The following is an 86,411-nucleotide window of genomic DNA, read 5'->3' on the forward strand; positions in this document are numbered from 1 at the left end:
GCACTCGCCGACCGCGCCGAAGCGCTGCACGCCGACCACGGCATCGGGTATCTGTCAGCGCCCGTGCTGGGCCGGCCCCCGGTGGCGGCGGCCGGGCAGCTGAACGTCCTGACCGCGGGCGACCCGGCCCTGCTGGAGCGCGTCACCCCCCTGTTGGCCGCCATCGGGCAGCACTCCTGGAACTTCGGCGCCCGTCCCAGGCAGGCGAACGTCGCCAAGATCGCCGTCAACTTCCTGGTGGCCTGCGCGATCGAGTCCATGGCGGAGGCGTGCACCCTGGCCGAGGCCAACGGAGTGCCCGCCACCGATCTGGTGGACATGCTCACCCACACGGTCTTTCCCGGCCCCGTCTACAGCGGCTACGGGCCGATGGTGGCCGAGCGGCGATACGAGCCGGCCGGCTTCCGCCTCCCGCTCGGCCTGAAGGACGTCGACCTCGCGCTCACCACCGGCGCCGAGGGCAACGCCCCGCTGCCGTTCGGCAGCGTCCTTCGGGACGCCTTCCTCGACGCCCTGGCGCACGGGGACCACGACAAGGACTGGGCCGCCATCACGGACGTCTCCCGCCGCCGGGCGGGCCTGCCCGTGTGATGGGGTGCCGGAACACAGGGCCGGGGCGGCTACGAGAGCGGGGGCCGTCCCGGCCCGAGGGCGCGGGACCATCCGCGCAACCGATGCGCGCGGCCGGGCGCTCTTCTCGTACGGGCTCCTCTCCCCGACAATGACCCTCAACTGTCTGGCTTTGGGGGGAACTTGTGTCGGACCGTGGTTCCACTCCTGTTCCGCCCTCCATGCGCGGAGTCGCGCGGGAATTCGAACTCGGCTCGCGCCAGGGCCTGGTATGGACCGAGCCCAAGCGCTTTCCGTGGACCGTGGTACTGCTGCCGGCGCTGATCGGGCTGCCGATGTTCTCGCTGGGGATTTCGACCGCGGTGGAGAACCAGCGGAGCCACGGCACCTGGTACTACGCGCTGCCGCTGCTCGTCCTGGGGGCCGCCATAGTCGCCGCGGCCGGGTACTTCCTCTTCCTGGCGCTCACGAGACGGCGGACGCAGGTCTGGGTGGGCCACTACCAGCACGGCATCGTCCGGGAGGTCGCCGGGCACGTGCCGGAGGCATACTCGTGGGACGAGATCGACGGCATCCGGCGGCGCAGCACCCAAGTGACGAACGGCATCGTCAGCGCCACCACGCACGAACTCTGGGTGTCTCCCCGTGAGGGCGCCGAGATCACGGTGACCGACGAGTACGAGGGGGCCGCCCGGTTCACCGACGAACTGGACAAGGCATTCACGCGCGCACGCCTGCCGCAGGACAGCGACCGGCTGAAGGCGGGCGAACGGGTCGACTTCTTCGGGGTCCACCTCGATCCCGCCGGTGTCGGGCACCTCGGCGACCGGCTCGGCTGGCACGAGGTCGGCCGGGTCACGGTGAAACACGGCTGGCTGGAGATCCACCGGCACGATGGCGGAAAGCCGTGGATGAGGCTCCCCGTGGAGGCGGTCCAGAATCTGTCAGTCTTCCTGGCCCTCGTCGCAAGGATGCGCCGGCAGGCGGCCGGGGACCGGCCGCGATCGGACGATCCGGCCTGATCCGGCGAAGGCGGTTTGACCTGGCTGCTCGACCGCGTGTTCAGGACGTCCGAGAAGGCAGCCGCGGAACTGAGGAAGCCGCACGGAAAAGGGCCGTCTGTCGCGCGGCGTTCGAAGAAGTCAGACGATCTCATCGCGTCCGTCTGCGGTTTCGGCACGACGGACACGCTGGTGCGGGCGTTCCGCCGCCGCCTGAAAACGACGCCGACGGAGTACCGGCGGCGGTTCCGGGTGCCTCCGGCACCCTGACACCGTTGCCGGGGCCGAGGGCTGTTCCGCAGCCCCGGCCCCGGTCCTGGCCCCGTCCCGGCCCGTCCGGCGAATGATGGGAGCCAGGCGGCGGGCGCGGTGAGCGGTTCAGGAGACGAGCACCTGCTGGCTCTGCCGTGAGCCGCGCAGGACCCGGAACATCATGCGCGGGCTCATCAGGGCCTGCGGCGGCTCGACGAGGCCCGCCACCCTCATGAACGTGCCGGTGACCTCGCCGTCGTGGACGGCCGCCGCCTGGAGGCGGGCCATGTAGGCGCCGCCCATGCGGACCTTGGCCGTGCGGCGGCCCTCCACCTCCGGGAAGCCGAGGTCCCCGCCGGCCGAGAAGTCCCACGGCACGTCGATGACCTTGGCGATGTCGCGCTGGAACCCGGCCGGGTCCGGCACCGGGCCACGGGCCAGGTGGGTGCGGAGCACCAGGGCCTCCAGGGCGGACACCGTCATGCCCTGGCCGTAGACCGGGTTGAAGCTGCACGCCGCGTCGCCCACCACCAGGAACCGGCCGGGGAACCGGTCCAGTTGCTCGTAGCGGCGTCGCACGCTCGCCGGGTAACGGAAGACGTCGCCGTCCCCGACCGGTTCGGCGTCCCGCAGGGCGTCGTGGATGTCGCTCACCGGCAGGGTCCTGGTCCAGGCGAGGAACCCTTCGAGGTCGGCGGGCGCGCTGTCGCCGAGCACTCCGGTGAGGGACACCACGACCAGGCCGTCCTCGATGCGGGAGAGGAACGCCCCGCGGGGATGGCTCGGCGAGGACACCGGGTTGATGGAGAGGTCGCCGCGCAGCACCGACGGGTCGCGCAGCCGGAACCGGCGGGTGGTGTAGCTGAGGTCGATCTTGATGCGCTCTTCCTCGGGGCGCGCGTAGCCCAGCTGCTCCAGCCACAGCGGGGTGCGCGAGGCGCGGCCGGTGGCGTCGACGACGAGGTCGGCCTCCAGGACGCGCTCCGGCGCGTCGGACCGGCGGCTCTGCACCCTGACTCCCGTCACCGTGGTGCGGGCGTCGTCGGTGACGAGGCCGACGATGTCGTGCAGGTCCCGGAAGGTGACGTTCTCGATGGCGGCCACCCGTGCCCGTACCCGGCTCTCCAGCAGGGGCCGGGTGGCCGACACGCACACCAGGCCGGTGGTGGACGGTCGCAGGCGGCGGCCGTTGAAGTACCAGCGCAGCTCGCCGAGGTCGCCGGTGGGGATGCCGGCGGCGACGGCCTCCTCGGTGAACCCGGGGAACAGTTCGTCGAGGATCTGCTGCCCCCTGGCGAGGAGGCCGTGGACATGCCTGCCCTGGGGCACGCCCCGACGGGCTTCGGCACTGGGGGACATGTCGTCGCGTTCCACGATGACGACATCGCGATATGTGTCGGCGAGCACCCGTGCGGCCAGCAGGCCGGCCATGCTGCCGCCGAGTACCACCACGCGGTCGCCGGTCGGGACGGCCATCGCGGTCACCTCCTTCGATTCGTTGTCGGGGCCGGCTCAGGCGGCGTGGCGCGGGCTGTTCTGGTACGCGGCCAGCAGCCACCGCCCGTCGCGCTTGACCACGACCCAGGAGGCGTGGACCGCGCGCTCGGGGCTGGGCTCGGTCTCGCCGGGGGCGAGGATGCCGCCGCGGGTGATGAGGATGCCGGACTCGGCGTCGGCGAACCGGATGTCGACCGGGGTGCCGGTGACCCGGGTGCCCTTGAAGGGGCCCGCGAAGGCGTTCGTCATGAAGGTGCGGATGGCGTCCCGGCCCTGCTGGAAGTGACCGGGAAGGATCATGGTGCCGTCGGGGGTGAAGACGTCGGCGAACGCGTCGGCGTCGTGCGCGGCCCAGGCGGCGACGATGCGCTGGGGCAGGGCGGCGACGGCCGCCTTGTCCTCGGCGGGGATCTCGACGGCGGCGGGGGCGGTGGCGGTGGTCTGTGCGGTCATGGCGGTCTGCTCCTGGTTCCGGGGCGAGTCATGGTGTGGGTCGAGGTGTGCGTGCGGGCCTGTGCTCAGGTGTGGGCTGAGGCGTGTAGCAACGCGCGTGTTCAGGCGTGGGTCGATGTTTGTGGCGATGTTTGCATCGCCGTTTGTATCGCTGTTTGTGGCGATGTTTGCGAGGTTGTTTGCGCGGGGGTTTGTGTCGGAGTTTGCAGAGAGGTTGACATCCAGGCCCACTCAAGTGTTTGTGGACAGGTTTGTCGGCGTGTTCACAGCACTGTTTGTGGTGGGACCGGCCCAGCCGTTCCGCCGAGCCGCATGTGACGGAATGTCAGATGTACAGCGTGTTGGGCTCCTGGCCGCACAGAACGCGGCCGTACAGCTCGGCGTTGGTGTTCGGGTTCATCAGGGCGTGCAGGTTGACCGCCTGGATGTCGCGGACGACGCGCTGGATGGGAACGTCCTGGTAGATCGAGGAACCGCCGCTCGCGGAGGCCAGCAGGTCCACGGCTTCCTTGGCGAGCCTGCACACCGCGCCCATGTCGGCGCGGGCGCGGGCGCGCTCCTCCAGGGTCCACTGCTCCCCCGACTCCCCCTTGCCGTCGACGAGGGAGGTCAGCCGGTGCGCGTGGAACTCCGCCTGGTCGACCTTGAGGGTGGCCTCGGCGACCTGGAGGTGGGTCAGCGGGGCCTCCGCCTGCTGGGCGTAGGAGGTGTAGGTGATCGTGCGTCCCGGCAGGCGCTCGAAGAACACGTCCTTGGCGGCCCGGGCGAGGCCGAGCGCGGTGCCGACGGACGAGGCGGAGGCGACGGGCAGCAGCGGGGTGCGGTAGATCGGCGTGGCCGCGTTGAGCTCGGAGGCGTACTGCCCCTGGAGGATCGCGCCGAGCGGCAGCACCCGCTCCTGCGGCACGAAAAGGTCCTGGGCGACCGTGCTGATGCTGCCCGTGCCGCGCAGGCCCGAGGTGTCCCAGTCGTCGACCAGGTGCAGGTCACCGATGGGGACGAGGGCCATGACCGGCTGCGGGGGCCCGTCCGGGGCCTGGAGCACGGCGATGATCTCCTGCCAGTGGCTGTGCCGGGCGCCGCTGACGAAGCCCCACTTTCCGTTGACCGTGATGCCGCCGGGAGCCGGCACGGCCAGGGCCGAGGGACTGAGGGTGCCGCAGATGCGGACGTCGGGGGTGGCGAACACCTCGTCCTGAACGCTGTCGGGGAACAGGCAGGTCATCCAGGTGGGAATCCAGTACACGGCGGTGGTCCAGGCCGCGGCGCCGTCGGCACGGCCCAGCTCGGCCGCGACGTCGACGAGCGTACGGGTGTCGGCCTCGTAGCCGCCGTAGCGCTTGGGGACCCGCAGCTTGAAGAGGCCCGCGTCGGCCAGTGCCTCGATGGTCTCGTCCTGGAGTCGCCGGTCCTTCTCCGCCTGCGCGGCGTTCTTCTTCAGAAGCGGTGCCAACTCTGCTGCGCGCTCGACGAGTTGGGCGCGAGTGGGAATGTCGGCGGTGAGCATCGGTGTCCTCCTGGACGTCACGAGGGAGAGCGGGCCGTGCCAGTGCCTCGACCGGCGGGGGTCGCCCGACGGGGGGCAGACGACGCCGGGAGAGGCACTGGAGAGACCGTCACACCCGCGCGCGGGCGGCGGCACCTTTTGGATTGCGATGTTGGCGACCGCCCGCCCAGGTCCGCACGACCGCCGAAACGGGTCCGCACGACCGCCGAAACGAGCGCCCGTCGGCCGCCGGCCGGTCTACCGGCCGGCGGCAGGTGTGGCACACCAGGACGCGCGAGGTGTGGCACACGAGGAGAAGACCCGCCCGCCCGCCGACTGCCACGATGGCTTCCCGACAGGCCCGCGTCAGTGCCCTGCACCCGTCCCACGAACCGGATTCGCGACGGACCCCGACCGGTATCCCACCGGACTCCCAACGGACCCCCGGTGGACTCCCACCGGACTCCCAGCGGGTCCCAGTGGACTCCAGCGGACAGGACTCCGGGACCGGCGCGGGCCGGGGACATTCGAGAACTCCCGGCAGAAGACGGGCAGGACAGGAAGAGGGGCACATGACCGACCAGCACCGCTCCGCCGCCGACGGGGAGACGCGGGCACCGGGCAGCCGGCCGCTCACCGGTGAGGAGTACGTCGAGAGCCTCCGCGACGACCGGCAGGTCTTCCTGTACGGCGAGCGGGTCAAGGACGTCACCGCGCACCCCGCCTTCCACAACCCGGTGCGGATGACCGCGCGGCTCTACGACGCGCTGCACGACCCGGCCACCCGGGACGTGCTCACCACCCGGACCGACACCGGCAGCGGCGGCTTCACGCACCGCTTCTTCACCACCCCCCGCAGCGCCGATGACCTGGTCGCCGACCAGCGGGCCATCGCCGCGTGGTCGCGCATGAGCTACGGCTGGATGGGGCGCAGCCCCGACTACAAGGCGGCGTTCCTCGGCACGCTCGGCGCCAACGCGGACTTCTACGCGCCGTTCGAGGAGAACGCGCGTCGCTGGTACCGCGAGTCGCAGGAGAAGGTCCTCTACTGGAACCACGCGATCGTGCACCCGCCGGTGGACCGCAGCCTGCCGCCGGAGGAGGTGGCGGACGTCTTCGTCCACGTGGAGAAGGAGACCGACGCCGGGCTGGTGGTGAGCGGTGCGAAGGTGGTGGCGACCGGCTCCGCGCTGACCCATCACAACTTCATCGCGCACTACGGACTGCCGGTCAGGAAGAAGGAGTTCGCGCTGGTGGCGACGGTGCCGACCGGCGCCCCCGGGGTGAAGCTGATCTGCCGCCCCTCGTACACCGCCACCTCGGCGGTCATGGGCAGCCCGTTCGACTATCCGCTGTCCTCGCGCCTGGACGAGAACGACACGATCCTCGTCATGGACAAGGTCCTCATTCCGTGGGAGGACGTCTTCGTCTACGGGGACCTGGCCAAGATCCAGATGTTCTCCTCGCACTCCGGCTTCATGGAGCGGTTCACCTTCCACGGCTGCACCCGGCTCGCCGTGAAGCTGGAGTTCATCGCCGGGGCCCTGGCCAAGGCGCTGGAGATCACCGGCACACAGGACTTCCGCGGGGTGCAGACCCGGCTGGGCGAGGTGCTCGCCTGGCGGAACCTCTTCTGGGGACTCTCGGACGCGGCGGCCCGCAACCCCGTCGAGTGGCGGGACGGGGCCGTGCTGCCCAACCCCCAGTACGGCATGGCGTACCGCTGGTTCATGCAGATCGGCTATCCGCGGGTCAAGGAGATCATCCAGCAGGACGTGGCGAGCGGGCTGATCTATCTCAACTCCAGCGCCGACGACTTCAAGAACCCGGAGATCCGGCCCTACCTCGACAAGTACGTCCGCGGTTCGAACGGCGTCGGCTCCGTCGAGCGGGTCAAGGTGCTCAAGCTGCTGTGGGACGCGGTCGGCAGCGAGTTCGGCGGCCGGCACGAGCTGTACGAGCGCAACTACGCCGGCAACCACGAGAACACCCGCGCGGAGCTGCTGTTCGCGCAGACCGCGAGCGGCCAGATGGACGACTACAAGGCGCTGGTCGACCAGTGCCTGTCGGAGTACGACCTCGACGGCTGGACGGTGCCCGACCTGTCGTCGTTCGACGACTTGCGCGAGGCCCGCAGGAACCTGCTCGGCGACTGACCGCCGCCGTCCCCGAGCACGGAGACGGCCGCGGGACCCCGACGGGTTCCGCGGCCGTCGCGCCAGGCCGGCAGGGGCCGCGGACAGCGGGCCCGAGGGCTCACCCGTCGGCCAGCAGGTCGGCCAGGTAGGGGGCGATCACCCGGCGCACGATCTTGCAGTCGAGCAGCAGGGTGCCGGAGCAGCCCCGCTCCCGCCAGGCGGTGACGGCGTCCAGATCGGCGGCCCGGCGGACGGTGACCGCCTCGGCGCCCAGGGCGCGGGCGAGCCCGGCGAAGTCGGTGTCGGGAAAGGTCATGGTGGAGCCGTCCGCCCCGCGCGGCACGTACATGTGCTCCTCGAAGCCGTACGAGCCGTCGTCGTAGACCACCGCCAGGCAGGGGCGGCCCGTGCGCACCAGGGTGTCGAGTTCGGGCAGGCCCATGAGCGCGCCGCCGTCGCCCAGCGCCGCGACGGTGACCCGGTCGGGCCGGCCGATCGCGGCCCCGACGGCGCCGGAGAGCCCCAGCCCGATGCTCTGGAACGCGGCGCCGGTGAACACCATGGCGGCCGGATCGGGCACGGACCAGTACATGGCGGGCCAGCCGATGAAGTGGCCGCCGTCGAGGACCAGGGTGCGTTCCCCGGGCAGCAGGGCGGCGAGGGCGCGGGTGAGGGTGCGCGGGTCGATACGGTCCGCCGTCCCGGCGTCCTCGTACGGAACGTCGTGCCAGCGGGCCGACGCGAGGGCGCGGGTGCGTCCGGTGCGCCAGCCGGCGCCGGAACCGGCACGCGCGACGGGGCCTTCGAGGCGGTCGATCGCGTCGAGGAGCCGGACGGCGATGGCGGCGGCGTCGCCCCGTACCGTCAGATCCACCCGGGGCGGCGCCGGTTCGTCGGAGAGGTCGACGCGGACGACGGTGGCCGCCGGGTCGAGCAGACGGCCGCCGTGCAGGGTGAAGGTGTCCAGGCGGGCGCCGAAGGCCAGCACCACGTCGGCCCGTCCGATCAGTTCGGCCGGGCCCGGGGCGGAGAATCCACCGCAGATGCCCAGCGACCAGGGGCTGTCGTCGAAGAGGCCGTGGGCCATGACGGTCGTGGCGTACAGGGCGCCGATCCGGTCCCCGAGATCCCTCAGCACCTTGCCCGCGCCGCCGCGCCAGGCGCCGGCGCCCGCCAGCAGCAGCGGCCGCCGGGCCCCGGCGAGCAGGGCCGCGAGCCGCCCGGTCTCCCGGTCCGACGGGGTCGGCGAAGTCGGTGAAGTCAGCGAAGTCGGCGAAGTCGGCGGGGCGGTGTCGGGGGACGGTGATGGCGAGGGAGCGGTGGAGGGCGACTGCGGGGGCGAGAGCGAGCGGTTCGCGGTGATGTGGTGCGGGTCGGTCGGGCGCGGGTCGATGGAGTGTGCGTCGGCCTGAGACGCTTCGGCGTGAGGCGCGTCGGCCTGAGACGCTTCGGCGTGAGGCGCGTCGGTGCGATGTGCGTCGGTGCGATGTGCGTTGATGTGAGGTTCGTCGGCGTGAGGCGCGTCGGTGTGAAGCGCGTCGGTGTGAGGTGCCCCGTCGCCGGTCTCCGCGCCGAGGAGATCGTTCGGCAGGAGAACGACGACGGGGCACTGCCGGACCCGCGCGGCGGACAGTGCCGCGCGGGTGTGCGCCACCGCCGTACCGGGCTCGGTGAGCCGTACGACGGGGACGCCGAGGGAAGTGATCAGGGCGGTCTGGTCGATGTCGTGCGGACGCGGTCCGGCGAGCGGCGCGTCCCCGCTGAGCACCAGCACGGCGCTGCGGTTCTTGGCGGCCTCGGCCAGGGCGGTGGCGGTGTTGGCGATGCCCGGTCCGTGTGTGGTGGTGCATACGGCGACCTCGCCCGTGGCCCGGAAGTAGGCGTCGGCCATGCCCATCGCGCCCCCCTCGTGGCGGGCCGCGGTGTAGTGGACGCCGGACGCGGTCAGGGCGGCGGTGGCGAGGACGTTGCCCCCGCCGACGAGCCCGAAGGCGTGGCGTACGCCGTCGGCGGCGAGGGCGGCGGCCACTGCGGCCACAAGCGTGCTCATCAGGACTCCCGGGTCGTGTCTTCGGGCCGGCGTCGTCCGGCCGGAGGCCGGACCGTACGGCGTCCGGCGCGTACCGGACGGGGCTGGACGGAACGGGGCAGGGCCGGCCGGGACGGATCGCGACGGTACGAATCGCGAGGGGACAGGGCCGGCCGGGACGGATCGCGAGGGGACGGGCCGGGACGGGACGGGGGTCAGGCGAGTTCGAAGATGACCTCTCCGACCGTCATCTCGATCCGGTTGGTGCGGATCAGCCTCCAGCCGCCCTCCTCGAAGACCGACTCCCAGTCCTCGATGGTCGGCAGGAAGGTGCCCATCAGATCGTGTCCGAGCTCGAAACCGAGGGTGAAGACGGGCAGTTCGGTGTCCGGGATGGCGGTGCGCGTGGCGTCGCCGATCAGCAGGCGTCTGGCCGCGGGGAAGACCTCCCGGAGTCGCCGCAGGGTGGCCACGCACTGCTCGCGGGGCCAGAAGTCGTGGCCCATCATGAAGCAGGTGACCAGCTCGACCTCCGCGAACCCGGCGTGCGGCTCCAGGCCGAGGACGTCGCCGCGGACGAACTCGGTGCGGTCCGCGAGCCCGGCCTCGGCGGCCTCCTTGCGGGCCACGTCGAGGGAGGGGGCCGCGATGTCGACCCCGATGCCGGTGGCGCCGGGGAAGCGCCGCAGCACGTCCATGAGGCGGCCGCCGCTGCCGCAGCCGAGGTCGGCGACGCGGGTGAAGCCGAAGTCGAGGTTCTCGACGGCGTTCCAGAACGTCGGGGCGTAGGTGACCTCGTCGATCTCCCGGCAGGCGAAGGCGATGGCCGCCGGGTCGCGGCGGTAGTAGTCGTCGTGGCGGTTCTCGTTGCGCAGCACGCGGGGGATCTGCTGGAACAGTTCGGCGCTGCCCCGGCCCAGCCAGTGGAAGAACGACTTGTTGCGGTACATCACGTCGAAGCGGGGCAGGGGGGTGATGTGCGTGCTCTCGCGCCGGACCAGCCCGACGGAGGCCATGGCCCGGAACAGGCCGGTCGTCGCCAGCACGTCGAGGTCGTTGCGCTCGGCGAAGTCCGCGGTGTCGAGCGCGCGCTCGCGGTACAGCTCGTCGAGGGCGCCGATCTCCCATGCCGCCGCGATGGCGAACGCCGCGACGGCGGAGTTGTAGATGGTGGCAACGCTGCGTGCGTTGCTCTGCGCGATGTCAACGGTCACTGCTCAGCACCTCATCCCGGTGAGCCTTCGACGAGGGCCTCCCCCGCCGCCACCCCGCCAGGGCACTGGGGGGCGATTCGCGTTTCATGGTCCGAGCGGGCGCGGAGAGAGGTCATCTCCGCGGTTGCTCAGCTGTCCGGGCCGGTCGCGTCGGCCCGTCGTCCCGGCGGGTCGCTCCGGCCCGGGGCCTGCGGAGAAGCGTCGCTACGGGGGTGTCCGCGCCGGGGCGCCCGGACGCGGGCGGCGACGACGCGGTCGTGCTGCGCGGGGGTCAGGTCGCGGCGCAGCGCCCCGCAGAGGCGTACGAGGGCGTCGACCGCGGCGGTGGCCGCCGGGTCGCCGTCGTCGTAGGGGCAGAGGATCCAGGTCCGGCCGCTGAAGGGGCCGGCCCCGGCCGTCGCGGGCGCCGGGCGGGGGTCGGGCGGGGTGCCCGGTACGTAGCCGAGGAGGTCGCAGCCCCGCAGCCGGGCCTCCGCGACGATGCTCTCCTTGGCGTCGGTCGCGGCGATGTCGGTGTAGGCGTGGCCGAGGCCCCGGGCCTGTGCCTCGTAGAGCACGTCCACGACGGCGGCGGGCGGGGTGGCGACCACGACGAGGTCGTCCGCCGGGCGGCCCGGCAGCCAGAGAGTGCCGGCGCCGAGTTCCTGGGCGCGGACGACGGCTCGCGGGTCCTGGTCGAGGAGGTGCACCTCGACCCCGGCCGCGCGCAGCGCGCGTGCCACGGCGAGGCCGCGGGCGCCGCAGCCGATCACTGTCGCGGTGCGCAGGCGCGGGCGCGGGGGCGAGGCGGTGGGGGTCATGGTGGCCTCCTGGTGGGCTTCGGGGGCGGAGGAGGATTCGGTGGCCGGGGCGGGGGCGAGGGCGGTACGGGGCGACGGGGCCTGGTCCCGGAGCTGGTCCCGGGCTCGGGCGCGGGCGCATCTCAGTGGTGGTGGGCGAACTGGCCGGGCCTGCGGCCCTCGCCCGCGGGGCCGCGGTAGGCCTGGGCGATGCCGAGCCAGTGGTCGGCGTCGGCGCCGGTCGCGGTGAGCGCGAGGTCGTCACGGTGGCGCCGGCGGGTGACCAGGAGGCAGAAGTCGTGGGCGGGCCCGGTGATCCGCTGGGCGGCGTCCTCGGGGCCGAAGGCCCAGATCTCCCCGGAGGGCGCGGTGAGTTCGAAGCGGAAGGGCTCGGCCGGCGGGGTGAGGCCGCGGGAGAGGTAGCCGAAGTCGCGGGTGAGGACCGCGAACCCGACGAGGTGCCGCAGCCGGTCGGTCGGCTCGCGCCGTGCGCCGAGCGCGTCGGCGATGTCCTGGCCGTGGCCGAAGAGCTCCATGATGCCCGCGGAGGCCAGCACGGCCGGCGGCAGCGGGTTGACCAGCCACGGGACGACCTCGTTCGCGGGGACGGAGGCGAGGGCCTCGACGGACTTGCCGCCCAGGGCGCGGAAGCGGGCCAGCAGCGCGGCGGGCGGGAAGGCGTTGAACTGCTCCAGGGCGGCGTTGACCGCCCCGTTGAAGTCGTGGGCGGCGCCCGCCGCGATGGCCTTGAAGGCCGCCGGGTCGGACGCGGCGGTGCCCGCGAGATGGAAGATGAACGTCAGGTGGGCGATCTGGTCGGCGACGCTCCAGCCGGGGGCCGGGGTCGGGGCGGCCCAGCCGGCCTCGTCGAGGTCCTGGACGAGGCGCGCGGTCTCCTCGATGTCGGTGGCGAGGTCCTTGAGCACGGCGTCGAACGCCTGGACGAGGTCGCTGCCGGGGGTCTGGGCGACGGTGGTGGCGGTCATGGTCAGCTCCTGGTGGTCGGGCCCTGGAGGGCGGGGACTGCGAGGCGGGTTCCGAGGTGGCGGGCGGCGCGCAGCGCGGCCCATGAGGTGAGTGCGACGAGGTGGCGGTCGGAGGGGAACACGGTCCGGAAGGCCCGGACGTCGTCGTCCGTGACGCGGTACGGCGCGAGCGCGATGAGCAGGGCGAGGGCGGCCGGCGGGCGTTGTCCGGGCGGGAGCGGGGCGAGTGCCTCGGTGAGCCAGGCGCGGCCCGGACCGGGCGCGGCGCCGTCGTGCCGTTCGACGTGCCGGTCCACGGTGTGCCGGACCGGTTCCGCCAGCCAGGGGCCGACGGCCGCGTCGAGCGCGGCGAGCGAGCGGGACAGCGCTCCGGCGATGCCGGGGCGCTCCGCCGCCCAGGCGAGGTCCGGCGGCAGCGTGGCCGGGGGCAGCAGGTCGAGGGAGGCGGCGGGCCGCAGCCCGGCGCGGGCCGCCGGGCGCATGGCGCGGGCGACCATGCGCAGCAGGGGGTCGCGGGCGGGCCCGGGGGCCCGTTCCGGCAGCGGTGAGGCGGGCAGGAACAGCCCGACCATGCGGTTGAGGTAGTGGAAAGCGGTGGCGACGGCGGCGAGTTCGGGGACGTCGCGGTCCGCCACCCGGCCGGGGTCGCCGGCGAACCAGGCGAGGACGGCGGCGCGGTCGCCTTCGGGGACGGCGGGCAGGGTGTCGAGTTTGGCCTGGTGGATCTCGACGCAGTAGGGGCAGGCGTTGGCCCGTGACACGGCGGTGGCGACGGTCTCCTTGAGGGCCCGGTCGACATGGCCCGGGGCCAGGAGAGTTTCGCGGAGCAGCAGCCAGCTCGCGGCGAGGGCCGCGGGCTCGGGCGAGTGCAGCACCAGGGGCGGTGCGAGGAGGCCGAAGTCGCGCTCGGCCTCGTGGTAGACGCGTGCGACGGGTCCACGGGCGGCGGCCGGGGTGACGGGGGTGATGTGGCGGATGTCGCCCAGCGACTGGCGCAGGGCCGCTCTGATCAGGGTGCGCATGGAGGTCACCTCCTCGGGGTGGCGGGCCGGTCGGGCCGCTCGCGGACTTCTGGTTTCGTGAAGCAACTCACTGGGCGAACAGCTGGTTCCATGAAGCGACTCGCCCGGCGAGAGGCCGGCCGTGCGAAGTGGTGTGAAGCAACCCACGGGGCGTCGGCGCCGGCGGGCGTCAGGTCCTTCCCGCGTGCCCGGCGTCGTGGTTCAGGCACCGGTCAGGGCCGGGACCAGGGGCAGGACCTTGCGGCGGCCGCTGCGGGAGCCGTCGGGCGCGGGCGCCCCGTAGGTGACGGCCACTCCCCTGCGCTGGGCGGCTTGGACGATGCCGGGGACGGCGCGTTCCGCGAGGGCGGCGATGGTCATGGCCGGGTTCACGGTGAGCGCGCCGGGGACCGCGGAGCCGTCGGTGACGAAGATGCCCGGGTGGTCGCGCAGTTCGTTGCGGTCGTCGAGGGCCGAGGTGCGCGGGTCGTCGCCCATCCGGCAGGACGCCAGCGGGTGCACGGTGTACGCGCCGACCAGGTCGTTGGTCCAGGGCATCACCTTGGCGAGCCCGTCCTTCTCCATGATCTCCTTGACCTCGGCGTCGGACTGGGCCCATCCGTGCAGGGTGTTCTTCGTGGGCACGTACCTGAGGCTGCCGCGGCCCAGCATCTGCTGGGAGATGCGGTGCGCGTTGCCGGTGGCCGGCGGCGGGCCGAAGACGCCCTCGTTGTCGTCCTCCGTCATGGAGAAGATGGTCAGCCAGGACTTCCAGCGCTTGAGGATCTCCTTCTTCTCCGTCCCGAACCAGGTGGGTCCGTGGGCGTCGGGCGCCTGGGCGAGGATCGTGCCCAGGCCGGGCGGGAAGTAGAGCTGTTCCAGCGAGTAGCGGGAGTACTCGGGCAGGGAGCCGTCCAGCCGGTCCCAGCTGGCGACGGTGGGGCCCTTGCCGATCTGGTTGGCCGCGTAGGCCAGGCCGTCGCCCCGGCTCAGTCCGAGGATCTCGGCGACCTTGTCCTCGTTGAGGATGGCCGTGTTGAGGCGTTCCCCGTTGCCGGAGAAGTAGCGGCCGACCGCGTGCGGCATGGCGCCGAGGTGGGCCGCGCTGCGCTGCAGGATCACCGGGGTGGCGCCGGCTCCGGCGGCCATGACCACGATCTCGGCCTCGATGACGCCGCCCCCGGACTGGAGGCGGTAGTCCTCGTCGTCGACGATGTTGTAGTGCACCCGGTAGGCGCCGTCCGAGGTGCGCGAGAGGTACTGCACCTCGTGCAGGGGGCGGATCTCGGCGCCGTGGGCGACGGCCGCCGGAAGGTAGTTGGCGGTCAGGGACTGCTTGGCCTCGAAGCGGCAGCCGGCCATCATCCAGTTGCAGTTGGTGCACCGCGAGTTGTCGATGGCGACGGCGAGCGGGTTGGCGGTGCGGCCGGCGTGATCGCAGGCCGCGGCCCACAGGCCGCCGGCGTAGCTGACGTCGCTCCACTGCTGCTTGGTGACCGAGAGGGACTCCTCGATGCGGTCGTACCAGGGTTCGAGGGTGTCCCGGCTGACCGCCTCGGGCCACATCCGGCGGCCGATGCTGCCGTGCCGGTCGAAGACGAACCGGGGGGCCCTGGGCATCGCGGCGAAGTAGACGACGCTGCCGCCGCCGACGCAGTTGCCGCCCAGCACGCTCATCCCGTCCCCGACGACGAAGTCGAAGGCCCTGGTGTAGGAGGAGCCGAGTTTGTAGTCATGCTCGAAGTCCTGGCTCTTCAGCCACGGTCCGCGTTCCAGGACGGTGACCCGGGCGCCCCCGGCGGCCAGGTGGTAGGCGGCGATCGCGCCGCCGAACCCACTGCCGATGACCAGGACGTCGGTGCGCTCGACGGCGCTCGCGCTGCTCATGCCGGGCTCCCTGATGGCGTGGTGGCGGGGTGGAGGCGGGCGAGGGGGCGGCCGTAGCCGAAGGAACGGAAGCGCCACAGGCCGTCGGCGTCGGGCTGGGTGATGCCCATCGCGGCGAGTCCCGGGTGTCCGTCCCGCAGCGCTTCGGCGGTGTGCAGATGGGCGGCCGAGTCGAAGGCCATGTTGCAGAAGAGGGACAGCAGCACCCAGAAGTCCTTCTCCGGGTGGCCGGGCCGGGTCAGCCGCTGGACGAGCGCGGTACGGTCCGCGAACTCCAGGGCCACGAAGGGCGGAACGCCGGCGTCCAGGTCGATGCCCTGTTCCATGGCGTAGACCTGGGCGTGGTCGTTGACCAGCCGGGCGAGCTCGTCGAGGCCCTCGGAGATTCCGGTGGCGTCCCAGCGCAGCAGCTCAAGCGCGCCCGCCGCGACGGCTCCCCCGCCCTCGGCCGCGCCGGCGACGGCCCGGTCCCCGGGCCAGCGCTTCTCGCCGGGGACGATGGTGTCCGCGTACGCCTCCAGCGTCTGCGTCTCCGCGTCGTCCGCCCGCTCCTCGCGACCGGCCGCCCGGTCCTCGCGAGCCGCGCGGACGTCCGTCCGGGACTCCGGTCCGGCGTTCTCCGGTGCGCCGTTCCGCGGTTTCCGCCGTGCGTCGTTCCGCGGTTCCTCTCGTACGTCGATGTCCGGCAACTCGGCCTCCGTGAGTGAGGTTCGTGGGGTGCCGATCGGCACGTAAGAAAGCTAGGACTGTTGAGTCTTTTCAAGCAACTAAGCAGGTGAGTTCAGCGAACGCGCCGAGTCCTTTCAAGCAACTAACCAGAGTCGAGACATCGCGCGCGCAGAGTTTCAAGAAGAAACAGAGCGGCCGGTACGCTTCCGTTGAACGTGTAGAGAGAACGCCCGGTCAGACGTTCCGACGCGGAATTCGGAACACCTGGACAAGCCGCCTTGAACACACGGGGGAGAACGTTGGAGAACACCGACAGAACCCTTCAACTGCCCGCCCATTTCACTGACAGGGTCAGGGTCGACAGCCTTCTTCCGGCGGATTCGCCACGTCTCAACGGTCTGGACGACGACCATGTGCAGCGGCTCTGCGAGATATACGAGACGCTGCCCCCGATTCTCGTCCACCGCTCCACCCGGCGCGTGATCGACGGAATGCACAGGATCGCCGCGGCGGAACGACTCGGGCGGGACACGGTCGAGGTCCACTATTTCGACGGCGCCGAGGCGGAACTGTTCCTCAGGGCGGTCGCCGCCAATGTGGCGCACGGTCTGCCGCTGTCGGGGACCGAGCGGAAGGCGGCGGCGGTCCGCATTCTCGCCTCACACCCGAAGCTCTCGGACCGGGCCATCTCCTCGTGTGTCGGCCTGGACGCCAAGACCGTGGCCGCGGTGCGTCGTTCAACCGGGGATTCTCCGCGCGTGAACGTGCGCGTGGGCAGCGACGGCAAGGCCCACCCGCTGGACCGCACCGCCGAGCGCCTGCACGCCGCAGAACTCATCGCCAACAGCCCCGACCTGCCGTTACGGGCCATCGTCGCGCGCACCGGGTTATCGCTGGGCACGGCCCACGACGTACGCCAGCGGCTGCTGCGCGGCGAGACGCCGGTGCCGGCGGGCCGCCGCGCCGCCGACCGGCCGGCCGGGTCCCGGGGCATGGCGCCGGCGGCCGCGCACCCCGCCCCCGGGCCGCCGCCCGCCGCCCCGCCCCGCGACGGGCCGGGCCCCGCGCGCCGGCCGGAGGTCCCGGTGCAGCCGGTCCGCACCCGGGCCTCGTTCGAAACACTGCGCAAACTCGCCAGCGATCCCTCGCTCCGGCATTCCGAGAACGGCCGCGCCTTCGTCCGCTGGATCCACACGCATTTCGTGACGGACGACGCCTGGCGAAGCGTGGCGGCAGCCGTACCGTCCCACAGCACGGACACGGTGGCGGAACTCGCTCTGCAATGTTCCGACACCTGGAAAAGGTTCGCCGAGGATTTGTCCCGACGACGGTTCAGCGATCGGTCGGCCCCATCGAGACCGAACGCGACTTCGGAATCTCGACATTGACAAACCATCCATCAACCAGGAGACAACGGTGACCACCACGTCTATCGAGCGGGCCGTACGCCGGGTGATCGACGACATGCACGTCAACCTGAGTCAGGAAATCACCATCGACGACATGGCCCGTACCGCCATGTTCAGCAAGTTCCATTTCACCCGGATCTTCCGCGACGTCACCGGGACGTCGCCGGGACGCTTCCTCTCCGCGCTGCGCCTCCAGGAGGCGAAACGCCTTCTCATGGAGACCGAGTTCAGCGTCGCCGACATCAGCAGCCAGGTCGGATACAGCAGCGTCGGCACCTTCAGCTCCCGCTTCAAGTCCTGCGTGGGGGTGTCCCCCAGCATGTTCCGGGAACTGGGCGGCTTCGCCTCCGAGCTGGAGGCCCTGGACCTCGCCTCCTCCGTCGGCACCATCCTGCGGGGACGGGTGCACCTGCCGCAGGACCGCAGCCCGGGCTACTGCTTCGTGGGGCTCTTCCCCAAACCCGTCCCGCAGGGAAGGCCCGCCCGCTGCCTGGTCCTGGACGGACCCGGCGTCTTCGAGGTGCGGGACGTCCCCGAAGGCACCTGGCATGTCCTGGTCCACTCCGTGCCGTACGGGGCCGAGGACTCCCCCTCCGGGACGGCCGACGCCGAGGCCGTGTCGGTCGGCCACTACGGACCGGTCACCGCGGACGCCGAGACGCTCCTGCTGCCGGCGGACATCACCCTGCGCCCGCTCGACGCGCTGGACCCGCCGGTCCTCATGGCGCTGCTGAACATGCGCACCGCCGCGATGGAGGCGATCGCCAGCTAACCGCCACCGCGGCGACCGCCCCGCGCCAGCCGCACGGGGCCGCGTCAGGACCGCACGACCCGGACACGGCGGAAGGGGGCCGGAACGGTGTCCGACCCCCTCGCGACCCCGGCGCGACGCCGCCTACCGGGCCCGGGCGACCGTCATCGGCAGGCCGCCGCCCAGGCGCAGGGACATCATGGGCTCGGCGACGGCCGCGTGCCCGGCCACGGCCCGCAGGTCCAGGTCACGGGTGATCAGCGCCGTCACGAACACCGCCTCCATCATGCCGAGGTTGCTGCCGACGCAGAAGCGCGGGCCGGCCCCGAACGGGATGTACGCGTAACGCGGTCTGCGGGCGACCCGCTGCACGTCGAAGCGGTCGGGGTCGAACCGTTCCGGCTCCTCCCACAGCCGGGGATGGCGGTGCAGGGTGTACGGGCAGACGAGGACGTCGGCGCCGGCGGGCACCCGGTGTCCCCCGACCTCGTCGTCGGCCTGGGCGATCCGCGGCAGGATCCACACCGGCGGATACAGCCGCATCGCCTCCTGCACGACCTGCGTGGTGTACGTGAGACGGTGCAGGTCGTCCATGCCGGGCAGCCGGTCCCCCAGGACCCGGCGGGCTTCCTCCCGCACCCGGTCGCGTACGCCGGGGTGGCGTTCCAGCAGGTGCAGGGTCCAGCCGAGGGTGCTCGCGGTCGTCTCGTGGCCGGCCAGGAGCAGGGTGATCAGCTCCTCCTTCAGCCGCTTGCGGCCCGCTCGCGGGTCCTTCGCGCGGGACGCCGCCACGATCATCCGGGACAGGGCGTCGTCGCCCTCCCCGGCCGTGCGCATCCGTTCCGCGCGCCGTGCGACCAGGTGCTCGACGACGCGGCCGAGTTCCGCCTCGGCCCCGCGGAAGCGGCGCCGCCTCGCCAGCGGGACCCAGTCCGGGACCAGGTCCTGCGTGACCATCTCGAACATGGCCTGGTCCTGAACGGCCTCGAAGGCGTGGGCGATCGAGTCGTGGGCGGAGAGATCGGAGTCGAGCAGGGTGCGGCCCAGGACGCCCAGCGTGAGGCCGGTGACCTCGTGCAGGACGTCCACGGCGGGGCCGCCCTCGGCCGCCGCGAGCCCGGCCACCAGTCCGGCCGCCTCCTCGGCGACGATGTCCGCCTGCTCCGCGATGCGGCCCGGCTTGAACGCGGGCTGGACCGTTCTGCGCTGGGCGCGCCAGATGTCGCCCTCGCTGGTGAGCAGCCCGTCCCCCAGGATGCGCCGGGCCTGCACGAGGCCGATGCCCTTGTGGTAGTTGTCGCTGTTGTCCGCCAGGACGTGCTTGGCGTGGTCGGGGTGGTTGAAGATGAACATCTTCTTGGGGCCCATGGAGACCCGTACGACGTCGTCGAGTTCGGCGGCGTCGCGCATCATCCCCAGCCGGTCCACCGCCAGCTTGCGCAGCAGCCCGGGCAGGGCCCACAACGGCGGCGACGCCGCCCTGATCGTCATGCGACGGCCTCCAGACGCCGGTCGAGCCGCCCGAGGCGGCCGTGGTGGAACAGCAGGGCGCCCGGATCCGGGCTCTCGTCCCAGGACAGGACCCTGCCGACGTGAATGGTGTGGTCGCCGCCGTCGTAGGTGCGCCACGGACGGCACTCGAAGTGCGCCGCGGCGCCGGCGAGGACCGGGGCGCCGGCCGTGGGCCCCGGGAACCAGTCGACGGCGTCGAACTGGCCGGCGCCCAGCGGCCGGGAACGGTCGGCGAAGTGCCGGGCCACGTGCTCCTGGTCCGCGCCCAGCACCGAGACGGTGAAGGCGGGGGCCGCGGCGAGGCTGTCGTGCATGCGCGCCTCCTTGGCGACGCAGACCAGGACGAGCGGCGGGTCGAGGGAGACGGAGGTGAAGGAGTTTGCCGTCATCCCCCGTGGGACGGCGCCGCCCACGGTCACCACCGTCACGCCCGTGGCGAAGGAGCCGAAGGCCCGGCGCAGCCGCCGCGTCCCCCCGCCCGTGCCCGCCCGGGCCTGGTGCGCGCCCGGCGCCGGGGCCGGTTCCCCGGGCGCGTCCGGCGCGGTCATGCCGGCCGCCCGGTCAGCTGCCGGCCGTTCGCCGCGTACGGCTCCAGGGCGCGGGCCAGGGCCTCGGGGATGAGCGAGGGCACCGTGGCGGTGTTCGGCCCCCGCATGCAGGCGATGCGCTGGCGTCCCCGGGCCACCAGGGTCTCCCCGCCGTCCCCGGCCACCTTGACGTAGTCGAAGGTGAACTCCAGCTGGGTCTGGCCGAGTTCGGACAGCCGCATCCGGATGGAGAGCTCGTCGAAGGCGGTGATCTCGGCGAAGAACTCGCAGTCGACCTTCAGGGTGAACAGCTTCAGGTCGTCCTGGATGTCCGCGAGGACCTCGGGAGCCTTCCGCTTGAGGAACAGTTCCCGGCAACGCCCCTGCCAGCGCAGGTAGTTGACGTAGTACACGTTGCCGACGAGGTTGGTGTCCTCGAACCCCACGGTGTGCTGGTACTCGAAGTAGTCTTCCGACATGGTCTAGGACCGCCCTTCGTCGTGCGTCTCGGGAAGCGTCAGGAAGGCGAAGACGGCCGGTTCCAGGGCGTTGCGCAGCGCGGTGACGAAGGTCGCGATCCGCAGGCCGCCGGCGGCGAGCACCACCCAGGCGTCCTTGCGGCCGGGCTCGACCGTCAGCCGGGCGCCGGAGAGGATGCCCGCCTTCCTGAGGCATTCGGCGGCGCTCCACACCCGGGTGGCCGCGGTGTCCGGGGCCTCGCCGGTCTGCCGGGCGACCAGTGCGGCCGCGGCGGCGTGCTCGCCCAGCAGGGCGTCCCACTCCTCGGCGGTGCGCATGCAGACCGCCTCGATGTCGCAGGCGACCGCGGTGTCCGCGACGGCGGCCAGGGTCACCCCGAGGCCGTGCGAGGCCGACAGGCGCCGCCCGGAGTCCAGCTCCGGCCGCCCGTCGGGGCGGTGGCGCACGGTCACGGGCGCCCCGGCGGCCTGGGCGGCCGCGATCCGGGTGTGGGCGCGGCGTTCCCCGACCGATCCGGCGGGCTGCCCGCCGTGCGGGTGCACGGCGACGGCCACCCGCGCCCCGGTGACCTCCTCCAGGGCGCGCTCCAGGTACGGGCCCAGCAGCGGGGCCACCCAGGGGCCCGCCCCGTCGGTCTTGCGCACGGCGTGCAGGGTGAGCCCGTCCCAGCGTTCCACCGGTGTGCCGTCGGCGTCGCGGACCACGATGTCGTAGACGTAGACGTCGCCGTCCCGGGAGCGTTCGACGGCGCTGTAGCGCAGCGCCCCGGGCAGGTCGCCGCGGGCGGCGAGCGGCTGGATGCGCTCCACCCCGGACGGCAGCAGCGTGGCGTCGGGAACGCACACCTGGTTGCCGTGCATGAGGGCGTCGCGCATGCCCGGGTCGGCCAGCAGCAGGGTGCCGGGGAGGAACCCCGCGAACCAGTCGCCGGGCCCGGTCCGGACGGCCACGTCGGCGTCCACGTGCCGGGCGGCGGCCCGGTGGAAGCGGCGCAGGCGCTGGAAGCGGGCGCCCTGGAACAGCACGCCGCCGTACAGGTCCGTCGCCGGGTCCAGGGCGACGGGCGGCACGTCGGCCTCGACCTGGTGCGGCGCCCCGTCGGCGACCGGGGCGTCCGGGGTGTCCGGGAAGACCAGCCGCGCCCGGAAGTGCTCGGCGGCGAATCCGGTGTCCTCGACGTGGACGGCGACGGCTGCCGTGCCGGGCGCGGTGACGGTCGCGGCGATCCGGATGCGGGTGCTGCCGTCCGGGGGGACGACGACGGGCCGCAGGAACGCGGCGTCCTCGATGACCGGTGTGGTGTCCGTGCCCAGCAGCGCGGACGCGACCTGGGTCATCGCCTCCATGCCGAGGACGGCCGGCATGAGGAGGTTGCCGTCGAGGAGGTGGTCGGCGAGGTACGGGTCCGTGCCGGCGTTGAGTTCGACCTCCGTGACGAGTTCGACGCCGTGGTAGCGGACCAGCGGGTTGCCGATGAAGCGCAGCAGCGGCAGGGCGGGCAGGTCGCGCCGCACGGTGCCGATGCCCTCGGTGCGGCCGCTGATGACGGTGGTGACGGGCGCGTCCGGGTCGGAGACCAGGCGCAGCAGGATCTCCACGCCCTGGTCCGGCGAGACGGGGACGATGCCCTCGCGGGTCAGGGTCTCGACGACCGAGAGCCGCTCGCCCATGCCGACGCCGGACCACACGGACCACTCCATGCAGCGCACCCGGATGTGCGGGTGGGTCCGGGCGACGTCCTCGGCGAGGTCCGCGAGCCATTCGTTGGCGGTGGCGTAGTGGGCCTCGCCGCGCAGCCCGGCGCGGCCGATGATGCTGCCGAAGGCGACCAGCAGCTTGAGCCGGCCGGGGTCGAGGGCGTCGAGCACGTTGCGCAGCCCGTCGACCTTGGGGGCGAAGGTGTCGCGGAACGCGTCGGCGTCGAGCGCGGTCAGCGCGGCGGGCACGTTGCGGCCCGCGCCGTGCATCAGGGCGGTGATGGGTCCGAGGGCGCCGGTGAGTTCCGCGACGGCGCGTTCGACCTGGCCGGCGTCGGTGACGTCGGCCCGCGCGTAGTGGACGGTGACGCCGCTGTCGGCCATCCGTTCGAGGTTGTCGGCGAGTTCCCGGTCGGCGGCGGGGTCGGAGCGGCCCAGCACGGCCAGCCCGGCCCCGCTGTCCAGGGCGACGGCCAGGGCGCATTCGGCCGAGATGCCCTTGCCGCCGCCGGTCACCAGCAGGACGTCCGAGGCGTCCAGCGGGCGGTCGGTGCGCCGGGGTGCGACGGGCAGGGCGCGCAGGGTGGGCACCCGGCGCGTGCCCTGCCCGTCGTAGTGCGCCTCGGTGAACCGGGTGGTGGCCCTGACCTCGGCCACGACGCGTTCGACGAGCTCGGGCCCGGGCGGGGTGTGGACGACGGTGGTGCGCAGATGGGGGGCTTCCAGGTGGAGGGTCTTGGCGAGCCCGGCGGCGCCCCGCCCGTGCTGGACGAGGACGAACCTGCGGTCGCGGTCGCCGGCGACGGCCGCCTTGGCCGCGCTGAGCGCGGTGTCGACGTCCGCCCGGGTGCAGGCGTCCGGCAGGCACACCAGTACCCCGGAGCCGGTCCCCGCCGCTTCGAGGGCCCGGCGCAGCGGCTCGGCGTGGGCGGTGTCGCCGGGGGCGTACAGCTCCCAGGCGCCGGCCGGGCCGTCCGCGCCGCCGGTGTCCCGGGGCGGGGCGGCCTCGTCGAGGTCCACGGCGAACGGGCGGGCCCAGGGGGCGGCGCCGGTGACCAGGTCGGCCGGCGCGCCGGTGTCCCCGGATCCGGTCAACGCGTCGAGGGTCTCGGCGAGTTGACCGACCGTGGCGGTGGCGAAGTTGGTGGGGATGCGGGAGGCGGCGATGCCGAGGCCGGTGGCCGCCTGGTTGACGATCTGGCCGACGGTGATGGAGCTCATGTGGAGGTCGTCGAGGAGATGGGTGCTGTCGTCGACGAGGTCGGCGGGCAGTTCGGCGCGCTCGGCCACGAGGGCGCGCAGCACGTCGAGGGCGCCGGCCCCCTCGGTGACGGGGGGCGCCGCGGTGATGGTGGCGAGGCCGCCCGTGCCGTTCACGGCGGCGGTCGCGGACCCTGTGGCGGATCCGGCGGCGGCCGAAGCGGCGGCGCCGGGGGCCGGGCGCGTGGCGGGCCCGCCCGTGGTCCCGGGCGCGTCCGACGGCCGGGCGGCCGGAAGGGTGATCTCCGGCGCCTGCTCGCACGGGCTGGTGAGGAAGGAGAACTCCTCGCCGACCTTCAGCGGCCGGATCAGCCGCTCGTGGAAGAGGCGTTCATGCGCGACCGGCGCGTTCAGCACGAACGCGGCGGCGACGACCCGCAGCAGCCCGCGCAGCGACTCGTCGTCGGTGTCCAGGGCGACGGCGGGGACGCCGGTGGCGGCGGTGGCCAGTGAGGTGAGGACCCGGCCCGGCCCGACCTCGACGAACAGGTCGACGTCCGCGGCCGCGGCCCGGACGGCCTGGGTGAACAGCACGGGGTCGGTGATCTGGCGGCGCAGCAGGGCCTTGGGGTCGGTGGCGCCGTCGAGTTCCGTCCCGGTGACGGTGGAGACGACCCGGCCGCGCGGCGGCACGAGGGGCGCGTCGGCCAGCCACGCGCCGAAGGACTCGGCGGCGGGGGCGACCAGCGGGGAGTGGAAGGCGTGGGAGACCGCGAGCCGGGTGAAGCCGATGCCCGCCGCGTCGGCGCGGCGGCCGGTCTCCTCGATGTCGGCCACCGGGCCGGCGACGACGGTCCGCTCCGGCCCGTTGTGGCCGGCGACGACGACGGCCAGGCCGTCGACCAGTTCGGCGGCGCGGGCGGCGGTCGCGGTCAGCGACGCCATGGTGCCCGAGGCGCTGTGCTCGGCCATCGCGGCCCCCCGTACCCGGGCGGCCTCCAGCAGGGTGCGCTCGTCGAACGATCCGGCCCAGTGCAGGGCGGAGAGTTCGCCGAGGCTGTGTCCCAGGGCGACGGTGGCCTCGATGCCGAGCAGGTCCAGGGCGCGCAGCCCCGCCGTGGAGCCGGTGACGATGCGCGGCTGGGCGATGTCGGTGGCGACCATGTCGCCGTCGGCGGGCAGTGCCGCCGCGGTGTGGACCTCGGCCACCTCCGGGAAGCGGCGGGCCAGCGCGCCGCCGCCGGTGGTGCGTCCGGAGCCCTGGCCGGGGAAGAGGAACCCGATCCGGCCGCGGGTCGTGGCGTGCCCGAGGAAGGCGCGGCCGTCGGCGGGGAGGCGGGTGGTGGCGCCGTTCTCCAGTTCCCCGGCCAGTCGGCGCAGTTGCCGTTCGGCGTCCTCGGGCGAGGTGACGACGGCCGCCGCGCGGTGGGCGGCGCCGCGCAGCTCGCCGCGCAGGGTGGCGGCGAGGTCCGCGAGCTGGGCGTAGGAGACCCGGCCGGCGAACTCGGCGACCTCCAGCAGCCGGGCCCGCAGGTCCGGTGCGGTGGGCGCGTCGAACAGCAGGAGTTCGCTGTCCTGGAGCGAGTGGGCGAGGTTGGCCAGGCGGCGGTTGGGGGCGGTGCGCCGCCGGGCGGCGGGTTCGTCGAGGACGACATGGGTGTTGATGCCGCCGAAGCCCATGGCGGTGACGCCAGCCCGGCGGGGGGCGTCGGGCCAGGTCTCGGCCTTGCGCAGGACGCGCAGGTTCGCGTCGTCCGCGGTGAGCAGTTCGTGCGGGTCCACGCAGCCGATGGCCGGCGGCAGGGTGCGGGTGTCGACGGCCATGGCCGCCTTGATGAGCCCGGCGACCCCGGCGGCGGCCTTGGTGTGGCCGATCATGCCCTTGATGGAGCTGATGGCCGCAAGGCCTCCGGAACCGGCGGCGGCCCGCTCCTGCGTCAGGGCGCCGAGTTCGGTGGCGTCGCCGACGGCGGTGCCGGTGCCGTGGCCCTCGAACAGCGGGACGGTGTCGATGCCGAACCCGGCGCGTTCGTAGGCGCGGCGCAGGGCGAGCCGGTATCCGCCGATCTCGGGCCGGGTGATGCCGCCCTGGCCGTCGGAGGAGATGCCCCAGCCGGCGATCGTCGCGTAGACGCGGTGGTTGCCGGCGAGCGCGTCCTCCTCCCGCATGAGCACGACCATGCCGCAGCCCTCGCCGGGCCAGAAGCCGTTGGAGCCCCGGTCGTACAGGCGCATCTCCTTGCGTGCGAGGGCGCCCGTCTTCGCGAAGCCGATGATCTCGAACGGGTCGATGGACAGGTCGACCCCGCCCGCGACGGCCACGTCCAGATCGCCGCCGAGCAGCGAGGTCGCGGCGGTGGTGACGGACAGCAGCGAGGAGGAGCACGCCCCGTCGACGGTGTAGCCGCCGCCGTTCAGGTCGAAGTGGTTGCAGATCCGGCCGGCGATGGTGTTGGACAGGCCGCCGGCGAGGGAGTCCTCGTCGATGTCGGGGAAGGGGCTTTTGTACGCGGTCTCGACGTCGGCCAGGAAGTCCGCGACACGGCCCTCGTCCCAGTCCTGTCCCCGGAGCGCGGCGGCCATCACCCGCCGCACGTAGGGCCAGCGCAGCCGCATGACGTTGGCGCGGGCGAACTCCCCGGTGAGGGTGTTGCCGACGACGACCCCGGTGCGTTCCCGGGGCAGTCCCTCGCCGACCGGGAATCCGGCGTCGGCGAGGGCCCGGGCGGCGGTGTCCAGGGCGAGCCAGTGGGTGAGGTCGGTGGAGCGGTAGGTGCTGCCGGCGATCCGGTGGCCGACCCGGTCGAACTCGTACCCCTCCAGCACGGCCGCGGTGCGGGCGTAGAAGCGGTCGGGGGCGGCCGGGTCGGCGTCCCAGTAGTCGTCCAGGCGCATGCGGGCGTCGGGCAGCCGGCGGAAGGCGCGCCGTCCGGCCACCGCGTTGTCCCAGAGTTCGGCGGGGCTGGTGGCGTCGGGGTATCGGCAGGCCATGCCGACGATGGCGATTCTGTTCATGCGGTGACCACGACCTTTTCCCGGTCGACGGGGTCGGCGGCGGCCGGGCCCTGGGCCGGGGCGACGCTGACGGATGCCTTCGCGGCGGCGGTGCGCTTGGCGTTGAAGTGGACCGCCCAGTGGTAGCCGCCGCGGATGAGGCAGACGATCGCGGTGGCGAAGAAGATGCCGTACGCGATGTGGACGGCGGTGAGGACCCCGTAGGCCGCGGCGACGCCGCCGCCGAAGGCGACCTGGGCGACGGGCTTGGACGGCGAGGTGCCGGGGTCGGTGACCATGTAGTTCGTGAAGAGCACGAACGCCACACCGGTCATCATGCCGAGCGCCGCGGGGATGGAGGTGTCGAAGAGGATGCCGCGGACGACGGCCTGGAGCGCGTAGCCGATCACCCATGCGCCGATCAGCCACATGCGGTTGGTGAGCTTGGCGTTGAGCATGGTGCCGAGGGTCAGGATGATCGCCGGGACGAGCCAGTCGATCGGGCCGTCGACGTACTCCGTGAAGTGGTACGGCGGCGCGATGCTCGCCCACGGGAAGAGGACGAGGATGACGGCGATGCCGAAGTTGGACGGGTTCATGTAGTGGCGCATCCGGCCGCGGACCGGGGCGCGCAGCACCCACTTGGCGCCGACGGCGACGATGACGCCGAACACCATGACCCACACCTTGTCGTTGACGTAGGTCAGCATGTTCACCGCGAGGGCGGTGATGTGCGCGGGGAAGAGGAACTCGATCAGGCCGCGCCTGCCGTTGCCGCGGAAGCGGGCGGTGCGCCCCTCGAAGTGGGCGCTGATCGCTTCGAGGGAGATCTCCAGCGTGTAGGCGGTGATCAGGGCGATGAAGGGCCACAGCCAGGGCTGTTCGAAGCCCAGCACGGTGTAGCCGAAGACGTTGAGCACCGAGATCGAGATGGCGAACCGGCGCAGCGCGGTCACGACCTTCGGGTCGTGGCGGGGCGGGGTGGCGCCGCCGGCGGGGGCGGCGCCGGCCGGTGCGGGGGCGGCCTGTGCGGCCTGCGGTACGGACACGGTCACTTCTCCTTGGCCTCGGTACCGAGCTGGAGGCGGTGCCAGCCGGTGCTCAGTCGCAGTTCCTGTTCGTGTACGGCTCCGGAGCGGTCGCGCCAGCTGAGTGCGGTCTTCACCGGGCCGGCGACGTCGCCCAGTCCGATGTGCACGTCGAAGCTGCGCTTCCCGGAGTGCCCGCCGCCGCCGTCGACGCGGCCGACGCGCTTGCTGCCGTCCGGCAGGGTGACGGTGACCTGGGCGTCGACGACGGGGGAGCCCGAGGGGCGGGTGAGCTTGAGCCCGAGGAAGTGACCGGGGTTCTCGGCCACGTTGCGGTAGAAGACGGGCTCGCCCCACTGGCGGGCCACGGCCATGTCGAGCCGCCCGTCGCCGTCGGCGTCACCGGTGGCGATGCCGCGCGTCGGGATGGGAACGGCCATGCCGAGCTCCCCGGCGATGTTCACATAGCCGCCGTCCCGGCCCTTGGCGAAGAAGCGCAGGGTCTGGTCGCCGGCCAGGTCGTCGCCCTCGCGGACGTGCGGCCAGGCGCCGGGGTGCCTTACGAGCTGGTCGTTGGCGGTGGCCAGCTCCTGGAGCTGGGGCCAGCGGTTGGTCTTGCCCTTGACGAAGCCGGTGGCCTGGGCGATCTGGAGTTCGCCGCTGTTGTCGAAGTCGCCGGTCTTGGCGTCCCAGCCCCACCCGGACCAGGCGAGGCCGAGGTCGGCGGACTTGTCGTGGAAGGGCGCCTCGCCGTCCTCGAACGCCTCCCGCACGCCCTTCTTGTCACCGGCGGTGTCGAAGAAGGCGAAGTTGCTCTCCTGGATGCCGAACGACGTGGTGATGTTGCTGACGAACATGTCGTACAGGCCGTCGTTGTCCAGGTCGCCGAAGTCGATGCCCATGCCCTTGAAGGAACTGCGGCCCAGCTCCTTGGACTTGGGAACCAGCGGGCTGTGCACGGCCTTGACCTCGGTGAACTGGATCTTCCCGGGGCGGGAGGTGTTGTGCAGCAGCCCGGAGGTGCCGAAGTCATGGGCCAGGAACAGCTCGGGCAGGTGGTCGCCGTCGAGGTCGGTGGCGGCGGCGCCGAGGGTCCAGCCGCCGCGCACGCCGCCGGGCAGGGTGTCGTCGCCCGTCATCACGTAGCCGTTCTCGGTCCAGCGGAAGAAGTGGCCGCCGCCGCCGTTCTTGGCGTGGGACAGGGACTCGTTCATGGTGACGCCGCCGTCCTTGTCCGGGTCGAGGACGGGGCTGTCGGGGAAGTAGTTGCCGATGAAGATGTCGTCGTGGCCGTCGCCGTCGAAGTCCGCGACGGTCGCGGCGTTGGAGTTCCACAGCGGCCCGTCGTACTCGGCCCCGCCCTTGTTGGGCACCAGCTCGGTGGGGGTGAACGAGGCGGCGGACAGCGTGCGCGCGCCGCCGGCCTCGCCCGTGGTCCGGTCGGCGGCCTCGCCGGTGGTCCCGTTCGCGAGGAAGAGCACCGGGGTGCGGCCCCAGTAGTAGACGAGCAGATCCGTCGCGCCGTCCTCGTTGAAGTCCCCGGGGACGCAGCCCATCGGGGCCATGGTGGTGCTCTTGGGCAGCGGCGCCGGGTCGAGCACGAACGGCTCGTAGCGGCCGGGACGGGTCGGGGCTGGGGTCACATAGACCTGGTCGATCCGGGGGTCGGTGACGCACAGGTCGTCGGCGAGGCCGTCGCCGTCGATGTCGTTCATGGCGATGCCCGAGCCGACGGACGAGATCCATGCCTCGATGTGCTTGTACGCCTTGTTGACCTTACGGACGGTCTGCACCGGATATCCGGGCGGCGCGGCGATGGACATCGGCTCGAAAGCAAAACCGGATGCCACCTCCCGCTTTTCCTCGGCGGAGACGGACGGCAGACGGACTCCAGCGAACACGCCCACCATGAGAGCAAAGGCGACAATTCCTGGGACGTTTCGGCGTACCCAATTATTTCTTTCCTTCACTGGCCGGAACCTTTCGTGGTGAGCGCGTGGTCGGTTGTCTCAGAATCTTTTCTCCGCGGCTTTTCCGCTGCGGTCGTCGCGTTTTTCCTCCGCTGCTCCGCCACCGCGGTCGCGATGTCCTGCCGCCAGGACTCGAAGGCGGGGATCCCGCCCCGGTCCACCGGGTCACGGGGCATCAGATCGGTGCAGACCCGGGCGGCGCGCTGCGGGGTCGTGCCGCACAGGACGTCGGTGGCGAGGTGGGTGTGGGCGATGGTGGTCCCGGCCTTCTCGCGCGCCTCGGCGGCGAACGCCGCGCCCTGGCCGAGGGCGAGCCGGTGCTCTCCGGCGCGCAGCGCGAGGTGCTCCAGCTCCCCCCGGTCCGCTCCCCCGGCGTACGTGGCGGCGAGCCCGACGCCGCCGTACAGGTCGGCGTGCCGGTGGGCCGGGTAGGCGGCGACGAGGTCGGCGGCCCGGTCGGGATCGGTGCCGGCGACGAACCACAGCGCCCGCCCGATGCCCTGGTCGATGGCGCGCGGCGTGTACGAGGCGGGGCCGTTCGCCCAGCTGAAGGGGTGGTGGCGGGCGGGGTCGTGGACGTACCGGCCGGTGTGGAAGTACGCCTGGTGGAAGCCGTACCCGTCGAGGACGAGCCAGCGCAGCAGCGGATCGGTGCGGGTCACGTCCGGCCACAGGAACTTCGGGAGGCGGGCCATCGCCCAGCCGATCCCGACGTAGACCATGTAGACGTGGTCGGCGCCCTCGCCGGCCAGCAGCCCCGCCAGCCGGCCCCCGCGGCCCGGCAGCGCGTCCAGGACGACCGCGCCCATGCCGGCGCCCTCGTAGGCGAACCCGCGGAAGGCGCGGGGGACGCCGGCGAGCCACTCCTCGGCCTCCTCGACCGACCGCGCCTCGACGGCGTACCCGTATCCCTGGAGGAAGGTCCGGCCGATTGTCTCCAGCAGTTCCTGGGCCTCCGGATTCTTCCGGTGGAACCCACGCACTTCCATACTGGTCGCGGAAATATTGGGCGTGAGCACCCGGCGCCGCAGTGCTCGAAATGTTCTGGACAATTCAGCCAACCGCCCCTCTTATGGATCTCCCTCATTTCTCAGGAGTTGCTTTTGAATGTAGCGAAGTCGCCCCGAGACGCGTCTACTTCAGATGTGCTCAAACAGCATCGACGACTACTCAAAGAGCGTCCGCGAAGACCCGCTCGCGCATATTCCTTCGCCATGTCTCATAAGCTGGGCCGTTCCCGGTCGTCGTACCGCCGGGGGCGCAGTCGTCGGCGAGCCGGGCGACGGATTCCACGTCGAGCCCCGTGAAGGCGTGCGCCGCCTGCCGGGTGTGCTCGGGCACGAACCCGGCGCGGTGACGGCCCTTGGCGGCGAAGGCGGAGCCCTGGGCCAGGTGTGCCGCGTGTTCGGCGCTGTCCTCGCGCAGGGCGGTGAGGGACGCGGGGTCGGAGCCGCCGGCGAAGGTGGCGGCGAGCCCGACACCGCTCCACAGGTCGGCCCGCCGGGCCTCCGCGAACCGGCCCACCGCGGCGGCGACACGGTCGGTGCGGCCGCCGTGGATGAACCACAGCGCGCGCCCGACGCCCTGGTCGACGGCGCGCGGGAAGTAGCCGGCGTCGCCCTCGAACGCGTACGGTTCGGGGACCCGCTGTTCACCCACCCAGCGCGAGGTGTGGAAGTAGGCGAGGTCGAAGCCGTAGCCGTCGACCGCCAGCCAGCTCATGGCGGGGTACAGATCGGGGTCGGTCAGCGCGGGCAGCGTCTTCTTCCAGAGCGGCCTGGGCAGGCGGGCCATGGCGAAGCCGACGCCGATGTAGTTGAGGAAGATGTGCGGCCTGCCGCCGCCCTCCAGCAGCGCCCTGGTACGGCCCCCGCCGCGCGGGCCCATCGCGTCCCGGACGGCGGATGCCATGGTCGCGCCCTCGTACGCGAAGCCCCGGAGGTCCTGATCGACCATGGACAGCCGGCGCTCGGTCTCCGCGAGGTCGCGGTCCGCGATGCCCCACTCGAAACCGCACACCACCGCCTGCGGCACAGCCTCCAGCCGCCGGGCGCCGTCCGTGGGCTCGATCTCGAACCCCCTTGCGGCGAAGCCCACTTCCTCCAGGGACGGGGCCAGGATCAGTCTGCGCAACGCTCCCCACGCGGATGCCATCGACGCCTCCAGCTACGGGCCGCCCCCCATGGGCGGCGGGGCCTCATCGTGAGATGGGAGGGAGACGGGGGGCATCTTCAGGTGTGCCGAGGGGCCCGCCCGGCACGGGTTCAGCACATGCGCGGAACGGGCGGGGAACGCGTACCCGCGGAGCGGCGAGGGCTCGCGTACGCGTGGAACGGGAGCGGGTTCGCGTACGCGTGGAACGGGGCGGGTTCGCGTACGCGTGGGGCAAGGCGGGTCGGGGCCGGGGGCCGGGGCCGGGCGGCCGACGAGGCAACGGGGCGAGCAGCGGCCGGGGCCCTCTCAGCGCAGGCGGCGTACGTCGACCTCCGTGTCGCCGACGACGCGCCCGCACCCGGTGCAGCGCATCTCGGCCCGCACCGTGCCGTCGCAGCCGATGTGGTCGGCGCGCCGGGGCGGCCCCATCTCGTGCGGCAGATTGCGGTCGCCCCACTGCATGAGCGCGATGACGGAGCAGGTCAGATCGCGGCCGGTGGGCGTGAGGACGTACTCGTGCCGGACCGGCTTGTCCTGGTAGGGGACCCGCTCCATCAGGCCGAGGTCGACGAGCTTGGCCAGTCGGCTGGTGAGGACGTTGCGCGCGATGTCGAGGCTCTCCAGGAAGCCGTCGAACCGCTTGATGCCGAGGAGCGCCGACCGGACGATGAGAAGGGTCCAGCGCTCACCGACCACTTCGAGCGTCCGGGCGAGGGAGCAGTCCTGCCCCTCGTAGGTGTGTCTCAGCATGGGCCCACGATAACCGCGTGCGGGTTGCATGACAGGACCAAGCCGTTCGTGGCGTCGCCGAAGCTGCGACTTCGTGAAGTCGGCGTCCCAGCACGGCCGTTGACGGATCTCCCGCCGCCCCCACGAACCGGCCTCCGCGCCGCTCCGGCCGCCCCCGCGAACCCCGCACGGAAGGAGTAGTGGACGCGGTCGGCGCTTTTCTAGCGTCGGGCACTCCCCCTCAAGGAGGCTTCTATGGACCACAATGGTATGCCGGGCATGTCAGGCATGCCCGGCATGAGTACCGCGGTGACCTCGGTGGACACGGCGGGCGCCGTGATCTTCGTCCTCTGGGCGGCGGCGATGTGGGCGGCCGTCGGCGTTCTCGCCTACGCCAACCGCGGACCGGTGCGCCCGTGGGCGTACCGGCTGTCCGTCGCCCTGGTCGGGCTGGGCGTCATCGGTCAGCTGGGCCATTTCCAGGAGCACGTGGCCCAGGCCGGCTACTGGATCGCCCATCCGAACTCCCCGGCCTGGATGACGCCCTGGGGCGACAGCCTGGCCCGGGGCATGGGCCGGATCGACATGACGAAGCCGTCGCTGGGCATGGAGATCCTGCACCTCGTCGGCAACTTCATGTTCCTCGCCGGACTGGTCGGCATCATGCAGATCACCCACCGCGCGACCGGGCAGCTCAAGTCCCGCAAGTGGGCCAGGATGGGCGTGTGGATGCAGGGCATCCACGGCATCGAGCACATCGTCCTGACCGTGTCGGTCGCACTCGGCGCGAGCCGCGCCATCGGCCTGTCCACCTGGTTCGGGCTTCTCGAACCCGGCGCGGGCCTGGTGACGTACCGCGTCTGGTGGCACTTCGTGGCGAACGCCGTCGGCACCACCATCATGGCCATCTCCGTGTTCCACCTCTGGAAGGAACGGCGCGCCGTGAAGGCCGGCTTCGAACCGTCCGCCGACACCGGCCCCGCCGCCGACGTCGGCCCCTCCGCCCACACCGGTTCCGTGGACACCGGCCCGTCCCCCGACACCGGCCCGCTTCCCGGCGGTCGGCCCGCGACGGCTCCCGCCGCCCCTGCGACGGCCGCGACACACTGCCCCCACTGCCGAAAGGAGATGCCCCGCGAACCCGCGTTGGCGGGACAGTCGTAAAGCCTGCCCGCCGACCGTCGCGAACCACCCGGCATCCGGTGACCGGTGAACGGCACCCGGTGACCGTGCGTGACGGGATTTCAGGTGAGCGCGGAGCTCATCGACGCGGGTGCGGCCGGGGCATCGACCGACCGGCGCCCCGGCCGCACCCCGGACGACCAGGGGCCGACGAGGCGAACCACCGCCCCCGGACCGGGACTTGACACCAACCGATCCCCCCGGCACCTCGCCCCCTTGAACACCAATAGGTCATAAATATCCGTTTTCTGGTACTTCATCAGCACTTCACGCATTGGTCTTGACCAATACTGCATTCTGTGAAAACTATGGGCAAAGCCTCCACGGAATCTTCTCAATCGTCTCTGCGGGAGAACCAAGTCCCATGCGCATATCCGCAACCGCCGCGGCCACCGTGCTCGGCGGAGCACTCGTCCTCGGCCTCACGGCCGCCCCGGTCGCCCTGGCCGCACCCGTCGATTCGGCCGGATGCACCACCGACGCCTTCGGCATCGCGGGCAAGTACGGCGAGTTCGTCCTCGGCAACGACGTCCACTCCCCCGATGCGGAGGGCGCGGTGGCCGTCGGCGGCAACGCCGACTTCAGCGCCGGCTTCAGCGTCGCCAACGAGCTGACGGCGGCAGAGGTCGACGCCCTGCCCGGCCGGGCCTCGCTCGTCGTCCGCGGCGACCTGATCAACGGGTCGTCCGCCACCGTGGTGATGAAGGGCAACGCGGTCGTCGGCGGCAAGGCCGGCAAGAACTCCGTCAGCCTGCACGCCGGCTCGTTCAGCCAGAAGGCCGACCTGATCGACTTCGAGGGGGAGTTCGCCAAGCTGCGTTCCCACTCCACCGCGCTGGCCGGCCAGGCGACGACCGCCGGTGCCACGGTGACGCCGGACGGCGGCAAGCTCACCCTGGAAGGCGGCGACAGCGCCCGCAACGTCTTCAACGTGACCGCCGCGCAGCTGGAGCAGGCCAAGGAGATCTACATCAAGGTCCCGGCCGGCTCGACCACGATCGTCAACGTCAGCGGCACGACGTACAACATGGCGAACGCGGGCACCACCGGCTTCTTCCTGTCCGACGGCCAGAACTACGTCCTGGACGACAAGCTCCAGAGCGCCGCCGGCGGCAAGATCCGCGCCAAGCTCCTCTGGAACTTCCCCGAGGCCGAGACGATCACCAAGAGCAGCAAGGCCGCCTGGCCCGGCAGCGTGCTGGCTCCCAAGGCGCACCTGGAACTGGGCACCGCCGCGCCGATCAACGGCTCGGTGTGGGTGGCCTCGCTGCACGGCTCGGGCGGGGCGGAGACGCACCACTACCCGTTCACCGGCTGCCTGCCGGAGCCCGGCACGACTCCGCCCGCCACGCCGTCGCCGAGCGGCACCCCCGAGACGACCCCGTCTCCGGAGAACACCCCGTCGACCCCCGCGACCACGCCTCCGGCGAGCGGCACGCCGACCGCTGAAGCGTCCCAGCCCGCCACGCCGGACACGCCCGCCCCGTCGGAGAGCACGACGCCCGGCGCCGGTGGCGGCGACCTTGCCTCCACGGGCAGCAGCGGCACGGTTCCGCTGGTCATCGGCACCGCCGTGGTGCTCGCCGCGGGCACCGGCCTGGTCGTGGCGGCCCGCCGCCGCTCCAAGCGCGCCTGACGCCGTCCCGGGCGGGCGGGCCGTACTCGCGACTCGGCCCGCCCGCCCGGAACCCGGCCCGCCCGCACGGACCCCCGCCCGCCTCGAACGCACCCCGTATCAAGTCGGCAATGTGCCGGGGCACAACACTGCCGGATCCCGGACAAGTGGCGGCCGCCCGGCCGGCGGCACAATCCGCGCATGAGCGATGTTCAGGACGTGGTCTGCCGTCCTCCCCAGCAACGCGCCCTGTGGGTCCTCGTCGGGCTTGGGGCGCTCGGCGTGATCCTGACGGCCGGCCACGCGTGGTACCGGGGTCCGAGTCCCTGGCTCGGCGTCGGCGCGTTGTCTCTGCTGGTGTGTGGCGTGGCACTCCGCGTGGTCACCTCGGAGGCGATCGCCGACGCGTACGGAGTGCGTTCCAGGTCGCTGCTGCGCCGCCGGAGCGTGCCGTGGTCCGAGGTCGCCGAGCTGCGCGTACGACGCCGGCACGCCTCCCGCAGGCACGAGACCTGCCGTGTCGTCCTGGTGCTGCGCGACGGGCACAAGCGGCTTCTGCCCCTGCCGCAGAGCACCTGGTACGGCGACCCGGACTTCGCCGCGACGGTCGAGGCGCTCCGCGCGCTGCACCGCCGTCATGGAGAGCCCCGGTCGGACCACCTGCCCGTCGTCTCCGCCCACACCGCGGGACGCGGCTGGGCCGGGTCCCTGGCCGCCTGCGTGGTGCTGCTCGGGGTCGCGGGCGCGGTCCTGTGGGCCGTACCGGGCACGGCGTCCGACGCGCGGGCGTGGCGGGCGGCCGAGCCGTGCACCGCGACGACGCCCGCGGCGCAGCGCTCCGCATGCCTGTCCACCACGACCGCCGTGATCGAGCGGGTCGCGAAGGGGCCGGGCAGGAAGATCGGCCGACTGTACTTCGCCGACGACCGGCCGTCGGCACGGCTTGAGATGTCCCGGGAGGACGCCGCCGCGTTCGAGCCCGGCGAGAGGGTCGAACTGACCCTGTGGCGCGGCAGGGTGACGCAGGTCGCCGGGGAGCGTCATGTGTGGCGCGAGCACCTGCCCGACGCCGGGGACCTGACCGCCCTCGCGGCCGGGTGCCTCCTCACCGCCGGATTTCCCGCGGCCCAGCTGCTGCTGCGTCTGCGCGGGCGCGCGCTGCCCGACGACGACGTGCTTCCGTCGGCCCTTCCGTTCGCCGCCCCGCTCGGCGTCACCGCGTTGTGGCTGCTGCCGCTCTGCTGCCTCCACCCGGTGTCGCCGTTCGAGTCCGCCTCGACGATCGGGTGGGCGGCGGCCGGCGCCCTGGTCTCCCTCGCCCTCTTCGCCTGGGCCTGGCGCGCCACCCGTCTCCGTACACCCGACGTCACCGGCGGTACCGGGAGTGCCGGAAGCGCCGGAAGCGCCGGAAGCGAGGGCGGCGTTCACGGAACCGAGGGGGCCGCGGCCTCCGGCGACGAGGAGGTCTTCGTGGCCGCCCGCTTCCTGGACGAAACCGACTACAACCCGCACGGTTTCGGCACCCACATCGTCCTGGGCGGCGACTCGCCCGCGGTGACGCCCCATTCCGGGCCGGGCAGGTTCGCGGCGATTCGGATCCCGGTGGAGCGGCTCACCCTGCGGGGCGTACGGCGGGTCCGGGGCGGCGACGGCGACACCGTCTCCAGAAGCTGGCACGTCGCCGAACTCGACGACGCGGGCACGCCGGTACGCCTCGCGGCCGCCCCGGACGACCTGGCTCGCGTCATCCGGGCGCTAAGGGCTGTCCCGTAATCCGTGGCGGGCGTGCGGCGCCACATCTGACGCCGCACGCTGATCCACCACGGATTACGGGACAGCCCTTAGGGGAACGAGCCGGGAGCCCGTCCCTCTCGGACGGCGTCCGGCCGGCGGGCACGAGCCCCGCCCCGGGCGTACGGTAGAACGCTTCGGCTCCGCCGACGGACGGCGCTCCGCCGGCGGACGGCTGTGCGGACACCGGCGGGCCATCAGACGGCGGGCATTCAGCCGACGAACGTTCGGTCGACGGACGTTCGGATGATGGACGGGCCTTCAGGCGGTGGGCGTTCGATCGACAGGCAGACGTTCGAATGACGGACTGGTGTTCAGACGACGGGTGCCGGAGCGTCGGGCTCGGACGCGGACCCGAATCCGCCTCCGGGCCCCGATCCGGACCCGCTGAGCCGGCTGTAGGCGAAGGCGGCCGAGACCAGGGTCATATGGTGGTGCCAGCCCGGGAAGGAGCGGCCCTCGAAGTCCGCGAGCCCGAAGTCCTCCTCCAGCCGCTGCACGGTCTCCGTCGTACGGCTCTGCAGCCGGGTGATCTCCAGCAGCGAGTCCACCCGGCTGTGCGTCAGGTTGGTCAACCACAGTTGTGCGGGCCGACGGGCCTGATCCCGTAAGGCGAACAGGCGGTAGGTGCGGCGCGGCAGCACCCCGGGGGCGGGGGCCGTCCCGGGCAGGGCGACGAAACCGGTGAGGACGGTGGTCGGGCGGGGCGCCCCGGGCCCGGGGGCGATCGTCTCGATGCGCGCCAGGCCGCCCGTCTCGATCTCGAACAGGCTCCGCGCGGTGAGCACCAGACCGGAGTCGCCGACGGCGCTGTGCGGCGTGAGCCGCAGATGGCGGCCCGCCACCACGGGCAGATTCCCGGGCACCGCGACGACGAAGTCCCGGTTGCGCTGGGCCAGGCCCCGTACCAGGCCGCCCGCACCGGGTTCGGCGCTCAGATCCGCCAGTACGGGCACGGGGGCCGGGGCGGTCACGGGGAGCAGATGGTCGACCAGGTCGAGCACGTGCTGTTCCAGGGGGCGTTGGCCGATGTCGTCCGGTATCCGGGTGCGGCGCCGCCGGTCCGGGTCCTTGGCCCAGGCTCCCGGCAGCATCAGCCGCCAGTCGACCGGCACCGCCAGATCCTGGTCGGTGAGGAACGCGCCTATGCCGACCTGGCAGGTGACGGAGCGTCCCGTCGCGGGGACGAAACGGCGGTGGACCCCGCAGGAGTGCTCGCCGCGCTTGCGGATGACCGCGAGGTCGATGGCGTAGGCCAGCGGCGTCATGCGCCGGGCGGTCCAGCGGGACAGCTCCTCCCGGACCGGGGCCCAGTCCCAGGGGCTGGCGTTGATGAACTGGTGGAGCGACTGGGAGGCGGTGGGCGACTGCGAGGCGGTGGCGGCGAGTCGGCGTACCGACTTCTTCCCCGTCGTGGTCAGCAGGCTCTGCAAGTACACATGAGCCCACCTGCGCTGGTCGGTTCGCGGCAGATTCTCGAAGACGGTGTCGGCGAACACAGGCACCGAGGTGCGTGACCGCGTGGTGGCACTCGTGACCATGACGTTCCCTCCCTGCGACAGCCGATGACCGCGACGAGCACAGAGAAACAATAGCGAACGACCTCTTTGTTTTATGAGCCCCTGGAGCCGACTTCGCGACTTCGCCAAGTCCGCCGAACCCTCGATCATGATTCCCGCCACCGGATCAGCCGGACGGGAAGAATCCCCGATGATGAGTGAATTGCCTGGTCAAAGGCGGTACTCAAGCGCGGGGAAGCCCTGTCGACGTGACCGGAGAGCCCCTCAAAGGATGTTGCGCCCCGGAGTCGCCGACTAACGATCTGACATAGTGAACCCTATGATTTTTTTTGCCCGGCCCACCGAACCGACCGGAACCACGGGAACCACCGGAGCGACGAAGGCGGCCGGGCGACGGGAACGACCGGAGCGAGGAGGGGAGCGGGGAAGCCCCGCTCCCCCGACCTCCGCCCCGAGGACCGCCGAACCCTCAAGAACCGCAGATCCCCCCGATACCCCGAGAACCCCCGCTTCCCTCTCCGACCTTCCGGCACGGCCCGGCCGAAACCCGATACGTCTTCAGCAACTCCGCGTTGTAGTTCTCGCACCGCCGCATCAGGCTGGCCCTTCGCGGGCGTACGGCTTGACGACGCGGAAGCCGCGGCACGGGGCGCGAGCCGCGCTGCCGCACCCCCGTCCACCAGCGACTTCGGAGAAAACATGGTCAAACAAGAGAGGGCCGTACGGACCCGGGCCGCCCTCGTGCGCGCGGCAGCCGAACAGTTCGCCCAGGACGGCTACGAGCGCACGAGTCTGGCCCGCATCAGCAGGGCCGCCAACATCTCCATGGGCGCCCTTTCCTTCCATTTCGCCTCGAAGGCCGAACTGGCCGAAGCGGTCTGCGGCGGCGGCCGGGAACGGGTGGCGGCCGCGCTGGACAGACTCGGCGGCGAGCAGGGTTCCGCGCTGCGCGCGGTCGTCAGACTGACGCTTGAGCTGACCCGGCTGATCGAGAAGGAGCCGCTGGTACGGTCCGCCGTGCGTCTGGCACGGGAACGGCAGGCGTTCGACGAGTGGTCGGAGATCTGGCTCCCCACCGTGCACGAGCTGCTGGCCAGGGCGGCCCGCGACGGCGAACTGCGGGAAGGCGCGCTCCCGGACGACGTCACCAGACTCGTGGAATACCTGACGGCCGGCTCCGAAGCCCAGCTGAACGCCTCGATGGAGGTGCGCGACGCCACCGAGTCCCTGGAACGGGTCTGGCGCCTGGCCCTCGCGGGCGTATCGGCCCTCGACGAAGCCGTCTGAGGAGAACCGTCGTGTCAGGCGTCGGCGCCCGCCTGCCCGCCGCCCGCCTGCCCGCCCGTCTGCCCGGACGGCCGGACGGAACACCACCGCTCGGTGCCCTCCCGGGCAACCGGAAACGGAACGCCCGTTCTCTGAATCGTCACTTCGAATTCGTCGGCAGTGAGCAGCCCGCCGTGTCCGGTCCGCAGTCCATGGCGGCCGGCCGCGGCGAACAGTTCACCTGGTGCAGGCGGCCACGCGAAATCCAACGGAAGATCTTCATGCCTCAAACAAGGAGCCGCCTGCCACCGGCGCCCGTAAAGAAGCGCTCGTCGCACTCGCGAGGAAATCCACGCGCAAGGCAAGATCGAAATGCGACTCCCGCTCCGATCACCCCGTTGCCGAAGCCCTGTTCAAGAACATAATTTCACGTCGCTCTCGACAAACAAAACGAACACCCTTTATTTTACTGAACACCTCGACGGCCCCGGCGGCCGCAGGTTCCACGTCAGCACGCCCCAGGGGAGTGGCATGCTCATCACGTCTGAACGTCCCGCCGTACCGCGTCCCGCTCTGACCACCACGGTCGCCAAGGAGTACGTGCACCGTGCGGCGCTCGCGGAGGTGTTCCTGACCAGCTGGCACAAATTGGATGACGATCACTTCGTCGTCATCGCCCAGTGGCCGCGCAGCCACAGTTTCTACGCTTCCGAGCTCGGCTTTCACGACCCCCTGCTGCTCTGCGAAACGGTGCGGCAGACCTTCCCCCTGCTCACCCACGCCGCGTACGGGGTTCCCTTCGGGCACCAGCTCAGCTGGTCGCACTTCCGGTACCAGGTGAATCCCCGGGCGATGCGCGTCGCGGCGACCCCGGCGGAGGTCGAACTCCATCTCCACTGCGCGAAGATCAGACGCAAGGGCTCGGTCCCGGCCTCGATGCGCATGGAGGTCGAGGCGATCCGGGACGGGACGCCGCTGGCGGTGGCGTCGACCCGGTTCGGCATCCATCCCCCCGCCGTCTACCAGCGACTGCGCCAGGGCCGCGGTGACATACCCCGCGTCTACGGCGCGGCCCCGGCCCCCACGGCCCCGGCCCGCGCCGCAGCGGTCGGCCGCGGTCGCGCCCAGGACGTCGTCCTCACCCCCGCCGCGCGCGAGGACCGCTGGCGGCTGCGCGTCGACACCTCGCACCCCGTCCTGTTCGACCACCCCGTCGACCATGTGCCCGGCATGCTGCTCCTGGAGGCGATCCGGCAGGCCGGCCACACGCTCTCCACCGACCCCGGCACCGAGGCCCCGACCTGCATGGACATCCGCTTCCACCAGTACGTGGAGTTCGACTCCCCGTGCTGGATCGAGTCGGCCGCGACCGCCGCCGCGCCGGAGGGCGCGGACCGGGGCGTACGGATCGAGGCCCACCAGAACGACGTGGCGGTGTTCACCGCGACGACCGGCATGACCGATCTGACCAGGGTCTGACCCGCACTCGCGGCCGCGGCCGCGCCCATGGCCGCGAGCGTCCGCCCCGCCTGCACCCGCCCGGCGGACGCCACCCCGGCCGGAAGCCCTCGCCGGCTCCGGCCCGGCCCGTTCACCGACCCGTACGGTCACTCGCCCGGCTCGTTCACCGGCCCGGCCCCGGCCCGTTCCCGCCACCGGGAAGCCTGTCACCGCCGGGGAGCCCGCCCCGCCGGGCAAGAGAAATCAACGCTCCGTGATTCAGGAATTCATTCCGGACGCCTCTTGAATCAAGCTCGCCGACCGATGTCGGCCCATGCGCGGAAACAGGGGAAGGAACCGCGCACGGGCTGGCATCCGACGGCGGACGGCCGCCCGTACCGAGAAGACGGAACCGGGAGACGACCCCGGCGAAGAAGTCCGCGTAAGAAGTCGAGGAAGAGGCCACGGAAGAACATCGGAGAGAGAACACGCCACATCGGGCGCGCGGACCGTGCAGAATGAACGGAAAACCAGGTTCCGACGGAATTTCTTTCCCTTATGCACCGGCCCCGGGCCAGCCGATGTCGCGCGTGATCGTCGCGACGAATCCCGCAAGTGCGGAGATGCCGAGAAAGGCGTGCAGTGCAAGACGTCGCATGACCGACTCCTTGTGGGGGAAACGGGAAGCGGAACGACCGGCTCATTCACCGTTCGCTGATCTCTTTTCAATTCAGGAAGCTAACCAGCTCGCCGGACTCTGGCAATGTCTTCCCACCACCTTGACACACGTTTCCAACGCCTTGGCAATCTGAGAGAAGACATGGAACTTGCCGGGCCTGCTGCGCGCCCGAAGATTTTCGGCAATACTTTGCCCACCGCCTCCCACGCGGCCCCAGGGGTGGTGGGCGTCGCCCCTGGACGGACGGCGTCACGTGTTGTCTCACGCGGGTTCAGGAGCTGGTGTCATTCATGTTGGAGCAGCCGTTGTTCGGGCGTCGGCTCAGACAGCTGAGGCTTGAGAGGGGGCTGTCCCAAGCCGCACTCGCGGGCGACGGGATGTCCACCGGCTACCTCTCCCGCCTCGAATCGGGCGCCCGGCAACCCACCGACCGCGCCGTGGACCATCTGGCCCGCCAACTCGGCGTGCACCCCTCCGTGTTCGAGGAAGCGCCCGTCGACACCCTGCCCCAGGCGCTGGCCCACGTGGCCTCGGCCGGGACCGAGGAGAACCTGGAGACCCTGGACCGGGCCCTCAGTGGGTCCCGCAACCGCGACGCGCTGCGCTGGCAGGCGCTGTGGGTGCTGGCGCACTGGAGGCGGCGGCACAACGACCACGCCCGGGAGCGGCTGTACCTGGAGGAGATGGTGCGGCTGGGCGAGGAACTGGCCGTTCCCGCCCTTCAGGCCCGCGGCCTCACCCAGCTCGCCCGCTGCTTACGCGCCAGCGGCGACACGGCCCCCGCCACCGACGCCGCCGCGGCCGCGCACCGGCTGGCACGCGAACACCGCCTCCCCGCCCGCGACATGGCCAACGTCCTGCTGGCCCTCGCCTCGGTGGAGGCGGAGACGGGACACCTCACCCGCGCCAGGCAGCACGCCGACGAGCTGACCGAACTGACCGAGGGCCCGCCGGACGCGCTGTGGGCCGAGGCACGCTGGACCGCCGCCGCGGTACGGGTGCACCAGGGCGACGACGCCGCGGCGGAGAAGCTGCTGCACACCGCCCTGGACAGCTTCGACCGCGCGACCGACCTGCGGCTGTGGCTGCGTCTGCGGATCGCGGCGACCAAGCTGCACCTGCGCAGGACCCCGCCGGACCTGGGGACCGCGAGGCGCTGCATCGAGCAGGCCGACGGCGCCCTGGTGTACATGGGGATCCCCTCGCTCGCCCAGGAAGTAACCGCGCTCAGGGCCGAACTGGCCTTTCAGGAAGGCAAGTTGGACGAGGCCCGCGCGCTGCTGGACGAGGTGCGGGAAGCCGGTCCGCGGCTGACCTACCGGGACCGGGTCCGGCTGGAGATCCTCGACAGCCGCCTTCTGATCCTGGGCGGCCGCCCGGACGTCGGACTCGACCGGATGCGCGCCCTCGCGCAGGAGGCCCAGCAGTCCTCCAACATCGAGCTGACCGCGGACATCTGGAAACTCCTCGCGGAGACGCTTGCCCAGCGCGGGGAGAAGACGGTCTCCTGACCACCGCCCCGCTGTCACGAAGACGACTTGCCACGGTCGTCGGGAGTCTCCCACGGTTGTCGCCAAGCCCCTCCGCCCCATGGCAACCTCTTGCCAAGCGCTTGGAAAGCAGCCCTTGCCAAGCCGGAACAGCTTCAGCCCGGGCGGTACGAGGAGGAAGCATGCGGGACAGACGACGCGACGCACAGCACTCGATCGCCGTTCCACTGGGTGAGCTGCCGATGGCGGTGCGATCCCCGCACCTTCCGCCGACGCCCGGAGACCGGGTCCGGTCGACCCCGGCCGGCCCGACGGCGACCCTCTGCCGGGACGCCCGGGGACCGTCCGGCCGGCTCGGCCACCTGACCGGACGCGCCACGCACCCGCGCCCCGGCACACCGGTCGGGCCGATGGACGGCACACCGCTCACCCCCGAGCAGGCGGAGTTCCTGACGTTCCATCTGCTCGCCGCGGACGACCTCCCGGCCCACTGCGTACTGGCCTGGGTGATCCACGGGGAGCTCGACTTCGAGGCCCTGGAAGCGGCCGTCGGGGAGGTGCACCGACGGCACGACGAGCTGTGCTCCGCCTATCTCTACGACCCGGAGCCGGTGGCGCGCCCCGCGGATCCGCCGGCCCCCGCGGTCGAGGTCCTGTCCTCCGTACCCGACATCGGCGGCGCGCTCACGACGATCCGGGACGCCGCCGAGGACCCCATGTCCTTGTGCGAGGGCGAGGTCTGGCGCGTCTCCCTCGTCCACGTCACGGACGAACGATGGGTGATCGGCTGCGCCGTCCACTGCGTCGCGTTCGGCGCGAGGACGGAGTCCGTACTGGCGGAGGAGCTGGCGGACGCGTACAACGCCCATTCCGCGGCCCTGCTCCCCTCCTGAACGCCGCCGCCCACCAGAGAGATCATTGCGCCGAAGGGCTGTCCCGTAATCCGTGGTGGATCAGCGCGCGGCGTCAGATGTGGTGCGTCGCAAGGCGGAGGGGCGCCCGCATACGGGACGTATGCGGGCGTTCCGACAACGCCGCGAGGCGCCGCAGCTGTCGTCGCACGCCCGCCAGGGATTACGGGACAGCCCTGAGACGGGTTTTCGCGCGGAAAGCCGGTACTCCGTTCTGCTGCCGGACTCGGCGTATCCCGATGAATGCCATGATCGCGGCAACTCATGCCGTATGCGGAGCAAAGCCACCTAGCACATCCGGTGGCCCACTCCCGCTCGAAGTCTTCAACTCGCCGCGACCATGCCATCTTTCTCGCCTATCCGCAGGTCAGCACCCTGCCGCGAGGGCGTCTTGACATGAACGCAAGCCCCTCACAAGAGTGAGTATTCGGCCATGGCGAGAACACGGGGTTCCTCTTGTTTCCCTTCCGGGACGGAGAGACGGCCTATACGATAACGACCGTTCTCTTTTTTTTACGGAGGTACGGAGGTGGCGATGAGTAGGCCGAGGCAGGAGCGGGCGGTACAGACCCGCGAGTCGATCCTGCGAGCGGCTGCCGAAGTGTTCGACGAGTTCGGCTTCGCCGGCGCGAGCATCAACCGGATCCTGAAGCGCGCCGGAGTCACCTCGGGTGCCATGTACCACCACTTCGAGTCCAAGGAGGCACTGGCACGGGCGCTGATGAACGCCCAGTCCGAGACGATCGTCCCGTGGCTGGAGTCGACCGGCCTCCAGCGCCTGGTCGACACCACCCTGATCTGGTCGTACCAGCTCCAGACGGATCCGATGCTGCGCGCCGGTGTGCGGCTGACCGGTGAGCAGGCGACCTTCGGCATGCAGGACCCCAGCCCGTACCGGGCGTGGACGGAGATCATGGTCGACTGCCTGGCGGCGGCGGCCGAGCGGGGCGAGCTCCAGCCCGGCGTCGAGCCGCAAGCCGTCGCGGAGTTCGTCGTCGAGTCGTGCACGGGCATGCAGACCGTCGCCACGGTCGCCAGCGGACGGAAGGACCTCGGGGACCGGGTCACGCGCATGTGGCACCTGCTGCTGCCGGGTATCGCCGTCCCCACCGTCATCATGCGGACGCAGGTGGGCCCGGAACGGCTGAAGCAGCTCCTTCCCGCACCGAACTGAACCGGACGGGGCGTGCGGGGGGGGGCCGTTCACACGCTCATCGCCACCGCTGCACTCACCCCCTTGCGCTCACCACCGCTGCACTCAACCCCCGCTCCAGCAAGGCACTTCTCCCTTTCCTCGCCGACTGCACAGGAGTGTCATGGTCACGAAAAACCGGCAGATCCGGCAGATCCGCCTGGCTGCGCTGAACATCGACGGCGTTCTGCTCAACGACACCTTCAGCCCCGTGATCCACGGTTTCCTCACCCGCCGCGGCGCCGACTACACGGCGGACGTGGAACGCCGCATCTTCTCTCAGCCACGGCACATCGCGGCCCGTGAGATCGCGTCGATCCTCGGCCGTGCGCCGGACCGCGCCGCGGGGTCCGCCCCCACCGTCGCCCCCGCCCCCACCGTCACTGCCGTCCACTCCCCCGCCCCGGAGCCCGACTCCGGCGACATCATGGCCCTGTACTTCGAGGAACGGGCATCGTTCCTCGCCTCCCACCCGGTCCGCATCACGCCGGGAGCCATCGAACTGGTGTCCAGGGCGCGGGCCCTGGGACTGCGGACGGTGTGCTACGGCGGGTTGGGAAAGGAGCACTTCGACACGTTCCTCGGAGAGCACGCCGGCCTGTTCGACGGGCCCGGCTACATCTGCACCGACGCCTTCCGCCCCGGCATCCATGAGATCGCCACCGAGTTCTTCGGGCTGGACCACGACCAGGTGCTCGTCATCGACGACGTCGCCCGGGTCGCGGAGGCCGCGAGGTCGCTGAACATGCCCTTCATCGGCCACCCCAGCTCCTTCGAGCACGGTTTCCAAAGGGAGTTGATGCGGGAGGCGGGCGCGCGCCATGTCGTCGGCTCGCTCGACGCCATCGACGAGGGGCTGCTCGCGCTGTTGGACGAGGAGGCCGCCGCCGGCACGGTCTGGCGCGGCTGACGGACGGCAATCCCAGGGCCCGCCCGGGCCCGGCACGTCCGAGCCGGAGGCCGTCCGAGCCGGAGGCCGTCCGAGCCGGAGGCCGTCCGGCATGAAACGGGACTTGGCCCGTCCCGCCACCCGGTGACACACGACGCGCGCCGTGGGCCAGGGCGCGTACAGGGGAGTCGAAACGATGGGCACCGAACAGGGAATGCTGCACGGCAAGGTCGTGATGGTCACGGGCGCCTCCAGCGGCATCGGAGCGGCCGCGGCCCGCTTGTTCGCCGCCGAAGGAGCGGCGGTCGTGCTGATGGCGCGCAGAGCCGAGCGGCTGGACGAGGTGGTCCGGGACATCGCGCGGACGGGCGGCGGAGCCGTCGGCGTGGCGGGGGACGTGGCGCGGGTCGAGGACGTGGCCTGCGCGGTGCACACCGCGGTCGCGGAGTTCGGCGGCCTGCACGCGGCCTTCAACAACGCGGGCTACGCCACGGCCGGCACCGACCTGGACCAGTTGAGCGAGGAGGTCTACGAGCACACGATGGACGTCAATGTGCGGGGCGTCTGGAACTGCCTGCGTGAGCAGATACCGGTGATGCTGAAGTCCGGCACGGGCGGCGCCATCGTGAACACCTCCAGCGTCGCGGGCCTGCGGGCCACCGGCGCGTCCGCGCCCTATGTCGCGGCCAAGCACGCCGTCATCGGCCTGACGAAGGCCGCCGCCCTGGAGTACGGCGAGCGGGGAATCCGCGTCAACGCGCTCGTCGTCGGCAGCACGCGCACCGAGATGATGGACGAGGTCGTCTCCGCCAACCCGGAGCTGGAGCACGAGTTCGCCACGCGGACCGCGCAGAAGCGCATGGCGGCCCCGCTGGAGGTGGCACAGGCGGCGGCGTGGCTCTGCAGCGACCGTTCGTCCTTCGTCACCGGCACGGCGATGCCCGTCGACGGCGGCTGCACCGGCCTCTGACGCCCGCTGACGGGCGTCGACGGGCAGTCCCGTCCCCGGGGGCCGCACGCACGGTGAAACGGGCCGCACGGGGCGGACAAGCGCCGTACGGGGCCGAAGAGACGTTGCGGCTCGAAGACGATCCGGCACAACACAACACGGCACGGCGCAACACGGCACGGGGCAGCACGGCCCAACACGGCACGGGGCAGCACAGCGACTGAAGCGACTGAAGATTCGACATAGGGGAACACTCATGCGCGCAGGAGTGCGTCACCGTTATGGAAACTTCGGTCGCTTCAGTCGCTGACAGACTCCAAAAACGCTGCTGACCTGCGACTATTCCTTCACGCGGGACAGCGACCCAACCCCGGCGGCGACCGGTCCGGACTGCGTCCCGTACACGCAGCGCCCCGGTTTCCCCCAGTGCCCCGGCCTTCGTCGAATGCCCCCGGCCGCCGTGACCGCCACCGTACAGTCCGCCACGACGCGGTTCCGGCACATCCACCGGCATGTCCGCACGGACACGGGCAGGTCCGCACGGCGACCGTGCGCGCGGGCCGCCTCGGCGGCCGCCCGGGCGACATCCGTCGACGTGTGCCGGGGCACGCTCCGAAACCCGCGTACGCCGGTGGTTGGCCGGCGTCGAGGGATGCTCCCCGCGCCCGGGGACGGCCCGCCGGCGGTGAGCACTCTCGGAGAACGACGCGTGCGGTCCGGCCAGTAGCATCCAGAACGCGACAAGGTCCAGCCCCGTTCCCCGTACGAGACGACTGTGGCAAGTGGCCGCAGCACCTTCCGGGCCCCTCCCCCGCTCGTCCGCCCGTGCGTTCGCTCGTCCGCCCGCATCCGCAGAAGGGACCTACGTCATGAGCCTGCCCGCCCATCTCGCCGTACGAGGAACCGCGGACGTCGCGGTGGACGACCTCGTGCGTCTGGTGCGTGCGTACGAGAGCACCTGCACCGGCGACGCCACGTGCACCCGTGCCGACATCCTCCTGGAGACCCAGCACCCGGGACACGACCGGGACCGGGACGGCTGGTGCCTCACCACGCCCGACGGGGACGTCGTCGCGTGGGCGGGTCTCACCACCCGGGACGACGGTGCCGTCGACAGCGCGATCACCATCCTGCCGGGGGCGAGCAGCGAGGAGATCGCCCGGTACCTCGTCACGCGTGTCCTGTGGCGGGCGGCCGAGTTGGGGCAGCAGCGCGGCCGCCCGCTCACGGTCACCGTGAGCGGCGTCCTTCGCGGCGACACCGTCCTCCCCCGAACCCTGAAACGCGCCGGCTTCGTACCGCAGCACACCCTGACGCGGTGCGAGATCGACCTGTCCGTGGCCCCCCTGCCGCTGATGCTTCCGCAGGGCGGCCGGATCAGACCGATCGGGACGGCCGATCTGAGGGCCCTGCACGCCGTGCGTCGCAGGACGCAGGCCGCGGGCACCAGAACCATGGACTCCAGCACGTTCGCCCGGCGGCTGGCCCAGATCCGCGAACAGGCGGCGCGGGGCAACGCCGTAGCCCTGCTCATGGAGACCGACGGCCACGTCGTCGGCCATGTCCTCGCCCAGGCGCACGGGCCCGGGGGCCGCATCGTCGACACCTCCGTCGCCCCGGCCTCACGGGGCATCGGCGTGGGTCTCGCCCTCGTCCTGGCGGGACTGGCCGAGCTACGCGCGCTGGGCTGCGCACGGGCGTTCCTGGCCCTGGACACGGCGGCGCAGCAGGACACCGACGACCTGCGCCGCATCCTCGCCGTCACCCGGCAGCACAAGGCCACCTGCTACCGGCTGCGATGACACCACCGCAGGGCCCCGCCGCCGCGCGACAGGGCCCTGCGGCCGACTCACACGTCCCGGCGCCCCGGCAGGAACTGGTCCAGGACGATCGCGAGGAACTTCGTGTGGTCCGGGAGCCCGGACTCGGCGACGAGCCCGTTGATGATCCCGCGCTGCGCCTTGGTCGGCTTGTACTGCAACTGGACGGGGCCGAGGCCGCGCAGGTCCGTGTCGTCGGCCTTGACCGCGAACAGCTTCGACTGGAACTTGGGAGCCCGGCGCGCGTCCTCGACCACCTGCGCGACCCCCTTCTCCACGGCCGCCTCAACGGCGAGAAGAACGATCTGCGTGTGGGTGAGGTCGGTCTGCTTGCGGTGCTTGCGGAACCGGTTCGCGACGTTCGTGGAGACGTAGAAGCCGACCGGCTTGGCGGTGTCCGCGTCGTCGATCGGAGCGGGCTCCTCGACGACCTCCCGTGCGGGCTGCGGAATCACCGACACCGGACGTGCGGGCTCCACGACCGGGGCGGGCTGGACGGGGGCGACGGCCGGCTGCACCGCGGGCGCGCTCGCCCACCCCGCCAACGCGCTGGAGGGCGCCCCTCCCCCGCTGAACAGATTGCCGACGCCTTCGTCGGACATGTTCTGCTCATCGTCCTCGTCCACGCGCTTCTTGCCCTTCGGCGGTGTCATGCCACGGTTTCCTTCCTCAGCTCAAGAGCTCGAGCGAACATTTCTTCGGTGAAGCCTTCATAGTCGGCGGCCAGACCGCCGACGGTCTCCGGAATGCTCCGGTCCCCGCCGGCCCGTCGCTCGGCCAGCTCGGCCACGAGCATCCCCCGCTTGCGCACCAGCCGTGCCACCGACTCGGTGTGCCCGATCAGGTGCTTGAACATGTGGGCTTCCGGCCCGAGCACCTTGTGGACCTGACGCCGCACATCGGCGTGGATCCCGGTGTACGTACGGCCGGTGTCGAACAGCAGCACGCCGAGAAGCGCGATGTGCGGGTTGATCTGGCTGACGAACTTGACGTACGAGAATTCGAGGCCGATCTGTGCGAGGCCGTCCTCGGCGCCGCCGTCGCTCTTCACCGGGATGATCAGCCACCGCGCGGCGGAGAGGGCGAGCCGTTGCAGGGAGGGGTTCTCGGGGGGCGTGTCGAGAACGATGATCTGGTACCTGTGCGCGATGGGCAGCAGGCACATCAGCAGCCGCAGATAGGCGTGCGGGCCCTCCTTGGCGAGCAGCGTGTGGAAGAAGATGCCGAACTCGTCGCCGAGCGCCGGACCGCCCATGACGACGTCGAGGTTCTCGCGCACGTTCTCGCGGGGGTTCAGCGGCGTGCCCGTCCGGAGGGATTCGAGCAGCCCCGCTCCCCCGTCGTTCCACTCGGCCTTCTTGTAGCCGAGCTCGCGGGCGATGTTGCCCTGGGCGTTGCAGTCGATGATGAGCGTCCGCAGCCCACTGCGTGCTGCCTTGCCGGCGGCGTTGGCGGAGACGGAGGACTTGCCGACACCTCCCTTGCCGTTGCCGAACATGAAGATGTGCGACAGCGAGGCCCAGGGGATCGCCGGTAGCTGTGCGCGGATGTCAGGTGCTGCGAACGGACTGGACATGGGTCCTCTCACTCTGGTTCAGGCCCGGAAAGAGGGCGCTGTATGCCCGATTTGAACTGTTATGTACGGCCGAAACTTCGCTCAGAACGATCCTGCGCTCCGAAACGCTCCATGACGGTGCCGAGTAGGGCCCGGAAGCGGCAATCCGACCGCGAAACGGCCCCCGGGGCCTTCGTACCACCAGGTCAGCGGCACCTTCGGAGTTGTCTCTCCCATAAGTGACACTGCGTTTCCGCACGTTGCTCCAGACGCCCATCAACCCACTGGCCACACCGTGTGCCGAGTGATGGATCGATATGCGGTGACCCCTCTTGGAATCTCCACAAGACCGGTCACCTCCAACGCCGTTGTAGAACAAAGTGCAGCACACGCTATCAGGAAAACCTCAGAGCCCGTCAGCCAACACGCGGTGCGGCCGACTTCGCATCAGGGATGCGGGCCGACCGGGCGGGCCGTAGGGAAACGGGTGGACGCGCCTGGTTCCCGGCTTGCCGCCGCGCCCGCCGTTCACCATCCCTACCGACATGCCTGCTTCGGGGGCGGCGAACCTGTCCTTCGGCCCATGCTCTCACACCTTGATCATCCAACCAGTCGGCAGGCCAGCCGACGCGCCTGACATCACGTCGGCCCGCGAGCCGACTCCCCCATGCACCAGCTGGCTGGTCGCCCGACCGGCCGCTTCACCCGCCCCCACACCCGGCATCGCACGCGCAGCGCCACTTGCCACCCTGTCGGCCCTTCTGCCGCCCCTCGCATGATCCGGCAAACCGACCGACCGGCCTGCGGTTCCACCGGCCGTCCCGCTCATGGACCGACCGAGGGGCCAATCGCCCCATCGGCCACCACACCCGTACACCGGCAACCCCGCCCGCCGGCCCGGCCACCGGCCCACGTGCTCACCACCACCGCCACGGCGAGGCATGCCCGCCCCCGTACCGACAGCCTGACAGGCTCGCGGGTCCTCGCGCCGACACCCGGGCCTGCCTCCGCCTCTGCCCGACAGTCCACCTGCCAGGAAGCCTCCGCACGAACGAGCCGTCCCGCATGTCTCCAGACAGGAACACCCACTTCCACGTTCGCTGCCACTCATGCGACTGACTCCGCCTTCCAGCAAGCCCACCGACGAACACAGGACCAAACCCGGCGATTCACTGGTCGCCTCATGAACGCGCAGGCCGCCAAGAAGGCCGGATCGCCCCCCTGCATCCCTGCCCGCACGTTCGTCGACGGCTGCGCGAGCACCCAGGCCAGCAGTCCGGCACACAACCGGACCTGCAAACCGACCTACCACTCCACCGTTGTCACAGCACTGGTGAATGCCCACCAGGAAACCTTCGAACCCCTTAGCACCAAGGCACACTGCCAGATGAGGAGAAGCACCTGGGACCACATTGACTCCCAGGTACTCCGAAGCGTTGCCAGCAACACTCCTCATACAGCGTGACTCCTTGTGTGCGTCCAAGCTTGCGTCCATGTTTGCAGTGATGTTTGTTTTCGCAGGTCAGGGCCCCTTTTTCAGCCAAACAAGATGGCCTCATCCTACGCCTCCGAGTCCGCTTTCAGAACACCATCGGCAAGTGAGGCGAGCCGATCGATGAGGAGAGATCGCGACACCAGAACAGATCTCCACACCCCATCTCTTCCGTGCCGGTGGCTCTCTGACAACGCAGCGGAACTGTCGCGCCGAATCCCATGAAACCCTCCATCGCCCTCAGGTCCACACTGCAACATCCCAGAACACTCCATGACTACAAGCTCCTGGGATTCCCACGGTGACCCGCCGGATCGTCCAAGTGAGCCCGCGCCGCTCTCGGAGCAACGATGCGCGAGACGAGCGCAGACCGAGGCCGACCCTTCGCATTCCTCAACCTGTCCTCCCTCATCGCACTCAACGCCCACCCCCCTATCCGCTCGTATCACATGAACGGACGGGGTCGACAAGCGGAGCCTCACACGGGTTCCACCGCAGAGCTCGTCGCCCCCTCCTCATCACACGTCGGTCAAGGCCCCCTGGGCCGGAAGAGTCGCGCCCCTCACAGACATCCCGGCATCCTCAGACCTTCCGCACCGACGAGCATGAACTCCCTTCCTCGCCCGATCCACACACTCCGATCCGGCGATCCACGTGCCCGATCAGCGATCGTCCGAGGCGAGGGCAGGGGAGCGGTGGCAGCTGCTGCCGGCAGGCAGCCGGCACGCACGTAATCTCGACTTGGCACCAGCATCGATGTGCCTCTTCCTTCCCTCCCGATCACTTCACTAAGAGAAACGAACCCGGGCACGCCCACGCCCCGACGTCGCCATTGCACGAACGCGCCCGTCGAGAAGCCCCCGAGCACGAGTCGCTCCGGATCGATGTCGGCGGAGGACAAGGCGGCACAGGTCGAGCCGGAATCAGATCAGCCGCGCCCGGGGGATGCGGGAACTGGCATCCGCGTGACGTCAGAACACCTCCGGCGGACGCCGCCGCCTCCGCGTCCCGCCTCTCGCACCGCCGCCGACGGCGTCCTCGGTGCCATCCGCCGTGATCGAACCCCCGGCTCCGCATCGAGGCCGTGCCCCGAGGCGCGTTCTCCAGGCGATACGGCCCGGGTGCGCCTGGCGACCTGTGGCCGCACAATCCGGCGAACGGGATCCGCCCCGGCCGGAGGAGCCCTGCCCTCGCCGCCCATGGCCCTCCGCGTACGCGCCCCTGCCGACGGGGCCCCTGAGCGCGCGTCAGGCCGAAGCCGACGGAACACACGCATGCGACCACCGGGGGAGGGGCCCTGAGGCGGCGCCCGGGCCGTTGCGCCATCGGCCGAGAAGCTCCGCTCAGGGAGCTCATTCCGCATGCGCCCGCCTCGGGGTGCATCGGCCGGATCCGCCCACCGACGGGCTCTTCAGGAAGCCCAGATCCGGCGGTGGGGGAGAGGTGCGGATCAAGGCTCTGATCACCGGATCCGGTCGGCGGAGGCCGACGATTTCCCGGAACTCGGCATGCCCGTATCCACGCCGAACCGTCCCGGGGAGTCGGACCGCCGACGGATTTCGCGCCGTCCACCCGCCTCTGAGGGGGGTTTCGGGCCAGGAATCCGGAGCCCGGGTTCTCGCTCTCAACCGCTCCCACAGAAGTTGTTGACCATTTAACTATTAGGCTCGGCGGGACCGTACGGGTACTCGGAGCCAATACGTCGGCGTGACGGTCGGTCGGTGGGGGAGTGCCTCGCCGATCTCGCCGTCGGGCCCGACGTCCAGAACGGCTACGACGGCTACGACGGCCGGCTGGCCGCGCCAGGTGACGTGGCCAGCCGGCCTCCGTCCCGCGGCGCGGTGGCGCGACCGCGGGGCCGCACCCCGGGACTCCGCCGCGGTTAATTCCGGTGCGCGAGCGCCTTGAGGCGGCTAGGGTCACGGCCATGCATTTCCTTCAGATCTACGGCTGACACGGTCCGGGCAGCGCCCCGGCCCCCTCGCGCGCCCCGCCCCGCGTCCGAGCCTGTCCGGACGACGGTGTCGGCGGTGCGCCGGCTTGTCGTGTCCCGTTCGCCGTAGACCTGAAATGAGTGATCTTCCATGACCCGTCGCCGTGCCCATATCGCGATGGTCGGCATCCCCGCCGTCAGCCATGTCCTGCCCAGCCTTGAGGTCATCCGTGAGCTGGTGGCCCGCGGACATCGGGTGACCTACGCCAACGACCCGGCGGTGGCCGACCTGGTCGCGGCCACCGGCGCAGAACTCGTCCCCTGCTCCTCCGTGCTGCCGGTCGCCGACAACGACTGGCCCGAGGACCCCATCGCCGCCATGGGGCTCTTCCTCGACGACGCCATCCAGGCGCTGCCGCAGTTGCGCGCCGCCTACGACCCGGACCCGGCGGACCTCTACCTGTACGACATCGGCGCCTACGCCGCGCGCGCCCTCGCCGAGACACAGGGCCGCTCCCTCATACAGCTGTCCCCGACCTTCGTGGCCTGGAACGGCTACGACCAGGACGTCGCAGCACACCTGTGGCGGCTGCCCGGCGCGGACGCGTACCGGGCGAAGTTCGCGCGGTGGCTCACCGACTGCGGGGCGTCCACCACCGACGTGGACGTCTTCCCCGGACGCCCCGCGCGCACCCTGGCGCTGATCACCCGGGCCATGCAACCGCATGCCGATCAGGTCGACATGAGCACGGTGACGTTCGTCGGGCCCTGCTTCGACACGCGGGGGAGCAGGGAGACGTGGACCCGTCCGGCCGGCGCGGACAAGGTGCTGCTGATCTCCCTGGGTTCGGCGTTCACCCGGCAGCCGGAGTTCTACCGCCAGTGCCTGGCGGCCTTCGGCGACCTGCCCGGCTGGCATGTCGTACTCCAGATCGGCAAGCACACCGACCCTCGGGAACTCGGCAGCGTCCCGTCCAACGTCGACGTGCGCTCCTGGGTGCCCCAACGGGCCATCCTGGAGAAGGCGGACGCGTTCGTCACCCACGCGGGCATGGGCGGCTGCGGTGAAGGGCTGCTGGCGGGCGTACCGATGATCGCCGTTCCGCAAGCTGCCGATCAGTTCATGAACGCCGACCGGCTCGTGGAACTGGGCGTGGCCCGCCGGATCGACACCCCGGACGCCACCGCGGAGAACCTGCGGGCGGCCCTGGACGAACTCGTGACCGACCCCGAGGTGGCCCGCCGCTCGGCGACGCTGAGCGCCGACGCCCGGGCCGAGGGCGGCACCGCACGGGCCGCCGACCTCATCGAGGGTCTGTTGCGGCAGGAGACCCCGCTGAGCCGCTGATCTCCGCCCGCCTCGGGGCCGGGCGCTCGATCTTGAGCGTGGAGGGTTCCAGCAGACATCCCAACCTGCCGGAACCCTCCACGTTCTGACGTTCTCCTGGCGTTCGAGGCCCGGCAGGCTTTCACGGGCAGGCGCTCCCTGGCCCCCGAGAGCACTGAGAGGTTCGCGAACGCGAAGTTCATCGAAGCGTCGCGGTCAGCGACTTCTGTGCGACCTGGGGAATGGCTCGGCCCGGTTCCTCCCGCGCAGTCGGCCCGCCTGGACCGCCCGCCAGTCGGCCCGCCTGGTCGGCCAGCCCGGACCGCCCGCAGGGCCGGCAGCGACTGAAGCGACTTCCAGCGAACGGGGCTTCGGTCGCTGCCCGAGGCCGCACACAGCCCCCGAGAGACTCAGCGACTGAAGACCAGCGACTGGAAAAGCCCCTGCGTCGCTGTTCAGTCGCTCCTCAGTCGCTGCATAAAAGCGCAGGTCAGCAAGTTTTGACCACCCGATTAGCGACTGAAGCGACTGAAGTTCGGTGCATATGAAGACATTCATGTGTGCGCGCGTGTGCGTCATAGATAGGAAAGTTCAGTCGCTTCAGTCGCTGTTTTGACCCCTTCACCCACCTTGACCTGCGGTTTTCTTCAGCACCGAAGCCAGTACTGAAGAAGACTCACAGTCGCTTTCCGTCAGTCGCTCAGTCGCTGAGTCGCTGCGCACCCTCGGCGATATGGGGTGATTACCGATGGTTTGAAGAGGTTTCACACCCGGGTCGAAGCCCCGTCCGGACCTCCTTCTCGCAGCGACTCAGCGACTGACGGGGCAGCGACCGAAGGGCGGGAGCGACTGAAGCGGGAAGGGTGGAACGGCCGAAGGGCGACGGCTGAACGCCGGCGCCGGGCCGTGCGGGGCGGGCGACGGGCCGGGCCCTCCACCGGCCCGCCGCCGCCGGTGGTGTTCCGCCCGGCCTCGGGGGCGGGGTGCAACCCCGGTACCGGCCCCCGCCGTTCTGGATAGCTTTCTTCCGGTTATGCCCCGAGGTCGGGAGACTGTCAGGGGAGTGCCGGGGGATGTCCCCTTCGCGGCCCCTCCTCCGCTAGCCTGTGATCTCCGCACTTGAGAACTTGAGTCGCTTCAGTCGCTGAACGGAGTAGTACATGCGCCCTCACCAGAGGATTCCGCGCAGCGACCGGCAGGCCCGGGCCCGTTCTCAGCGCCGCGCTCACCCGAAGGCCCCGTGATCTTGGAGCCGCGTACGTACCCGTCGTCGGTCGCCGTCGCCCGCTGGTGCGCGGCCTCCGGCTGGCCCGTGCACCCCCTGGCCCCGCTGCGGAAGACTCCGGCCGCGAACTGCGCGTCCTGCAGGCGTCCGGGACACCGCGTCAGCGACTGTCCGTGCCTGGCCGAGGGACGCTGGTGCCACGGGCTCCTCGCGGCCACGACGGACCCCGCACGGGTGTCGGCCTGGTGGGACGCGAGGCCGGGCTTCGGCGTGGGGGTCGCCTGCGGGCCCGCTGGGCTGGTGGTGCTCGACGTCGACGCGCACGGCCGGTCCCTCCCGCTGCGCCACGAGGTGCTCCCCGGCATCGGGATCCCCGAGACGGTCGAACTCACCGGACTCGGCAACGGCTTCCACTCGCTGGCGCTTCTCGCGGCCCTGCGCGGACAGCCCGACCCGGCGCGGGACGAGAACACGCTCAGGGTGCGCACGCCCTCGGGAGGGCTGCACATCTGGTACGAGGCCGGGCCGGGCCACCCGCTGCGGTCCTCGGTCGGCAGCGGCGGACGCGGTCTCGCCTGGCAGGTCGACGTCCGCGGCGTCGGCGGGTACATCGTCGCCCCGGGCACCCGCACGGAGGCCGGGACGTACGAGCGCGTCGGAAACTGCGTCAGGCCCGCTCTGCTGCCCTCCTGGCTCCGAGATGAACTGGAACGCACCGGGCACCGGGAAAGGCCGCGAGAAGCCCGTACACGGCCTTCCATGCGTCTTGACCCGGCCCTCGCCGCCGTTCTGTCCGCGGGATGGGGGAACGCCGCCGCGCGTCGCGCGCTGGAGACCGTCCTGAGCCCGGTGCTGGGGTGCGCCGCCACGGCGTCCGGCGCGGGCTTCGGCGACAAGCTGAACCGGGCCGCGTACACCGCGGGAGGGCTCTGTGCGGCCGGGGCCGTCGAGGAGGCCCGGACCCGGACCGTGCTCGAAGAGGTCGCGGAGCGCGTGCGACCGGGGCAACGACGTCGTTCGGCGCAGATCATCGACAGCGGGTTCGCCGCGGGCCTGCGGCGTCCGCTCGTCCCGGGAGGCCGCTCATGAGCTCACCGATACAAGGGGTGTTCGACTTCGACGCGGCGGCTGTCGCCCAGCAGATCCTCGCCCACTCCCGGTCCCAGGATCCGGCCCAGGGCCCGGAAGTGCCGCCACAGGGCGCCGCCCAGGGGCCGTACGCCGACGCCCCGTTCCGCCCCACGCCGAACGGGCTGGTCCTCGACTCGCTCTCCGACCGCGGGCTCGCGGAGGCGTTCGCGTACCTGTACGCGCGTGAGTACCGGCACGTCAACGGCCTCGGCTGGTACAAGTGGGACACCTACCGCTGGGTGCCGGACGATCACGACCGCGTCATATGGGCCGCCGGGGACATGGCCAAGAAGCTGGCCCGGGTGGACGACCAGGAGGACTTCACCGCCTCCGAGATGAAGCGGGCCCGCAGCCGGGCCCTGTCCACCGCGGGCATCAAGGCGATGCTCGCGCAGGCCCAGGCCGCCGACGGGATGCTCCTGGACGCCGCGCTGCTCGACGCCGACCCGTACGCGCTGTGCACCCCCGGCGGCATCGTCGACCTGCGCACCGGCGTCTCCACCACGCCCGATCCGCTGCGGCACCTGCACTCGCGGGCCACGTCGGTGGCGCCGCTGCGGATGCCCATCCCCAAGTGGGACCGCTTCCTGCGGGACACCTTCGGCGACGACGCCGAGGGCCTGGAGATGATCGACTTCCTTCATCTGCTGCTGGGTTACTCGATCACGGGCGACGTCGGCGCGCAGGTGCTGATCTTCCTCCACGGGCTCGGCAAGAACGGCAAGAGCGTCCTGCTGGACACCCTGGTCAAGCTGCTCGGCGACTACGCGGACGCCGCCCCGCCCGGCTTCCTCATGGCCAAGCCCTTCGACGGCCACCCCACCGACCTCGCCGAACTCCACGGCCGGCGCGTCATCGTGTGCAGCGAGCTCAAGGCGGGGGACCGCTTCGACGAGGCCCGGGTGAAGCTGCTCACCGGCGGCGACCGCATCAAGGCCCGCCGGATGCGGCAGGACTTCTTCAGCTTCACCCCGACCCACAAGCTCTGGCTGCTGGGCAACCACAAACCTGAGGTCGGCACCGGCGGCTTCGCCTTCTGGCGGCGCATGCGGCTCGTCCCGTTCGAGAAGGTCGTCCCCGATGACCGGAAAATCGACAATCTGGCCGATGTGCTGGTCAGCGAGGAGGGGCCGGGCATTCTGGCCTGGCTGATCGACGGCGCCCGTCGGTATCTTGGTGGCGAAAAAGAGCTGTCGGGGCCGGAACGCGTACGCCTGGCAACGGACGCGTACGCGGAGACGGAAGATCACTTGGGACGTTTCCTGAAGGAGGCGTGCGTCATCGAACCGGGGCTCAGAGCCGAGCAGAAGACGCTCTACCTCGCCTACCAGAGCTGGTGCGACGGGGAGCCCGAGGTGGCCAAGCCGGTCAGCTCCCGGACCTTCGCCGCCCGGGTACGGGAGGCTCTGGGTATGCGGTCCCCGTCCGAGATGGCAACCTCGAACTCAAGGAAGTACTACCCCGGCATTGGGCTGCTGGCGGAGGACGGCACGGAGGAGACAACGTGAGTGCCTTGATCGGGCCGGAGGACCTGACCCACGAGATCGACATCGTCTGGGTCGCACCCGACATCGACGAGCTCGACTACGTCCGCCAGGCGCTCGACCGCGTGCGCGGGAGACGGTCCGCGCCGCCCTTCCACCGCGACGGACGCCTCGTCGGGTACGCGGTCCTGGGCTCCGACGCCAAGCCGTCCCGTGCCTCGGGAACGTATCTGCGGCGGGTCTTCTGGGTCGCCCCCCACGACCGGGACAGCGCCCCGGAGGGCCTGTACAAGTTCGGGGCCCCGTCGGAGGCCGTGGACCCGAGGACCGTGGAGGCCGGCGCCGAGGGCTGCAAGACCGTCCGGTCCCAGGCCGCCGAGCCGTCCGTGCTCCCGACCGGCCGGGGAGCGGCGCTGCCCTCGGCCTGAGTACGGGCCCGCGCGTCCCGCGTTCCGCGCCCAACGGGCGGAGGCGGGACGGAGGCTGCGAAGGGCATCGACCGGGACGCCGATGCCGACGGCGGCGTGCGTGCGCGGGCCCCGCCCGCCCGCGCACGCATCGGCTCAGACGCCGACGTAGTCCGCCAGGTGCTCGCCGGTCAGGGTGGAGCGGGCGGTCACCAGGTCGGCGGGGGCGCCCTCGAAGACGATCCGGCCGCCGTCGTGCCCCGCGCCGGGACCGAGGTCGATGATCCAGTCTGCGTGGGCCATGACCGCCGGGTGGTGCTCGATGACGACGACCGACTTGCCGGAGTCCACGAGCCGGTCGAGCAGGCCGAGCAGCTGCTCGACGTCGGCGAGGTGGAGGCCGGTGGTCGGCTCGTCGAGGATGTAGACGCCACCCTTCTCGGCCATGTGGACGGCCAGCTTGAGGCGTTGCCGTTCCCCGCCGGAGAGCGTGGTGAGCGGCTGCCCGAGGGTCAGATAGCCGAGCCCGACATCGGCGAGGCGGCCGAGGACGCGGTGCGCGGCCGGGGTGCGGGCCTCGCCGTCGCCGAAGAACTCCTCGGCCTCGGTCACCGACATGGCCAGCACCTCGCTGATGTCGCGGCCGCCGAGCCGGTGGTCCAGCACCGACGCCTCGAACCGCTTCCCCTCGCACTCCTCGCAGGGGACGGCGACGCCCGCCATCATCGCCAGGTCGGTGTAGACGACCCCCGCGCCCTTGCAGGCGGGGCAGGCGCCCTCGGAGTTGGCGCTGAACAACGCCGGCTTCACTCCGTTCGCCTTGGCGAATGCCTTGCGGATCGGGTCGAGCAGCCCGGTGTACGTCGCCGGGTTGCTCCGCCGGGAGCCGCGGATCGGGTCCTGGCCGACCGACACCACGCCCGCGTCGGCGGCCCCCGCCTGCCGGAGCAGCGAGCCGTGCATGAGGGAGCTCTTGCCGGACCCGGCGACGCCGGTGACCACGACGAGCACCCCGAGCGGGATGTCCACGTCGACGTTCCGCAGGTTGTGTGTCGTCGCGCCGCGGATCTCCAGCGCCCCACGGGGTTCGCGCACCCTCTTCTTGAGGGCGGCCCGGTCGCCGAGGTGGCGGCCGGTGACGGTGCCGGCGGCCCGCAGCCCCTCGACGGTGCCCTCGAAGCAGACGGTGCCGCCCTCCGCGCCGGCGCCCGGGCCGAGGTCGACGACATGGTCGGCGATCGCGATCGTCTGCGGCTTGTGTTCCACGACGAGCACGGTGTTGCCCTTGTCCCGCAGCCGCAGCAGCAGGTCGTTCATCCGGCTGATGTCATGGGGGTGCAGGCCGGTGGTGGGCTCGTCGAAGACGTAGGTGGTGTCGGTGAGCGAGGAGCCGAGGTGCCGGATCATCTTGACGCGCTGCGCCTCGCCGCCCGACAGGGTGCCCGACGGCCGGTCCAGCGAGAGGTAGCCGAGGCCGATCTCCACGAACGAGTCGAGCGTCTGCCGCAGCGTCCCCAACAGCGGCGCCGCTGACGGTTCGTCGAGGGAACGGACCCAGTCGGCCAGGTCGCTGATCTGCATCGCGCAGGCGTCCGCGATGCTGATGCCCTTGATCTTCGACGACCGGGCCGCCTCGCTGAGCCGGGTGCCGTCGCAGTCCGGGCAGGCGGTGAAGGCGACCGCCCGGTCCACGAACTCCCGGATGTGCGGCTGCATCGCCTCCCGGTCCTTGGAGAGCATCGACTTCTGGATGCGCGGAATCAGCCCCTCGTACGTCATGTTGATGCCCGCGATCTTCATCCGGGTCGGCTCGTGGTGCAGGAAGTCGCGCAGCTCCTTCTCCGTGAAGTCGCGGATCGGCCGGTCGGGATCGAACAGGCCCGACTCGGTGTAGAGCCGATAGTTCCAGCCACCCGTCTTGTAGCCGGGGACGGTGAGCGCGCCCTCGTGGAGGGACTTGGTGTCGTCGTAGAGCTGGGCGGGATCGAGAGCGGTGACCGAGCCCCGGCCCTCACAGCGCGGGCACATGCCGCCGGTGCGCGTGAAGGTGACCTTCTCGGCCTTCTTCCCGCCGCGTTCCACCGTGATCGCCCCGCTCGCCCGGACCGACGGCACATTGAAGGAGAACGCGTTGGGCGAGCCGATGTGCGGCTGCCCGAGCCGACTGAAGAGGATGCGCAATATCGCGTTGGCGTCGGTGGCCGTGCCGACGGTGGAACGGGGGTCGGCCCCCATGCGCTGCTGGTCGACGACGATCGCGGTGGTCAGCCCTTCGAGCACGTCGACCTCGGGACGCGCCGTCGTCGGCATGAAGCCCTGCACGAAGGCGCTGTACGTCTCGTTGATCAGCCGCTGCGACTCCGCGGCGACCGTGTCGAACACCAGGGAGCTCTTGCCCGAGCCGGAGACGCCGGTGAACACCGTCAGCCGGCGCTTCGGGATCACGATGCTGACGTCCTTGAGGTTGTTCTCACGGGCGCCGTGCACCCGGATCAGGTCGTGGCTGTCGGCCACGTGCGGCGCGGGCGCCCCGCCGTCCATCGGATCCGTCCTCTCGGCCATGCCGATCGTCTCCCCATCTGTCGCGCGGAGCCGACTCCGCGAGCCCCGCCGTTGTCGCCCGATGCGGCCCGACCGGCACCCAGGCAGTATGTCTTTTTTTCTTTCTCTTTGCGGCGGCGCAGGGGCGAAGGAACGGCCCTCCGCCGGACTCCCCGGGTCGCTCCGGAGACCGCTCCGCGCCGCCCCGGAGCGACCACGGAACGGCGCGAGGCGCTGTGCGAGACTGGCCGGATGAGAGCCCCTGACCTCGACGACCTCGTCCGGTTGCGGCGGGCCCGCGACCGGATGGACCGCGACTACGCCGAGCCGCTGGACGTCCCGGCGCTGGCGCGGGGGGCCCTGATGTCGCCGGGCCACTTCTCCCGCAGCTTCCGCGCCGCCTTCGGCGAGACACCGTACAGCTATCTCATGACCCGCCGTATCGAGCGGGCCAAGGCGCTGCTGCGGCGCGGCGATCTCTCGGTGACCGAGGTCTGCTTCGCGGTCGGCTGTACGTCACTGGGGTCGTTCAGCACCCGCTTCACCCAGCTGGTCGGGGAGAACCCGAGCAGCTACCGGGCCCGGAGACATGATCACGCGGCCGCCGTTCCGGCGTGCATGGCGAAGATCCACACACGACCGGTCAGGATCGGAGAAGCGCGCCCCGAGCCCCCGGCCGTAGCGTGAACGGCATGAACATCACGCTCTCGCAGTGCTTCATCGCCGTCGACGACCACGACAAGGCGCTCTCCTTCTACCGCGATGTGCTCGGCCTCGAGGTACGCAACGACGTCGCGTTCGAGGGGATGCGCTGGGTGACGGTCGGAGCGCCCTCCCAGCCCGACGTCGACATCGTCCTGGAGCCGCCGCTCGCGGACCCGAACGCCTCTCCGGCCGACCGGCAGGCCATGGCGGAACTGATGGCCAAGGGCCTGCTGCGCGGGGTCATCTTCGCGACGGACGACTGCGACGCCACCTTCGAGCGGATCAGCCGCGCGGGCGGCGACGTGCTGCAGGAGCCCATGGACCAGCACTACGGCGTTCGCGACTGCGCGTTCCGCGACCCGGCTGGGAACCTGCTGCGCTTCACCCAGCCGCTCGCGAAGGCGTAGCCGAAGCCCGTGAGCAACAGCCGTAGTCGGAACAGGGGCCGCACGAGACGGCGGCCCGACACCGGTGCCCGTTCCCGCCCGTCGGCGGGGACGGGCACCGGCGTTCTCAGGAGTTCGGGAACAGAGGTCCGCCCGCCAGCAGGCCGCCGTCGACCGGGAGGACGTGCCCGGTGACGTAGCTCGCCCGGTCCGACGCCAGGAACTGGACGACCTCGGCGATCTCCTCCGGTGCGCCCGCCCGGTGCATGGGCAGGACCGCGTCGACCGCGTCGCGCGACGCGTCGTCGCCGGTGAACCGCTCGTACATGGCGGTCCGGGTGTAGCCGGGCGCGACCGCGTTGACCCGGATGCCGTGGGCGGCCCCTTCCAGCGCGGCCGCCTTGGTGATGCCGACGACGGCGTGCTTGCTTCCGGCGTACACGGTGGCCTCGGGGTAGCCCATCAGGCCGAAGGTGGAGCTGACGTTGACGATGCTGCCGCCGCCCTGGTCCCTCATGACCCGGAACTCATGCTTCAGGCACAGCAGCGTTCCTCTGACGTTGGTGTCGAAGGTGGCCTGATAGCCCTCCTCGGTCACCTCGGTGACGGGGCCGGGCTTTCCCTCCGTGCCGGCGTTGTTGAAGGCGACGTCGAGCCGCCCGAACCGCTCGACGGCACGGTCGACGAGATCCTCGACCTCGGTGTCGAAGCGGACGTCCGCCCGTACGAACTCGGTCGGGGCCCCGAGCGCGGAGAGTTCCCCGGCCAGACGCTCGCCCACGTCCTCGTGGCGGCCTGAGACGACGAGGCTCGCGCCCCGACGGGCGTAGGCGAAAGCGGTGGCGCGGCCGATGCCGGTGAGCGCGCCGGTGACGAGGACGACGGGTTCGGGCACGTCGAGGGTCCTTCCTGCGACCACACGGATGAACGGCGGACGTGGGGCGGCGAAAGCGCCGCGTACCGGGCTTCCTGCCCCCCTGAGGTGGTGGGGCATCGAGCAGGGGGTCCCGGTGCCCCACCACAAGGAGAGTCCCAGCCGGGCGGCGGCCGAACCGGATCCGACTGCCTCATCCGTCGAACAGCAGCACTTGATGGCCCGTATGGCCCGTAGGCGGGCGGGGGGACTGGGACGGTGGGGAGGACGGCCTGAGGCGGGGAGGGGAAGCCACGGCGACGGCGGAGGCCCGCGGCCGGTCCCTGCGGAGGGACCGAGACGGCCGGGGCCCGACGGCAGGGACTGGACCGGCGGACGCGCGGGAGCGGCGGTTCCTGCGGGACGGCGGGCGGCGCGGAGGGGACCGAGTCCGGACATGCCGGGCGTCAGGGACCCGGGCAGTGGCTGGTCCCTGTTCGGTCCCTGAGCTTCAGTCCCTGAGAAAAGACCAGGTCAGAGAGGTTTCACCCCTCAAAACAGGGACTGAAGGGACTCAAATTCCTAGTTATAAGCTCACTACGTGCGTGCGTATGCGCGCACGCATACATCTTGTACTACTCATTACTCAGCTGGCTCATAATTAGAGATTTGAGTCCCTTCAGTCCCTGTCAGGGGGTCGACTACCCCTCTGACCTGCGGAAATGCCCAGGGACTGAAGGCAGGGACCAAGCCCTCCCGGCTCGGTCCCTGGTCCCTGGCTTCAGTCCCCGAGCAGCCGTCCTCCCCCCTCCGCCCCGGGATTTTTCTCTGTTTCCCCTCGCTCCAGGTCATGGACACGCCCCTCGACGGGGGCTCGACACCCTTGCGTAAAAGTGGCATATAGCGCGACTTTGTCGGGCATACCGAGGGCTCGAGGAGGGACCGAAGGGACTCAAGGGACTCAGAATCGGATAACGGCACGCGGCGAAGATGCCGGGACCGGCAAGGGGGACATGCCTACACTCATTCCGAATGACAGTCCCTTCAGTCCCTGTCGACGGGCCGAGAGGCCATGTGACCAGCGGCGTCAGAGACAGGGACTGAAGCCTTTTACGACCGGACGGACAAGGACGACTGCGTGCGGCGCCACGGTGAGACGAGCCCCGGAGCTCCCCCTGCCCGGCAAGTGCCCTCGATGTCCGTCGCCCGCTGGTGCGCGGGCAAGGGCTGGCCCGTCCACCCCCTGGCCCCCGGCCGGAAGACCCCGGCCGGGAACTGCCCCGAGTGCCGGGACCGGCACCACGACCCGCGCACCTGTCCCTGCCTCCCGGCCGGACGGCCCTGCCACGGCTTCCACGCCGCGACCACCGACCCCCGGCGCATCGAGAAGTGGTGGACCGACAGCCCTCGTTCCGGTGTGGGGGTGGCGTGCGGCCCCGCCGACCTGGTCGTCATCGACATCGACGCCCACTCCGCGCCCGTCCCGGACCGCAGCCGCCTGCTGCCGGGAATCCCGATCCACGAGTCCGTCGACCTCGCCGGCCTGGCGTCCGGGTTCGACACGATGGCGCTGCTCGCCGCCTACCGGGGACAGGGCGCCCCCGCCGAGGACGAGAGCACCCTGCGCGTACGGACCCCCTCGGGCGGGCTGCACATCTGGTACCGGAACCCGGACCCCGGGACCCGCTACCGCTCCTCGGCCGGCTCCAGCCCCAAGGTCGCGCTGGCCTGGCAGGTCGACGTACGGGCCGAGGGCGGTTACATCGTCGCGCCGACGACCCGCACCTCCCAGGGCTTCTACGAGCCCCTGGGGGCCGCCCGCACCCCTGCGCCGCTGCCGTCCTGGCTCGCGGCCGAACTGGCCCGCACCGGCCATGTCGTGCCCCCTGCGGCCCCGAAGCCCTCACACGCCCCCTCAGGGCGCGCGGCCGCCCCCCGGGTCCCCACCGTGCCCGGGGCGCGGCGCAGCCGCCGTCCGAAGTCCGCGCACCGGGTCCTGGCCCCGCTCGTCGACGAGGTCACCCGCTGCGCGGCGACGCCGGAAGGAGCCGGCTTCACCGAGAAACTCAACCGCGCCGCGTTCACCGCCGGAGGACTGGCCGCCGCGGGCCATCTCCCGGAGGACGACGTCCGCGAACTGCTCGCCGCCGCCGCCCACCGGGCCCGTCCCTGGCAGCAAGCCCGTAACGAGAAGATCATCCACGACGGTCTCGCAGCCGGGGCCACCCGACCGCTCCATCCCGAAGGACGTTCATGAGCAGCGCCGAGAGCACGCGCTTCGACGCCACTGCCGCCGCTCAGCAGATGCTCGACCTCGAAGCCCGGGAAGAGCCCGCCCCGGCCCCTGCGGCGTCCCCGCCCCCCGCGGCCGCCCTGCCGGCCCAGTCCGTTCCCGGAACGGCCCTGTCCCCGGCGGCCTGGCCGCCCCCGGGACAGCTGCCCGGCACACTGACCGACCGCGGCAACGCGAAGCTGTTCGCCCGCCTCTACCGCGACCAGTTCCGGCATGTGGAGGGCCTGGGCTGGTACTCCTGGGACGGCTACCGCTGGAAGCGGTCCGGCGGCGAGAAGGCGGCCCTGTGGGCGGCCGGCGAGATGGCCGAGGAGATGCCGGACACGGACCCCCGGGGGATCTACGGGGACCGGGAACTGCGCCTCCACAAGAAGCGCACCCTGTCGACCACCGGCATGAAGGCCCTCCTGACCCAGGCCAAGGCGTCCCCGGACCTCTCCGTCGACCCCGACACCCTCGACGGCGACCCCTACGCCCTGTGCACGCCCGAGGGCATCGTCGACCTCAAGACCGGCCGCCTGCGCAAGCCCGACCCCACCCGCGACTTCCACTCCCGCGCCACCAGCGTCGCCCCCCGGCACATGCCCACGCCCCGGTGGCACCGGTTTCTCGCGGATACCTTCGGCGACGACGCCGAGGGCCAGGAGATGATCGACTTCCTGCATCTGCTGCTGGGCTACTCGATCACCGGGGACGTCGGCGCGCAGGTCCTGCCGTTCCTCCACGGCCAGGGCAAGAACGGCAAGTCGGTCCTTCTCGACGTGATGATCCAGATCCTCGGCGACTACGCCGACGCCGCCCCGCCCGGCTTCCTGATGGACCGCGGGGCGTTCTCCGAGCACTCCACCGAACTCACCGAACTCCACGGCCGCCGTCTGATCGTGTGCAGCGAGCTCAAGCCGAACGACCGCTTCGACGAGGCCCGGGTGCGCCTGCTCACCGGCGGCGACAAGATCAAGGCCCGCCGGATGCGGCAGGACTATTTCTCCTTCACCCCCACCCATCACCTGTGGCTGCTCGGCAACCACCGGCCCGAGGTGTCCACCGGAGGCTTCGCGTTCTGGCGTCGCATCCGCCTGCTGCCCTTCGAGCGGATCGTTCCCGACGAACGGAAGATCGACAATCTCGCCGTCGAACTCGTCGTCGACGAGGGCCCCGGCATCCTGCACTGGCTCACCGAGGGCGCCCGCCGCTACCTCGCCACCCGGGACACCCTCGCCGGCCCGGACCGGGTCCGTATCGCCACCACCGCGTACGCCAACACCGAGGACCACATCGGCCGCTTTCTGACCGAGTGCTGCATCCACGACCCGGAACGGCCGGAGCTCCGCGTCGAGCAGGGTCTGCTCTACGCCTCCTACAGCACCTGGTGCACCACCAGCGAGGGCATCCGCCCCGCCACCGCCCGCACCTTCGCCACCCGGGTCCGTCAGGAGGTCGGTCTGGCCTCGCCGGCCGACATGATCAAATCCAACGGCCGCAAGTTCTACCCCAACCTCGCCCTGGCAGCCGAACAGTGAACGACATTCGCGCCCTCCCGTCCGCCCACCCGCCGGGACGCCGCCCCCTGCGCCCGCGCCGCGGCCCCCTCTACGATGGGAGCACGGCCCACCGGGCGCACGCCCCCGTACCGGGAACGACATCCCGGACACCGCAGCGGAACAGCGGTACACCCATCAGGCACCACCCGGACCGGTGCACGCGGACGAAGGAAAGGTCGTGGCCATGAGCTCGCTACTGACCGACGGCGACCTCACCCACGAAGCGCACGTGGTGTGGCTGGAAGACACCGATCACCTCGATTACGTCCGCCAGGCCCTGGACAAGACCCCCCGCCGGCGCAGCAGACCCCGTTACGCCCGCGACGGGCGCATGATCGGCTACGTCGAACTCGACGCCGCCGCCGAGGCCGACCCGGACAGCGGTCTCTACCGGCGTCGCGTGTTCTTCCTGCTGCCCCATGACCGCGACTCCGACCCCGACGGCGTCTACCGGCAGGGCGCCCCGGGCGAGGCCGTCGACCCGAGGACCATCCAGCCCAACAAGGCGGGCGAGAAGACGCCGCGTTCGCAGCGGGGCACGGCGACGGCCCCGGCGCGTACCCACTCGTAGCCGGCCGGGTGTTCCGCCGGGCGTTCCGCGAGACGTCCTGGCGGAACACCCGGTGTCCGGCCGGACCTCCGGACACGCAGAATTTCCCGCACCGATATTGATTGATATGGATTTCGGCAATCCCTAATAATTCCTGATTCTCGCGGAAGGGTTTTCCGTCGGGGATATGTGGGAGTTTCATCAGTGGCTCTGAACCGCAGGGCATTCTGGCCTGATGAAGGGAAATCCATGAAGCTCCGCGCCTTCCCGCCCCTCGCCGTCGCGACCGCGGTCCTCGCGGTCGGGGGCATGCTCGCGGCCCCCGCCCAGGCGGCCGTGTCCGCGCCCGGCGCGTCCCGTTCCGCCCAGGCGGCCGGCGCGCGCCCCACGTCCGACACGTTGATCCGCCCGACCGCGACCCTGCGCAAGAACCAGGCCTGGACCTCGGGCAACGGCCGGGCCGTTCTGCGGGTCCAGGAGGACGGCAACTTCGTTCTCTACAAGGACAGCCGACCGGTGTGGCAGGCCCCCGGCGCCTACCCCAACGGCGACCACGCAGTCATGCAGACGGACGGGAACTTCGTTCTGTACGACCGTGGCGGGCGCGCCCTCTGGGCCTCCGGCACCTGGCACAAGGGCGCCTATCTCGCCGTGCAGGACGACGGCAATGTCGTCGTCTACGACAAGGACAGGCGTCCGGTCTGGGCCACCAACACCGGGGACTGAATTCTTCCGGCCGCGAACTGAACCCTCCCGTGCCGAGGGCTGAATCCTCCTGGTGATCCGGCCCCGGTTTTCTCCTGGTTTCTTTCACGGCATCGGACCCGGGGGGCCCCGCCCCCCGGGTCCGATGTCTTTTCGTTCCTGTGTTCCGGGCGTCGGCCGGCGGTGCCGGTCAGGTGCCGGTCAGGGCCCGGGCGGACCGACCGGGGTGTGCGCCGCGTGCGGCGTGCCGCCCGTGCGGCGTGCCGCACGGGCCGGTGAACGTGCAGGAGGCTCACGCGGCTGACTCCCTTCAAGATCAACTTGAGAAAATTAAGGTTGAGTCGTTGCCATCTCAAAAATCTCAAGGTATAAATGAATGGCGGACGCTTCGCCGAGAGCAAGGGAGCCGAGGGTGGACTGGCAGGAACTGACAGACCTGACGCAGGGGCGGCCGTTCGTGGTCGAGCGGGCCCGGCTCGCGGACAGCGGGGTCGCGATCGAGGGGCAGTTCGAGCCGCCGCAGTTGGCCCGGCTCGGCGTCGAGGACCAGGTGTTCGTCGCCGCGTTCGTGCGGTCGCACGGCTCGATCAAGGAGATGGAGCGGATCTTCGGGGTGAGCTATCCGACGGTCAAGTCCCGGCTGAACCGGATCTCGGAGCAGCTCGACTTCGTCGACACCGATCCGGAGCCCAGCGGCGCCGACGTCGTGGACCGTCTGCGGCGGGGGGAGATCAGCGCCCAGGAGGCGCTGGCCGAGCTGGAGAGGCCCCGGTGATCGCGTCTCTGGTGACGGTGCGTCACCGCTGCTCGGACGGTCGTCGGCTGAGGCTGTACGTCCCCGTCCTGCCGGTGCTGCTGGTGCTGTCGCCGCTGCTGCTGCTCGCGGTGGCGGCCGGACTGGTCGCGTGCCTCGTCAGCCGGGTCAGCCCGGTGGGTGCGCTGCGGGGCGTCGGGCGGCTGCTGTGGGCCCTGCCCGGCACCCGGTTCGAGATCGAGCAGGGCCGAACGGCCGTACTGGTAAGCGTCAGATGATTCGGAGAGGGAGAGCAGCCATGAACGAACAGCGCCGCCAGATCCTGGAGATGCTGGCCGAGGGCAAGATCACCGCGGACGAGGCCGAACGGCTCATCGGCGCCCTCGAACGGCAACGGCCCGAGCCGTCGCCGGGGGCCGCGTCCCAGCCCAAGCCCCGGCCCAAGTACCTGCGGGTGGTGGTGAACTCGGCGGACGAGCCCGGTGGCGACGGGCCGAGCCGGGTCAACGTCCGGATCCCGTTGCAGCTGCTGCGCGCCGGGGTCCGGCTGACCAGCCTCATCCCTCCGCAGGCGCTCACCAAGGTCAACGCGGAGCTGAGCAGGTCCCAGGTGCCGATCGACCTCACCGCCCTCAAGCCGCAGCACCTCGAGGAGCTCATCGAGCAGCTCGCCGACGTTGACATCGACGTCGACGATCCCGAAGCCAAGGTGAAGGTGTTCTGCGAGTGACCTGAGGGACAGCCCAGCCCTCAGCCGCAGCTCCAAACGCCCGCCCGGACGACGGGGGAGGCGGGGTTGCGGTCCTGCCTGGCCGGTCGCACCGCCGACCGGCCGGCGGTGCGACCGGGTGCGACCGGCCGGCGGTGCGCAACGGTCCGGGGCGACCCGCCCGCGTTCCCGGACGGACCGTCAGCAGCGACTCACGCGAGGCGGGCGGCGGGAAGCGGATCCACATCGAACGGGCGGGGCCTCAGGACATCGACGGAGCGTGCGCGCACCAGCCGCAGCGCCGCGGAGAGGTCCGCTCCGAGGTAGTGCAGGGAGTTGAAGGAGCGCGACTCCCAGACGGGGAACTCGCCCTCCGCGCTACGGGACGCGCTGTCCCACAACAGGGCGTCGCCGTTCTCGCTCCACGCGAAGACCTCCAAGGAGGGGGCCAGGGACCAGCGGCCGTCGGGTTCCACCATCCAGTCGAACGCCTCGCTCTCGCCCTCTCGATAGCTCGCGCGGAAACGCCGCGTCAGCTCGGCGCCTCGGCCCTGCCAGCCGTCGGCGTATCCCGGCAGGACAGGGGGATAGACCAGCCACAGCCCGAAGACGCGTCCCCACCCGGCGCGGCGGACGAACGCGCGATACGAGGCGGGGAACCCTCCGCCGTCCGAGAAGCGGTATCCGTCGAGGGCCTTGAGGTCGATGTGCTCGATCGTGGGCGAATCCCGCAGGCGCAGGTCAGTCATCGCATTGTTCACCATCCCGCCGATGGTAACGATCGCACCGAACAGGAGCAGTGGTCGCTGCTCACCCTCTCGCCGAGCCAGGAGGATACGGCGGCGATGCTCTTGATGCCCGTGACCATGCGCGCGTACTCCGACGTGGCATCCGCGTGGGGAACGACGCGCCTGGGCCTCGTCTTCGAACTGGCGACGTCCGCCCGTGCCGTCGTCGGACAGGCCGAGCAGGACGGCTCCCCGCCGGCCGAGGCCCCGCGGAGCCCGGCGGGCCTCCGGGACGGGGGACGGTCTCCCGATCCGGTCCTGCTCGACCGGGCGTCGGCGCGGGGTCGCACGGAGCGGCGCCCGAGCCCGGTCAGCGCCCCTTGAGGACCCCCTTGCGGAAGGCGGCGCGCAGCGCGGAGCCGCGGGTGATGAACGCGAGGCGGATGACGGGCAGCATGCAGACGACCTGCATCACGGCGTACCACGGCGGGCAGACGCCCGGGATCAGGTCGACGCCGATGATCGCGATCGGCATGATGACGGCGAGGGTGCTCACGCGCTCGAAGGCCCCCCGGGATCCCCGGGAAGCGGAGACGGTCATCCGGTGGATCAGCACGGCGACCACGGGCAGCAGGACGGCCCGTACCCACATGAACGTGTTCACCGTGTGACTGCTGAACGACACCGCGACGACCGTCAGGAGTGCGACGGCGCTCAACGTGCCGTACACCTTGACGCTGCTTCTCGCCGTGTCGAACGCCCTTTGGACACGGGGGTCGTCGGGGAGTGCCGCCTCGGCCGTGGTGTGTGTGTCGGTTTCCATGCTCAGCGACGCTACGGAGCGCTTGGCCGAAGCGGTATCGGTCTGGGCACACCGATGGGTGGGGGTAGCCCCACTCCCCGGCCGACCGGGGCAGCGGCGGGCTCCGCGCGGTGCAGAGTGGAGGCACCGAACGGCAGGCGAAGGAAGAAGAATGAGAGAGCTGGGTTCGTGGGCGGCACGCGTCGGCGTGGGCTTCGTGCGGGCGTGCGTCGTGGCGGGCGTCACCATGCTGGTCCCGGCCGTGTGGGCCGCCGCCGTGGCGCTGGGGATGTGGTGGGGAGCGGGAAACCCGTGGTCGTGGACGGCGCCGTTCGTGCTGGTGTCCGTGGGCACGCTCGTCCTGTCCCGGCCGGTCTGCCGGATGGTGCGCTTCCTCGTCGCGAGGTGGACGGCCACCGTCGTTCCCGCCGGATACCGGCAGGCCGGGCCGGTGACGCGGATGTCCACCGGGTACTGGTGGAACGGCTTCTCCTACGAGCGCACCCGGCGCGACGCCCTCCTGGACCAGAAGTGGCGGGTCCGGTGGACGGACCCCGCCAACTGGCGCGACCTGCGGTTCACCGGGATCGCGCCGCTCACCGCGGGGCTGGTCGCCTCCCTCCCTCCGGCCGGGGCGGCGGCGGCGATCCTCGGGCTCGGTCGGCCGGGGTTCGCCGCGCGGTTCGTCGGGCTGCTCGGCCTGGTCGTGGCCGTCGCCGGGGCCCCGTACGCCTGGCGGCTCGTCGAGCCGGTGGCCGTCCGCTTCCTGCGCCCGTCTCCCGCGATGGCGCTGGCGGACCGGGTGGACGAGCTCACCGCCCAGCGCGCGGACACGACGATCGCGCAGGCCGCCGAGATCCGCCGGATCGAGAGGGACCTGCACGACGGGGCGCAGGCCCGCCTGGTCGCGCTCGGGCTCTCCCTGGCGACCGCGGAGAAGCTGATGGAGACCGACCCGGAGCGGGCCAAGGCGCTGATGCGGGACGCCCGGACCGGCGCCACCGCCTCGCTGGCCGAACTCCGTGAGCTGATCCGGGGGATCAGTCCCCCGGTGCTGAACGAGCGAGGGCTCGTCGACGCGGTGCGCGCCCTCGCCCTGGACATCCCGCTCGACGTGGCCGTCAGCGCCGACGCCCGGCCGACGCTGGACCCGCCGATCGAGTCGGCCGTCTACTTCGGCGTCGCCGAACTGCTGACCAACGCGGTCCGCCATGCCCATGCGTCGCGGGTGCGCGTCCGCCTCGCCGGGGGCGGGGCCGGCCTCGTCGTCGAGGTGGAGGACGACGGCCGGGGCGGGGCGGACGCGCGGGCGGGCGGCGGGCTCGCGGGCCTGCGCCGCCGCCTCGCGGTCTTCGACGGGACGGTGGAGATCAGCAGCCCGCCGGGCGGCCCGACCCGTGTCAGGATGGCGGTGCCATGCGAATCGTTGTAGCCGAAGACCTCTACCTCCTGCGCGACGGGATGGTCCGCCTGATCGAGGCGTACGGACACCAGGTGGTGGCGACGGCGACCACCGGACCCGAGACGCTCGACGCGCTGCGGACGTGGCGCCCGGACGTGTCCGTCGTCGACGTCCGCATGCCGCCGGACCAGTCGGACGAGGGCCTGCGGGCGGCCCTCGTCGCCCGGGGCGAGATACCCGGGCTGCCGGTCCTCATCCTCTCCCAGCACGTCGAGCAGTTGTACGCCCGGGAGCTGCTGGCCGATGGCTCCGGAGGCGTCGGCTACCTCCTCAAGGAGAGCGTGTTCGACGCCGACCAGTTCATCGGAGCCCTGGAACGCGTCGCGGGCGGCGGGACCGCCATGGACCCGGCCGTCATCGCGAAACTGCTGTCCAACAGCTCCCCGGACCGGGGACTCGGGCGGCTCACCGAACGGGAGCACTCCGTGCTGGCCCTCATGGCCGAGGGGCTGTCGAACCAGGCCATCGGCCGCCGCCTCTTCCTCAGCGAGAGCGCCATCGGCAAGTACACCACCTCCATGTTCGGCAAACTCGGCATCTCCGACGACGACGACACCAACCGCCGTGTCCGCGCCGTCCTCACCTACCTGAACAAGCCTTAGAACTCGCACGAAGAGGCGGGGGGCTTGCTGTGGTCCGGTTGTCCCCGGGTGACGCCGCACCCGTGCTCCGGCTTCCCGAACAGATGCCGCCGTGCCCGACAGCGCTCCTTGGGCGACCCTCGCGATTTGGCAGAATCGGATCGGAGCGGATATCACAAGTCACCGGCAACGGGCGGAACTTGCGGACCGGCCGGCCGACAGGGTGCGCCCGTCGAACCACACGGGCAAGACAGGCAAGAAGGCTAGGAGATCTCCATGGATCGAGTCCCGGCGGACCGGGTGGGCTTCGGAGACGACGGTCTCCACTACCTGGACGACGTGCCCTTCACCGGGGTCGCGTTCACGGAGAAGGGCGGCGCCCTCAGGTCCGAGGCGACCTACCGGGAGGGCCTGCGGTGGGGGCCGACGAAGGAGTGGTACCCGTCTGGGCAGCCCATGGTGGACTCGACGTTCGCACGGGGGGCGCTGCACGGACGGGCTCGGGAGTGGTACAGGAACGGGCAACTCGCGGAGGACGGCGAGTACGAGTACGGCATCGCGCTGTGGGCGAAGCAGTGGGATGAGAACGGTGTCATCGAGGACGACCACACGCTGACGGAATCCGACCCGGACCATCAGACGCTGGTGCACTTCCGGTCGCTCTACGGCGGAGCGTCCTGACCGTGACAGGATTGCCGCCCGCCTGTCCGACGAGACGGCCGCCGGCGCTGCGATGACCACAGCCGCAGCGCTGCGCGTACGTCGGGGAGCGGCGCGTCCAGGCCCACCCAGCGGTGGCACATCGAGCGAGCCCCCTTTCGGCGTCCCGCTCGTCGCTGAGCGTGCCCGAGTGCATCAGGTACCCGCCAGTCCTCGCCGCTCGCGCTGAACCGAGGCCTCCCGGTCATCGGCCGCGCCAGGTGATTGGTCGGAGCATGTCAAAAATCATGGCGGTGTGCCTTGTCGTCTCAAGGGGGTCGTGCCTCAATGGGGGAGCCAGGGCCCCTGACGAAGCGTCAGGGGCAGGCGATGTTCCCGGCGCGGCACGGCGAACTCGCGCCGGCGATCCCCCCACACGAAGGGTCAACCACCATGAGGCATGGCATACGGCGGATAGGCGTCTGTTCCGCCCTCGCCGCGGGCACGCTCGCGCTGGCCCCCACGGCCGGCGCGGTCAGCCCCACCACCGCCACCATCTCCTTCGACTGCGGCATCTACGGTTCGGGCAGCGCGACCCTCACCGCCACCCAGAACGGCACGGCCGCGACCATCAACGTCTCGACCTCCGCCATCACCGCCCCCATCCAGGTCGGGGCCAACTCCGTGAAATCGACGCTCACGCTCACCAAGGGCACGAGCACGGTGACGTTCACCGGCAGCTCCAACCCCACCATTCCGGCCGGCAGCCCCGTGTCCACGGGCCCGCTCAGCGGGACCGTCGCCTCGGGGGACAGTCTGCAGGCCAAGTCCCTCAAGGTCGTGGTCATGGGCATCACCGCGACCTGCAACGCGACAACCGCTCAGTCCCCGGGGCCGTTCGTCTTCTGACCCGTTCCTTGAGCGGCTGAGCGAGGAGCGGAACTCCCACACGGCCGGGCGGTACCGTCCGCCCGGCCGTCCGGCCGTCCGGCCGTCCGCCGTCTGCTGTCTGCCGTCTGCCGAGCGGTCGTACGCCGGTCCGTCCGTTCCGTTCCCGGGCGGGCGGGTCGCCATCCGGGCGTCATGCCCCTGACGGCGGCGGGGCAGGGGACGCCCCGCGTCGTCAGGTCGACGTCCCCGGGCTCCGGGGAGGCGGCACGGCGCGCAGCAGCTCCCACAGGGGACGTCCGCCGCCGGCCCAGGTGGCCAGCGTGGACCGGTCCACCAGGTGCAGGCGCTGTGACCTGGCGAAGTCCAGGGCGGGTTTGGAGAAGCGGCCGTTGGTGACCAGGACGATGACGTCACCCCCGTGCACGGGCCGACCTGTGCCGTTGAGGACCTGGAGATCGGGCGTTCCGACGGCGGCCCCGGCCAGTCCGGCGCGGCGGTGCTTGCACTGGATGACCCACCGCCGGCCGTAGGGGTCGGTGGCCTTGACGTCGGCGCCGTTGTCCCCGGCGCCACCGACCTGGACCGCGTCGGTGCAGCCGTCGCGGTACATCAGATCCCGTACCGCGAACTCGAAGTCACGGTGGTGCAGTTGGTCGAGGCGCGCCATCGGGTAACGCAGGGCCCGGGCGGCCGTCCGCCGCTGGCGGACACGTCGGAGCCGCTCCCGCCACCACACAACGGCCCCTGCGGCGGCGAGCCCGAGGACGAGCGGTACGACCCAGAAGTGCCCGGCGACCCAGTGCGCCAACCGACTGACGGCCCACAGCGAGACGAGGGCGAGCGCCAGAACGGCACCGCCGCTGACCTGTGCGGGGTGTCCGCGTCGGCGTTGGCGTCGGCGCGGCCGAGCCGTACGCCGCCGTACCGGACGGCGGCTACTCACCGGCCCGTCCCGGGCGTCGGCGACCCGTGGTGTCGGCGCGCCCGCCGGTGTCCGCATATCCGCTGCCCCACGGCATTCCCACCCCTCCCCGGCTGCCGCGCCTCCTCGTGCGGCCGGTCCATGAAACCAACCGGGGAGATCGGTGTGTCACCGGAAGGCGACTATCGGTCATGAATGGCCGAGTGCGGTCGTTCTCGGTGGGCCCCGTCGGAACGGGTCGAAGGGCGCGGTGGTCGGCCGGCCGCCGCGGAGTGCCGCTCTGTTTACGACACCGCGCCGCGTCAGGTGGTGCCGTGCGGTGTCAGGTGGTGCCAGATGGCACTGGGTGGCGTCAGATGGCACTGGGGGCGTCAGATGGTGCTGCGTGGTGCCGTGGTGCCATGGTGCCGTGGCGGCGTCAAGCGGTGCCATCCGGTGTCATGTGGTGCCATCTCGGTGTCAGCCTGCGCCATCCGGCGTTCTTTCTCTCCTCTGGGGGTGCGTAACTGGGTATGGCGTCCCGATGGCGCGGGTCGCCTTCTCTGTGTTTTCGCAGCTCAAGTTGGCTGTGGTCGGTTGCGGCCGCGTTCGCGCCATGCTGGGTGCCAATCGGGCTTGCGTATGGTGCCATCGTGGTGCCATGATGACGTCATGGACCTCACGCCGTATGTCGAAACCCTTCGCCGCGAGCTTGCGGTGGCCGCCGAAGCTGGTGGGAAGGACGCCCGCGAGCTGGCCGAGCGGCTGACCGCTCCTCTGGAGTCGGCGACTCGTCTGACCATGCTCAACGTGCTCTCCGCCGCGATGGACGAGATCACCCGCGAGCTCGCCCCCGGCTCGGTCGACGTACGGCTGCGCGGGCTGGACCCCGACTTCGTGGTGACGCCCCCGCCCGCCGCCGGCGTTCCCGTGGAGGCGGCCGTCGCGCCCGTCGAACCGCTCCCGCCGCAGTCGCCCGCCGATGGCGACGAGGGCGGCACCGCCCGCGTCAACCTGCGCCTGCCGGCCCACCTCAAGGCGCGCGCCGAGGAGTCCGCGAGCCGCGAGGGCCTGTCGGTCAACGCGTGGCTGGTACGGGCCGTGTCGGCCGCGGTCGGCGGCGGCGCGCAGCCGCGTACGCCGGAGAAGGCCCGCACCATCGGACAGAGCTTCACGGGCTGGGTGCGCTGACCGCGCCCACGCCCGCCCTTCTTCACTCACACCACGTCCCACCAGCGGGGACGCCCACGAGACCCATGAGGACGGAACAGCCATGCCTTCTTTCGAGACCCCTGAGCCGATCAACGCCACCGCCCACGTGTCCGCCGGCTCCGTCCAGTTCACCGCGGGCGACCGCCTCGACACGGTCGTCGAGGTCCGGCCCCGCGACCCCGAGCGGGACCAGGACGTGCGGTCGGCCGAACAGACCGAGGTCACGTACGCGAGCGGCGTCCTGACCGTCCGGACGCCCAAGCAGCGCTACTTCGTCGGGCGCACCGGCACCGTCGACGTGACGGTCGAACTGCCCACGGGCTCACGCGTCGACGTGACCGGCGCCTGGGCCCAGGTGCTCGGCGAGGGGCGGCTCGGCGAGGTCCGGGTGAAGACCTCGACCGGCGACGTGCGCCTCGACACGACCGGGCCGCTCCAGCTGAACGCCGCCCACGGCTCGATCACCGTCGACCGGGTCGAGGGCCTGGCCGAGATCACCACCAGCTCCGGCAGCCTGAGCGTCGGCACCGTCGACGGCCCCGCCGTCCTGAAGAACTCGCACGGCGCCACGACCGTCGGCACCGCGATCGGGGACCTGCGGGTGAGCGGCGCCAACGGTGACATCACCATCGGGTGCGCCGAGAGCTCGGTCACCGCCACCACCGCCCACGGCGCCCTGCGCGTCGCCGAAGTCGCCTCCGGGAACGTCCAGTTGGAGACCTCCAACGGTTCCATCGAGGTCGGCGTGCGCGAGGGCACCGCGGCCTGGCTCGACGTCAGCTCCGGCCTGGGGCAGGTGCGCAACACGCTCACCGCCTCCGAGGGCCCGGAGAAGACCGAGGACACCGTCGAGGTCCGCGCCCGGACCCGCCACGGCAACATCGACATTCGCCGCGCCCGGGCCTGAGCGTCGCCCACTCCCATACGCGCCCGGGCTGGGCGTCGGCCCACCCCGTCCGCCGCGCCCGGGTCCGTCACGGCGACATCGACGTCCGCCGCGCCCGGGCCCTGAGCCCGGCGGCCCCGCCCGACCCGCGCCGCCCCGCCTCACCCGCTTCTCAGTCACTGTCTTCAGCCTTCGAACGGGAGGACCCCATGCCTTCTTCTGTCATGCCCACACCAAGACGTGCCGATGCGCAGCCGCCCGCCGCCGTCTCCACCGTCGGCCTGCGCAAGTCGTACGGCGACAAGACCGTCCTCGACGGCATCGATCTGCACATCCCGGCCGGATCCGTGTTCGCCCTGCTCGGACCGAACGGTGCGGGCAAGACCACCACCGTGCAGATCCTGTCCACGCTCATCGCCGCCGACGGCGGGCAGGCCCGGGTCGCGGGCCACGACGTCGCCACCGCGCCGGACGGGGTACGGGTCGCGATCGGCGTCACCGGGCAGTTCGCCGCGCTCGACGACCTGCTCACCGCCGAGGAGAACCTGCTCCTCATGGCCGATCTGCTGCGCCTCGGCAGGCGCGAAGGCCGTTCCCGCGCCCGGGAGTTGCTGGAACGGTTCGGGATCGCGGACGTCGCCGGCAAGCGGGCCGCGACCTTCTCCGGCGGCATGCGGCGCCGGCTCGACATCGCCATGACACTGGTCGGCGACCCGCAGGTGATCTTCCTGGACGAGCCGACGACGGGTCTCGACCCGCGCAGCCGCCGCACCATGTGGGACATGGTGCGCTCGCTGGTCGCGGGCGGCACCACGGTCTTCCTCACCACCCAGTACCTGGAGGAGGCCGATCAGTTGGCCGACCGGATCGCCGTGCTCGACGGCGGCCGGATCGTCGCCGAGGGCTCCGCCGACGAGCTCAAGGCGCGGATCCCCGGCAGCCATGTACGGCTGCGGTTCACCGACCCCGCCGAGTACGAGCGCGCGGTCGCCGCGTTCCCCGGGGCCGCCCGCGACGAGGAGAACCTCGCCCTGCGCGTGGCGGGCGACGGCGGGCTGGACTCCCTGCGCGGTCTGCTCGACCGGCTCGACGCCGCCGGGATCCGGGCCGCCGACCTCTCCGTGCACACCCCCGACCTCGACGACGTGTTCCTCGCCCTCACCGGCGACGGCACCACCAGGACCGGCGCCGCCACCACCCCGCTTCACGTCAAGGAGACCCTGCGATGAGCACCCTCACCTACGCCGTGCACGACTCGATGACGATGCTGCGGCGCAACCTCAAGCACGCCCTCCGCTATCCGGCGGTGGGATTCGGCGCGGCCATGACCCCGATCCTGATGCTGCTGCTGTTCGTGTACGCCTTCGGGGACTCGATCGGCGCCGGGATGGGCGGCGGCCGGGACGAGTACCTGAACTATCTGACCCCCGGCGTCATCGTCATGGGGGTGGCCGCCGGCTCGATGTCGACCTCGATCGCGATCTGCTCCGACATGACCGAGGGCATCGTCAACCGCTTCCGCACCATGAACATCACGCGCTCCTCGTTCATGACGGGCCATGTCATCGGCAGCGTCATCCAGACGATGGTGTGCGTCGTCCTGGTCGTCGCGGTCGCGGTCGCCGTCGGCTTCCGGCCGGAGGCGAACCCGCTGGAGTGGCTGGCCGCCGTCGGCCTCCTCGCGGCCATCGCGTTCTCGGTGACCTGGCTGTCGGCCGCGCTCGGCCTGATGTCCAAGACCGTGGAGTCGGCGAGCAACAAGCCGCTGCTGATCCAGTTCCTGCCGTTCCTCGGCTCGGCGTTCGTGCCGGCCGACTCGATGTCGCCGGGCCTGCGCTGGTTCGCCCAGTACCAGCCGTTCACGCCGATGACCGAGACCCTGCGTGGTCTGCTCTCCGGCTCCCCGATCGGCGACAACGGCTGGATCTCGCTCGCCTGGTGCGCGGGCATCGCCCTGGTCGGCTACGTCTGGTCGCGCTCACTGTTCAACAGCAGCACCAAGCGCTGAGAGCCCGTCTCTTCACCCGAGGGCCCGTCCTCGAACCGTCGCCCGCCACGCGACGCCCGTTCGAGGACGGGCCCTCGGCCGCTCTTCGTGCACGCGCCGCGGCGGAGGCTCGACGCACGCGAACCCTCCGCCCGCAGCGCCTCCGGCCGCCGTCCCCGGACGCCCGGTCGGCCGTCGGCCGGTCCTCACGCACTCCGGCCGGCCGAGGCCCGCGGATAGCCGATGGCCTCGACGGCGGCCCGCAGCTGGGCCGGCGTCACCTCCGGGTTCAGCGCGGACACCACCTCGGGCGTCAGCGGGCGCAGCGCGTGGACATGGCGTACGGCGTCGAGGTCCACCGGCTTCCCGTAGTAGTCCTGGGCCCAGTCCCGATACCTCTCCGGGTTCCCGTCGGTCAGGAAGCCGAACAGGTAGCGCGCGCCGTCGACGTCGTCGCGACGGGCTCCGCCGAAATCGATCCGCCCCGTCCGCCACTCCGGGTCCCCGCTCTCCCGCCACAGGCAGACGGTGACCTTCGGAACCCCGTCCGTGGCGAAGGACGGCTCTTCGACCAGGGGGCGGAACACCTCCGGCACCGAGTCGAGCACACCCGGCCACGGAGTCCCGTTCCCCGCCCAGGGGCTCAGGGGCGATTCGTGGTCGAACCCGCGGATGTAGACGCCGTCGGACGAGAAGACCACCGAGTACTCGTCGCCCCCTCCGCTGGCCATCCACGCCAGCTGCCGGGTCTTCGACCAGTGCGCGTCGAAGCCGTGCCGGCGGTACGGGAGGTCGGGTTCGAGGATCGCTTCGACCATGGCCATCGAGCGGCACAGGTCGCGCAGGGCGGCGATGCCGGGAAGCCGGCGGGCGATGTCGGGCGCAGTCATACGGGGTATTGCAGCAGACGCCTCCGACAACGCGGGCCGGCGGCGGGCCAACGGGCCGAGGCGACAAGGGGCCAAGGGGCCAAGGGGCCAAGGGGCCAGGGCGGCAAGGGGCCAGGGCGGCAAGGGGCCAGGGCGGCCAGGGCGGTCACGGGTCGGCGGCCGGGATTCGGGGGACGGCGTCGGGGCCGGGCGGGGCCGCCGCCGGACCACCGCGACCGCGTGGCCCGCCCCGACGTGGTCTCGGCGGCGGTGGCGGTGGCGGCAGCGGTGGTCCGGGGGCTCCGTCAGGCCAGCCGGGTGGCCCTCAGCCCGTCGAGCGGGTATTCGGCCGGCAGCGTCGCGGGATCGCCCGGCACGGTGATCTGCACGGCGATCGGCCGCGAGCTCCCCGCCTCCAGGAGCTGATCGGCCTGGGAGTCGATGTACACCTTGCCGTCCGCGTACGTGACGTCAACGCCGGACGCCACGGCCTTCGCCCCGTGTGCGGCCCGCAGGTCGAACGAGATCCGGAACCTGGACGTCGCCTTGCCCCGCCGGTCGGCCTTGTCGACGGCCGTGATGGTCAGCTCGTAGCTGTACACCCGTCCCTGGGGGTCGTAGTTCTGCCACGAGCCGTTGAGCTTCTTGGTCACGACGATCTCGTCGTAGCTGGGTGCGATCGGCATCGGCGTGATGCGCCCCGCCCCGTTCATCACCTCCAGGCCGTCGACGGGGATCTTCCCGTGACCGATCCGCTCGGCCCGGTCGGGCACGGTGTCGCCGGTCAGGTCGAGACGGTTGACGTTGCCCGCCGAGTCGACGGCGTAGAAGAGGCCGACGGAGTCGAAGAACGTGGCCGAGTACGACCTCCGGGAGCCGCCGGACCGGCTGGCCTCGGCGGGCGGGAACACCCTCCGCTTCAGCACGGTCCTCATCGGGTCCTTCCGGGGATCGATGTGGAGCAGATCGCCGTTGTCGCCCTCGACCGAGATCAGCCGACCGTCCTTCGGGTGATGGGCGAAGTCGTCCCACCGCCCGGAGCCCGGATGGTGGCCCGCGGTCGCCGTCCGGGCCACCACGTCGATCGTGTAGCTGGGCGCCCCGGGGTCGCCCGCGACGAGCAGCGACTTCCCGTCCGGGTCCATGTCTCCGTCGTACCAGGTCAGTCCGCTCGGCAGCCCGTCGACGGGCGCGTCCGAGACCGTGCCGGCCTCCACATCGATGGTGACCAGCCGGTTGCCGCTGACGGCGAAGAGCAGCGGTTCCTTGTCGTCGCCCCGGTACTGCGCGCCCATGGCGGTGTAACCGGCTTTGTACGCCAGCACGTTCTTCGCCGGTCGGGTGTCCCCGTCGATGGGGTCGAAGCGGTAGATCCGGGTGTTCGTCCTGCCCACCGCCAGATAGACCTTACGGTGTGTCATGGTGCGGTTCCTTTCGGCAGCGCGATGGATGCGCTCCAGGATCGATATGTGCCGCAACACACCGCAAGGCCGTGAAGTGGTCAGCCGATGACAAAAGGTCAATTCTGGTTGCCCGCCGTGTCGTCGGCGTGCCCGTTTGACGACGGGAGCCGGCGGTGGGCAGCGACGGTCACGCCCAGTCGGTCTCCGGCGTGGCCGCCCGGAGCGCGGCGCCGGCGTTCTCGGTCAGCGGCAGGCCGTGGGGCACGCAGACCGTTTCCACGTCCAGCGCGGCCAGCCGCCGGAAGGAGGCGACGGCCTGAAGCCTGTCCACGTTGAACGGGCCGAGGACCGCCCGGCCGTCCACGGTGGCGACGGTGTCTCCGGGGAACAGCACACCGCTCGACGGGAGGTGGAGTGCGATGCTGCCGGGGGTGTGTCCCGGGATGTGCAGGACGTGGACGGGTTCGGCCCAGCCGTCGAGAACATCGCCCTCGCCCAGCTCGACGTCCACCGGCACATGCCTCAGCGCGGGCAGGCCCGCGTCGGCGAGGCCCGCCGTGATCTCCTCGTGCAGGGCCTTTTCCGTGGCGGTGTGGACGGGCTCCGGCTCGGGCGCGGCGCCGCGGATGAACGGCGCGTCCAGGGCGCCGGCCAGGACCTGGGCGCCCGTGGCCGCGACGAGGTCCCCGGCCGAGCCCATGTGGTCGATGTGGGAGTGGGTCAGCACGATCTGCCGTATGTCCCCGGGACGCCCGCCGATCCGGCCGAGGGCGTCGAGGATCGCCGGGGCCGATCCGGGCACGCCGGTGTCGATCAGGGCGTACCCGTCCGGCAGGCGGACGAGGTGAACATGGCCGACGGGAAAGGGCAGTTGCCACACGGAGGGGGTGAGCGGGACGAGTTCCATGCCGTCACGCTAGTCGGCGGCCGAGCCGCGCCGGCCGCTTTGCGCTGCGGGTGAATTATGCGCGGGGTGAACGGCCCGGCCGCGAGCGGCGCCGGTCCCGAGGCCTCGGCATTCCGGGGAGGCGATCGCTCCGACCGGCATCGGCGACGACTGATGCCGCGCCGCATCGACGGCCGACGCCGATGACGGGTGCCGCGCCGTGCCGACGGCCGACGCCGATGACGGGTGCCGAGCCGCGCCGACGGCCGACGCCGATGACGGGTGCCGAGCCGCGCCGACGGCCGACGCCGATGACCAATGCCGATGGCTGGTGGCGTCGACGACCGGTGTCGACGACCGGATCCATCGGCGTTCCATGCCGGGCGACGATCATTCGCGCAGCCTGCACTGTACAGGTGAGACTGGACAGCTAAGCCTGTGGAAATTAGCGTGGCGGGCATGAGTGAGAACCCGAGCCTGTCGCCCTCGGCGGTTCAGGCGTCGCGTGACGTCCGCGCGGTCATCAGCCGCCTGCGCCGCCGCATCCTGAACGCCTCCGAGGTCGAGGACATCACCTTGAGCCAGGCGTCCATCCTGGCCCGCCTGTCCGGCAAGGGGCGCGTCACGGCCAGTGAGCTGGCCTCCGCCGAGGGAGTGCGGCACCAATCGGTCACGGCGACGGTGGCATCGCTCGCCGCGAAGGGGCTGGTGGAGCGGACCCCCGACCCGGCCGACGGGCGGCGCCTGCTGATCGAGCTGACCGCGGAGGGCCACCGCCGGGTGGAGGAGGGACGGCAGGCCCGGACGGAATGGCTCGCCGGTCAGTTGCAGACCAAGTGCACGGAGAAGGAACGCGAGGACGTGATCGCTGCCATGGCCGTTCTGGAACGGCTGACACGTGACTGACACGAGGGCGGACGCCACGAGAGAGACGGACCGGCCGGGCTTCGACCGGCGGCTGCTGCCGGCGATGATATTGGGTTCGGTCCTGAACCCGATCAACTCGACGATCATCTCCGTCGCGCTCGTTCCCATCGGCAGGGCCCTGGGCGCGCCGTCCTCGCAGACCGCGTGGCTGGTCTCCGCCCTCTACCTGGCCACCTCGCTGGGGCAGCCGGTCGTGGGACGGCTCATCGACATATTCGGGCCGCGCAGGCTCTTCCTCCTCAGCACGGGCCTCGTCGGCGTCGCCGGTGTCGTCGGCGCCCTGGCGCCGAACCTGGGCGTGCTGATCGCCGCGCGCGTCCTGCTCGGGTTCGGCACCTGCGCCGGTTATCCCGCCGCGATGGCACTGCTGCGCAGCGAGGCCAAGCGCACCGGACGCGACAGTCCCGGCGGGGTGCTGACCGCCCTGGCGGTCGCCAACCAGACCATCGCCGTCATCGGCCCGCTGCTGGGCGGTCTGCTGATCGCGGCGGGCGGCTGGCGAGCCACCTTCGCGCTGAACGTGCCGCTGGCCGTCGCGGCCGTGCTGCTGGGCCTGTGGCGGCTGCCCAAGTCACCTGGCAGGGACGGGACTTCGCGGAGCGAGAGCCTGGCCTCCCAGATCGACCTGCCCGGCATGGGCCTGTTCGCCGCGATGCTCGTCGCGCTGCTGTTGTTCCTGATGAACCTGCACCTGCGCGACTGGTACCTGCTGGTGATCGTCGCCGTCGCGGCGACGGCGTTCACGGTACGGGAGCTGCGGGCCGCCACCCCCTTCATCGACCTGCGGGTGCTCGGCGGCAACACCCCGCTCCTGGCCACCTACGGGCGCGCCCTCGTCGCCTACGTCGTCGCCTACGCCTTCCTCTTCGGCTTCAGCCAGTGGACCGAAGAGGGCTACGGGCTGACACCCTTCCATGCCGGGCTGGTGCAGATCCCCACGTTCCTGCTGGCGATCGGTGTCTCGATCATCTCCGGGCGGCGCGCGGGCGTGCGCGGGAAGCTGTTGGTCGGCGCGGCCGGACAGATCGTCGCCTGTCTGGTGATGCTGACGCTCACCGGGAAGAGCCCGCTGTGGACGCTGCTCGTCGTCGCCCTGGCCTTCGGTGTGCCGCAGGGGCTGAACAACCTGGCCCTGCAGAACTCCGTCTACTTCCAGGCCGATCCCGAACGCATCGCCTCCTCGGCCGGGCTGCTGCGCACCTTCGCCTACATCGGGTCGATGATCGCCTCCTCCGCGACCGCCGCGTCCTTCGGGCAACGCGCCGACACCGGCGGCATGCACCAGCTCGCCTGGGTCATGCTCGTCGCCGGCGTGCTCTACCTGTTGCTGACCGCCTTCGACCGCACACTCGGCCGCGCGGCGGGGAGGGACGGCGCGGAGGGGAAGGGCGGCGCGGAGGGGAAGGGCGGTGCGGCGGGTAGGGGCGGCTCGGAGGGCCGGGAAGCCCCGCCGGAGAAGTAGACGTTCCGGGCGGCTCGCGCCCCCTAG

The 86,411-nt window shown here is 71.5% G+C and carries 69 protein-coding genes and 1 pseudogene (1 of these 70 only partly in view); 40 read left to right on the forward strand and 30 right to left on the reverse strand.

All coding sequences use genetic code 11. From position 1 onward, the window contains the following. The 3 genes and pseudogenes from WA762_RS16665 to WA762_RS16675 all read left to right on the forward strand — a co-directional run. Window positions 1–591, forward strand: the 3' portion of a protein-coding gene (locus WA762_RS16665) for an NAD(P)-dependent oxidoreductase (RefSeq protein WP_335936517.1). 294 nt of this gene lie to the left of the window's left edge; 591 of the gene's 885 nt are visible here — the last part of the coding sequence; its start codon lies beyond the left edge, outside the window; it ends in the stop codon at window positions 589–591. A 200-nt stretch (window positions 592–791) separates the two neighbouring features. After that, complete coding sequence (locus WA762_RS16670) at window positions 792–1,592, forward strand: DUF6585 family protein (protein WP_335936518.1); 801 nt, start codon at window positions 792–794, stop codon at window positions 1,590–1,592. A gap of 123 nt (window positions 1,593–1,715) precedes the next feature. Next, window positions 1,716–1,841: pseudogene (locus WA762_RS16675) on the forward strand (AraC family transcriptional regulator); the annotation flags it as partial. Between the two features lie 108 nt (window positions 1,842–1,949). Here WA762_RS16675 and WA762_RS16680 read toward each other — a convergent pair. From WA762_RS16680 to WA762_RS16690, 3 genes are all read right to left on the reverse strand, one after another. After that, on the reverse strand, window positions 1,950–3,299 hold the full coding sequence (locus WA762_RS16680) for an FAD-dependent oxidoreductase (RefSeq protein WP_335936519.1): 1,350 nt from the start codon (window positions 3,297–3,299) through the stop codon (window positions 1,950–1,952). Between the two features lie 36 nt (window positions 3,300–3,335). Then, window positions 3,336–3,773: an SgcJ/EcaC family oxidoreductase gene (locus tag WA762_RS16685; protein WP_335936520.1), complete on the reverse strand. Its 438-nt coding sequence runs from the start codon at window positions 3,771–3,773 to the stop codon at window positions 3,336–3,338. A gap of 325 nt (window positions 3,774–4,098) precedes the next feature. After that, the gene (locus tag WA762_RS16690) at window positions 4,099–5,280 is read right to left on the reverse strand and encodes an acyl-CoA dehydrogenase family protein (protein ID WP_335936521.1); all 1,182 of its coding nucleotides are present in this window, start codon (window positions 5,278–5,280) and stop codon (window positions 4,099–4,101) included. Between the two features lie 551 nt (window positions 5,281–5,831). On the opposite strand from WA762_RS16690, the gene WA762_RS16695 reads away from it, so the two are divergent. Then, window positions 5,832–7,415, forward strand: coding sequence for a 4-hydroxyphenylacetate 3-hydroxylase N-terminal domain-containing protein (locus WA762_RS16695; protein ID WP_335936522.1), 1,584 nt, complete (start codon window positions 5,832–5,834; stop codon window positions 7,413–7,415). Window positions 7,416–7,515: 100 nt separating this feature from the next. Here WA762_RS16695 and WA762_RS16700 read toward each other — a convergent pair whose 3' ends face one another. The 7 genes from WA762_RS16700 to WA762_RS16730 all read right to left on the reverse strand — a co-directional run bounded on the left by WA762_RS16700 (window position 7,516) and on the right by WA762_RS16730 (window position 15,814). Then, window positions 7,516–9,447: a thiamine pyrophosphate-binding protein gene (locus tag WA762_RS16700; RefSeq protein WP_335936523.1), complete on the reverse strand. Its 1,932-nt coding sequence runs from the start codon at window positions 9,445–9,447 to the stop codon at window positions 7,516–7,518. 194 nt (window positions 9,448–9,641) lie between these two features. After that, entirely contained in the window at window positions 9,642–10,640 is a 999-nt protein-coding gene (locus WA762_RS16705; RefSeq protein WP_335936524.1) for a class I SAM-dependent methyltransferase, read from the reverse strand. A gap of 128 nt (window positions 10,641–10,768) precedes the next feature. Beyond that, the gene (locus WA762_RS16710; protein ID WP_335936525.1) at window positions 10,769–11,440 is read right to left on the reverse strand and encodes a prephenate dehydrogenase/arogenate dehydrogenase family protein; all 672 of its coding nucleotides are present in this window, start codon (window positions 11,438–11,440) and stop codon (window positions 10,769–10,771) included. A gap of 122 nt (window positions 11,441–11,562) precedes the next feature. Further along, on the reverse strand, window positions 11,563–12,405 hold the full coding sequence (locus tag WA762_RS16715) for a TIGR03084 family metal-binding protein (RefSeq protein WP_335936526.1): 843 nt from the start codon (window positions 12,403–12,405) through the stop codon (window positions 11,563–11,565). Between the two features lie 2 nt (window positions 12,406–12,407). Further along, entirely contained in the window at window positions 12,408–13,427 is a 1,020-nt protein-coding gene (locus tag WA762_RS16720; protein ID WP_335936527.1) for a carboxymuconolactone decarboxylase family protein, read from the reverse strand. 201 nt (window positions 13,428–13,628) lie between these two features. Continuing rightward, on the reverse strand, window positions 13,629–15,293 hold the full coding sequence (locus tag WA762_RS16725; RefSeq protein WP_335936528.1) for a GMC family oxidoreductase: 1,665 nt from the start codon (window positions 15,291–15,293) through the stop codon (window positions 13,629–13,631). Beyond that, window positions 15,290–15,814, reverse strand: coding sequence for a DUF5987 family protein (locus tag WA762_RS16730; protein WP_335936593.1), 525 nt, complete (start codon window positions 15,812–15,814; stop codon window positions 15,290–15,292). Before WA762_RS16730 ends, WA762_RS16725 begins: the two co-directional genes overlap by 4 nt. A gap of 447 nt (window positions 15,815–16,261) precedes the next feature. On the opposite strand from WA762_RS16730, the gene WA762_RS16735 reads away from it, so the two are divergent. Both WA762_RS16735 and WA762_RS16740 read left to right on the forward strand, forming a co-directional pair. After that, on the forward strand, window positions 16,262–17,350 hold the full coding sequence (locus WA762_RS16735; RefSeq protein WP_335936529.1) for a ParB/RepB/Spo0J family partition protein: 1,089 nt from the start codon (window positions 16,262–16,264) through the stop codon (window positions 17,348–17,350). A 28-nt stretch (window positions 17,351–17,378) separates the two neighbouring features. Further along, complete coding sequence (locus WA762_RS16740; protein WP_335936530.1) at window positions 17,379–18,143, forward strand: AraC family transcriptional regulator; 765 nt, start codon at window positions 17,379–17,381, stop codon at window positions 18,141–18,143. 123 nt (window positions 18,144–18,266) lie between these two features. Here WA762_RS16740 and WA762_RS16745 read toward each other — a convergent pair whose 3' ends face one another. The 9 genes from WA762_RS16745 to WA762_RS16785 form a co-directional block, all read right to left on the reverse strand. Continuing rightward, window positions 18,267–19,613, reverse strand: coding sequence for a cytochrome P450 (locus WA762_RS16745; protein WP_335936531.1), 1,347 nt, complete (start codon window positions 19,611–19,613; stop codon window positions 18,267–18,269). Then, window positions 19,610–20,182, reverse strand: coding sequence for a flavin reductase family protein (locus WA762_RS16750; protein WP_335936532.1), 573 nt, complete (start codon window positions 20,180–20,182; stop codon window positions 19,610–19,612). The genes WA762_RS16745 and WA762_RS16750 overlap by 4 nt, the downstream gene beginning before the upstream one ends. Continuing rightward, window positions 20,179–20,640, reverse strand: coding sequence for an acyl-CoA thioesterase (locus WA762_RS16755; protein WP_335936533.1), 462 nt, complete (start codon window positions 20,638–20,640; stop codon window positions 20,179–20,181). The genes WA762_RS16750 and WA762_RS16755 overlap by 4 nt, the downstream gene beginning before the upstream one ends. A gap of 3 nt (window positions 20,641–20,643) precedes the next feature. Continuing rightward, window positions 20,644–26,553, reverse strand: a complete 5,910-nt coding sequence (locus WA762_RS16760; RefSeq protein WP_335936534.1) for a type I polyketide synthase — start codon at window positions 26,551–26,553, stop codon at window positions 20,644–20,646. After that, entirely contained in the window at window positions 26,550–27,488 is a 939-nt protein-coding gene (locus WA762_RS16765; RefSeq protein ID WP_335936594.1) for an enediyne biosynthesis protein, read from the reverse strand. Before WA762_RS16765 ends, WA762_RS16760 begins: the two co-directional genes overlap by 4 nt. A gap of 95 nt (window positions 27,489–27,583) precedes the next feature. Next, the gene (locus tag WA762_RS16770; protein ID WP_335936535.1) at window positions 27,584–29,470 is read right to left on the reverse strand and encodes an FG-GAP repeat domain-containing protein; all 1,887 of its coding nucleotides are present in this window, start codon (window positions 29,468–29,470) and stop codon (window positions 27,584–27,586) included. A gap of 56 nt (window positions 29,471–29,526) precedes the next feature. Further along, window positions 29,527–30,582, reverse strand: coding sequence for a DUF1702 family protein (locus WA762_RS16775; protein ID WP_443080612.1), 1,056 nt, complete (start codon window positions 30,580–30,582; stop codon window positions 29,527–29,529). Between the two features lie 118 nt (window positions 30,583–30,700). Further along, the gene (locus tag WA762_RS16780) at window positions 30,701–31,684 is read right to left on the reverse strand and encodes a DUF1702 family protein (RefSeq protein ID WP_335936537.1); all 984 of its coding nucleotides are present in this window, start codon (window positions 31,682–31,684) and stop codon (window positions 30,701–30,703) included. A 306-nt stretch (window positions 31,685–31,990) separates the two neighbouring features. Continuing rightward, on the reverse strand, window positions 31,991–32,434 hold the full coding sequence (locus tag WA762_RS16785; RefSeq protein ID WP_335936538.1) for a winged helix-turn-helix transcriptional regulator: 444 nt from the start codon (window positions 32,432–32,434) through the stop codon (window positions 31,991–31,993). A 234-nt stretch (window positions 32,435–32,668) separates the two neighbouring features. Between WA762_RS16785 and WA762_RS16790 the strand changes: the two genes are divergently transcribed. The 3 genes from WA762_RS16790 to WA762_RS16800 all read left to right on the forward strand — a co-directional run bounded on the left by WA762_RS16790 (window position 32,669) and on the right by WA762_RS16800 (window position 36,983). Continuing rightward, window positions 32,669–33,577, forward strand: a complete 909-nt coding sequence (locus WA762_RS16790; protein ID WP_443080609.1) for a DUF6008 family protein — start codon at window positions 32,669–32,671, stop codon at window positions 33,575–33,577. Window positions 33,578–33,959: 382 nt separating this feature from the next. Next, a complete protein-coding gene (locus WA762_RS16795) occupies window positions 33,960–35,231 on the forward strand; it encodes a choice-of-anchor A family protein (protein ID WP_335936539.1) in 1,272 nt (423 codons plus the stop codon). A gap of 180 nt (window positions 35,232–35,411) precedes the next feature. Then, window positions 35,412–36,983: a PH domain-containing protein gene (locus tag WA762_RS16800; RefSeq protein WP_335936540.1), complete on the forward strand. Its 1,572-nt coding sequence runs from the start codon at window positions 35,412–35,414 to the stop codon at window positions 36,981–36,983. A 332-nt stretch (window positions 36,984–37,315) separates the two neighbouring features. On the opposite strand, the gene WA762_RS16805 is transcribed toward WA762_RS16800, so the two are convergent. Continuing rightward, on the reverse strand, window positions 37,316–38,542 hold the full coding sequence (locus WA762_RS16805; protein ID WP_335936541.1) for an IS701 family transposase: 1,227 nt from the start codon (window positions 38,540–38,542) through the stop codon (window positions 37,316–37,318). A gap of 678 nt (window positions 38,543–39,220) precedes the next feature. On the opposite strand from WA762_RS16805, the gene WA762_RS16810 reads away from it, so the two are divergent. The 8 genes from WA762_RS16810 to WA762_RS16845 all read left to right on the forward strand — a co-directional run bounded on the left by WA762_RS16810 (window position 39,221) and on the right by WA762_RS16845 (window position 49,139). Beyond that, window positions 39,221–39,808 (forward strand): TetR family transcriptional regulator, encoded by a 588-nt coding sequence (locus WA762_RS16810; protein ID WP_335936542.1) that lies wholly within the window; start codon window positions 39,221–39,223, stop codon window positions 39,806–39,808. 510 nt (window positions 39,809–40,318) lie between these two features. Further along, entirely contained in the window at window positions 40,319–41,266 is a 948-nt protein-coding gene (locus WA762_RS16815) for a ScbA/BarX family gamma-butyrolactone biosynthesis protein (protein WP_335936544.1), read from the forward strand. 930 nt (window positions 41,267–42,196) lie between these two features. Then, window positions 42,197–43,417, forward strand: a complete 1,221-nt coding sequence (locus WA762_RS16820) for a helix-turn-helix domain-containing protein (protein ID WP_335936596.1) — start codon at window positions 42,197–42,199, stop codon at window positions 43,415–43,417. 161 nt (window positions 43,418–43,578) lie between these two features. Next, window positions 43,579–44,289, forward strand: coding sequence for a hypothetical protein (locus WA762_RS16825; RefSeq protein WP_335936546.1), 711 nt, complete (start codon window positions 43,579–43,581; stop codon window positions 44,287–44,289). A gap of 553 nt (window positions 44,290–44,842) precedes the next feature. Continuing rightward, complete coding sequence (locus WA762_RS16830; protein WP_335936547.1) at window positions 44,843–45,481, forward strand: ScbR family autoregulator-binding transcription factor; 639 nt, start codon at window positions 44,843–44,845, stop codon at window positions 45,479–45,481. Window positions 45,482–45,623: 142 nt separating this feature from the next. After that, window positions 45,624–46,409 carry an HAD family hydrolase gene (locus tag WA762_RS16835; RefSeq protein WP_335936549.1) on the forward strand — a complete coding sequence of 262 codons (786 nt, stop codon included), beginning with the start codon at window positions 45,624–45,626 and terminating at the stop codon, window positions 46,407–46,409. 175 nt (window positions 46,410–46,584) lie between these two features. Further along, window positions 46,585–47,358 (forward strand): SDR family NAD(P)-dependent oxidoreductase, encoded by a 774-nt coding sequence (locus tag WA762_RS16840; RefSeq protein WP_335936551.1) that lies wholly within the window; start codon window positions 46,585–46,587, stop codon window positions 47,356–47,358. Between the two features lie 848 nt (window positions 47,359–48,206). Next, entirely contained in the window at window positions 48,207–49,139 is a 933-nt protein-coding gene (locus tag WA762_RS16845; protein ID WP_335936553.1) for a GNAT family N-acetyltransferase, read from the forward strand. Between the two features lie 47 nt (window positions 49,140–49,186). On the opposite strand, the gene WA762_RS16850 is transcribed toward WA762_RS16845, so the two are convergent. Both WA762_RS16850 and WA762_RS16855 read right to left on the reverse strand, forming a co-directional pair. Then, window positions 49,187–49,810, reverse strand: a complete 624-nt coding sequence (locus WA762_RS16850; protein ID WP_335936555.1) for a hypothetical protein — start codon at window positions 49,808–49,810, stop codon at window positions 49,187–49,189. Continuing rightward, complete coding sequence (locus tag WA762_RS16855) at window positions 49,807–50,733, reverse strand: ParA family protein (protein WP_335936556.1); 927 nt, start codon at window positions 50,731–50,733, stop codon at window positions 49,807–49,809. Before WA762_RS16855 ends, WA762_RS16850 begins: the two co-directional genes overlap by 4 nt. 3,555 nt (window positions 50,734–54,288) lie before the next feature. Between WA762_RS16855 and WA762_RS16860 the strand changes: the two genes are divergently transcribed. The 4 genes from WA762_RS16860 (at window position 54,289) to WA762_RS16875 (ending at window position 59,732) form a co-directional block, all read left to right on the forward strand. Further along, on the forward strand, window positions 54,289–55,485 hold the full coding sequence (locus WA762_RS16860) for a macrolide family glycosyltransferase (RefSeq protein ID WP_335936557.1): 1,197 nt from the start codon (window positions 54,289–54,291) through the stop codon (window positions 55,483–55,485). Window positions 55,486–56,710: 1,225 nt separating this feature from the next. Beyond that, window positions 56,711–57,778 carry a bifunctional DNA primase/polymerase gene (locus tag WA762_RS16865; protein ID WP_443080610.1) on the forward strand — a complete coding sequence of 356 codons (1,068 nt, stop codon included), beginning with the start codon at window positions 56,711–56,713 and terminating at the stop codon, window positions 57,776–57,778. After that, complete coding sequence (locus WA762_RS16870) at window positions 57,775–59,328, forward strand: DNA primase family protein (RefSeq protein WP_335936559.1); 1,554 nt, start codon at window positions 57,775–57,777, stop codon at window positions 59,326–59,328. Before WA762_RS16865 ends, WA762_RS16870 begins: the two co-directional genes overlap by 4 nt. Further along, entirely contained in the window at window positions 59,325–59,732 is a 408-nt protein-coding gene (locus tag WA762_RS16875) for a DUF6009 family protein (protein WP_335936561.1), read from the forward strand. Before WA762_RS16870 ends, WA762_RS16875 begins: the two co-directional genes overlap by 4 nt. A 135-nt stretch (window positions 59,733–59,867) precedes the next feature. Here WA762_RS16875 and WA762_RS16880 read toward each other — a convergent pair whose 3' ends face one another. Continuing rightward, complete coding sequence (locus tag WA762_RS16880; RefSeq protein ID WP_335936563.1) at window positions 59,868–62,273, reverse strand: excinuclease ABC subunit UvrA; 2,406 nt, start codon at window positions 62,271–62,273, stop codon at window positions 59,868–59,870. A 231-nt stretch (window positions 62,274–62,504) separates the two neighbouring features. Between WA762_RS16880 and WA762_RS16885 the strand changes: the two genes are divergently transcribed. Both WA762_RS16885 and WA762_RS16890 read left to right on the forward strand, forming a co-directional pair. Beyond that, window positions 62,505–62,939, forward strand: a complete 435-nt coding sequence (locus WA762_RS16885; protein ID WP_335936565.1) for a helix-turn-helix transcriptional regulator — start codon at window positions 62,505–62,507, stop codon at window positions 62,937–62,939. A gap of 5 nt (window positions 62,940–62,944) precedes the next feature. Continuing rightward, window positions 62,945–63,364: a VOC family protein gene (locus WA762_RS16890; RefSeq protein ID WP_335936567.1), complete on the forward strand. Its 420-nt coding sequence runs from the start codon at window positions 62,945–62,947 to the stop codon at window positions 63,362–63,364. Window positions 63,365–63,470: 106 nt separating this feature from the next. On the opposite strand, the gene WA762_RS16895 is transcribed toward WA762_RS16890, so the two are convergent. Next, complete coding sequence (locus tag WA762_RS16895; protein WP_335936568.1) at window positions 63,471–64,238, reverse strand: SDR family NAD(P)-dependent oxidoreductase; 768 nt, start codon at window positions 64,236–64,238, stop codon at window positions 63,471–63,473. Window positions 64,239–65,391: 1,153 nt separating this feature from the next. Between WA762_RS16895 and WA762_RS16900 the strand changes: the two genes are divergently transcribed. From WA762_RS16900 to WA762_RS16930, 7 genes are all read left to right on the forward strand, one after another. Continuing rightward, on the forward strand, window positions 65,392–66,453 hold the full coding sequence (locus WA762_RS16900; protein ID WP_335936569.1) for a bifunctional DNA primase/polymerase: 1,062 nt from the start codon (window positions 65,392–65,394) through the stop codon (window positions 66,451–66,453). Continuing rightward, entirely contained in the window at window positions 66,450–68,009 is a 1,560-nt protein-coding gene (locus tag WA762_RS16905; protein WP_335936570.1) for a DNA primase family protein, read from the forward strand. Before WA762_RS16900 ends, WA762_RS16905 begins: the two co-directional genes overlap by 4 nt. A 205-nt stretch (window positions 68,010–68,214) precedes the next feature. Next, complete coding sequence (locus tag WA762_RS16910) at window positions 68,215–68,601, forward strand: DUF6009 family protein (RefSeq protein WP_335936571.1); 387 nt, start codon at window positions 68,215–68,217, stop codon at window positions 68,599–68,601. A gap of 228 nt (window positions 68,602–68,829) precedes the next feature. Then, the gene (locus tag WA762_RS16915; RefSeq protein WP_335936572.1) at window positions 68,830–69,306 is read left to right on the forward strand and encodes a hypothetical protein; all 477 of its coding nucleotides are present in this window, start codon (window positions 68,830–68,832) and stop codon (window positions 69,304–69,306) included. A gap of 391 nt (window positions 69,307–69,697) precedes the next feature. Then, window positions 69,698–70,060: a DUF2089 domain-containing protein gene (locus WA762_RS16920; RefSeq protein WP_335936573.1), complete on the forward strand. Its 363-nt coding sequence runs from the start codon at window positions 69,698–69,700 to the stop codon at window positions 70,058–70,060. Continuing rightward, window positions 70,057–70,317, forward strand: a complete 261-nt coding sequence (locus WA762_RS16925) for a hypothetical protein (protein ID WP_335936574.1) — start codon at window positions 70,057–70,059, stop codon at window positions 70,315–70,317. The genes WA762_RS16920 and WA762_RS16925 overlap by 4 nt, the downstream gene beginning before the upstream one ends. A gap of 20 nt (window positions 70,318–70,337) precedes the next feature. After that, entirely contained in the window at window positions 70,338–70,769 is a 432-nt protein-coding gene (locus tag WA762_RS16930; RefSeq protein WP_335936575.1) for an SHOCT-like domain-containing protein, read from the forward strand. A gap of 191 nt (window positions 70,770–70,960) precedes the next feature. On the opposite strand, the gene WA762_RS16935 is transcribed toward WA762_RS16930, so the two are convergent. Both WA762_RS16935 and WA762_RS16940 read right to left on the reverse strand, forming a co-directional pair. Next, a complete protein-coding gene (locus WA762_RS16935; RefSeq protein ID WP_335936576.1) occupies window positions 70,961–71,497 on the reverse strand; it encodes a hypothetical protein in 537 nt (178 codons plus the stop codon). 349 nt (window positions 71,498–71,846) lie between these two features. Then, entirely contained in the window at window positions 71,847–72,299 is a 453-nt protein-coding gene (locus WA762_RS16940; protein ID WP_335936577.1) for a hypothetical protein, read from the reverse strand. Between the two features lie 151 nt (window positions 72,300–72,450). On the opposite strand from WA762_RS16940, the gene WA762_RS16945 reads away from it, so the two are divergent. The 4 genes from WA762_RS16945 (at window position 72,451) to WA762_RS16960 (ending at window position 75,869) form a co-directional block, all read left to right on the forward strand. Continuing rightward, window positions 72,451–73,710 carry a sensor histidine kinase gene (locus tag WA762_RS16945; RefSeq protein WP_335936578.1) on the forward strand — a complete coding sequence of 420 codons (1,260 nt, stop codon included), beginning with the start codon at window positions 72,451–72,453 and terminating at the stop codon, window positions 73,708–73,710. Continuing rightward, a complete protein-coding gene (locus tag WA762_RS16950) occupies window positions 73,695–74,342 on the forward strand; it encodes a response regulator transcription factor (RefSeq protein ID WP_335936579.1) in 648 nt (215 codons plus the stop codon). Before WA762_RS16945 ends, WA762_RS16950 begins: the two co-directional genes overlap by 16 nt. A 255-nt stretch (window positions 74,343–74,597) precedes the next feature. Then, window positions 74,598–75,002: a toxin-antitoxin system YwqK family antitoxin gene (locus WA762_RS16955; protein ID WP_335936580.1), complete on the forward strand. Its 405-nt coding sequence runs from the start codon at window positions 74,598–74,600 to the stop codon at window positions 75,000–75,002. A 411-nt stretch (window positions 75,003–75,413) separates the two neighbouring features. Then, window positions 75,414–75,869 (forward strand): hypothetical protein, encoded by a 456-nt coding sequence (locus WA762_RS16960; protein WP_335936581.1) that lies wholly within the window; start codon window positions 75,414–75,416, stop codon window positions 75,867–75,869. A gap of 214 nt (window positions 75,870–76,083) precedes the next feature. Here the strand turns inward: WA762_RS16960 and WA762_RS16965 are convergent, their stop codons facing one another. After that, window positions 76,084–76,794: a restriction endonuclease gene (locus WA762_RS16965; protein ID WP_335936582.1), complete on the reverse strand. Its 711-nt coding sequence runs from the start codon at window positions 76,792–76,794 to the stop codon at window positions 76,084–76,086. 630 nt (window positions 76,795–77,424) lie between these two features. On the opposite strand from WA762_RS16965, the gene WA762_RS16970 reads away from it, so the two are divergent. The 4 genes from WA762_RS16970 to WA762_RS16985 all read left to right on the forward strand — a co-directional run bounded on the left by WA762_RS16970 (window position 77,425) and on the right by WA762_RS16985 (window position 80,858). After that, a complete protein-coding gene (locus WA762_RS16970; RefSeq protein WP_335936583.1) occupies window positions 77,425–77,943 on the forward strand; it encodes a hypothetical protein in 519 nt (172 codons plus the stop codon). 82 nt (window positions 77,944–78,025) lie between these two features. Next, window positions 78,026–78,871 (forward strand): DUF4097 family beta strand repeat-containing protein, encoded by an 846-nt coding sequence (locus tag WA762_RS16975; RefSeq protein WP_335936584.1) that lies wholly within the window; start codon window positions 78,026–78,028, stop codon window positions 78,869–78,871. Window positions 78,872–79,074: 203 nt separating this feature from the next. Beyond that, window positions 79,075–80,079, forward strand: a complete 1,005-nt coding sequence (locus WA762_RS16980; RefSeq protein WP_335936585.1) for an ATP-binding cassette domain-containing protein — start codon at window positions 79,075–79,077, stop codon at window positions 80,077–80,079. Beyond that, a complete protein-coding gene (locus WA762_RS16985) occupies window positions 80,076–80,858 on the forward strand; it encodes an ABC transporter permease (protein WP_335936586.1) in 783 nt (260 codons plus the stop codon). Before WA762_RS16980 ends, WA762_RS16985 begins: the two co-directional genes overlap by 4 nt. Before the next feature lie 185 nt (window positions 80,859–81,043). Here the strand turns inward: WA762_RS16985 and WA762_RS16990 are convergent, their stop codons facing one another. From WA762_RS16990 to WA762_RS17000, 3 genes are all read right to left on the reverse strand, one after another. Continuing rightward, entirely contained in the window at window positions 81,044–81,727 is a 684-nt protein-coding gene (locus WA762_RS16990; RefSeq protein WP_335936587.1) for a hypothetical protein, read from the reverse strand. A 284-nt stretch (window positions 81,728–82,011) separates the two neighbouring features. Next, the gene (locus WA762_RS16995) at window positions 82,012–83,127 is read right to left on the reverse strand and encodes a DUF6923 family protein (protein WP_335936588.1); all 1,116 of its coding nucleotides are present in this window, start codon (window positions 83,125–83,127) and stop codon (window positions 82,012–82,014) included. A 169-nt stretch (window positions 83,128–83,296) separates the two neighbouring features. Further along, entirely contained in the window at window positions 83,297–84,016 is a 720-nt protein-coding gene (locus WA762_RS17000) for an MBL fold metallo-hydrolase (RefSeq protein ID WP_335936589.1), read from the reverse strand. Between the two features lie 438 nt (window positions 84,017–84,454). Here WA762_RS17000 and WA762_RS17005 point away from each other — a divergent pair, with 438 nt between their 5' ends. Then, window positions 84,455–84,901, forward strand: a complete 447-nt coding sequence (locus tag WA762_RS17005) for a MarR family winged helix-turn-helix transcriptional regulator (RefSeq protein WP_335936590.1) — start codon at window positions 84,455–84,457, stop codon at window positions 84,899–84,901. A gap of 64 nt (window positions 84,902–84,965) precedes the next feature. Continuing rightward, entirely contained in the window at window positions 84,966–86,384 is a 1,419-nt protein-coding gene (locus WA762_RS17010; protein ID WP_335936597.1) for an MFS transporter, read from the forward strand. The last annotated feature ends 27 nt before the right edge of the window (window positions 86,385–86,411 follow it).

The sequence above is a fragment of the Streptomyces tyrfis genome (assembly GCF_037034285.1).
In the GTDB taxonomy this organism is placed as follows: domain Bacteria; phylum Actinomycetota; class Actinomycetes; order Streptomycetales; family Streptomycetaceae; genus Streptomyces.

What these genes read in the sequence shown, in the direction of transcription:
- WA762_RS16905 (WP_335936570.1), top strand. Translation starts at nt 66,450, where the DNA reads ATGAGCAGCGCCGAGAGCACGCGCTTCGACGCCACTGCCGCCGCTCAG.
- WA762_RS16715 (WP_335936526.1), bottom strand. Translation starts at nt 12,405, where the DNA reads ATGACCGCCACCACCGTCGCCCAGACCCCCGGCAGCGACCTCGTCCAG.
- WA762_RS16840 (WP_335936551.1), top strand. Translation starts at nt 46,585, where the DNA reads ATGGGCACCGAACAGGGAATGCTGCACGGCAAGGTCGTGATGGTCACG.
- WA762_RS16935 (WP_335936576.1), bottom strand. Translation starts at nt 71,497, where the DNA reads ATGACTGACCTGCGCCTGCGGGATTCGCCCACGATCGAGCACATCGAC.
- WA762_RS16810 (WP_335936542.1), top strand. Translation starts at nt 39,221, where the DNA reads ATGGTCAAACAAGAGAGGGCCGTACGGACCCGGGCCGCCCTCGTGCGC.
- WA762_RS16805 (WP_335936541.1), bottom strand. Translation starts at nt 38,542, where the DNA reads ATGGTCACGAGTGCCACCACGCGGTCACGCACCTCGGTGCCTGTGTTC.
- WA762_RS16690 (WP_335936521.1), bottom strand. Translation starts at nt 5,280, where the DNA reads ATGCTCACCGCCGACATTCCCACTCGCGCCCAACTCGTCGAGCGCGCA.
- WA762_RS16915 (WP_335936572.1), top strand. Translation starts at nt 68,830, where the DNA reads ATGAAGCTCCGCGCCTTCCCGCCCCTCGCCGTCGCGACCGCGGTCCTC.
- WA762_RS16830 (WP_335936547.1), top strand. Translation starts at nt 44,843, where the DNA reads ATGAGTAGGCCGAGGCAGGAGCGGGCGGTACAGACCCGCGAGTCGATC.
- WA762_RS16795 (WP_335936539.1), top strand. Translation starts at nt 33,960, where the DNA reads ATGCGCATATCCGCAACCGCCGCGGCCACCGTGCTCGGCGGAGCACTC.
- WA762_RS17000 (WP_335936589.1), bottom strand. Translation starts at nt 84,016, where the DNA reads ATGGAACTCGTCCCGCTCACCCCCTCCGTGTGGCAACTGCCCTTTCCC.
- WA762_RS16890 (WP_335936567.1), top strand. Translation starts at nt 62,945, where the DNA reads ATGAACATCACGCTCTCGCAGTGCTTCATCGCCGTCGACGACCACGAC.
- WA762_RS16835 (WP_335936549.1), top strand. Translation starts at nt 45,624, where the DNA reads ATGGTCACGAAAAACCGGCAGATCCGGCAGATCCGCCTGGCTGCGCTG.
- WA762_RS16870 (WP_335936559.1), top strand. Translation starts at nt 57,775, where the DNA reads ATGAGCTCACCGATACAAGGGGTGTTCGACTTCGACGCGGCGGCTGTC.
- WA762_RS17010 (WP_335936597.1), top strand. Translation starts at nt 84,966, where the DNA reads ATGATATTGGGTTCGGTCCTGAACCCGATCAACTCGACGATCATCTCC.
- WA762_RS16860 (WP_335936557.1), top strand. Translation starts at nt 54,289, where the DNA reads ATGACCCGTCGCCGTGCCCATATCGCGATGGTCGGCATCCCCGCCGTC.
- WA762_RS16990 (WP_335936587.1), bottom strand. Translation starts at nt 81,727, where the DNA reads ATGACTGCGCCCGACATCGCCCGCCGGCTTCCCGGCATCGCCGCCCTG.
- WA762_RS16825 (WP_335936546.1), top strand. Translation starts at nt 43,579, where the DNA reads ATGCGGGACAGACGACGCGACGCACAGCACTCGATCGCCGTTCCACTG.
- WA762_RS16685 (WP_335936520.1), bottom strand. Translation starts at nt 3,773, where the DNA reads ATGACCGCACAGACCACCGCCACCGCCCCCGCCGCCGTCGAGATCCCC.
- WA762_RS17005 (WP_335936590.1), top strand. Translation starts at nt 84,455, where the DNA reads ATGAGTGAGAACCCGAGCCTGTCGCCCTCGGCGGTTCAGGCGTCGCGT.
- WA762_RS16985 (WP_335936586.1), top strand. Translation starts at nt 80,076, where the DNA reads ATGAGCACCCTCACCTACGCCGTGCACGACTCGATGACGATGCTGCGG.
- WA762_RS16995 (WP_335936588.1), bottom strand. Translation starts at nt 83,127, where the DNA reads ATGACACACCGTAAGGTCTATCTGGCGGTGGGCAGGACGAACACCCGG.
- WA762_RS16780 (WP_335936537.1), bottom strand. Translation starts at nt 31,684, where the DNA reads ATGGCATCCGCGTGGGGAGCGTTGCGCAGACTGATCCTGGCCCCGTCC.
- WA762_RS16975 (WP_335936584.1), top strand. Translation starts at nt 78,026, where the DNA reads ATGCCTTCTTTCGAGACCCCTGAGCCGATCAACGCCACCGCCCACGTG.
- WA762_RS16680 (WP_335936519.1), bottom strand. Translation starts at nt 3,299, where the DNA reads ATGGCCGTCCCGACCGGCGACCGCGTGGTGGTACTCGGCGGCAGCATG.
- WA762_RS16695 (WP_335936522.1), top strand. Translation starts at nt 5,832, where the DNA reads ATGACCGACCAGCACCGCTCCGCCGCCGACGGGGAGACGCGGGCACCG.
- WA762_RS16800 (WP_335936540.1), top strand. Translation starts at nt 35,412, where the DNA reads ATGAGCGATGTTCAGGACGTGGTCTGCCGTCCTCCCCAGCAACGCGCC.
- WA762_RS16785 (WP_335936538.1), bottom strand. Translation starts at nt 32,434, where the DNA reads ATGCTGAGACACACCTACGAGGGGCAGGACTGCTCCCTCGCCCGGACG.
- WA762_RS16850 (WP_335936555.1), bottom strand. Translation starts at nt 49,810, where the DNA reads ATGACACCGCCGAAGGGCAAGAAGCGCGTGGACGAGGACGATGAGCAG.
- WA762_RS16720 (WP_335936527.1), bottom strand. Translation starts at nt 13,427, where the DNA reads ATGCGCACCCTGATCAGAGCGGCCCTGCGCCAGTCGCTGGGCGACATC.
- WA762_RS16700 (WP_335936523.1), bottom strand. Translation starts at nt 9,447, where the DNA reads ATGAGCACGCTTGTGGCCGCAGTGGCCGCCGCCCTCGCCGCCGACGGC.
- WA762_RS16670 (WP_335936518.1), top strand. Translation starts at nt 792, where the DNA reads ATGCGCGGAGTCGCGCGGGAATTCGAACTCGGCTCGCGCCAGGGCCTG.
- WA762_RS16745 (WP_335936531.1), bottom strand. Translation starts at nt 19,613, where the DNA reads ATGACGATCAGGGCGGCGTCGCCGCCGTTGTGGGCCCTGCCCGGGCTG.
- WA762_RS16710 (WP_335936525.1), bottom strand. Translation starts at nt 11,440, where the DNA reads ATGACCCCCACCGCCTCGCCCCCGCGCCCGCGCCTGCGCACCGCGACA.
- WA762_RS16960 (WP_335936581.1), top strand. Translation starts at nt 75,414, where the DNA reads ATGAGGCATGGCATACGGCGGATAGGCGTCTGTTCCGCCCTCGCCGCG.
- WA762_RS16770 (WP_335936535.1), bottom strand. Translation starts at nt 29,470, where the DNA reads ATGGTGGGCGTGTTCGCTGGAGTCCGTCTGCCGTCCGTCTCCGCCGAG.
- WA762_RS16880 (WP_335936563.1), bottom strand. Translation starts at nt 62,273, where the DNA reads ATGGCCGAGAGGACGGATCCGATGGACGGCGGGGCGCCCGCGCCGCAC.
- WA762_RS16885 (WP_335936565.1), top strand. Translation starts at nt 62,505, where the DNA reads ATGAGAGCCCCTGACCTCGACGACCTCGTCCGGTTGCGGCGGGCCCGC.
- WA762_RS16820 (WP_335936596.1), top strand. Translation starts at nt 42,197, where the DNA reads ATGTTGGAGCAGCCGTTGTTCGGGCGTCGGCTCAGACAGCTGAGGCTT.
- WA762_RS16725 (WP_335936528.1), bottom strand. Translation starts at nt 15,293, where the DNA reads ATGAGCAGCGCGAGCGCCGTCGAGCGCACCGACGTCCTGGTCATCGGC.
- WA762_RS16855 (WP_335936556.1), bottom strand. Translation starts at nt 50,733, where the DNA reads ATGTCCAGTCCGTTCGCAGCACCTGACATCCGCGCACAGCTACCGGCG.
- WA762_RS16900 (WP_335936569.1), top strand. Translation starts at nt 65,392, where the DNA reads ATGTCCGTCGCCCGCTGGTGCGCGGGCAAGGGCTGGCCCGTCCACCCC.
- WA762_RS16980 (WP_335936585.1), top strand. Translation starts at nt 79,075, where the DNA reads ATGCCCACACCAAGACGTGCCGATGCGCAGCCGCCCGCCGCCGTCTCC.
- WA762_RS16945 (WP_335936578.1), top strand. Translation starts at nt 72,451, where the DNA reads ATGAGAGAGCTGGGTTCGTGGGCGGCACGCGTCGGCGTGGGCTTCGTG.
- WA762_RS16845 (WP_335936553.1), top strand. Translation starts at nt 48,207, where the DNA reads ATGAGCCTGCCCGCCCATCTCGCCGTACGAGGAACCGCGGACGTCGCG.
- WA762_RS16950 (WP_335936579.1), top strand. Translation starts at nt 73,695, where the DNA reads ATGCGAATCGTTGTAGCCGAAGACCTCTACCTCCTGCGCGACGGGATG.
- WA762_RS16790 (WP_443080609.1), top strand. Translation starts at nt 32,669, where the DNA reads ATGGACCACAATGGTATGCCGGGCATGTCAGGCATGCCCGGCATGAGT.
- WA762_RS16815 (WP_335936544.1), top strand. Translation starts at nt 40,319, where the DNA reads ATGCTCATCACGTCTGAACGTCCCGCCGTACCGCGTCCCGCTCTGACC.
- WA762_RS16760 (WP_335936534.1), bottom strand. Translation starts at nt 26,553, where the DNA reads ATGAACAGAATCGCCATCGTCGGCATGGCCTGCCGATACCCCGACGCC.
- WA762_RS16910 (WP_335936571.1), top strand. Translation starts at nt 68,215, where the DNA reads ATGAGCTCGCTACTGACCGACGGCGACCTCACCCACGAAGCGCACGTG.
- WA762_RS16755 (WP_335936533.1), bottom strand. Translation starts at nt 20,640, where the DNA reads ATGTCGGAAGACTACTTCGAGTACCAGCACACCGTGGGGTTCGAGGAC.
- WA762_RS16970 (WP_335936583.1), top strand. Translation starts at nt 77,425, where the DNA reads ATGGACCTCACGCCGTATGTCGAAACCCTTCGCCGCGAGCTTGCGGTG.
- WA762_RS16750 (WP_335936532.1), bottom strand. Translation starts at nt 20,182, where the DNA reads ATGACCGCGCCGGACGCGCCCGGGGAACCGGCCCCGGCGCCGGGCGCG.
- WA762_RS16940 (WP_335936577.1), bottom strand. Translation starts at nt 72,299, where the DNA reads ATGGAAACCGACACACACACCACGGCCGAGGCGGCACTCCCCGACGAC.
- WA762_RS16955 (WP_335936580.1), top strand. Translation starts at nt 74,598, where the DNA reads ATGGATCGAGTCCCGGCGGACCGGGTGGGCTTCGGAGACGACGGTCTC.
- WA762_RS16930 (WP_335936575.1), top strand. Translation starts at nt 70,338, where the DNA reads ATGAACGAACAGCGCCGCCAGATCCTGGAGATGCTGGCCGAGGGCAAG.